Source organism: Nocardia anaemiae NBRC 100462 (genome assembly GCF_001612725.1).
GTDB classification, from domain to species: Bacteria; Actinomycetota; Actinomycetes; order Mycobacteriales; family Mycobacteriaceae; genus Nocardia; species Nocardia anaemiae.
Genome location: NZ_BDAZ01000008.1, coordinates 285850 through 401192, shown reverse-complemented (window position 1 = coordinate 401192; position 115343 = coordinate 285850). Strand labels below are relative to the sequence as shown.

The following is a 115343-nucleotide window of genomic DNA, read 5'->3' as shown; positions in this document are numbered from 1 at the left end:
GGTGCCAACGTTCTCGACCGCTCCGACAATGGAGGTTGCACCCACATCGCGCGCGGACCGCACGTCGCGAGTGGAAGCTGCGGTTGTGGGATCAGTTGCGAGGGCGGTTGTGCGCTCGTTCCGGGCATCGGCTGCAGCTGCATTCCGAATGCGTGTGGCAGGAGAAGTCGCACCGTCGCCCGCAGCGGAAGGGGTGCCCGCCGCAGGTGCCGTGCGCTCGCCGCTGGCCCCGTCGCGAGCGGAAGCAGTAGTCCCGGACGAACTACCGATGTCGGCACCAGACGTACGCTCGTCGGCACCAGTCACCGCGGTCTGTGCATCGAATCCGGTTGCGGCAACTATCGTGTGCTCGTCGCGGGTGCTGGCGGCACTGGGCGCTGCCGTCCGTGGTGCGATGCCGGTGTCAGTGAAAGCCGTGGGCTCATCGGCGGCGGTCACTGACGCGTCGTGCGGCGCGAATCCGGTTGCGGCAACTGTCGTGTGCTCGTCGCGAGTACCAGCGGCATTCGGCGCTTCCGTCCGATGCTGGACACCTGTGGTAGCGAAAGTTGTGCGCTCATCGCTACCGGTCTGGGGGTCGAGGCCGGTAGTGGCGAGAGTCGGGCGCGCATCGGCAGTCATCGACATGGTCTGGGGCGCGGAGTCGGTCGTGTGTCGGATGCCAGGGTTGGTGGCACTCGGAGCTGCCGGACGGGGCTCGAAGCCTGTAGTGGCAAAAGTCGTGCGATCGTCGGTAGCAGTCGCTGCTGTATCGGGCTCGAATCCACTAGTGGCAGTCGGTGCGTGCCCGACGCGAGTGCCCATCGCGGCCCCCGGGTGCGCGGTGGCGTGCGGTGTGCTCCCACTGACGCTCGCGGTGCGGAGATCGAAGTCGTTGGCGTGAAAGGCCTTCTCGCCGCCGGTATTCGTGGCCGACGGATGGGCAGGCTGTGCACCGGTAAAGGTGGTCGCGGTGTCCTGGACCGGATCCGAGGTACGCGTCGTGTGAGCAGAGCGGTAGTTCTCGCTCGGAATCGGTTGGGTGAGACGGCCGTTGGTCGAGCGGGTGCTCTGCGCGTGATACACCAGGGTTTCCGTGCAGTCGAGGCGCGAGACCGGAACCGCGTCGGGTTGCGCGGCGCGCATCGCCGCCTCGGCGACGTGGGTATCCATGTCGACCGGGAAGCGGACTCCGGCCTGGTCGAGCATGGGGTCGAAACCCTTGGCCGCCAGTAGCTCTCGACGGTCGATGGGGTCGTCGTGGAAGGTGTCGATGGGCGCGCCGCGTTCGGTGGTGACTCGATGCCGGGGCGGCGGTTCGGGTTCGTTCTCGACGATCGGAACACCATCGATGAGCAGGGCGTATCGCGCGGAAACCCAGGCGTGCAACCAGATAACGACGCCGACCATGACCGGTGCGATCGCGTATTCGGCGGCCTGGCCGAAGGCTCCGGCGGCCAGATGTGGGCCCGCATTGAGGGCGACGGTCGTGCCGAGCAACGCGGTCTCGAAGAAGACGACCTTGCCTCGGTCGAGTTCGCGGCCCCAGCGGGCGGCCGTCGTCGCGGCCACCATGATGGTGATGATCGGGATGGAGATCATCGCCTCGATCCCGTAGCTCAACCAGTACAGCGGATCCGCCATATTCCCGCTGGGCACCAGGTTGTGCTGCACATTGACCCCGGCCCACACCATGCCGAGCACCACGACGGCGATCAACGCACGCGAGGACCATTCGGCCCGGCGGTACAACTGGGCAAGGCGCGCATCCTGATTCGAGACTCGCCGCCGCGCCGCGAGCGCCCGCCGATGCCAGCGCGCATCCGCGTCATCGGCGCGCTGGATGGCGGACATGGTCCGCCGGTTGCGCTTCTCGGCTGCGAGTTCATCCTGGACCGCTCGCTTGCGCTGCCCCCGCCGCTGCGCCCGAACCCATTGCGCGAGTTCGCGTTCCGCATCGATCTCGGCATCCGACAACGCCTGCACCAGCGCCGCGTCATCCTGCAGCGGCAACCGACCCCGCGCGTTCGCGACCCGCTCGGTCAGTGCGGCAATCTCGGACCTACCGGTCGACTGTTTGTCGCGCATCGCGAGCCTTCCCAGGAGCAGGTGTCATACCGACGCAGACCTACATGCTCGAACATATGTGTGATCGCACCGAGATTAAACCGCTACCCGCCCGAGGTCAATGCTCCGCACCCCGAAAACTCGAACAAATGCGCGAATCGCAGGCCGGTGCCGTATCGCTGCTCGGGCCCGGGGTTCCGGCGAACGTAGTCGAATGGTGGTCACCCGCAGCGGATTCGACCGCCGTATCACTGCGCTCGGCAAGCGCAGCAAGCAATCTGGACGCGGCACCAGTGGGCTTGCGCGGAATTTCAGGTCAGGTGAGGGTGGTGTGCCAGACGAGGGCGGCGGCCAACGCACCCGCGCCGTTCACCGACCAGTGCAGGGCGATGGGGGCCAGCAGGCTGCCGCTGCGGCGGCGCAGCCAGGTGAAGACAACGCCCGCGGCGGCCGTGGCGAGGACGGCGAGCAGGATCCCGATGATCTGTCCCGCCGGACCGCCGCCGACGAAGCCGCTCAGGCCGCGGTTGCTGGTGGTCAGACCGAGAGAAGAGGCGATATGCCAGAGGCCGAAGAGCAGCGAACCCGCAGCGAAGACGCCGCGGACGCCATAGACGCGGTCGAGCGTGCCGTGCAGGACACCGCGGAAGGCCAACTCTTCCGGAATCGCGGTCTGCAGCGGAATGACGATCATCGAGGCGATGAGTGCGCCGGAGATGGTGGCGTAGCGGTCGGCGAGGAAGAACGGCCGGGTGATCGGCAGCAGCGCCCCGATCGCGACCACCGCGAGCACCAGGCCGACCGCACCGACCGCCCAGAGTGTGCTGCGCCGCCAGTGTCGCGGCGAGAGTCCGAGCTCGGACCAGCCGAGTCCGCGTCGGCGCATAAGCGCGAGCAGGACCACGGCGGCGGTCGGAACGGTGAGAATGCTCGCCCACGCCGTGGTGAAGTGGGCGATCAGATTGCTGCAGGCCAGGACGATCACCACAACGGCCACGTCGAGATAGGCGTGCAGTTTGTGGCGGGGCGGTGCCGCTTCGTCGAGGTCCTGGTGAAGCACCCGGACCAGTGTACGGATGCCCGCAACCGGCGCGCGGGGATCGGCTTCGGGGGTTCGCGTCATCAACATGGTCGTACCCTGTTTCGCGTTACGCACCGGAGGCGTTAATGCCGCCCCGCCATCCGTGCGGATCGGCCCATGCCTGCAGCGTCCGAGTGCTGTCGAACCGGCGCGGCACGCCGCTGATCGGGTCGGTGAATTCGAGTGATGCGGCCAGCAATTGCAAGGGCCGAGTGAAGTCGTGCACAGATTTGTCGGTGAGTACCGGATAGAAGTCGTCGCCGAGGATCGGAATGCCGAGCCCATTCATATGTAACCGCAGTTGATGGGTGCGACCGGTCAGTGGCCGCAGCCGATAGCGACCCAGTCCGTCGCGCTGCTCCAGCAATTCGATCCAGGTCTCCGCATTCGGCTCCCCCGCGACCTCCTGTGCGGCGAGTACCTGTTTTTCCTTGATGATCCGGCTGCGCACCGTCCGCGGCAGCGTCAGCTTCGGATCGAAGGGGGCGATGGCCTGGTACTCCTTGCGCACTGTGCGCTTGTGGAACATGGTCTGATAGGCCCCGCGCCGGGCCGGATTGATCACGAAAAGCACCAGTCCCGCCGTGACGCGGTCGAGCCGGTGCGCCGGAATCAGATCGGGTAGGTCCAGTTCGCGACGTAGCCGCACCAATGCCGTCTGCAGAATGTGCTGGCCGCGCGGAATCGTCGCCAGGAAGTGCGGTTTGTCGACGACGAGCAGATCGTCGTCACGGTGGACGATCGGGATATCGAACGGCACTTCGGTCTCGTCGGGCAGGTCGCGATGGAACCAGACCGCGCCGCCCGGCACATACGGCGCGTCCGGCCCGATCGGACCGGATAGGTCGACGATTCCGCCCGCGTCCAGCAGCTCATCGATCCGCGCGGCGGGGACACGAGGCAGCCGGTCCACCAGATGGTCGCGAATGGTCGCCCAATCACCCTGCTCCGGTAGGCGGAGCCGGGCCGGATCCAGGCCGTGCCGCTTGGGCAACGGCGGCTGCTGCCTCCTTCTCATCACCGATGACCTTAGTCGGCGACGAATCCGCAGCTCACGGCCGGGTCGGGCTCAGAATCCGCGCAGTCGATCCGGTGTGATGCGCAGCGTGACCGAGTATTCGGCGTGGAACTGTTCCTCGGTCATCGAAATCGAGGCGAGCCCCTCGGTGTATTTCTCGGTGAATGCGGCGACTTCCGCCGATGTGGGCCCGGCCTCATCGATTCGCGCGGTGCCGGTGAGAATCACCACGTCGCCGCCGGTCGCGGTGCTGTTGAGATGCAGCGATACCCGTGGGTTGCGGGCGATATTGCGCAACTTCGACTTATCGGCCTGGCTGAAGATGAGGAATTCACCGTCGCGCCATTGGAACCACACCGGATTCGGCTGTGGTGTCCCGCTGCGGCCGACGGTGGTCAGCCAGATGACATTCTCGCGTTCCAGGCGTTCGGCGACCCTTGCACCGAATGCGGTGCCGGTGTCGACGACGGGCGTGGCGGAGCGATCGGACTGGGTGGTCGTCATGCTTGTGCCAACGCACAGACGGCACGGTCGATTCCACGGCGGCGCGGTTGCGCCTTGACGACTACGGCTCGGCGCGTTCGTCCAGCACCATCCGGCGGGATTCGACGAGCGTCTGTCTGGCACGGCGGCGGACTTTGCAACTGTCGACACTGCAATACAAGTGCACTTGCATCGCCCGGTGCGCCTGCTGCTCGGTCAAGGCGCCGGGGTCACGGCGGCAGTCGCCGATATTCGAAATAATTGTCGTGACAAACATTTTCACCTCTCCAATGGCAGTAGCAATCTGTGTAGCTCGATAAGCTAGTAATGCTTGTGCGCGAAAGTTGCTGGGATAGTCCGCCGTTCACGCAAGCTTCCCCGGCGCGTCGAAGATGTGTTGCCAAGTGCGTTGGGAGAACCGGCCATTCGGTATTGAGCAGGTATCCCGCAGTACCTGTTCGGTGGCGAGGTCCCACTGTGCGAGCTTCGCATCGCAAGTGTCTTAGCCTGCGCAGGGTTACGGCCGGAGCGGCTGTGCACCCCTGTTGGCGGGTCTTGTGAAGTTGCCCAGATCGGATGCTCGTCGTCTGTGTATCGACAGCCGGGATTTCGGTAACACCGGGACGAACTCGGCGCTACCGTGATCGGCGAATCGGTTCCCGAAGGGCAGCGGGATGTAACGACATGTGTTTCCTTCGAGTTGCGTGTCAGTAGTCGGGCGAACCATTCCTGGCGGTTGGTTCGAAAAGTAGATCGCCGCGTGCTCCGCGGCGAAGATCGTTGTGCGAGGGGAAGTTCCAATGGCAACAGGGGTGGCGCCGTCGAGCGCACAAGACTATGGCTCGGATAGATATACGAAAGGATTCGCGGTATTCGAAGAATGGCAAATGCACCGCTACAACCGGGAAAGTCATCTCGGGCATCCGTTGCGCAGCGCGAAGCTGGGAATGCGCTATCTGACACTGCCGCATTATTTCGGCAGAGTGCCACCGGTTCGGCTGTGGTTGCGGCGGTTCGGCGGGCCACGGGTATTGCCGGATTTCGCCTGCGTCGGCGCGCTGAAGAGCGGAACCACCGATCTCGCCAGCTATCTCATGCAGCATCCGAGCATCCTGGCGCCGCTCACGAAGGAGATCGGCCACGGCTATACACAGTTGTGGGGGCCGTTCTTTCCGACCGAGCGGGAGAAGGCCGAGGTGCTGCGATGTACCGGCCAGGCGCTGGCGGGCCACTTCGACCCAGCGCTGCACGATCTGCTGTTGATCGACAACTACCGTGCGGCCCGACCGGACGCCAAGATCGTGATGATGCTGCGCGACCCGGTGGATCGAGCGCACTCGCATTACAAATGGGATCTGTTTCTCAGTAGCAAGGACGGCCTGCGCGCCATGCCGTACGGCAGGACCTTCGCCGATTACGTCGGGTACGCGCTCGAGATGTTCCCCATATCGCCACCGACCACACTGCCCTCCATGCCGGTGCTCGGCACCGGTGTCTACGTCAATTCGGTGGCCCGCTGGCTCGAGGCATTCGACAAGGGGAACGTCTACATCGTCACCGCCGAGGACTTCTTCGCCGACATCTCGAAGACGGTGTGCGGTATCCACGAATTCCTCGGACTGCCCGCCGTCGAGCCGATCCGCCATCACGTGTTGAACCGCAATCCGCTCGAAGTCCCGGAGCCCGACGAGGATTCGCTGGCCCGGCTGCGCGAGTTCTATCGCCCGTGGAACGAGAAGTTGTTCGAGGTGATCGGGCGCGACCTCGGCTGGAATGATCGTTAGATAACGGGCGGTCGCGGGCCACGGGTTGGAGCCCGCGCCGCTCTCGACCTACGGCGCACTGGTACTCAATCGGCGCGAGTCCCCGAGGCGAGAAATATCGGGACGGCGACAAACAGCCGATCGTCGCGCCCCCTGGTGGCTTGGTCGTCGAGCCAGGCGCCTTCTCCCGCGATGTTGGCGAGCACAGGCAGTGCCGTGGAGTCTGTCCACACGATCGTATGAACCTCGACGGTAACGTCGACGAACCCGTTGTCCAGCAGGAGGTTACGGTATCGCCGCGCAACCCGCGGGTTGGACATTCCGTCCGCGCGAGCGTGCACCAGCGTGCGGGTGAGTTCGGCATCGTCGGAGTCGATCACCAAGGTGTCCCAGTCTTGGCCGATGAGTACCGCGCGGCCGTTGCCGGCCAGGATCCGACGGGCCTCGATGACGGCTCGCTCGGGCTCGGCGAGGGTGTGCAGAACCTTGTCGGCGCGGTAGCCGGTGACCGAGCCGTCATCGAGCGGCAGCGCGGTGGCGTCGCCGACGTGGAACTCGCCTGCGGGCCAGCGCTCGACGGCGATCTCGATCATCGCCGGGTCCAGGTCGACGCCGATGGCCCGCACCCCGCGCGCGGCCAACTCGCCGACGGCGCGCCCGCTCCCGCAGCCGACGTCGACAACGGTGTCGCCCAATGCGTCGTAGGTGTGTTCTCGCAGGTTACGGACCTGGGGCAGGTCGTCGAAGGCGTCGAGCAGAGTGAGCAATGTAGACATGGCAGTCAGTGTGCGACTTAATGTCGACATGAAGTCAATCGGCGAGGTGGCGGCTCAGTTCGGGTTGCCGACACATGTATTGCGATATTGGGAGGCCGAAGGACTGCTTACACCGGGTCGCGTGGGTGACCGCCGCCGCTACACCGATACCGACCTGCACCGGGTGGCGGCGATCCTGGTCTCGAAGGAGGCGGGCTTCGGCCTCGCGGACATCCGCACGATGCTGGCCGCCCGGTCCGCACCGGACCGCCATGAGGTGACGGTCCGGCACCGCGAACGGCTGCTGGCGCGGATCGCTCGGGCGCAGGCCGCGCTCGACATGATCGAGGGCGAATGTCCGTACGACGACATCATGACGTGCCCGCGTTTCCAGGGACTCCTGGCTGATCGACTGCAGCCCGCTTCCGGCGCCGCACCGGACCCCGAGTGCCCATCCTGAGGATGACTATTTCCAATAGGCCCGGGATTTGATGGCGGTTTTCGGCAGCCCATGGCTGGCCTTGAGCGCCTTGACGATCGACCGTGTGGTGTGGCCGTCGCACGCGACCCAGGCGAAAGCGTCCTTCGGGCAAGCCATTTCATCGGCCTGCTCGCGCAGCAGTCGACCGTTGTCGATCCGCTGCACCCATTTCACCTGGTGGTGCGGCTTATTGCGGACCGGGAGCCCGGTGTCGGATTCGTATTGCCATTCCAACCAGACCCGGGCGGGCACATCGCCGATCGCGTCGAGCAGTGAATTGATGGCGGGCAGCGATGCGGTATCGCCGAAGACGACGAACTCGCTCGGAAGTGGGTCGGGCAGTTGGAAATCCGAGCCGAGCACCGAAACATCGATCTGGTCCCCGACGGCCGCCTGCTGGGCCCACATCGAGGCGGGCCCATGGTGTACCGCGAACTCGATCGAGAATTTGTTCCCGTCCGGATCGGGATCGACCAGCGTGTAGCCGCGCTGATGCTCGCGCTCGCCATTCGGAATCCACAGCCGCACCCATTGCGTCGGGTGCACCGGATGATCGGCGAGCAGTCCGCCCGCATCGAAGCCGAGCCGCAGGTATTTATCGCTGATGTGCTCGGTCGAGGTCACCGTGAGCCGGTAATCCTCGGCGCGCCACGCCTTCAGCATCAACCCTTCGAAACCTCTACCCATGCAGCTAAGGTTAGCCTAAACATACTCTGATGTCGTGGGGTGTCCGGAGCGGTGATTCCGAATAGCCGTGTGGCTCCGAGGTAGTCAGCTACCTCGGAGCCAATGTGCCCGTATCGCAGGCGATTACAGGTTGCAGGGCAGCATCGCGACGCTCGCGATGGTGCATTCGGCCGCACGGGTCAGCTTCCAGGTGCCATCGATCTGCTTCCACGACAGGTCGAAGTACCAGGGGTCCCAACCGTCGATGGCGGTGGTCAGCTGGGCGGTGAGCAGATCGCCGGAGACATTGACCGGGCCGAGGACATTCCAGCGGAAGCTCGGCGGAGCCGAGGCCATGGCGCCCCCGACCTGGTCGACCAGGCTCAGACCGGCCTCGCCCGCCTCGAGCTCGGCCGCGCGGGCGGAGCGCGCGGCGCCGGTGTTCAGCACCAGTTGCAGCTTGGCCTTCAACTCGCCGAGGCCGGGGGCGGCGGTCCGCATCGGCGCGCCGATGGGCGCGGCACTGGCCGGGGCCACGGTGGCGACGGTGCCGAATGCGCCGATCGCGGCGGCCGCGGTGAGGGAAAACGCCACGGCGGCAAGGCGCGCCACCGGCCTATTTCTGGTGCTGAGCATCGGATCATCCAATCGTTCGTTTGCCGGGAGTGTGCCGATCCAGGACTGGCACTACAGTGCAATATAAGGTAAGCCTATGCAAAGCTGAAGGCCGGAAGTTAGGTGACCCTGGCTCCGCCCCGGATCGAACGCAGGAGAACCGTGGACACACTATTGGTGGTCGGAGCAGGGCCCAAAGCCCTTGCGGTGGCGGCAAAAGCGCACGTCCTGCGGAAATTGGGGCTCGCGCCCCCGCGCGTGATCGTCGTCGAGGCGCATGCCGTCGGCGGCAATTGGCTGCCGAGTGGCGGCTGGACCGACGGCCAGCACCGGCTCGGCACCAGCCCAGAGAAGGACATTGGCTTCCCGTACCACTCGACCTTGGTGCGCGGGCACAACCGGGCTATCGACGAGGCGATGATGGCCTACAGCTGGACCTCGTTCCTGGTCGAGCACGGCACCTACGCCGAATGGATCGACCGCGGCCGCCCGAGCCCGCACCACCACGTCTGGGCCAAATATCTGCAATGGGTGGCCCGCGCGATCGATCTCGAATTGGTCCTCGCAAGAGTGGATTCGGTCGCGGCGGCGGCCGACGGCTGGCTGGTTTCGGTGACCGACGCCGACGGCGTGACCACCCAAATCGACACGGACGCATTGATGATCACCGGCCCCGGCCACAGCGGGCGAGCCCTGGCCGAACACCCCAGTGTGCTCAGCATCGCCGAATTCTGGGATCTGGCGGGCAAACGCGCGCTGCCGGTTTCCTCGCGCGTCGCGGTGATCGGCGGCGGCGAGACCGCGGGTTCGGCGCTGGACGAGCTGGTCCGCCACGACATGCTGACCATTTCGGTGATCACGCCCAAGGCCACCATCTATACCCGCGGCGAAAGCTATTTCGAGAACGCGCTTTTCAGCGATCCGACCAAGTGGAACGCGCTGAGCATGGACGAGCGCCGCGACGTCATCCGGCGCACCGACCGCGGTGTTTTCTCGGTGCGCGTGCAGGAGAGCGTGATCGGCGACAACCGCGTGCACCATCTGCAGGGGCGAGTCGTGCGGGTCGCCGAACAGGGTGACGGCGTGGCGGTGACGCTGCGCAACGACCGCCGTCCGGATCAAGTGCACAACTTCGATCTGGTGGTCGACGCGACCGGTGGGCAGCCGCTGTGGTTCCTGGAACTCTTCGATTCCGATGCCGCCGATCTGCTCGAGCTCGCCGTCGGCGGTCCGTTGACCCAGGCCAGGCTCGAGTCCGCGATCGGCTACGACCTAGCGGTCTCCGGACTGGACGCGAAGCTCTATCTGCCGAATATGGCGGCCATCGCGCAGGGTCCCGGTTTCCCGAATCTGAGCTGCCTCGGCGAACTTTCGGATCGGATATTGCGAACCGCCCCAGCGCGTCAGGTCGTCGGTGCGCGGCGGGGTGCGGCCGCCCGACTCGGTTGATTCGGCCCCGACATCCCCGGATACATCTACGTGAGGTTTTCATGCGCATCGTTTCATTCGGCTTCCAGACCTGGGGCCGCAAAACCCTGCAGGCACTGATCGATTCGGAACACGAGGTCGTGCTCGCGGTCACCCATCCGGCCAGTGCGGATTCCTACAAGGGGATCTGGTCGGATTCGGTCGAGGGCCTCGCCCGTGCGCACGACATCCCGGTGCATCTGACCGAACGGGCCGATGCCGAAACCATCGACCTGGTGAAGCGCGCCGAACCGGATGTCATCGTGGTGAACAGCTGGTACACCTGGATGCCCGCCGAGCTCTACAACCTGCCCCCACACGGCACCCTGAACCTGCACGATTCGCTGCTGCCCAAGTTCACCGGCTTCTCCCCGGTGCTGTGGGCGCTGATCGGCGGCGAGTCCGAGACGGGCCTGACCGTGCATCGGATGGACGAGGGGTTGGACACCGGCGACATCCTGGTGCAGCGCTCGTTGCCCATCGGACCCACCGATACCGGCACCGAATTGGTACTGCGCGGTATGGAACTCATCCCCGGCGCGCTGCGGGAAGCGCTGCACGCCTTGGAATCCGGTACCGCGCAATGGAAGCCGCAGCGCAAATCCGAGCGCACCTACTTCCACAAGCGCTCCGAGCGGGACAGCCGCATCGATTGGACCTGGTCCGCCGTCGATCTGGAGCGTTTCGTGCGGGCACTGTCCGAGCCGTATCCGCGTGCGTTCACCTACTACCGCGGCGAGCGGATCGAGGTGCTCGAGGCGGCGGTTTCGGAGGCGCGCTACGGCGGCACGCCCGGTCGTGTGATCGTGCAGGAGGGTGGCGGCGCGGTGGTGTGCGGTCCGGAGGCGCATCGCGGACGCAATCGCGGCTTGGTGCTCACCCGGATTCGCACCGAGGACGGCACCGAACATTCGGCCGCGGAATTCTTCACGCGCGGTGGCTATCTCACCGACCAGTGACGCAGTGGGCGTCCGCCTAGACTTGTTAGGATAGGCTACGCTAATATTGGGCGACCGTTCAGAAGTAACCACAGATCAGTGCAGCGAGCCGGGGGGTGTTGTACGCCGCCGATTGAATGACGCTGCCTGGCGCGAGCATTGCGCCGGGACGTCCGGCGGAAGCGCAGGAGTCAAGAAATGCCAGCAAATCTCGGATGGATCCGGCAATTCCACCAGCCCCGCTCCGCCGCTAGCGACTGCTCGCAGGTCGCTCGAAACGGCACAGCACGCCCGCCCTTGCTGATCTGTCCGCACGCGGGTAGCGGTGCGTCCGCGTATCGTGCGTTCTCGAAGGTGCTCAGCGAACACTTCGACGTCCTGATCTTCCAGTACCCGGGTCGCCAGGACCGCGCCCGCGAGGCGGCACTGACCACGCTGCCCGAACTCGCCGCCGGTGGCTTCGCGGAATTCCTTACCTCCGAACACAATCGCGGGCTGCCACTGACGGTCTTCGGCCACAGCATGGGCGCGATGGTGGCCTTCGAACTGGTTCGTCATGCCGAGGCTGCCGGACTCGAGGTGCGACTGCTCGCGCCGTCCGCCGCGGTCTCGCCGGGAAGGGCGGTCGACCTGCCGCCGCATCCGACCGAGGACGAGCAGATCCTCGACCACCTCGGCGCGCTGGAGGGCACCGGCGCCGATGTGCTCGGCAGCCGGGAGGTCATGCGGATGGCGCTGCCGGTAGTGAAAGCCGATTACCGGGCCTTCGATGCCTACACCTGCCCGGTGGATGTCCAGGTGCAGGCCAAGATCCACGTGCTCGGCGGTGCCGAGGACACCTTCATCACGCCACGTGAGCTATACGGCTGGTCCAACCACAGTGCACAGGAAATCGACGTCACCATCTTCGACGGCGGGCATTTCTATCTGAACGACAATGCCGCCGGTATCGCGGAACTGCTCGCACCAAAACTGGATCGCGTCGGATGAGTGCGGAAACGGATCCGATCGTGATCTCCGGTATGGCCGTCGAGGCGCCGGGTGGTATCGAGACGCTGCCCGACTTCTGGTCCGCGCTTGCCGAATCGCGCGAACTCATCGGGCCTTTCCCGCGCAATCGGGAGTGGCCGATCGAGGAATTGCTATCGCTGCACCGCACCGAAGGCTGGAGCCGGGTCGCCGATGCGGGTGGGTTCCTCTCGGAGGCAACCGAATTCGATCCAATGTTCTTCGGTATCACGCCGCGCGAAGCGGTTTCGATGGATCCGCAGCAGCGGGTCGCGCTGCGGGTGGCCTGGCGGGCGCTGGAGAACGCGGGCATCAATCCGGGCGCGCTGGACGGCGCCGAGGTCGGCTGCTTCATGGGCGCGTCCATCAATGAATACGGGCCGCAGTCCGGAGTGGTCACCGAGTACTCCGGATACCGGGCCACCGGGACTGCCCTCGGCGCGGTGGCGGGTCGGATTTCGCACAGCCTCGGACTGATCGGACCGTCGCTGACCACCGACACCGCCTGCGCGTCTTCGCTTACCGCATTGCATTTGGCCGCCAATGCCGTGCGTGCCGGTGAATGCGATCGGGCACTGGCCGGCGGCGTCTGTGTCATGGGCTCGCCCGCCGCATTTTTCGAATTCGCCAAGAACAACGCACTCGCCGTCGACGGACACTGCCGCTCCTATGCCGCCGACGCGACCGGCACGCTGTGGGGTGAGGGCGCGGGTGTGGTCGTCATCGAACACGAGTCGCGCGCCCGCGAACTCGGCCACCGGATCTACGGCCGCGTTCTCGCCACTCGGGTCAACCACAATGGCAAGGGCGCGCCACTCGCGGTACCCAGCGCGACGGCACAGCAGCGACTGATCGAGAAGACACTGGCTGCGGCCGGAATTCGACCGGAAGACATCGGCCTGATCGAGGGCCACGGCACCGGAACGCCGGTCGGCGACCCGCTCGAGCTGACCGCCCTCGCACAGTCCTATGGCGCCCTCCACCGCGGCACCGACGGCCCGCGCCTCGGCTCGGTGAAATCGAATATGGGGCACGCGCAGGCCGCCTCCGGGGTGCTCGGCCTGATCAAAGTGCTGCTGAGCGGCGCGAACGGACAGATCGCGCCGAGCCTCTACGCGGACAACCCGACCACCGAGGTGGATTGGGACATCACCAGCCTGCGGTTGGCCACGAAGCTCGAACCCTGGGATCCGATCGACGGCGTCCGCTACGGCGCCGTCTCTTCGTTCGGCGTCGCTGGCACCAATGCGCACGCGATTTTGGCCATGCCCGTGCTGGAGGATACCGATGCCTGATTACCGACTTCCGGACGGAACCGTCCCGGTACTGCTGTCCTCCGATACGGCCGACGGACTGCGCGGCGAGGCGGCGGCGATCCTGGGATACCTCGAGCGGTATCCCGAGGTGACCCCGGATCGCGTGGCGGACATGCTGTTTCGCACCAGGGTGGCACGCCGACGGCGGGCGCTGGCGATGGTCGAGGACCGCGACGGCCTGCTCGATGCGTTGCGAGCGATCGTCGCGGGTGCCGAACATCCTGCGGTGGCGGTTGGCGTCGCTACCGCGCGCGGCGTCGGATTCGTCTTCCCGGGCCAAGGCAGCCAGCGGCCGGGCATGGGCAAACTCTTCTACGAGATCTCCCCGACCTTCCGTCGCGCGGTCGATGACTGTACCGCGATCTTCGAGGAGCGCTTCGGTCATCGGGAGCCGCTGCACTATCTGCTCGATAACGAAGGGCAGTTCGAGGACCAGGTGCGGGTGCTCCAGCCTGCGTTGATGTTCCAGATGTACGCCTTGGCGGCCATGTGGCGGGCGGCCGGTGTCGAACCCGCCGCGACCATCGGGCACAGTCAGGGTGAACTGGCCGCCGGTGCGGTATCGGGAGTTATGACGCTGCGGGATTCGGTGCTCGCTGTGACGCATCGGGCCTTGGCCGTCGATCAGCTTTCGCCGCGTGGCTATTCGATGGCCGTACTCGGCATGGACCGCGATCAGTGCGAGGCGCTACTGGCCAGGCACTCCGGCTGGGCCGAGCTGTCGGTGGTCAATTCGGCACATATTCTGGCCATATCGGGTGATCGCGAGACCATTGTCGATATGGTGGCGACCGCGACCGCGCGTGGTCAGTTCGCCAAGGAGATCCGCGTCGCGTATCCGGCGCATACCTCGGTGGTCAGCGAGTACCGGGAGGCGCTGGAATCCGCGCTCGGCGACGAAATGAGCGGGACGAACTTCATCGCGACTGAAATCCCTTGCTACGGCGCGACACTCGGTACGACCATTACGCCCGACCTGCGGCACGACCAGTACTGGTATTGGAATCTGCGCAACCGCGTCCGGTTCGATCGGGCGATCACGGCGGCAACCGCCGACGTCGACACCTTCGTAGAGATGTCGGAACATCCGATGCTGCAGTTGGCCATTCAGGAGAACCTCAGCACGGTGCGCCCGGACCCGGCCGGGCCGCGGCGGGAATTCCGCGTGGTCGGCACCTCGTTGCGCACTGCGGCGGGGCTCGGCGAGTTCACCCGCAATCTGGCGTCGGTCGCGGTACATGATTCGAACTATCGATGGGATGCATTGCGGGTCGAATCCGATTCGGGCACAGTGCGTTTGCCGCTACGGGATTTCCCCAACACCGTGTTGAATCCGCAGCGGCTGTGGGCGCCCTACCGCACGATGACGCCGGTCGCCCCCGAGCACCCCGCGACCCGGCTGGCGGAGCATTGGGTGCGGCTCGAGCGTCGTTCGCTGGTTTCGCCGCGGACAATGCTCGTCGTCGATCACACCGGTCAGTGCGCCGAACTCGCCGCGGCGCTGTGCACCGCGGCGCACAACCACGGCGGTGGCGCGACCATTTACCATCCCGATCGGCCCGCCGACACCGCCGACTACGACTCGATCGTTGTGCTGCTGCCGGAGTTGCCCGATCTGGACGGACCCGCCGCGATCGCCGAATTGGCACGCTTCTATGACTCGCGTTGGCTGCCCGCTCTGGATGCCACGGTCGCCGACTGTTGGTTGGTGACCGTGCGCGGTGAAGCCGCCGTCGACGACGATCCGGCACCGCATCTGTTCCACGGCGCGGTATCCGCCGGATTCCGCTGCATCGGACTGGAAAATATCGGCACCGCATTCCGACACCTCGACCTCGACGCCGCTGATGCGGGGCAGGCCGCGAAGATCGTGCGCGCACTGCATGCCAAGGACGAACCGCAGCTGGCTTTGCGCGCGGGCGGGCTCTATGCCAAACGGCTCGAGGTGGAGCTCGAACCGGCTGCCGGAGTTCCGGATGACGCTGAGCTCGAACACGTCGTCATCGTCGGCGGGACCGGCACCCTCGGACTGAAGTTCGCCGAGCACTTCGCCGGTCGTGGCGCGCGGCGGATTACGCTGCTCAGTCGGTCCGGCGAAACCGCTACCGGCACCGGCCGTTTGCGGGTCGTCCGACAGGTGAGCACCACCGAGATCACGGTTGTCGCATGCGATGTCAGCGACGAATCGAGCGTGCGTGAGCTCGCCGCCGCGCTGACGGACACCCCGGTGACCATGCTGGTGCACGCCGCAGTGAACTATGTGCGCGCCGAACTCGCCGATGTGACCACCGACAAGCTGTTCGAAATGGCGGCATCGAAGATCATCGGTACCGACCATCTGCTGCGGCTGCTGCCACTTGCCCCGGATGCCCGGATCGTCATCTGCTCGTCCGCGGCGGCGACCTTCGGCGGGCGCGGGCAGATTCTCTACGCCACCGTCAACCGCATGCTCGACGTGTTGGCCATGCGCCTGCGTGCGGCGGGCACGAATGCCGTTGCGATGCAATGGGGTATCTGGGATGTGGAAGGGCCACTGCATGCGGTCGGCGTGGATCGGATCGCCGCCGCGGGCGGCCAGTCGATGGACCCGCGCGACGCACTCGCCGTCGGTTTTACCGAGTACGCCGAAATCGGGCGGCCCGGCAATCGCATTGTGATGGCCGCCGATTGGTCGCAGTTGAACGACATCATCTCGGCGGTCGGCTGGGGTCCGCTGCTCGCCGATGTGCTCGCGCGAGTGGATATGGCCCCGCCGCGGGCCGAGGCCACAGTCGCCGCGCCTGCCGTCGTGGTTCGGCCGGAGGCGGTCGTGCCGTCCGCCGGTTCACTGTCCGACCAGGTGCGCATCGAACTGGGCAAGGTCATGGGGGCCGACGGGCTCGACGCCATCGATAGCTCGGTGCCGCTGGTGGCACTCGGCCTGGATTCGCTGCAGGCATTGGACTTCCGCAAGCGGGTGCAGGCCGAACTGGACCGCGATCTTCCGGTGGCGGCCATTCTGGGCGGCGCGTCATTGGACGACGTCGTGCGCCTGATGGCCGACAGCAACGTCCAGGCGAGGGATTGACGATGTCGAACAACGAATCAGCCAGCGTGCTCGACCGCCGGAAGGCGCTGCTGCGCCAGCGTTTGGCCGAAAAAGGGTTGACCGCAGCGGCTTCCGATGCGGTGCCGATCCGAAGATCGAAACCGGGTGAGCGTCATCCACTTTCGGCCGGACAGCGGCGGATGTGGTTTCTGCAGACCCGCGATCCGGAGGACACCACCCTCAATATCTGTGTGGCCTATCGGCTGACGGGTGGGCTCGACGAGACGCGGCTGCGCGATGCCGTCGCGGCGGTCGTGAACGGCCACGACATTCTGCGGACCACCTACGGTCTCGACGAGGACGGCGAGCCGTACCAGATCGTGCGCGCCGACCTCGAATTGTCCTGGCAGACACACGATCTGACCGATCTGCCCGATTCCGGCCGGTCGCGCAGGCTGGAAGTGCTGGCCCGCCGGGAGTTCGGTCGCCCGTTCGATCTAGCCACCGAGTCGCCGTTGCGCGTCAGCCTGGTGCGCACCGGCGTCGATGAATTCGTCCTGCTGTTGGTCGCGCATCACATCAGCTGGGATGACGACTCGTGGACCGTCTTCTTCACCGAACTCAACGCCGCCTACCGCGCCGAATCCGTCGAGGCCGACCGTGCCCAGTTCGTCGATGTCGCGGTCTTCGGCGATACCACCGCCGACAATGTCAGCGCCGATATCGACTACTGGCGCGCAACTCTGCGCCCGCTGCCGGAATCCTTGGAACTGCCTGGTCCGGCCGCGGTCGCCACGATTGCGGCCAAGCAGTCCGATCGGTGCACCCTGCCGGTGCCCGCGGAGCTCGCCGGTCGCGTGGCGGCCTTCGCGCGTGCGCACGGCGCCACCCCGTTCATGGTCTGGCTGGCCGCCTACGACGCGGTGATCCATCGCTACACCGCCGCGACGGATTTCCTGGTATCGGTACCGGTGACCGTGCGCCGCGATGCGGCCGCCGAATCGTTGATCGGCTACTTCGGCAATACGCTGCTGCTGCGCGCCACCATCGGCGCCGAGGACACCTTTGCCAGCTTCACCGAAACCATTCGCGACACCTGTATCGGTGCCTTCGCGCACCAGAACGTCGGTATCGATCGCGTTGTGCGGGAGGCGAATCCGGATCGCGTCGGCGGCCGGGACGGGTTGGAACAGTTGGTCCGACTCGGCTTCGGGGTGCGCAGCAGCGCCCAGGGTTTCGACCTCGCGGGTGTCGAGGCGACGCTGCTGGACCTCGGCAGCACGGTGGCCCAGGTTCCGCTGGGCCTGACCGTTGTCACGCAAGCCGATGGCGCCTATCTCGAGGCCGAGTACCGGATCGCCGATTTGGACCGTGCCATGGTCGAGCAGCTGCTCGGCCACTACCTGCAGCTGTTGGACAGTGCGCTGACGAATCCCGATCGCAGGCTCGGTGATATCGATATGCTCGGCGCGGTCGATCGCGCCGCGATCCTGGCACTGTCGCACGGCCCGATTGTCGAGGCCGAACCGACCACCATGGTCGCGCTCTTCGAAAACCAGGTCGCGGCAGAACCCGACGCCCTCGCCATTGTCGCCCCCGCCGAACGCGGCACCGCCGACACCGAACTCAGCTACGCGGAACTGAATCGCCGCGCCAACCGGTTGGCGCACTGGCTGATCGGGCAGGGACTCGGCACCGAGGACATCGTCGGGCTGCGGCTGTCGAATTCGGTGGAGTTCGTTGTCGCGGTGTTGGGTGTGCTCAAATCCGGTGCGGCTTATCTGCCCATTGATCCGGCCTACCCGGACGATCGCATCGACTATCTGGTCGAGGACGCGGCGCCCCGGCTGGTGCTCGGGCGGGTCGAGCTGGACGCCGCCGAATCCGCCGCTGCCGAACTGCCCGAAACCGATCCCGGCGGCACCGACCGGGTGCGGCCGCTGCTGCCCGGCCATCTCGCGTATGTCATCTACACCTCCGGGTCCACCGGAAAGCCCAAGGGCGTCCCGGTATCCCACGCCGCGATCGCCGAACATCTCGCGGGCTTCGTCGCGGAATGGAGTATGACCGCCGAGGACCGGTTGCTGCAGTCCTCTTCGGTGAGCTTCGATGCCTCCCTGCTCGATATCTTCGTCACGCTGACGCTCGGCGCCCGGCTGGTCATCCCGAAACCCGATGCCTTCCGCGATATTCCGTATGTCGCCGAGTTGATCACCCGCTGCGGAGTCACCGTGCTGCATATGGTGCCGTCGATGTTGAGCACCTTCCTGCTATTGCCGGAGGTGAGCGAATGGCGTGCGCTGCGGCATGTTCCGGTGGGTGGTGAGGCGCTGCCCGGTGAGGTGGCCGACAGGTTCGCCGGTGTCTTCGATGCCGAATTGCGCAATCACTACGGTCCGACCGAGGCCGTGGTGTGTGCGACGCATATGAATGTGGAAGGTCCGCAGGGCACCCGGATCGTGCCGATCGGTGTGCCGAATCAGAACGTCACGGTGTACCTGCTCGACGAGGCGCTGCAACTGGTGCCATCGGGTGTCGTCGGTGAGATCTACTTGGGCGGAGCGCAATTGGCGCGCGGCTACCTGAATCAGCGTGGGCTCACCGCGGAGCGGTTCGTCGCCGATCCGTTCGCGCCGGGCGCTCGGCTGTATCGGACCGGCGATCTCGCGCGACGCAATGCCAATGGCGAGATCGAATTCGTCGGCCGCGCCGATGAGCAGGTCAAGGTGCGTGGATTCCGGATCGAACTCGGTGAGGTCGAGGCGGCCGTCGCCTCCCATCCTGGTGTCGGGCACTGTGTCGTCATCGCGGTCGAGGATGCCGCGGTCGGTGCGATGCTGGCCGCGTATGTGGTTGCGGCCAACGGCCTTTCGGAGTCGACCCTCGATATCGATGAGGTGCGTGGGCACGCCGCAGCGACGCTGCCGGAATACATGGTGCCCAGCGCCTTCGCGGTGATCGATGAGATTCCGTTGACCGTGCACGGCAAACTCGATCGTCGTGCGCTGCCGGATCCGGAACGCGCCACCACGCAACGCTACCGGGAGCCGAGCACAGCTACCGAAATCCGGCTGGCTGGCCTGTTCGCGCAGATATTCGGCCGTGAGCAGATCGGCGCGGACGATTCCTTCTTCGAACTCGGCGGGCATTCACTGCTGGCCACCCGACTCGTCGTGCGGATACGCACCGAATTCGGCGTCGAGATCGATGTGCGGGCACCGTTCGATACCCCGACCGTCGCGGGACTCGCCGCACTCATCGAGGCCACACCGGCGCGTGCCACCTCTGCGGTGCCCGCCCTACTGAAACGTGAACGGCCCGAGCATATTCCGCTGTCGTATTCGCAACTCGCATTGTGGTTCCAGCGCAAGCTGGAGGGGCCGAGTGCGATCGGCAATATTCCGTTCACGGTGCGAGTGGACGGTCCGCTGGATCTGGACGCGCTGACTGCCGCGCTCGCCGACGTCGTCGCTCGTCACGAGGTACTGCGCACCGTCTTCCCCGAGAACGGCGGTGTGCCATATCAATTGGTCCTGCCCGCTGGGCCGATAGCGGTGCCGGTGACGGAACTGGACGATCCGAAGAAACTGCGCGCCGAACTTGCCGCTGCGGGTGGGCACTGCTTCGCCGTTGCTACCGAGCTGTTGATCCGGCCGCGAATCTTCGTGCTGGACAACAGGACCCACGTACTGTCGCTGCTCGTACACCATCTGGTGGCGGATCACTGGTCGTTCCGGACGATTCTGGACGATCTCGGCACCGCATATCGTGCGCGCACCGCGGGCGGCGCGCCGGACTGGACGCCGCTGGACGTGCAGTACGCCGACTACGCACTGTGGCAGCGCGAGTTGGTCGATTCACTCGGTTCCCAGATGGACTACTGGCGCGACGCGCTTGCCGGTCTGCCGGAGGAGATCAATGTCGCGCTGGACCGTCCGCGTCCCGCCATACTCGGCAAGAACGGGCATGTGGTGCCGTTCGCGGTGCCCGCTGAATTGCGCGGCAGGCTGAGGGCACTGGCCGAGGCGAGCGGCGGCAGCGAATTCATGCTCTACCAGGCCGCGGTCGCGACACTGCTGCACAAACTCGGTGCCGGTGTGGATATTCCGCTCGGTACCCCGATCGCGGGCCGGGTCGATCCGGCCGCCGCCGAGTTGGTCGGCTTGCTAGCCAATATGGTGGTGCTGCGCAATGACCTGTCCGGCGACCCGACGCTGCGGACCGTGCTGGAGCGCTCCCGCGATACCGCGCTCGGCGCGTACAGCAATCAGGACATTCCGATGCAACGCCTGGTCGACGCGCTGAATCCGGCCCGCTCCCGGTCCAGGAATCCGCTGTTCCAGGCCATGATGCACTTCCGCGAGGAGAACTGGGACGGCGCGGGTCACGGTTTGGACGCGCACACCGCGCTGACGGTGCTGCCGGTGGATTTCGACACCTCGCTGCTCGATCTCAGCATCAATTTCTTCGCGGGTTCCGGCGGCGGCTTCGATGCCAGCGTCATCGTCAATACCGACCTCTACGAGCCCGCCACCGGGGAATTGTTCGCGCAGCGGATGCTTCGCGTACTGACTGCCTTCGCCGAAACTCCCGACAGCACGGTCGCTGAACTCGACATCATGCCCGCCGCCGAGCGGCAACGGGTCCTCGGTGAATGGGCCACCGGTGTGGAGCTGTCCAGGGTGCCCGGCCTTGCCGAGCTGGTCCGGCGTGGCCGCGGTGTTCCGTCCGCTCGGATCGCGCTGCGCTGCGGTACCGAGACACTCACCTATGGCGAGCTGTTCGAACAGCTCGATCGAGGAGTGCCGCAGCTGGCAGAAGGCGCATCGGCGGCCGGAGTGGTACGACGGCTCGCCGCACTGGAAGCGGCGGCGAATATCGATGGAGCCATTACGGTTTCGCACGTTGTCCTCGACCATGCGGCCGTGGCCGCCGCGGTAGCCGATCGACGGGCCATTGCCGCCGATCGCCGCGGCGAATCACTGGACCGGGCAAGGGGTTCGGCGGATGTGCGACTTGTCGCCGCGCCGTGGACGGGATCCGAGATCGAGGTCGAGCTGCTGGCCGCACTCGCCGACGGGGCGACGCTGATCCTCACCACCGAACGGCAACGCCGAGATCCGGTCGCGCTGGTCGAGCTGATCACCGCGCATTCGGTCACCCATGTGGTCGCCGAGCCCGTCACGCTGTCGCGTTTCGTGCAGACCGGCGTTTCCATGCTGCCGTCGGTGCGCAGCTGGGAGGTCATCGGAACCGGTTGGCCCGCAGCACTTCCCGACCTGCTGCCCGCGCTCGCTGCCGGTTCGGTGGCCACATTCGACTTCCGGATTCCGGAGTACGCGGGCGCGGTGGCGCGCGGTGCGGTCGATGGCAGCGGACGTGCGCGTCCCATTCCAGGGGCGCGGGTATTGGTGCTGGATGAAGCCCTGCGACCGGTTGCACCCGGCGTCGACGGCGATGTGTATGTCGGTGGGGCGGGACTTGCCGAGGGGTACGTCGACGATTCGGCGAACGCATTCATCGACGACCCGTACCTGTCGGGGGCCCGCTTGTTCCGCACCGAGCAGCGGGCGCGTTGGGATACCGCGGGGCGACTCGCGTTCAGGACCGATAACGCCGGTGAAACCAACTCGGGCACAACAGCTTCCGATGCCGAGCACACCGAAACCGAACAGCAGCTCATCGCCGTTCTCGAGGAACTGCTGGAAATCGAGGATGTCACCGCCGATGACAACTTCTTCGCACTCGGCGGCGACAGCGTGATTTCCATCCAGTGGTCGGCACGCGCCAATCAACTCGCCCTTCCGCTGTCACCGCAGCTGATATTCGAGCACCTCACCATCGCCGAACTGGCGGCCGCGGTCGACGAGGCGGTGGCGGCAGGTGTGACCACGACCATCGGTGAAACGTTCGGTACGGCAGTCGACGACGGCGTACAACCTGCTCAGCCATCAGAACCCGACCAGCACCGGCATGCCGCCATGAGTGTGTCCGGCCTCAGCTCCGACACGCTGGCCGCGTTGGGCGCGGCATGGAAGCAGTCGCAATGAGGGGCGACTGCTTCCCAGTGGCTGGCCGGACGGGTGGCGATGGCGCGATGACCAGAAAGGCATTGCGATGACGGTGGACCGGAGCATCCCGGCCGAAATCGAGGATGTGCTCGCGCTCAGCCCACTACAAGAGGGGCTGTTCTCGTTGGCGCGGTTGGCCGCCGACGGGGTCGATCTGTACACGATGCAGTTCGTCATCGATATCGGCGGTCCGATCGACGTGCCGATGCTGCGCCGCAGCGCCGAGGCAATCCTCGAGCGGCACGCCAATCTGCGGGCCGCGTTCTGGGATAAGGATCTACCCAAGCCGGTGCAGATCGTGCCGACCTGGGTCGATCTGCCCTGGTTCGAAATCTCCGCACTGCCAGCGGAATTCGATGCCATTGCCGAGGCCGACCGGCAGCGACGGTTCGATCTGTCGCGCGGTCCCGCCCTGCGCATCACGCTGGTCACGCTGCCCGAGGGGCGACACCGGGGGATGGCAGCCGACGGAGCTTGCGGAGTCGGCGGGGCGGGTAAACACCGGGGGATGGCGGCCGACGGAGCTTGCGGAGTCGGCGGGGCGGGTAAACGCAGAATGATCGTGACCGCACATCACATCCTGATGGACGGCTGGGCGGTCGCGGTGTTCTTCCGCGAGTTGATCGCGGTATACGAGGCCGGGGGACAGGCGGATTCGCTGCCACCGGCGCGGCCGTACCGCGACTACATCGGCTGGCTCGCCGCGCAGGATACCGCCGCCATCACCCGCAGCTGGACCGAATACCTCGCGCCGCTGAGCGGTCCGCTCATGCTGGCCGGTGGTACCGCGACCGAGGTCGGCGCGGCGATCCCGCGCCGCAGCCGATTCAGCCTGGACGATGCCGAAACCGCGCGGCTGGTGCAATGGGCGCGGGCGAACGGTCTGACCATGAGCACGGTCGTCCAATTCGCCTGGGCCGTCGTACTCGGCAGGCTCACCGATCGACGCGATGTCGTCTTCGGCACCACCATCTCCGGCCGCCCGGATGCGCTGCCCGGTGTCGAAACGATGATCGGACTGTTCATCAATACCGTGCCCGCGCGCGTTGTCATCGATAGGACGCGCACCGTCGCCGAGCAATGTGCGCAGCTACAGCGCGAATCGGCGGCCATGCGGGATGCGGGATATGTGAGCCTGTCGACCATTCAGCGCGCGGCCGGGCACGGCGCGCTGTTCGACGTGCTGTTCGTGTTCGAGAACGCGCCCATCGGCGCGGCCACCGATCCGATCGTCACCGCGAACGGCACCCGCTTCCTGCCGGTGGCCATGGAAAGTCTGGTGCACTATCCGCTTTCGGTGGTGTCGCATCTGAACGGCGGCACGCTCGTCGTCATGCTCGAGGCGATTGCCGAAGCGCTGCCGTACTTTCCGGTCGGCGATATCGGCGAGCGGATGCTATCGGTGCTGCGTCAGTTGCCGGAGCATGGCGATTCGAGTCCTGATGCGCTGGATCTGCTGTTGGTCGATGAGAAAGTCGTCGATGCCGAGTGGCCGGACTCCGCGAATGAGACGGCTTACGGGCTCTTCCTCAACCAGGTGGCCAGCACCCCGGATGCGATCGCACTGAGCACCGGTTCGGATCGCTACACCTACCGCGAATTGCGGGTGGCCGCAGGACAACTGGCGAATGAGCTGATCGGCACCGGTATCGGTCCGGAAACGGTTGTCGCCCTTGCGCTGCCGCGATCGGCTCGGTCCATCATCGCGATCCTCGCCGTACTGGAAGCAGGCGGAGCCTATGTGCCGGTCGATATCTCGGCGCCCGTCGCACGCGTCGAATCCATCCTGAGCCAAGCGCACCCGAAACTAGTTCTGACGGTCGCAGCGTCCGCCAACGTGCTCGGCGAGACCACGCGCCCGGTCCTGGTGCTCGACGATCCCGAGGTAGCGGAGCGGATCGCAAACCACCCGATCGAGCCCTACCGACCGGTTTCCGCACAGACCGCCGCCTACCTCATCTTCACCTCCGGCTCGACCGGCGAACCCAAGGGCGTCATCGGCACTCACGCCGCTCTGACCAGCTACTTCACCGATCACCGCGACCGCGTCTACCGTCCGGCGGTGGCCCGGCTCGGCCGCCGACTGCGCATTGCGCACGCCTGGTCGCTCAGCTTCGACGCCTCCTGGCAGCCCATGATCGGCCTGTTCGACGGTCACACCATCCACCTGTTCGACGAGAACGAAATGCGCGATGCGCAGGGCCTCGTCGACGGCATCGTCCGGCACCGGATCGACATGATCGACACCTCGCCGTCCATGTTCACCCAGCTTTCGGCCGCCGGTCTGGTGGACGGTGAACGACTGACCGTGCTCGCCCTCGGCGGCGAGGCCATCGGCGCGCCCATGTGGGAGCAATTGCGCGCACTGCCGGGCACGGCGGTCTACAACTGCTACGGGCCCACCGAGACCACCGTCGAGGCGGTGGTCGCGACGGTGAATACCGGTTCCAATGAGCCGGGCAATGCCAGCCCCACCATCGGCGGACCAGTGGATCGCATGTCCGCATATGTCTTCGATGCCATGCTGCGGCCGGTGCCGCGCGGGGTCGTGGGTGAGCTGTATTTGTCCGGCGCTCAGGTGGCGCGCGGCTATATAGGCAAGGCGGCCATCACCTCGGATCGCTTTGTCGCCGACCCTTTCCGACCCGGCGCGCGCATGTATCGCACCGGTGATCTGGTGCGGCAGTTGCCGAATGGCGATCTCGCCTATCTCGGCCGCGCCGATGATCAGGTCAAGATTCGCGGCTACCGAATCGAAATCGGCGATATCGAAACGGCTCTGCTGCAACTGCCGCTGGTGCGCGCGGGCGCCGTGCTGGTTGTGCAGCGGCCGAGTGGCCCGAGTCTCGTCGCCTTCGCGGTCGGTGCCGATTCGGCCGACTTGCGTGCCGGACTTGCCCAGCGCCTGCCCGCATATATGGTTCCGGCGCAGGTCATCTCGCTGCCCGAATTACCGGTCACCCGGAACGGCAAGCTCGATGTGCGCGCTCTGCATACTCTCGGGCTGGAGGCATTGCAGGGTTGCGCCCAGCGCACCCTGCCGAGCACCGATACCGAGCGAATCCTGTGCCGCGCCCTCGCCGAGGCATTGGGCGGCAGCACACCCGGCATCGATGCCGACTTCATCGAACTCGGCATGGACAGCATTGTCGCCATCTCGCTGGTGAACGCCGTGCGCCGCGCGGGACTCTCGGTCAGCCCCGCCATGGTCATGACCAACCCGACCGTCCGCGATCTGGCCGCCGCCATCGATTCCCGTGCCGCACCGCAGGTGAGCGACCCTGTCGAGATCGGCGCCGTAGTCCCGACGCCGATCATGTCCTGGATGTACGAGTACGGCGGCTTCCGCAGACTCGCACTCTCGACGCTGATATCGCTGCCCCCCGAAGCGGATCGGGCCCGGTTGGCAGCGGTGCTGCAGGCACTCCTCGACGGTCACGACATGCTGCGCGGCCGACTGTCGGCAACCGTGTTCGAAACCAGAGCCCAGGGCAGCGTGCGTGCCGCCGATGTCCTGCACGAGGTTCGGGTATCCGGTGATTTCGGCGCGGTACTCGAGGAGCATGCGCGAGCGGCGATCGATCGCATCGATCCGAAGACGGGCACCATGATTCAGGCTGTCCGCTTCGTCGGCCCTGATGTGCTGCTGCTATCGATCCACCACCTCGCCGTGGATCCCGTCTCCTGGCACATCATCCTGGCGGATCTGGCAGCGGCATGGTCGCAACTCAGCGCTGGTCAAATCTCCGCTGTTGCAAGCGAATTCACCGGATACAGGAGCTGGGCCGAACTACTCGACAAGCGCCGGACCGCACCGGAAGTGTCGGCCCAAAGCGACTTCTGGATCGAGCAACTGACCGGCCCCGATCCGGAACTCGGTCTGCGTCACCCGGATCCGACCCGCGACACCTGGTCCTCCTACCGCCTCACACCGTCGTTCACGCCGACCGACACCACCCGCCGCATCCTCGACGGCATCGGCACCGATCTCGGCATGCACGAAATACTGCTCACCGCACTGACAATCGCGCTGACGACCTGGCGCGCCCGCCGCGGCCAGAGCGGCTCGTCCGGCGCACTGGTCGCCCTCGAGGGCCACGGTCGCGAGGATGCCATCGTCGGCGACGTCGACACCTCGCGCACGGTCGGCTGGTTCACCACCGTGTATCCAGTGCGCATCGGCGCGGGCTCGACACTCGACATCACCCGCGCCGAATCCGATCCCGCCGAAACGGCGTCCCTGCTGAAGGCCGTTGCGGCCCAGCTGGACAGCATCCCGAACAAGGGCTTGGACTATGGCCTGCTCCGCTACCGCGAAAGCGAGCCGCATGCCGACCCGCAGGTAATGCTCGACTACCTGGGCCGCATGGACCTGAACGCGGGCAAATCGGGTCCATGGACGCCGATCACCGATCTCGGCCTGCACCAACGGCTTCCGGTCGCCCCCGAACCGGATATGCCGCTGCGCTATGCGCTCGACCTCGTCGTCGCCGTCTATCCGAGCGCTGACGGCCCCCAGCTGGCCACCCTGGTCCGCTGGAGCGACGCACTTTTCGACAGCACGGAGATCGACCGCTTCGCCACCATCTGGCAGCGCTGCGTCACCGCAGTGGCCGCCGCCATACCGAGCCCAACACCGGGAGAACGATGAACACGATCGAAAACGCCATCGTGGTCGAGGACGTCCGCAAGTCTTTCGGCGACGTCCACGCCGTGCGCGGCCTGACCTTCTCGGCGCCCGCCGGAAGTGTGCTTGGCATACTCGGCCCGAACGGCGCGGGCAAGACCACCACGGTCTCCATCCTGTCCACGCTCACCAAGCCCGATGCGGGCCGCGCCATGGTCGCAGGGCACGACGTCGTGCGCGAGGCCGCGGCCGTGCGGGCATCCATCATGCTCACCGGCCAGTACGCGGCGCTCGACGAGGTGCTGACCGGCCGGGAGAATCTCGTCCTGTTCGGCCGTCTGATGGGGCTGCGCCCGAAACAGGCCAAGGTGCGCGCCACCGAACTGCTCGAACAGTTCGATCTGGTCGAGGCCGCCGATCGCCGTGTCGGCGGCTATTCCGGCGGCATGCGCAGACGCATCGATATCGCCTGCGGCCTGGTGCGCCCGCCCAAGGTCGTCTTCCTCGACGAACCCACCACCGGCCTGGATCCGGTGAGCAGACAGGGCGTTTGGTCGCTGGTGCGTTCACTGCGGGAACAGGGGGTGACGATCCTGCTCACCACGCAGTATCTCGAAGAGGCGGATGCGTTGAGCGACAACATCATCGTCATCGACAAGGGCCGGGTGATCGCCGAAGGCACCGCCGACGAACTCAAGGCCCGCTCGGGTTCCAGCTACTGCGAGGTCGTCCCGGTCGATGCGGCTGAGCTGCCCGCTGTGGTCACCGCGCTCGACGGCCTCGGCACCGTCACCGTCGCCGAATCCAAGGACCGGGTTTCGCTTCCGGCTCCCGACGGTGCCGCCACCCTGGCCGAGGCGCTGCGCCGGATAACCGATGCCGATATCGAACTCATCGATATCGCCCTGCGCAGACCGTCACTGGACGAGGTCTTCATCAAGCTCACCACCGACGAACCGGGATTGGTGACCGCATGACCGAATCAATCACCGTTCCCGCCGGAATGCAGTGGACCGCATTGAGCGGCCGCACCGTGCGCGCGGCGGTGCGCGAGGGTGATCTGCCCTTCGGCTTCGTCGCGCCGATGATCTTCTTCGTCTGTTTCTATGTCCCGCTGCGCAAGTCGATGGAGCAGACCGGTGCGGACTACGCCCAGTACCTGCTGCCGGTCATCGTGCTACAGGCGATGTTCTTCACCGCGATGTCGGCGGGCGATCGCGCCGCCCGAGACACCTTCAGCGGCATGGGAACTCGCATGCGGTCCATGCCGGTCAAATCCTGGGTGCCGCTGGCCGCCCGGATGTCCGCGAATCTGGTTCGCGCGCTGGCCGGACTCGCCGGAGCGCTGGTGATCGGTACGGTGTTCGGTTTCCGATTCCACAGTGCGGCAGCGGCTCTCGTCTTCATCGCGCTGTCGCTCGCCTTCGCCGTGGCGCTGGTGATCGGTGCCGACACACTCGGTGTCGCAACCGGTAAGCCGGAAATCGGCGCGTCCGCGCTGCTCGCACCGCAACTGCTGCTCATCATGATGTCCACGGGTTTCGTTCCGGCCGAAGGGTTTCCAGGTTGGATCCAACCCTTCGTCCGCAATCAGCCGGTTTCCCAGGCCGCTGCCGCCCTGCGCGGTCTGGCCAGTGGCGAATACACCTCGGCCGTCGCGGTCGCGGTGGCCTGGATTCTCGGTCTGATCGTGGCTTTCACCGCGATCTCGGTCTGGGTGGAAAGGCGGCGGCCGTGAGAACACTGATCGACCAGAGCTTGGTCGAAATGGGCCGACTGCTGCGCCGCTGGCCGCGCGAGCAGGAGGTGCTGACCTCGACGCTGATCCTGCCGGTGCTATTGCTGTTGATGTACCAACTGGTGCTGAACAAATTCCTCAGCGCATCCTCCGGCGTGGACGCCATCTACGGTTTCGTCCCGATGATCGCGGTCACCGGCGCGATGTACGGCGCCATGGGCACCGGCCTTTCGCTCTACGCGGAGCGGGAAAGCGGTCTGCTGCGGCGCATCTGGGTGCTGCCGGTGCACCGCGCGGCCGGACTGATCGGCAGGCTGCTCGCCGAATGCGGACGCACCTTGATCGCGACGATCATCGTGGTCGTCATCGGCGTCGCGCTGGGATTGCGTTTCGAGCAGGGCTGGCCCGGTGTGCTCGGTGCGCTGGCCGTTCCGGTGCTGCTGATTCCCGGCTTCGCCACCATGGTGATCACGGTCGGCGTCAGCAAGGCGGGCGACAAGGTCGTGCAGTTGTTCTCGGCGCTCGTGCTGCTCGGGATGTTCTTCAATTCCGGATTCGCACCGCTGGAGAACTATCCGGGTTGGCTGCAGCCCGTAGTGCGCGTCCAGCCGATGAGCTGCGCCATCGAGGCAATGCGCGGCTGCACGCTCGGCGGCCCCATCGTCAATCCGTTGCTGCAGACCATTGCCTGGTCGGCGGGGCTCGCCCTGGTCTTCGGCGCCTTCGCGGTACGCGGCTACCGCAAGGCCGCGGCGGGCTGAGCAGTCCACTGAGCGGGGCCTCTTGTTGATAGTTACATCGGCTAACTATATAGTTTCCTGAGGTAACAATCAGCAAGGGGCTGCCGTGACGATTCCATCCGCCGATCTCGACCTGGATGATGTCCAGACCATTCGCCGTCGCCTGCGCTACGACCGGGACCATCCGAACTACAAATGGATCGCCCTGACCAACACCACCCTCGGTGTGTTGCTGAGTGCGGTCAACGCCTCGATCGTGCTGATCTCGCTGCCCGCGATCTTTCGAGGTATCGGACTGAATCCGCTGGAGGCGGGCAATGTCGGCTATCTGCTGTGGATGCTGATGGGCTATCTGCTCGTCACCGCGGTGCTCGTGGTGATGTTCGGGCGGCTCGGCGATATCTTCGGCCGCGTCCGGATCTACAACCTCGGTTTCGCGGTCTTCGCGGTGACCTCGGTCGCGCTGTCCTTCGATCCGTTCCACGGTGGTTCGGGCGCGATGTGGATCATCGTCTGGCGTGTGCTGCAGGGCATCGGCGGCGCCATGCTGACGGCCAATTCGACGGCCATCCTCACCGACGCTTTCCCGGCCAAACAGCGCGGTACCGCGCTCGGCATCAATATGGTCGCCGCGGTCGCGGGCTCGTTCCTCGGACTGATCATCGGCGGCGTGCTGTCGGAATGGGATTGGCGCGCGGTGTTCTGGGTCAGCGTGCCGATCGCCGTAATCGGCTCGATCTGGTCCTACCGGTCGCTGCACGAGGTTGGCACGCGCACCAAGGGCAAGGTCGACTGGGCGGGCACCATCACCTTCGGCCTCGGTCTGACCGCACTGCTGACTGGTATCACCTACGGCATCCAGCCCTACGGCGGCCACCCCACCGGCTGGTCCAATCCCTGGGTGCTCGGTGCGGTGCTCGGCGGCATCGCACTGCTGGCGGCGTTCTGCGTGGTGGAGACCAAGGTCGCCGAACCGATGTTCCACCTCGCGCTGTTCGGCAACCGCGCATTCGGCCTCGGCAATTTCGCCAATCTGATGGTCTCGATCGGCCGCGGCGGCATGCAGTTCATGCTGATCATCTGGCTGCAGGGCATCTGGTTGCCGCTACACGGCTACGACTACGAATCGACGCCGCTGTGGGCCGGTATCTATCTGCTGCCGCTGACCGTGGGATTCCTTGCCGCCGGACCGGTTTCGGGCTGGCTGTCGGACCGCTATGGATCGCGGCGGTTCACCACCGGCGGTGCGGCGCTGGCCGGGCTCACTTTCCTGCTGCTGCTCGTCATCCCGGTCGACTTCAACTATTGGGTATTCGCCGCGATCGTGCTGCTCAACGGCATCGGCTGCGGACTGTTCTTCTCGCCGAATACCGCCGCCATCATGTCGAGCGTGCCCGCGTCCCAGCGCGGTGCGGCATCCGGTATGCGGGGCACCCTGTTCAACGGCGGCAATGCGCTGTCGATGGGAATCTTCTTCTCGCTCATGGTCGTCGGCCTCGCCGCCAGCCTGCCCTCGGCCCTCGACAGCGGTCTGCGCGCCCAGGGCGTATCCGCGGGCGCCGCGTCCCAGCTCGCCGACCTGCCGCCCGTCGCGAGCATGTTCGCCGCCTTCCTCGGCTACAACCCGATCCAGGAATTGCTCGGTCCCAGTGGCGAATTGGCCAAGCCCGGGGTCAACGCGGACACCCTCACCGGTCAGGAGTTCTTCCCGCATCTGCTCACCGGACCGTTCCACTCGGGTCTGATCGTGGTGTTCGTCTCGGCTGCCGTGATGATGTTCCTGGCCGCCGCGGCGTCGTACTTCGCGGGCGATAAGTACATCGAGGAGGAATTGGCCGAACTCGCCGAGGCCGACGAACTCGTCGCCGCGCGCTGAACCTATTTCGCCGCGTTGGCGAAGGCGGGCTGCAACTTGTTCAGCAGGTAGGGCAGCGACAGGGCGGTCGGCTGGTTGACGGCGCTGATCTCCTGCACCGTGAGGAAGACCACCGAGCCCTTCTGCACCGCGGGCAGATCGGCGTAGCCGGGCAGCTGCCGGTACTTGTCGTCCATACCGGGGGAGTAGCCCGCGAGCAGCAGATCGGCGGTGAGCTCGTCGACTCGCTCCGGCGACAGCGCGAGCCTGCCCTGATTCGACGGCTGATCGGTGAGGTTCTTCGGGATGGTCAAACCCAGCTGGGTGAAGATCTTGGTCGACCCGTCATTCGGATCGGTCAGCACCATCAGCTGTGCCGGACTGGCCAACCAGGTGCTCGCGAAGGTTTTGCCCTTCAGGCCCGGATTGGCCTGGCCGATGGATTCCACCTTCTTGTCCACATCGGCGATCACGCGCGTCGCGTCATCTTCTTTGTGCAGTACCTTGCCGAGCGTGGTCACCAGGTCCTGCCAGCGTTGGATGGACGAGGAGGTGAGTGCGGGCAGCGTTGGGGCGACCTTGGACAGCTCGTCATAGGTTTTCTGGTCGGCCAGGAAGCCGTCCACCAGAATCAGATCCGGCTCCAATGCCGCGACCTGCTCGGCGATATTGCCGGTGGTATTCAAGGCCTTCGCCGATTCGAGCGACTTCGGCTCCCATGCGGGGGTGCTCTTGGATATCGAGGCGACATTGTCGACATAGCCGACCGGCGTCACACCGAGCGCCAGGGTCGAATCCAGCCACTGATTCCCCAGCGTGACAATCTTTTTCGGGCTGCCTTGGACCGTTGTCGTACCGCGCGCGTGAGTGATGGTGACGGGTGCGCCACCGTCGGATTCCGCGTCATCGCTCGACGACCCGCAGGCGGCGATACCCATGCTCAGCGCACCGGCCAGCACGGCGACCGCCGCCCGCTGCCAGCCACGAGACGTCCGAACAGACTGCATTGTCACCCTCTCCTTCATCGAGGGAATTCCCCGACTCGGCTCTTTCGAGCCGCAGATAGCGTAGGCCAGCCTAACCTACATTGCTGGCCTTACTTTCCTGCTTGTGGGTCGCTGTCATGTCATCTGTTGTGAACCTATTGAACGTGCCGCTATCTAGCGGTACGTTGAATGACGTCAATAAATGATCCTCTCGACCGGGAGGCATCGACGTCGAACCCGCGAACATCCGGGTCTTCGCACGACTGACGCATACCGAATTGAGGTTAGTTCCGATGAACCAAAAGAGTTCCGCCCGACGCGTCCGGCCCATGGTCGCCCGTATCGCCATCACCTCCGCCCTGGCCCTGGCCCCGATCGCCGCGCTGGCCGGCCCGGCGCTCGCCGATACGACCGACACCCAGGGCCCGGCAATCGTGCTGGTAGATCAGGCCGAAGATATCCACGGCCACGGCGGATGGGGCCACGGCGGCTTCGGCGGCTGGGGTCACGGCGGTTGGGGCGGTTGGGGCCACCACAGCTACCCCGGCTACCCGAGCTACCCCGGCTTCTACCCCGGCTGGCCCGGCTACTTCCCCCGCCCCTCCACCGGCAGCGCCTTCTGACCCGAGTCGCGTCAGCGGCGAAGCCATTTCCCAGCGGCGTCTCGCCTCCGAATGAGCCCGGCACACAGCCGGGCTCATTTCATACCAATCCGACGATCGCCACCGGCGCGGTCGACTACCGCCTGCACCGTTTGCATCGCGACGGATTCGTCCAGCTCGAGCACGTCGTGCTGGGCGAGATCAGCTTCGCGGACCTGGTTCGATAACAAAGCAGCCCAGCATGGGCCAGGACTGCTTCGAGATGGGTTTCAGAGAGTGATGCGCTGATTTTCGGGGAGTAAGAGTTTGTCGCCTTCCTTGACGCCGAAGGTGTTGTAGAACTGGGCGATATTGCGGACGATCTGGTTGCAGCGGAATTCGTTGGCGGAGTGGACGTCCTGTAGTTGGCTGATGGTGGCTTCCTCGGTCTGCTTTTCCCGCCAGCTGCGGGCGTAGGAGAAGAACATCTGCTGGTAGTCGGGGTCGATGCCCTCGCGCTTGGCGGCGATGCGGTAGGCCTCGACGGCGATTTGCAGGCCGCGCAGGTCGGCGAGGTTTTCACCGACGGTCAGTGCGCCGTCGACGTGGTATTTGGGATCGAGGCCCTCGGGCACCAGCACGTCGAATTGGTCGATCAGCTGTTTGGTCTTGGCCTCGAATGCGGCCAGGTCCTCTGGTGTCCACCAGTCGCTGCGATTACCGCTGGCATCGTATTTGCGACCCTGATCGTCGAAGCCATGGCCGATCTCGTGGCCGATGGTCGCACCGACGGCACCGTAATTGACCGCCGTGGTCGCGTCCTTGTCGAAGAACGGCGGCTGCAGATAAGCGGCGGGGAAGGTGATCTGGTTGCTGGTGGGTGAGTAGTAGGCATTGACGGTCTGCGGCGACATGCCCCATTCGGACTTGTCGACCGGAGTACCGAGCCGGTTGAACGCCTTCTTGGATTCGAAAGCATTGACCGCGCGCAGGGATTCGATCAGCTTGCCGCGGGTGATCTTCAGCGCGGAGTAGTCGTCCCACTTATCCGGATATCCGATCCTGGCCTCGATCTTGTCCAGCTTGACGATCGATGCGTCCCTGGTCGGCTTCGACATCCAGGTGGAGTTGGTGAAGTTCTCCCGATAGGCGGCCATGAGGTCGGCCACCATTTCCTTGGCCCGATCCTTGGCGGCGGGCGGAAAGTGCTTGTCCACATACAGTTTGCCGAGTTGGTCACCGAGATTGTCGTTGACGACGCCGACCGCGGACTTCCAGGTCTCCGGCCGGTCCTCGAGTCCGCTGAGCACCTTGCCGACGAATTCGAACCGCGCGTCGCGGATCGCCTTCGGCAGGAAACGGGCGTATTCCGCAACCACATTGACCCGCAGGAACTCTCGCCACAGCGTGATATCGGTGTCTGCCCACAGGCGCGCGGCCGCGGTCACGAAGGACGGTTGTGACACCACGATCTTGTCGAACAGCGAGCGCGGTCGGTCGGTATTGCCCGCCATCCACGGATCCCAGTCGAATTGCGGTCCGAGCGCGACCAGATCGTGCCAGCTCATCACGTTGTAGGTGGCATCGGTATTGCGATTGCGCACGCTGTCCCAATGCGCCGCAGCGATCTTGGTCTCCAGATCGACCATGCGCTGCGCGATCCCCGCCGGATCGGTGAAGCCCGCGCCCTCGGACATCTTCTCGAGGTAGGCCTTGTAGCCAGCGAGCTGTTTGGTGTATTCGGGCTTGCGGTAATACTGCTCGCTCAGCGCGATACCCGACTGACTGATGGTGGGGATATAGGCATTGGAGTCCTTGCGGTCGATGCCGACTCCGATGCCGATCAGCCCGGCGATCGGCAGCTCGGCCATCACCTTGGCCAGATCCGGTTTGGTCGCCGCGCCATCGATCTTGGCGAACAGATCGGTCAGCGGTGTCATGCCGAGCGTTTCGAAGGCGGCCTCGTCCAGCCGCGCATCGTAGAGATCGCGAATCTGCTGCGCCTCGGAACCCGGCTTCGGATCCTTGATGCCCTCGATGATCTCGCGCAGCTGATCCAGCGTCTGGTCGCTCGCATCGCTGATCGCGCCGACCGTGGACTTATCCGGCGGCAGCTGGTATTCCCGCAGCCATGTGCCGTTGACATGCCGGTACAGATCGTCCTGCGGCCGGATCGCCTCGTCCGCGCCGCCCATATCGACCCCGGTGAGCTGCACCGGATGCGCATCCTTCGAGCAGGAGGCCAGGGCGAGGGCCGCGGGCACCACCCCGAGCGCGACCAAGAAGGCACGACGGTCCAGCTGACCGAGACGACCGGTTGATGTCACGAGGATTTCCTCTCCCGATGCGGTCCCGGCCGCATCCTCGTCAGGCGCGATAGTGCTGGCCCGAGGCTACCTGTCTCCGGCGTTGCCAGCCCGTCGGATCACAGCGAGCCCCGCTGGTCCTGGGGCAGGTACAGCTTGTCGCCGGGACCGACGGCGAAGGTGGTGTAGAACTCGTCGATATTGCGGACCACCTGGTTGCAGCGGAATTCGTTGGGCGCGTGCGGATCCATGGCCAGTCGCAATTCCATGTGCTGTTTCGTCGACTTCTCCCGCCAGATCCTGGCCCAGGACAGGAATAGCGTGCGGTTGTCCGGGTTGGCCCTGCCGTCGCGTTTATCGGCGATGCCGAGGGCGGCCAGCGCGATACCGAGACCGCGCAGATCCGCGAGATTCTCCCCGACCGTGAGCGCGCCGTCGACGTGCTTGCTCGGGTCGAGTCCCGCCGGGACCAGCGCGTCGTATTGCTCGATGAGCTGCTTGGTCTTGGCCTCGAATGCGGCCCGGTCCTCGGGCGTCCACCAGTCGCGCAGATTGCCGTCGCCGTCGTAGCGCGACCCCTGATCGTCGAATCCATGCCCGATCTCATGCCCGACGACCGCCCCGATCGCGCCGTAATTGACCGCGTTCGCGGCACCGGAGTCGAAGAACGGGGGCTGCAGAATGGCGGCCGGAAACGAGATCGAATTGGCATTCGGGTCGTATTGGGCATTCACCAGCTGCGGCGGCATATGCCATTCGGACTTGTCGACCGGGTTGCCAAGGCGCGCGAATCCGCGCTTGATCTCGAAACGTTGTGCGGCGCAGACGGATTCGATCAATTTGCCGCGGGTGATCGTCAATCCCGAATAGTCGATCCAGTTGTCCGGATAGCCGATCTTGGTGACGATTTTGTCGAGCTTCGTGATGGCGGCCTGCCTGGTCGGCGGCGACATCCAGGTCGAATCGGCGAAGTCGGCCCGGTAGGCGGACATGAGATCGGCGACCATCGCCAAGGCGCGCTCTTTGGCGGCAGGCGGAAAGTGTTCGGCCACATAGAGTTTTCCCAGTGGCTGGCCCAGATTCGCATTGACGGTGGCGATGCCGTCCTTCCACAGCTCCGGACGCTCCTGCAAGCCCTGCAGCACCTTGCCGACGAAATCGAATTCGGCATCGGCAATGGCCTTGGGCAGCAGCGAGGCGAACTGTTTGACAACCGCCATGCGCAGATACTCCCGCCAGGCCGCGATATCGACCTCGGCCCAGAGTTTTCCGGCCGTCGCCACGAACGACGGCTGACCGACCACCACGCGCTCGAACAGTGCGCGCGGTCGGTCGGTATTGCCCGCCAGCCACGGCTCCCAGTCGAATTGCGGTGCGAGCGCGGTCAATTGGGTCCAACTCATCGGGTTGTAGACGGCGTCGGGATTGCGCAGCCGAACGTCGTCCCAGTAACCGGCGGCGATCTTGGTCTCCAGTTCGAATACCCGCTGGGCGGTGCCCGCCGGATCGGGAAATCCGGCGCCAGCGGCGACGCGTTGCAGATAGGTCTGATAAGCGGCACGCTGCTCGGCGTATTCGGGCTTGCGGTAGTACTTCTCGCCCATATTCGGGTCGATACCGGACTGCGAGATATTCGCGACGTACTCGGCCGAATTCTTCTGATCGGCCCCGACGGACAGACCGACCAGCCCGCCGATCGGCAGCCCACCCATCACCCTGGCCAGATCCGGTTTGGTCGCCGCGCCGTCGATCGCCGCGAACAGATCGGCCAGCGGGGTCACGCCGAGCCGCTCGATTTCGGCCAGATCGACTCGGGCGTCGTAGAGATCGCGGATCTGCTGCTCGGCCGTCCCGGCCTTCGGGTCGTGGATGCCGTCGATGATCGCCCGCAGCTGCTGTTCCACCCGGTCGCCGACCTCGTCGAAAGTGGTGTAGGACGGCTTATCCGGCGGCAGCTGATAATCACGCAGCCAGCCGCCGTTGACGTAGCGGAACAGATCGTCCTGCGGACGAACCGCCTGATCCCCGCCTTGCATATCGACACCGGTGAGCTGCACCGACCGCTCCCGGGTGCAAGAGACCAGCGCGGTAGTGGCCGGAATCACGCCGAGCGCGATCAGAAAAGTGCGACGACCGAGTCGGGCGGAACGCGCAGACGAACTCAAGGAAACCCCCTATATCAGCGACGATGCGGAATATGCACAGTTCATCCGGTGATCTTGCTCGCCCCGAGGGTAGTGACGGGAAGGCCCGCGAGCACTGATCCACGCGGGTTTCACAGCGGAAGTTCAGCCTGCGCTAGCGGTGCCCGATTTGGGACCGACCTGGGCGTTCACCTACACTGAACCGGTTGCCTGCGGGAGCTGTGCCCGCAATCCGGCCGCGAACCCCCAGTGGTTGATCCATCCGATCGAGAAAACCGCTGGCAGGCGCGCGTTCGGGTGGTGACACGACCATGCCCGTCGGGTCGGCAATCCGGCGTGCGTATACATCCAGGTCAAGGAGGCTGAAGTGATTCAGCAGGAGTCGCGACTGCGCGTCGCCGACAACACGGGTGCGAAGGAAATCCTCTGCATCCGCGTTCTCGGTGGTTCGTCGCGTCGCTATGCCGGTATCGGCGACATCATCGTCGCCACCGTCAAGGACGCTGTCCCCGGCGGCAACGTCAAGAAGGGCGAGGTCGTCAAGGCCGTCGTCGTGCGCACCGTCAAGGAGCGTCGTCGCCCGGACGGTTCCTACATCAAGTTCGACGAGAACGCGGCCGTGCTGATCAAGGCGGACAACGACCCGCGTGGCACTCGTATCTTCGGCCCGGTCGGCCGCGAGCTGCGCGAGAAGAAGTTCATGAAGATCGTTTCGCTGGCTCCGGAGGTGCTCTGACATGAAGGTGCACAAGGGCGATACGGTGCTCGTCATCTCGGGTAAGGACAAGGGCGCCAAGGGCAAGGTCATCCAGGCCTACCCGAAGGAGAACCGGGTACTGGTCGAGGGCGTGAACCGGATCAAGAAGCACGTTGCCAACTCCACCAACCAGCGTGGCGCCTCCTCGGGCGGCATCGTGACCCAGGAAGCTCCGATCCACGTGTCCAACGTGATGGTCGTCGACTCCGACGGCAAGCCGACCCGCGTCGGCTACCGGACGGACGAGGAGAGCGGCAAGCGGGTCCGGATCTCCCGTAAGAACGGGAAGGACATCTGACATGACCACCTCTGAGAAGACTCAGCCGCGTCTGAAGGCGCGCTACCGTGCCGAGATCAAGGACGCGCTGAACAGCGAGTTCAACTACGCCAACGTGATGCAGATCCCGGGCGTGGTCAAGGTCGTCGTGAACATGGGTGTCGGTGACGCCGCGCGCGACGCCAAGCTCATCAACGGCGCGGTCCGGGACCTGGAACTGATCACCGGTCAGAAGCCCGAGATCCGCAAGGCCACCAAGTCGATCGCGCAGTTCAAGCTGCGTGAGGGTATGCCGATCGGCGCGAAGGTCACCCTGCGCGGCGACCGCATGTGGGAGTTCCTTGACCGCCTGGTCTCCATTGCGCTGCCCCGTATCCGCGACTTCCGCGGTCTGTCGCCGAAGCAGTTCGACGGCAACGGCAACTACACGTTCGGCCTGAGCGAGCAGTCGATGTTCCACGAGATCGACGTGGATTCCATCGACCGCCCGCGCGGTATGGACATCACCGTGGTGACCACCGCGACCAACAACGAAGAAGGCCGTGCCCTGCTCAAGCACCTCGGCTTCCCGTTCAAGGAGAACTGAGCACATGGCTAAGAAAGCACTGGTCAACAAGGCCAACAGCAAGCCGAAGTTCGCCGTTCGCGCCTACACCCGCTGCCAGCGCTGCGGCCGCCCGCACGCGGTGTACCGCAAGTTCGGCCTCTGCCGCGTGTGCCTGCGCGAAATGGCGCACCGCGGTGAGCTCCCCGGCGTGCACAAGAGCTCCTGGTGAGCTTGCGCTCTCTCTGAGCGCACCAATCGAATAGCGAACGAGGGCGCGGACTCCGACGAGTCCGCGCCCTCGGCTGTATTCAAGACGGTCCCATCCTTGTGGCTCCGTACGTCGAAAACCCGGTTTGACAAAACGATCGACGGCGGAGATGGTGTAGGCGGCGGCCGAAAGTGCGGCTGCTAGGACGCACGCGTGGGGGGTTCATGCCGATCCTTAGGGGGATGAATGTTGCCCACCCGCAAAACCTTCAGTCGAATGAGGTGCGGTGATGGCAACCCAGGGACACTTCAATCATCTCGACGACCCCGACGAGTTTTGGGACGACGAGCCGCTCGAGATAAGGCCGCCCAAGCCCGCTCCGGTCGTTCCGGATCTGAAACCGCCCGCGCCCCAGCCGAAGCCGGTTGTTCAATCCGCGAGCTCCGCTGCTTCTTCCCCGAGCTCGCAGGTACCTCCGCCGAGTCCCAATGCTCCTGACAGTCTGCCGAGTCCATCGACCACTACGCCAGGAATTGACCTGCACGATCTGATCGGCAATCTGAATCGGTTGCAGCGCAGAGTAGAAGCAGAAGCGGCGGAATACGAGTGGATAGATCGGGTCAGCCGCACGATGGAGCGCCCAGGTCGAGACTCGAGCGGAGCGGTGCAGACCGAGCTCGATGAGCACAACCTGCCCAAGCACTTCACTGTCTCTCGCGACTGGCAGTCACGTCTCATCGGACGACGACTCGACGCCGCGATCATCGAGGCCATGGGCGTCGCGTACGCGGACGGATGGCGGAAGGCGACCGCTGAGGTGAAACGTGCCCGCGAAAGAGGCGAGCAACCCCCACTCTCCAACCAATTTGTCGTGCCGGACGCACCTAGCGACCGACCTCTAGAAGAGATAATCGAAGACATACTCGCCGTGTCTTCGAAACCGGCCGTGGTAATAGGGCGGAGCGAGCCCGCACCACCGGTAAGTGGCGATGCGCGCATCAGGTTCGAATTCGCCGATTACGGCATCTCCGCATGCCGCATAGATCAAGACTGGGCGGAGCGGCGTGCGGCCAGCCAACTCGCTACCGAGATAAATGCCCAACTGATAATACAGCGAGATCAGTTCATCGCGGAAAAGGCGCTGCGGCCCGGGGTAAGCGAATTGTTGACCGCAACCGAACAGCTGGTCGGTCTGCTGCAGCACAATAATCTGAAAAGGAAGCCCTGATGGCACCAACGGCCGCACAAATATCCGTCGCGCTCGACGCCCTCCGGAAGCAAGCAACCGGGTGGGCGGAAAGATCCACCGAATTGGGTAAGCTCGCGAGCGATGTGACCGACTACTATTATAACCCAGGAGAAGGCGGGATTTTCTGGGGATTCATCGACGAGTACAACGCTATCATCGATAAACTCGAGGTCCGATTGAAAGAAGGGGAGCTGGCCATGAAGGATATCGCTCGGACCTTGAATACCGCAGCTGATGTTTATGAGCAAGAAGATCTTGCTCGTGAGCATGAAATTCGTAATCTGTACTGATCAACTTCGAGGATAGTTCGATGACGCCGTCTACGGCCCAAATAGAGCAGACTGTTCAGGATCTCATCGATAAAGTTGAGGAGTTGTCGGCGGTCCCCAACACGATCCGAAATTCGTTCAGCGACGCAGCGGATACAGCGATCGTGCGCTACGTTTTGCATATCGGTGACGAAATCAGGGAAATTGGCAACAAGTTCGCCGACGCTATCAGTAGTCTATGGTCTGATTTCGTAGACGCGCTGAAGGGCTTTGCGGCACCAGGCTACTTCATCGCGACATCATTCGACTGGGTGGATGTTGCCAAGGCGGCAAACACCATGGCCTCGGACCTGGAAGATACGGCTGTCAAGGTCGATGGCTACTGGCAGGGTACTGCGGCCACGGCGTATGGCAATGCGATCGCAGCCCAACGGACGGCTGTGGCGCGGGTCGGATCGATCTCGAATGCGGCTCGGTCGGCAATGATCACGGTCGGAACGGCTGGTGTCGCGTTTTACGCGTCACTATTGGGTGTAGCTATTTCCGTTGTGGTCGAGGCTACTGCCGAGTGCATTGCCGCAGGTACCGGAATCGGTGCGATTCCGGCGGGAATCGCAGGTCTCATAACGGCCGCGAAGTTCGCGGCTCTTGTTACCGCGGCGATTACCGGAACTATCGCAATCGTCAATTCTGTGGTGACGCAAGCTCAGGCATTGCAGGTAGAACTCGATAATCCGCAGGGCTTCCCGTCCGGTCATTGGCCGGTGTCGGGTTCCGGGGCGTATAATGACGCAACAGTAAAGGATGGCGATGCGGACTGGTCGGTGAAGACGGCGTAATGACATCCAATCCAGATGTTTATGGCTCTGCGGCCACGAGCGGTCGGATCGCACGGATCCGAATAGTGGCAGCCTGCCTGGCTGCGATACTGATGCTCGCAGTATCTGCTGCGATTGTCTTCCTGATCCGCGCTTCCGATCCACTGGCGAATGGGTTCACTGCGACCGATAAAGTCGTCCTGCTGACCGCCGCATTCTCTGCAGCGATTTTCGTGTTCGTCGGAATACTGCTGTTTCGGGGCCGTGCAAGCATCGTCGGCATTCGCGCCGCAGAAGCTGTCCTATGGCTCGACTTTGTCGTGCTCGGCGCGTCGGCGATTGCGCTGTTGGTTGCTGGGTCGTTCACAGTCGCCGTTTGGATAGCCGCCATCGGCTTTGGCTTCGACCTAGCGAAGCAGCTCAGACAGTATCGGCCGCCGAACCAGCGTCCGCGTCGCTAGCCATCGGCGATGATCCAGCGGCAATAACGACCGCATCACCTCCAGAATGCCACCTGCTCCTGGGCCTCGAACCGTGGGCGACCAGATTGTTGGAAGGCACGCGCGGCCGCGAGGAGGGCGTCGTGGCCGGAGTCGGCGAGGCCGCGGCACAGCCACTGAAGTTCGATGTCCGACTGTGTGCGCAGCGAAGCAGGTAGCCGATCCGCCAGCGCATGCTGGATCAGATCGTGCCGAAACGCCACCTCGGAGTGGACGCGGGGGCCCGACCCGGATTTTGTCCTGGTAGCGACCTTGCCTACACTAGAGCGGTTGCTCGGGCACCTCTGTGTCCGCATGTCCTTGATGCGATGCGGCATCGACGTGTGGACGGCCCGGGTACCGAGAGCTCATATGAGAACTCAATCCGGTCGGCAAATGTCGGCCGGACCGCCGAATTGCTGTAGGCCCACGGCTGGCATGCCTATTGGTGTGCCGGTGTTGCATGGGAACCGCGGCGAGAAAGGTGTCAAGGTCGAACCATGACCATGACTGATCCGATCGCAGACTTCCTGACACGTCTGCGCAACGCCAACTCGGCGTACCACGATCAGGTGAAGGCTCCGCACTCGAAGCTCAAGGCGAATATCGCCGAGATCCTCAAGCGCGAGGGCTACATCGCCGACTACCGGACCGAGGACGCGACCGTGGGCAAGACCCTCGTCGTCGACCTCAAGTACGGCCCCAGCCGTGAGCGCAGCCTGCAGGGCCTGCGTCGGGTGTCGAAGCCGGGTCTGCGTGTGTACGCGAAGTCCACCAATCTGCCCAAGGTCCTGGGCGGCCTCGGCGTGGCGATCATCTCCACGTCGACCGGTCTGCTCACCGATCGTCAGGCGGCCAAGCAGGGCGTGGGCGGCGAAGTCCTCGCCTACGTCTGGTAAGGGAGGTAGGACAAATGTCGCGTATTGGTAAGAAGCCCATCGCCATTCCTGCCGGTGTCGAGGTCGCCATCGACGGCCAGAATGTGTCGGTGAAGGGCCCCAAGGGCACCCTGACCCACGTCGTCGCCGAGCCGATCACCGTCACCAAGGGTGAGGACGGCCAGCTCGAGGTCGCCCGCCCGGACGACCAGCGCCAGAACCGCTCGCTGCACGGCCTGACCCGCACCCTGGTCGCCAACATGATCGAGGGCGTCACCAAGGGCTACGAGAAGAAGATGGAAATCTTCGGCGTCGGTTACCGTGTCGCGGCCAAGGGCTCCAACCTGGAGTTCGCCCTCGGCTACTCGCACCCGGTGCCGATCGAGGCCCCGGAGGGCATCACCTTCGCGGTGGAATCGCCCACCAAGTTCTCCGTGTCCGGAATCGACAAGCAGAAGGTCGGCCAGATCTCCGCTGTCATCCACGGACTGCGTAAGCCCGATCCCTACAAGGGCAAGGGCATCCGCTACGCCGGCGAGGTCGTTCGCCGCAAGGTCGGAAAGACGGGTAAGTGATCATGGCGCAAACCGAAAACCAGAAGGCCAAGCGCATTCCGCGTGGCAAGGACGTGTCGACGACGCGTCGTCTGTCGAAGACCCGCCGTCACTTCCGTCTGCGCAAGAAGGTCGTCGGCACCACCGAGCGTCCGCGTCTGGTGGTCAACCGCTCCTCGCGTCACCTGCACGCACAGCTCATCGACGACTCGCTCGGCAAGACCATTGCCGCCGCGTCCTCGATCGAGGCCGATGTGCGCGCACTGGACGGCGACAAGTCGGCCAAGGGCAAGAAGGTCGGTCAGCTGATCGCCGAGCGTGCCAAGGCCGCGGGCATCGAGGCCGTCGTATTCGACCGTGGTGGCCACGACTACCACGGCCGCATCGCGGCGCTCGCCGATGCCGCTCGCGAAGGTGGGTTGAAGTTCTGATGACTGCAAACATTTACGGAAGGAACGTCTGATGCCGGGACGTCAGAGGCGTGACGGCGGCAACGGACCCGCCGGACAGCAGAATGGTGCCGCCGGTGGCGGCGACAGCCGGGACGGCCGCGGCGGTGGTCGCGATCGTCGTGGCGGTGGTGACCGTCGTGACCAGCAGACCGACAAGAACCAGCTGGAGCGCGTCGTAGCGATCAACCGCGTCTCCAAGGTCGTGAAGGGTGGTCGTCGCTTCAGCTTCACCGCCCTGGTGATCGTCGGTGACGGCAATGGTCTGGTCGGCGTCGGCTACGGCAAGGCCAAGGAAGTTCCCGCGGCCATCCAGAAGGGTGTCGAGGAGGCTCGCAAGGGCTTCTTCCGTGTTCCGATGATCGGCTCGACCATCACCCACCCGGTACAGGGTGAGGCGGCGGCCGGTGTGGTCATGCTGCGTCCGGCCTCGCCCGGTACCGGTGTGATCGCCGGTGGTGCGGCGCGCGCGGTGCTGGAATGCGCTGGTATCCATGACATTCTGGCGAAGTCGCTCGGTAGCGACAACGCCATCAACGTCGTGCACGCGACCGTTGCGGCGCTCAAGCAGCTGCAGCGTCCGGAAGAGGTCGCGGCTCGCCGTGGCCTGCCGCTCGAGGATGTCGCTCCGGCGGGCATGCTGCGTGCGCGCGCTCAGGCAGCGGGAGGTGCCAGGTAATGGCAGATCTCAAGGTGACCCAGATCAAGTCGTCGATCGGCGCCAAGGCGAATCAGCGGGAGAGCCTTCGTACGCTCGGCCTGCGCAAGATCCGCCAGACCGTGGTTCGTGAGGACAATCCGCAGAACCGTGGGCTGATCAACGTCGTGCGCCACCTCGTAACAGTTGAGGAGGTCTGACATGACCATCAAGTTGCATCACCTGCGTCCGGCTCCCGGCGCCAAGACCGAGAAGACCCGCGTGGGTCGCGGTGAGGGCTCCAAGGGCAAGACCGCGGGCCGCGGTACCAAGGGCACCAAGGCTCGCAAGAATGTCCCGGCCGCCTTCGAGGGTGGGCAGATGCCGATTCACATGCGGCTGCCCAAGCTCAAGGGGTTCACGAACCGGTTCCGGGTGGAATACCAGGTCGTGAACGTCGGCTCGATCGCCAAGCTGTTCCCCGAGGGCGGCGCGGTCGGCAAGGCGGAGCTGGTGGCCGCCGGCGCGGTTCGCAAGAACCAGCTGGTCAAGGTTCTCGGCGACGGCGAGATCGGCGTCGCGGTCCAGGTGACCGTCGACAAGGTGACCGGCGCCGCCAAGGAGAAGATCACCGCGGCCGGTGGCACTGTCACCGAGCTGGGCTGACGGTACTCTGACAACAAGTGGCACCGGACGAGTGAAGGCTCGTCCGGTGCCACTGTTAGAGTTCAATTGTTGTCTGCCAAAGCCTCGTCATGGGTTATTTCCATGGCATGACCATGTCGTTCGCCAGGAGGATCTGTGCTTTCCGCCTTCGTATCGGCCTTCCGGACTCCGGACTTACGGCGGAAGATTCTCTTCACGCTGGGGTTGATCGCGCTGTACCGCTTGGGTGCTTCGCTGCCGTCCCCCGGTGTCGACTACAAGAGCGTCCAGGAATGTATAGACCTGGTCTCCGGCGGTGACTCCGCCGGTATCTATCAGCTGATCAATCTGTTCTCCGGTGGTGCGCTGCTGCAATTGTCGGTCTTCGCGATCGGCATCATGCCCTACATCACCGCGAGCATCATTATCCAGCTGCTCACCGTCGTCATCCCGCGCTTCGAAGAACTGCGCAAAGAAGGCCAAGCAGGCCAGAACAAGATGACGCAGTACACCCGCTACCTCTCGATCGCGCTGGCGATTCTGCAGGCCACCGGTCTGGTCGCGCTCGCGGCCCGCGGTCAGCTGCTGCAGGGCTGCCAGAAGGACATCCTGGCCGACACCAGTATCTTCGGCATGGTGATCATCGTGCTGGTGATGACCGCCGGTGCCGCACTGGTCATGTGGTTCGGCGAGCAGATCACCGAGCGCGGCATCGGCAACGGCATGTCACTGCTGATCTTCGCAGGTATCGCCGCGCGTATCCCGAACGAGGGCAACAACATCCTGCAGAACCGCGGTGGACTGGTCTTCGGTCTGGTCTGTGTGGCCGCGTTCGCGATCGTCACCGCGGTCATCTTCGTCGAGCAGGGCCAGCGCCGGATTCCGGTGCAGTACGCCAAGCGTGTGGTCGGCCGCAAGATGTACGGCGGTTCCTCGACATATCTGCCGCTGAAGGTCAACCAGGCCGGCGTCATTCCGGTGATCTTCGCGTCCTCACTGTTGTATCTGCCGAACCTGGTCGCGCAGCTGACCTCGTCGAAGACCGCCACCGATAGAAGTTGGTGGCAGGAGATCATCCAGAAATACTTGGTGAATCCGGGCAACCCCGTATACATCGCGATCTACTTCGGTCTGATCGTGTTCTTCACCTACTTCTATGTCGCGATCACCTTCAACCCGGAGGAACGCGCGGACGAGATGAAGAAGTTCGGTGGCTTCATTCCCGGATACCGTCCCGGTAGGCCGACCGCCGACTACCTCAACTTCGTATTGAGCCGCATTACCCTGCCCGGCTCGATCTACCTCGGTCTCGTGGCCGTCCTGCCCAACCTGTTCCTCGATATCGGCGCGTCCGGTGGCACCCAGAACCTTCCGTTCGGTGGCACCTCGGTGCTGATCATGGTGAGCGTCGGCTTGGACACCGTGAAGCAGATCGAAAGCCAGCTGATGAATCGAAATTACGAAGGGTTCCTCAAGTGAGACTCGTACTGCTCGGACCGCCGGGCGCCGGTAAAGGCACTCAAGCCGACCTCCTGTCGGACAAGCTGGGTGTCCCACACATCTCCACCGGGGACCTGTTCCGCACCAATATCACCGCCCAGACACCGCTGGGTCGGGAGGCGCAGAAGTACATCGACGCGGGCGATCTGGTGCCGAGCGATGTGACCAACCGCATGGTCGAGGCTCGGGTGGCCGAGCCGGATGCCGCGAACGGCTTCGTGCTGGACGGCTACCCGCGCACGGTCGATCAGGCCGACGCGCTGGAGAAGATCCTGGCGGATATGGACAAGAAGCTCGACGCGGTGCTCTGCTTCGTCGTGCCCGAGGAGACCGTGGTCGCCCGGATGATGGCGCGCGGCCGCAACGACGACAACGAGGACGTGATCCGCAACCGGCTGCGGGTGTACCGCGAGGAGACCGAGCCGCTGCTGGAGCATTACGACGGTCTGGTCGTCTCGGTCGACGGTGTCGGTGAGATCGACGAGGTCAACACACGCGCGCTGCGCGCCCTGGGACACTGAGGCCGGATGGTCTTCAACCGCAAGAAGAAGGTCGTGCCGTTCCGGACGGCGGGCGAACTGGACGCGATGGCCGCGGCCGGTGCGATTGTCGGCCGCGCGCTCGTCGCGGTGCGCGCGGCAGCCAATCCCGGGGTTTCCACCCTGGAGTTGGACGAGATCGCCGAGCAGGTGATCCGCGATGCGGGTGCGGTGCCGTCGTTCAAGGGCTATCACGGCTTTCCCGGTTCGATCTGCGCGTCGGTGAACGACCGTGTGGTGCACGGGATTCCGACTTCGTCCGAAATTCTGACCGAAGGTGATCTTGTCTCGATCGACTGCGGCGCGATTCTCGAAGGCTGGCATGGTGATTCGGCCTGGACCTTCGGCGTCGGCACGATCATCGAGGCCGATCAGCTGCTCAGCGAGGCCACCAAGATGTCGATGGAGGCGGGTATCGCGGCCATGCTGCCCGGTAACCGGCTGACCGATATCTCCCATGCCATCGAAATGGGTACGCGCGCGGCCGAAAAGGAGCACGGCCGGTCCTACGGCATCGTCGACGGTTACGGTGGGCACGCCATCGGCCGGGAGATGCATATGGATCCATTCCTGGCCAATGAGGGTGCGCCGGGTAAGGGGCCGAAACTCGTGGTGGGATCGGTGCTCGCGATCGAGCCGATGTTGACGTTGGGCACAACGCAGACGAAGGTGCTCGACGATGACTGGACCGTGGTGACGCTGGACGGTAGCCGCGCCGCGCACTGGGAACATTCGGTCGCGGTTACCGAGGATGGGCCGCGGATTCTTACGGTTCGTCCGGAGTAAGAGCGGTATCCCGCACGTTCCTGCATGTGCGGTGGTCGGTCACCCTATCCGACTCCGGGTTCGGTGACGTCGCGCGGCGAGGAGCCGAGCCGCACCGACGCCCGCAGGTCGTAAATGTCTGGTATTCAACGGCTTCGGACACAATGCGTCCGCCGCCCTACCTGACGTTACCCAGCTCGCGCTGGATCGGTGACGTCGTTCCTTGCACCCGCGCTCGTGCGTCTTACCGCGCCTCGGGGTCATCCAGGAGATCGACCGCAACCACAGTGGCGATGATTTCTCCTCTGATTCGTACTGAATTTCGACGATGGGAGAAGCGTATGGCCGAGGATGGGTGGTCACCCGAGTAGATAGCTACTCGAATTCCCTTGTGGCATTGCGTAGTTCTGCGGCGAACAGTGATCTCTCGATGCGCGCTTTCGCCGCGGCGATGCGGTCTCCGCACAGCTCAGGGCGGTACTGCGGGGTGCGTGAGGTCTCGAGTAGGTAGCTGCTTCCGCTAGACCGCCACGCGGCTCGATTCGGCTGTGGCGCCGGGGTCGATCAACTCCCGTTGCCTCGGAAGAACAGGACGTTGTCGCCGTAGTCCGCGAGCGGAATGGCCAGTGCCGCCTGCCGGATGCCGCTAGCGGGCAGGTGGGTGAGTTTGGCGAACATATCGGTGTTGCCGAAGGCGGCACGGACCTGGGTTTCGGATGCGTAGTCCGCGCCGTAGTCGGCCAGGGCGGCGAAGTCCAAGGGGGCCAAGGGGGTATCGAGCGGAGCCTGACCGCTCGGGCGGCCGAGTGCAGCGTACTGGGTGGCCACGCCGTCCTCGTATCGACACAGCTCGTAGGACATCTTCTCGTTCGCCGTGACGCTGATAACCGGCCAGCGCGCGGAAAGATGCTGTGCCAGTGGGTGTTTGCCGACGGGCGCCATCTCCCAGTTGAGGCTCATGACGACAACGGAACCGCCGTATGGCTGTTCGATCAGCACCACATCGTCGCCGAGCGATTCGGCCGAGTTCAGTTCGGGATCGAAGGTGTGCCAGTGCGTTTCGTGCGCGCCGCGCACGGCCGTGCGATCGACCTGGCGTGCGTTGTCGGCGGCGTAGGCCGCGATGATCGCGGCGCGGACCTGGGCGACGGCGTCACGAGCGCTGCAACGGACACTCAATGCGCCGAAGGTCGCGCCGATCTCCACCGGCCGCGACGGTGGATCGGGTAGCGCACCCGCGGCCAGCGGCTTCAAGCCGACCAGCGCGAGTTTCCAGTTGATCTCTTCGATGGTGGCGAGATCGCCCGAGGTTTGGTACAGGATCTGCTGCTGCGTCAGATGTCCCGCCCGCTGCAAGGTTCGCGCTTCGAGTTTGGTGAGCGCGGTGAAGGACTTATTCGTGAGATCGATGTCCTCGATGCGGGTTTCGCGCAGTCGCGCGGTCATCTCCGGCGAGGTCAGTGCCGCGTACCGCTCGCGGTACATCGCCACGGCCTGTTTGCGCTGGCGGCCGACCATCAGCGTGCGCAGCAGCATATTCAGGCTGGCCAGATACTTTCCGGATTGATCCGGATTCGCCGCGAACAGCGCGCTGCGGATGCGTACGGCATCCTCGCTGGCGGCGACGGCCGCCTTCGGGTCGAGGCGGCACAACCATACGCCGCATTTCGACAGGCCGTCCGCGCAGACCGCTGCGACCTGCGGATGCGTCCGCGCCACTTGGCGGTAGGTATGGCAGGCATTGCGGATGGTGCTCGCCGCCAGCTCACGGTGACCGATGTGCCGGGTCGCCTGCTCGAAGACGCGCAGCGCATCCTGGACTTCGCCCGCGAACTCGGCGGTCACGCGACCGGCGGCGAGCCAGTGCAGCCGGATGCCAACAGACTCCTGCGATGGCGCGAGCGCCTCGGCTGTCCGGTCCCGGCCGGGGCCGCTCTTGGTGGCGACCAAGCCCTTTGCCAGGTCGCACAGCGACGTGGCCAAACGCAATTCGTTCTCGACCGTCCGGTCGATGGCTGCCCGGCGATCCTCGGCTACCCGACGCTCGAGTGCACTCAGATCCCTCAGATCCATCGCGACCTCAACTCCCGCTTCACCTTCCGCGTCACGGTCGTCGAGCGGCCGCATTCTGCTCGACCGAGTTTGCCATACAAATGGCCGGAATGAGCAGGCAATCAACCGGCGACCGCGGCCGCCGCGATCGACCTGTTGACGGCTGCGGCGAATCAGCCCTCGAGTAGCAGTGTCACGGGACCATCGTTGACCAGTTCGACGTGCATGTGCGCGCCGAACCGTCCGGTGGCGACGGTCGCGCCGAGCTCGCGCAGTGCCTGGGCAAACGCATCGACCAGCGGTTCGGCGACAGCGCCCGGCGCCGCGGCGGACCAGGACGGCCGCCGTCCCTTGCCGGTATCGGCGTAGAGGGTGAACTGGCTGACCACGAGAATCGGCGCATTCAGATCCGCGGCGGCGCGTTCCCCCGCCAGGATTCGCAGCCGCCACACCTTGTCCGCCAATGCCTTCGCGGTGGCTTCGGTGTCGTCATGCGTCACGCCGACCAGGGCGAGCAGGCCCTGCGGATTCGGTTCGATCCGGCCAACGGTCTGTCCGTCGACGGTCACTTGCGCGGCGGATACGCGCTGCACCAGTACTCGCATGCTTCGATCCTCGCACCCGAGTGAGCGCGGCACCCGGGTGCACCTCAGCTCTCGTCCGGGTCGTCGGTTGTCTCGGCTTCGGTGATCGGGCGTGCCTCTTCGGCGTGTGACGACGCCAGGTCGCGCAAGACTGCCGGGTCGATCGCGAGATCCTCCATCCCGGCGATATCCATCGACGGCATCGGCGTATCACGGACTGCCAGAAAGGTATCGAGGAGCGCGAGTGCGTCGGGTGAGAGACCGGCACCGGCGCACGACAGCTCGTCCTGCAGGATTTCCAGCCCGGATGCCGCCTCGATACCGGGCGATGTGGGATCGACCCGCCGCCACCGCACCGCGGCCGTCCAGGACGGGTCGGCACAGGCCCACGCCCAGATGACATCGCGAACAATCTTGTGCCGCAAGGTGTATACGCGAAAATGTTCCGATGGGGACCCGGCTCGGTGCTCTATTTCGTAGACGCACTCGTGGCGGCGTGTTCGGATATAGGTCTCGTCCGCGCGTGCGACGACCAGGAAAGGATCATCCGGGTCGGCGGCGGCGACCACGAAGTCGTCGAGCAGTGCGCGGGTGAGGTAGGGCAGTGACCGGTCGTCACCGACGGTCACGTGGACCTCGACGTGTCCGCGCGGGTCGTAGAGGTGGCCAGTCTCGACGTCGAGCACGGAGAGACCGCGGTTCTTGGTGAGTTTCAGCACGGCGAGCAGGTGCTGGCCTCGGTTCGGTCCCCAGGTGCGCAGTACCGCCCCGCGCGAATCCGCCACTGCCGCAACAAATCCGACAGCGCCACCGTTGCGGTCGATTTCGGCGATGAGGTCGTCGATGGCGGGTGGGGTCGCATTGTCGTCCCGGGCGGTGCACATCTGTCGGTACTGTTCCAGCGCGTCGAGCGCGGTATCGACCCCGTCGGCGGGCACCACCGCGAATTCGCAGGTCACTGCCAGGCTGGTCAGTAACGCCTCGAATTCCGGGGTCGGGCGCACCTCGACATTGCCATCGGGATCGATCTCGGTAATAGCGGCCACGCCGATCTCCCCGTCTCGCCACCAGTAGACCGCCGGACTGATGGGCTGCGGTTCGCTGCGATAGGTGTTGGCGGCAACCTTGCCCAGCAGCATCATCGCCGTCAGCGCATTCGGTCCGACAATCGGATGCGCGTAGATGTTGCCCTCGTGCGAGACGACGAAAAGTGCTCCGTACGTGCCGATTACCGGATAATCGCCGAGCCAGTTCGCGTGCGCGCTCGCGGAATCCGAGCCGCTCAGAATGGCGAAATGCGCATCGTTGTAGTTGCGCCATTCGATCTCGAGCCGCCTGGCGGCGCGGGTGTTCGTCTCGGCCAGCTCGAAGAGTTCGGTGCTCTCGATCTGCCACTGTTCGAGCTGATCGGTGGTGACGGCCTCGGCGGCGCCGAGTTGCTCGATCACCACCACCTGAATGATGCCCGGTGCGATGTAGCGCCCGACGATGTCTACACCGGCAATGGTGTCCGACGATGCGAACCGCGTCCTGAGAAGTCCACGCGCGGTGGGCAATTCGTCGGTGTCGAGTGGATGCTCGGCCGCCGCGGTCACCTGCGAAATCGACGGGTCCGAAGGCAAGTCGGCCACGACATCTCCTGAGGTCGGTGTCTTCTCGACCCTAGGCGACGGATCGGTGCCGACTGTTGCCGTTCGTGGGAGGTCCACTGATCGGGCCGCGACGGTGTGTTCCCAGCGGTGGGTACGGCTCGGGACGGTAGACTCGAGGTAGTCGATAGGGTTCGGCTCGTCGGGGTGATGGAGGCGTTGAGCGACCGAAAGTCACAGCACTGGACCAATTCTCTTAGAAGATTCGGGGATATGACCAAGGGTTACGATGAGAGGCCGGTCACGCTGGCTCCTATTTTCCTAGCCAGCTTCGCACTGTGGGTCGGTCGGAGCGTTCGGGATCTGGTGAGTCCGTCGACGGGCGGGCGGCAGGGACTGGTTGTACCGGATCGGGATTTCCAACTCGAGGCCGTCTTCGATGAGCAGACTCCGGTCGTATTCCGCGGAGTCGCAACAACTTGGCCCGTATTCGATGATTTTCAGCCGCAAGCGCTGCGCGAGAAATACGGCGACCAGAAGGTTGCCGCGCTGACCAGCACGACCAACGTGTTCACACAGGAGACGTCACCGGTCGAGGTGCTCGAGTATCGCGATGTCATGGCAGCCGTCTTCGACGAGCCGAAGCCGGGCAAGAACTACTACTCGCGTGCGGCCGCCGACCCGCAGCCACTCGCCGACCAACTGCCCGCGCGCGTCGGGACCCGGCAGCAGAGCTCGGCGGCGAGCAGTGTGTGGATCGGCCAGCAGGGCAATCTGACGCCGCTGCACAATGACCCATGGCACGGCCTGCTTATTCAGCTGCACGGTCGCAAGCGGGTCCGGCTGTTTCCGCCGAATGAGTACCGCAATGTGTACGGCCGGATCCCGATGACAGTTTCCGACCCCTACACCGGACTTCCCGACGAATTCGATCCGGATGTGCGCAGCTTCGAAAAGCTGGGCGAGGCATCCTGTTACGACGTGGTCCTCGAGACCGGTGACATCCTCTACATCCCGATGTTCTGGTGGCACCAGGTCGAATCCGTGGATCCGGCGATCTCGTATGTCGCGCGCTACAACCCGAGCTATTTCGAGTTCATGAAGGCGGCCTTCTTCCCGATGGCCGTGCGCGGTGTGCTGCGCATAGTTGACGCCGTCGTGGGCAGGTTCCGCAAGCGGAAGTGACCGCGAACCGCGGTTGGTGGGCGCGGCACTGGGCGGGTGGTCCGGTGCCGGTGCGCGGATGAGGGAGATTGCGGCGACATGACCACATCTGATGGCGAAGCGACCGAGCAGGCCGAACAGCTCGTGCACCGGATCGCCCGCGCACTCGCGGCCGGTGGCCCGTCCGGCTGGCGTCGCCTGGAGGCCGTGTTCGCGATGACCACGAGCACCGAGATCGGGTTGGTGACCTTCGCCGATGACGAGCAGCGGGAGGCGCGGGTCCAGCCGAGCGATGATGTGCTCGAGTTGGTCCGCGAACAGCGGCATCTTTCGGCTCAATTGGGCGACGGCCCCTGGTGGCGACTATTGATCGACTCGGCGAGCACCGGCGAGATCGAGGTCGATTACGACTATGGTGACGAGCCGTTCCCGGACGATCACCTATTCCTTCCCGAGGTCTATCTAGCGGATTTGCAGGCGTATCCGCGCGACCGGCTGCCGGTCTGGCTCGCGGCCTATATCCGCCACGGTGACCGGCAATCGCGTCCGGCCGCCGCCGCGGCCACGCAGGCCAGAGCGGACCGGGAAAATGGGGTGCGCCCGGTGCTGTCCGAGCGTGAATTTCCGGCCTTCCCGGTGATGTCGGCCCGCTGGGCGGTCATCGCGGCCGCCTTTGTGGCGGCTGGATCGCAATGGGGGCCAAGGGTTTTGCCCGCCCTCGGCTGGTTCGAGGGTGCGCAACGCAGCGGGTCGACCCTGTATGCCCTGCCGGGGGGTCGCGCGGTGCTGTCCGGTGGCGTGTGGAATTCCCCCGAACTCGATGCCGTCTACAACGGCGGGACGCCGATGCCCGCGCTGTATGCCGGTGCGCCGGAGTGGGTCGCCGATCCGGTGCTGAATCCGCGCGCGTCCAGCGGGTTGTTGACGTTCTGCTATTGGTGGGACGGCGGTCGGTGGTATCGCGGCGAGTCGCCCACCGCGGACCGGCTCAGTGCGGCGGTGCCCGGCATCTGGACCTCCGATACGGTGGCCGGTGTGGTCGCGGGCCTGGTCGCGGAGCAGCCGACCGATGGGCAGCGAGCTGCGGTGGCAAATCTGGTATCGGCGGCGGAAATCGGTGTGGTAACCCGGGATACGCTCGTCGAGGTCTTCGGCGACGATGGCACCTTCGATATCGACAGCGCGCTCTATCAGCTCACGCTGGCCGGTGTGGCCATCACCTTGCCGGAGCCGATCTCGCGGGGAGCCGCGATAGCCCGGGTCCGGCAGTTCATTCTGGATCAGAACATGGACACCACCGGCTATCGGCTGGAAAATCTGCGCGCGGACCGGATCAGCATCGGCTGGATGGTGTACGTGCCGACCGAACCGGGCGAGATATCGATCGGGCGCGCGATCTTCTATGTCGCGGATGACGGTGTGCTGGAACAATCTTCGTCATCGGTGGCGCCGTCGGTCTATGCCGCGGAGTTCGAGCAGCGCTTTCGGCAGCGGCACGGTTCGGTGCGGAGCTAGGATCCGTCGGTGCGCCACCAATAGCCGAAGCCGCGGATGGTGGTGATCAAACCGGGCCGGTCGAGTTTCGCGCGCAATCCGGCCATATGCACATCGAGCGCGCGTGATACCGAGGCCGATGAGTCGCCCCAGATACGGTCCATCAGTTCTTGCCTGCTGATGGCGGTATCGGGTCGCTCCGCGAGGATCCGAACCAGCTGGAATTCCTTGTGGGTGAGCATGATCGGCACTCCGGCGACCTCGACCCGACGAGCCATCAGATCCACTCGAACATCGTGGGAGACAACCGCTTCCACGGGTGCGGTGTGGACCACGACGCGGCGGGTCATGGCCTCCAGCCGTGCGACCAACTCCGCGATGCGCGGCGGTTTCACCAGATAGTCGTCCGCGCCAGAGCGCAGCGCGAGCACGACGGTGCGTTCACCCGCGCGGGCGGTGAGGATGAGCACGGGAACCGTGCTGACCGCACGCAGCCGCCGCAATACCTCGAGCCCGTCCATATCCGGTAGTCCGAGATCGAGGATCACCGCGTCGTAGTCGCGGTGCGTGCGTAGTAGGTCGACACCGCGCCGCTTGCGGTCGACGAGGTAGCCGCGGGCGGTGAGGGCGGCCTGCAGCGCTTCCCCGACTCCGTCGTCGTCTTCCACCAGCACAAGCCGCACGCGCCGATCCTTGCAAAGCGAAGGTTCGACGCGCAGGCATTTGCGGATAGCCATGTTCAATGCACGGCCGCCTCGGCGTCGGCATCGACCTGCGCATGGATCGCGGAGTTGTTCGAGGTCTCGCGCATGAAGCGCGCGTCGGCAGATGCGGTCGGATAGCGGCCGCAGCACGACGAACGCCAGCAGCGCAATGAATTATTGATCCAGGCCGCGGTCGGCTTGCAGATCGAGCCGAATTCAGCGCTCGAAAATTCGACAGACGCCCAGGTGGGAGGCGGTTCTAATTCTTAACAGTCCCTTTAGCTAGTCGCCATCGGTAACGGGATGCGGGCGCCGATCGGCATGCCACTATCGGAAATGACACCGATGGCCACTATGTGCGAGCACTCGATACAACAGTGCACGATCGGTGAATCGGTTGTGTTGGAACAGGAACGAGAGCAATGACTCGAGCATCGCGTGGCGATTCCGTGCGGGGTGGTGATCGGGCGACGGATGGGCGCGACGAACAGATCGTCGTCGCGGACCACGGCCGGTACGCCGACACCTTGGTTTCGCGCATCGCGAGCGAGTTGGGCGAACTCGGACCACTCGGTTGGCAGCGGTTGAACGCGGTATTCGCGTTGACGGTGACCGTCGAATCGGCGCGGGTCGAGTTCACCGGCGACCATCGGCCGGTACGCCTGGAAGTGCCGGAGTCGGTGGTCGCGCTGGTGCGGCAGTACCGTGCCGAGATCGCCGCGTCCGGCACCGAGCCGTGGTGGCGACTGTTGTTGCGGGCCAACGCATATGGTTACGTCGAGGTCGACTACGACTATGGCGACGAACCATTCCCGGCCGATCAACTCTTCCGCCCGGAGGCGTATCGCGCCGATGTGGCGGCGTATCCACGGCCGCGACTGCCGGTGTGGTTGGCGGCCTACATGGGCCACCGAGACCGGCAGTGTCGCCGTCCGCGCCGCGCCGTGGCCGCAGCGCTCGTCGACCGGGCGCACGGGGTGACCGCGCGCCTGGTGGATCCGGAACTGCCCTCGTTTCCGCAGTTGTGGGCCCGCTGGGCGATGATTTCGGCGGCGCACGTCGCCGTTTCGTCCAACCGCGGGCCCCGCGTCGTGCCGTCGAACGGCTGGTTCGAGAGCGGCGGGAACCGCAGTAGCGGCTCCACGCTGTATGTCGTGCCGGGTGGCCGTGCCGTGCTTTCGGGCGGGGTATGGGACGCACCGGCCTTGAACGCGGCTTACAACGGCGGCGTCGACCTGCCGAATTTCTATGCGGGAGCACCGGATTGGGTGACCAACGCGGTATTGACTCCGCGCGCGGCCGTCGGCTTGCTCTCGTTCTGCTTCTGGTGGGACGGCCAGCGATGGTACTGCGGGGAGTCGCCCTCGGTACAGCAGTGCGGTGTGGCGATGCCGGAAATCTGGGAGTCGCACACCGTGGTCGAGACGGTGGCCCGGTTACTGTCGGGGGATCCGGGCACCCGAACGCGAACCGCGATAACGCGCTTGCTGACTGCCACCGAGCGCGGCGAGGTCACCCGGGAGCTGCTGGTGGACGCCTTCGGGCGCGATGCCGATCTCGAAGCCGCGATGCGTCAGCTGTCGGCGGCCGGATTGTTTGCGCCGCAGCCGAATCGCGTCCATATCGGAAACCGGTGGCCCGAGCCGGTTTCCGCGAGTATGCCGGGGTTTCGTCTCTTGGACGACAGACGTCCATGCGATGATCGAGTTGTGCTGTAGCCCTCGCTCCGCGAGAATCCTGTGCGGATCGCCTATCTGCCGCCGCTGTGAGCCTCCGGCGCGGGCTGCGGCGTCGGCTGCGACACATGGGTGAGCATCGGTGTCGTCGGCTCGAAGGTCCAGCTGTCGGAGCGGCGTTGGAACAGCGCACGGGACGGTCCCGAGGCGGCCGGGCCCGCGATCCTGGCCAGATGGAAGCCTTCCCTGCGGTAGTAGTCGTGCAGATCGGTATTGGTGGTCCAGGCATCTAGTCGGACCCAATGGCGTTGGCGTTGGCGCGCAAGCGATGCGGCGTGCGCCAATAGCCGGTGGCCGACGCGCTGCCCGGCGAAGCGGAGGTCGACGATCATGAAATGCGCGATCACCGCATCGGCCAGTTCCCATGGCGACCACAATCCGGGGTCCGCGTGGTCGTTGACGGTGATCGTCCCGGCCGGTTCCCCGGCCACCTCGGCGATCCAGGTTTCGCCCGCGTCCAGCGATCGACCGACCGCCCGCGCGAAGATCTCGATCGGCAGGCCACGGCCCGCGACCGTCCACTGATCGGAGCCACGCGCCGTGAGCCAGGCGGTGCGCTGGATCCGGAGCCGACAGATGGTGCCGAGGTCACTCAGGGTTGCCCGGCGGATGGAATTCATGACTGCACCGTATTCATGGCGGAACGTTTTTCATGGCAACGAGATACCCGGCCGGTAGGAAATCCCGAGCGTATGTCGGATGACGTTGCTGCCCTCGTCGTCGCCGAGCTCATAGGCCAGCCGGTTGCGGGTGGCGATCGACCGATGCCGGGTGGCCCTGGTGATGCGCTCGTGATTGGCGCCGATGCGGAGATGGTCCAGCAGGACAGTGCCGGTCGCGACACCGAGCACGATCGCCTCCTCGGCACTGGCCGGGCGGGCGACAAGCGTGTCGCGGTGCGCGGTCTCGGCGTGGCCGCGGTCGGCAAGTCGGCGTGTCGTGCCCTCGGGAATATCGTGCGGCGAGTCGATGCCGGTCGCCTCCGCCAAGTCCCGTGGATAGAAGCTGACCTCCCACGACCACGGCTCGTTGTCCAAGTACTGGACGACCGTCCTGGCCAGCACCCAGGAATCCTCCGGCACGCCGAGCCAATGCGCCACCTCCGGATTCGCCGGTTCCATCTTCGCGCTGAACTCCTTGGTCGGCTCGCGATGTGCGGCGCGCGCGATCTCTTCGAAAATATCGTGGGCCGACTGCGGACGATCCGGGCGAATATGGTCGGTGACAACCGATTCCAGAACTTCTTGGTTTCGGACGATCGTGCCGCGGGAAGTAGCTGTGTAGACCAGATTTTCGGTGACAAGCACCTGAATGGCATTGCGCGCGGTAGTGATCGAAACCTGCATTTGGTCGGCAAGCTCGGTATGGCTGGGCAACCGATCGCCCGGATTCCACTTGCCTGCGCGGATCTCCTCGCGGAGGAGGTCTGCGATCCGGAGATACGTCGGACCGTCCGCCATCTTGCTCCTCGGTCAGTCGTGCAGGTAACGAAGTGTACTCTTCATCACACCTTACGGCCGGGTAACGCTTGACAGGTGCCTTCAGAGGTTTATTGTAATGAACGTCCTGATCCAGGTGTTGTGCGGCGATGACGGCGAGGCAACGTGGCAGGTTCGGATTCATCAACGGTTGTGATGGCTCTTCCAGGCACACCGAGGTGTGTCGATTCGACGGTGCAGTCCCTTACTCCTGGACTACTTCCCACGTCGGATCTACTTGTTCGGGCGTGTCGCGGTCACCGGGTTGTCGGTGGTCCGCTGCTCTGGTTCGCCCGTGACCTGGCGATTCTGCATGAGAGACGGCTCGTGGGTCGTGGCGGATCGGTATCGACCGATCCGGCGACGATCCTCGAAATCGAGCGTCGCAGAATCGAATTGGTCATGGCGATCGATGATTGGGTGGCGCGCAGTGTGCCGCAGCACCGGCTCGGCGCGACACTACACACCGAAACCGTCGGTTCGGTCATCGACCGGATCGCGGAGTCCTCGGTCCGCGCGCACCACGCGCTGATGACCCTGGACGCGCACGACGAACAGCTACACGGCGCGTGGCATCACCTGGCCGAATTGGCCGATGCCTACGACGATTTGGTCCGCGATGTACTCGCGGGGCGGCGGCGACTCCCGGAGTGGTGACGACCCGGGTTGACGAGGGGCCGTGGCTTCCCTGCCGGGTAGTCACGGCCCCTTGCTGATTCGCGGCGGTCGAGTTACCGGTTTCTGGTGTTGGCTGACAGGCACCAGCGCCCGTCCTCGGCCTCGCGGACCAAATCTCCATAGGCATTCGACAATTCGGCCAGTCGCGTCCATGCCACGTGCATATGTTCGCCGGTCAGATCACCGGTCATCAGCAGGTGGAAGGCGCGGTCGGCGGTGGCCGCGATGCGATCGATGATGTCGCCGAGTGCGGCGCCGCGCTGGTCGGTGGTGCGCAGTGTCAGATGCTCGGTTGCCCAGGTATTGATATTGGCAACCAATTCCATTCGGAGACAGTCGATTACGGCTGCGCGCTGGGGATGCTCGCGTCTTATGCGGTGCAACCGGACCAGATCGTGCGACCATCGGCAGACATGCCCGCGGATCTGTTTTCCGCTCAGTGCGCACAGTAGTTCGCTGGTGCTCGGCAGTGCCGAGCCGACATTCGTGCGCACCAGCGTTGGCGGCCGACGGAACGTCGGGTTACTACAGTGCGCCGGCGCGTTCACAGCGGTGCGGTGAGCTCGAGGTGAATACCGTCGGGATCGCTGAAGGACAGGATCGCGATGCCGAGTCCGTCCAGCGGCGTGACCTCGCCGTGCTCGATTCCGGCCTCGGCCAACCGGGCGGCGGTGCGGGTCAGATCGTCGACCGAGGGCACGGTGAAGCTGAGATGGTCCAGGCCGACGCGCTCGGAATCGAATTTGTCGCTCGGTTCGGCCACCGGACGTAGTCCGAACAGCATTCCGTTCGTTTGGAATACGACGCCGCCGTAGAACTGGGCCGGGTCGGTGCGCACCTGCGGATCCTCGGGACGGCCCGGCGATTCCACCGCGATCTCGAAACCGAGCACGTCGCGGTAGAACGCCTTGGAGCGGTCGATATCGGTCACGGTCAGCCGGATGTGGTGGATACCGTTGGTTTCGACGATCGTCATATGAACTCCGCAGGGCAGGCCGGGTAAGTAGTACGAAGACTAAGCCGCTTATTCCGCAGTTCCGAGTGTCGGAAACGACATATTCAGTACTGTTTGCGACATGCATGTTGCGGTCTTCGTGCAGGACGGCGTCGCCGACCTCGGGCTCACCGCCGTACTGGAGACCTTCGCCACCGCCAATGGACTGCGCGAGGAGCTGGAGACGGCTCCCGAACCATGGCGGGTGCATCTCGTCGCCGATGGCGAACAAGTGCTCACGGCGCACGGTTTCCGCGCGCCGACGACACCGATGACCGAACTGCCCGACGATGTCGGTCTGATCGTCGTTCCGGCAACGCGCGTCCTGGATGCGGACGGGCTGATCGGCTTGGTTTCCGCACCCGCGAATCGGCCGGTGCTACAACTGATGACGCGGGCCTACGAATCCGGTGCACACCTCGCCGCGGCCTGCACCGGCACCTTCTATCTGGCCGAGGCGGGTGTGCTGGACGGCGTGGCGGCGACGACGAGTTGGTGGCTTGGCCCGGCCTTTCGGCGCCGGTATCCGCGCATCGACCTGGACGAGAGCCGAATCCTGTGTCGGGCGGATCGGCTCACCACGGCGGCGGCCTCGCTATCGCATATCGACCTCGCGCTGGCGCTGATCGCCGCGCAGAGTCCGACCCTGGCCGAATTGACCGCGCGATATCTGGTGGTCGGTGATCGCCGAACGCAGATCGACTCCGCGATCCCCGAGGTGATCGCCCGCAACGACTCTCTGGTCGCCGCATTCGAGCGGTGGGTGCGCGACCACATCGCCGAGCAGTTCCGCATCGCCGACGCGGCGCATCTACTCGGCGTCACCGAACGCACGCTACAGCGCGCCACCCAAGCCGAAATCGGAATGTCACCAAGGGATTTCGTGCACGAGGTGCGGCTGGAGCGCGCCACCCAACTGCTGCGCACCACAACGCTGACGATCGACGCGATAGCGGACAAGGTCGGCTACCTGAACGCGGGCACACTGCGCGGACTGTTCCGCCGCCGTCGCGGGCGATCGATTGCGGAGGTGCGCGCGTCCCGGCTGTCCTGGTGAGTTCCCGGCTGCGCATGGTTGCGGCCGTGATGATTCCACGGAGCGAGTTTCTACGAGCGGAGTTCGCGGCCGGTGTCGCGTTCGTGCGAAGGCGCGGCCCTCTCAGCCGAGTCGTCGAAGTGCCTGCGCTGCGGGCGCTTCGACGACGTCGCTCAATTGCTTGCCGGTCGCTCGGAATGGTCGGACGCGTGGCCTCGTCGGTCGCCCGGCCACCGCTGCTCATCGAGTCGCTACGCGGTGCGGACATTCTGGGCCACGAACACGCCGCGTCGCGGGTGCGGCGAATCAAACACCGTAGCGGCGGTGATCGATGCCGAATTCGTCTGCGACGGTAGCGGCGAGTTCGACGTAGGCGCGCTTGGTGGTCTTGTGTAGCCGGTGCAGATCGATCTCGGCGCCCTCGGACAGGTGCGAGTCGTAGGGGATGATATGCACGGCGCGGCAGCGCGACAGGAAGTATTCGCGCAGCTGCTGAATGCCGACATTCGGGGAACCCTCACGCGGCAGGTTGATGACCACGACCGCATTGCGGACCAGATGGTCGTGGCCGTGCAGGGACAACCAGTCGAGTGTCGCGGCGGCGCTGCGCGCGCCATCGATCGCGGCCGACGAGATCAGCACTAGCGAATGCGCGAGGTCGAGTACGCCGCCCATTGCCGAATGCATCAGTCCGGTACCGCAGTCGGTCAGAATGATGTTGTAGAACCGCTGCAGAATGCGCGCGACCGCGCGGTACTCCTCATCGTTGAACGCCTCCGACGCCGCCGGATCGCGTTCGCTGGCAAGCACTTCCAATCGGCTGGTGCCCTGTGAGGTATGCCTGCGCACATCCGAATACCGCTGGATCGCCGGATCGAGCAATAGATCTCGCACGGTCGAGCGGGTCTGCAGCGGCACCCGCTGCGACAGCGTGCCGAAGTCCGGATTGGCATCGACCGCGATCACCCGATCACCACGGATGGAGGCGAAGATCGACCCGAGACCCATTGTCGTGGTGGTCTTTCCGACACCACCCTTGAGCGAGAGCACCGCGATCCGATAGTCACCGCGCACCGGCTGCCGGATCCGCGCCACCAACTCCTGCAGCCGCAACTCCTCCGCGGACAAGCCGGGATTGATCGCGCCACCGGACACATGGTGCACCGCCTTGCGCCACCCACTGCTCGGCGACTTCTTCGCGCGCCGCAACGGCACGTCATCGAGGGAAGGCTGCGGACCATGCGGATGCTGCGGCTGATACTGCCCACCCTGCTGATACCCAGGCGGCATCCCTTGCGGCCCCGGGGGTGTTCGGCCGTATCCCTGCGGATCCCCAACGGGCGCTTGCTGTCCCATCGGCCCCGAAGCCTGCCCCTGCTGCCATTGGTCAGCAGGATCACCTGTCGGCTGCTGCGCCGACCCCCGCGCCGCCGGATTCTGCCACTGCTCACCCTCAGGCGCCCGCCCGACCCACGGCTGCCCATACCCAGGCCCGCCCTGCCGCGGCGCATGATCCCCGCCGGGCGCTTGGCCGATGGAACCGGGCCCCTGCCAACCTGCCTGATCGCCAGACGCGTGCCCTATGGGTCCAGCCACGCCTGGCCAAGGTGCCTGGGCGCCGCCGGGAACCTGCCCCGGCGGTTGCGGTGCCTGGTCGCCGCGCGCTGGGTCAGTGGGCGGGGGTCCGCTTTGCCACGACGCATGGTCGCCGCCAGGTGCGCGCCCAATAGGTCCGCTCTGTGCTTGGTCGCCGCCGGGCGCTTGGCCCGTAGGCGCGGGTCCGCCTTGCCACGGTGCATGAGCCCCGCCGAGGGCTTGCCCCATTGGACCGCTCTGCCATGGCGGGCCAGCCTGATCGCTAACCGGTGCCTGCCCGATGGGCGGCTGCGCGTGCCCGGGCCCGTTCTGCCACGCCGCGGCTTGATTGTTGCCTTCGGCTTGGCCTGTAGACCCGGGGGCGGCCGGTCGGAGGCTTTGGTCGCTGCTGGGTGTGCGCCCGGTGCCTCCGCTCTGTGACAGTGTCTGATCGCCGTTGGGCACCTGCCCCGTGTGCGCAGGATCGACTTGCCATGGCCCTTCGTCGCCGCCGAGCGCTTGGCCCGTGGGACCGCTTTGCCATGGGGGGCCAGCCTGATCGCTGCCAGCGGCTTGGCCCGTAGGCCCAAGGCCGCCTGGTTGAGGGCGTTGTTCGCTGCTGGGTGCGCGTTCGATAGGGGCGCTCTGTGATGGTGCGAAGTCGCTGCCGGGCGCTTGGCCCGTGGGCGCAGGACCAGCCTGCCACGGTGCCAGATCGCCAGAAGCGTGCACCGCTGCTCCGGCTCCGCCTTGCTGTGGCGCAGGGTCGCTGCCCGGCACTTGGCCCGTGGGTGCGGGGTTGCCCTGCCCTGGTGCGTGATCGTCGCCGGGTGCCTGCCCGATGGACGGTTGCGCGTACCCGGGTCCGGTCTGCCATGGCCGGGCTTGGTCGCCACTGGGTGATTGGCCTGTAGGCGGCTGGGCGTATCCAGTTCCGTTGTGCCCCTGGCTATTCGGCTGGTCGGTGCCTGGTGCTTGCGGGCCCGTCGCGGGGTGCGCGAATCCGGCATCGTTGCGGTCGCCGATGTGCCCTTCGGCTACCGCGGACTGCGCTCCGGCTGGGCCTTCTTTGTCGCGTGGCGCGTGCGGTGCCGCCTGCTCGCCGGTCGGAACATGCTGGTCGCCAACAGTGTCGGTCGTCCGCGCGACGTCATCGCCAGACGCACCCGGCTCGTTGGCGGCGTCGATCTCCGACGGCAACCGGTGCCGTCCGCCGACGGGCGTTGGTGCGCCCGTCGTCCCTGGCACGGGGTGCGCTGCCCAACCAGGCGCGGCCGACCCGCGTCCTCGTTGCGCCGCAGCGGATCCAGACTGCCCTGCGGTCCCGGTCGGCACTGGGGCTTCGGCCGAGGTTCCCTGCGATCCCGCGCCCGGCCTTCCGGGCTCCTCGCCCGGCGCCGACGCCGGTCCTCGGAACTCGGAAACCGCCGGATTGGAGCCGGTGGCCCATTCGGGTGTCGCCGATCCGGTCGGCCCCTGCGCATCAGTTTCCTGCGGCGCGAAGGGCGGCTGGTCGAACTCGCCGCCCGGTGCCTGCGGTGCCGATGCCGGTCTGTGGAAGTCGCCGCCAGGCGTGGGTGGTGCGGGGCGGTCGAATTCGTCGGGTGCCTGCGGTGCCGATGGGGGTCGTTGGAAGTCGTTGCCGAGTGCTTGCGGTGTCGATGGCGGTCGGTGGAAGTCGTTGCCGAGTGCCTGTGGTGTGGACGCGGGGCGATGGAACTGGCCCGATGTCTGAGGTGTCGCCCCCGAATCGGGGGCCTGCGCGGCGGCTGGGTCGGCGTTGGGGGTTTGCGTCGCCTGGCCGTACTGGCCGTAGTCGTGGGGTGTGCCGCCACTCGCGGACGATACTGTGCCCGAAGGTGTTCCGCCCGTGGTGGGGTGGCCGGTGCCGGGAGCCCCGCCCGACCGCCTAGTCGGATCGACCGTCGCGGAATCGAATATCGGTGTCGCACCGGGGGATTCCGCCCGGTCACCCGTTCCCGCGCCTTCGGCAGAACCAGCCGCGTCTTCCGCCGCTTGCTCGGTACCGAACACTCGCGCCGAACCCTGATCCGTGCGGCCGACCGTCTCCGATTCATCCGTCGCCGCCCCGGCTGCCGAGCCGGAACCACCTGCCGCGCCAGCGTCCGAAGGCACGCCGGAATCCACGGCCGACTGTGCATCGAACTCTCCAGGTGGCGGCGGCAACTCAGGCCGCTGCCCGCTCCGCGCACCCTCTTGCTCATCAGCGATGCGATCCTGCGGCGCAAGCCAAGGCGGCGGACCATCGTCACCTTGCGAACCCAGCCGACGCGCGTCGTCCAATTGCTGCGCCGAGCCAGCCCCCGACTCGTCGATTCCCGACCTTGCGTTGTCTGTGTGTGAGCCCGGCTGCGACTCGTCGAGTCGCGACGCTGCGTTGTCTGTGCGTGAGCCCGGCTGTGATTCGTCGAGTCGCGACGCTGCGTTGTCTGTGCGTGAGCCCGGCTGTGATTCGTCGAGTCGCGACGCTGCGTTGTCTGTGCGTGAGCCCGGCTGTGATTCGTCGATTCCCGACGCTGCGCTGTCCGTGCGCGAGCCCGCCCGCGACTCGTCGAGTCGCGAAGGTGGACTGTCTATTCCGCGCGGATCATGCGGCCCAGGCTCATCATGCCGGGTGGGCGGTCCGACGAGCTGGCCGTTGTCGAAGCGATTTTCGGGCGCCGAGGTCGGGCCGGAGTGAACGGGTGCCGAGGCTTCGGGGGTGCGCGGGCCCACGCCAGCCGCTTCGGGCGACAGTTGGCCTTGTTCGGTCCGTGGTGTATCGAGCCATGGCGGCGGGGCGTCGAAGTCGCCGGTCGGCGGCGTGCCGGGCTGCTCGCTCGTTGGCGGCTGCGGTGGTGTGGCAGGCGAATATGGTTGTGCGGCCGCCTGGTTCGGCGAGGGCGGCAGGTTGGGGCGCGACGGTTGGTAGCGCACCGTTTCCTCGACGGATGCGGGCGGCTCTGTGGCAGTCGGTTGGCCTACCCCCGGCTGCTGGTAGTCGGCAGTGGGCTGCTGCGGACCGGAAAGGTGTGCGGGAACCACCGGTGGCGTCGGCGGCCTGCCGCCGAGGGGGGCGAATCCGGCGGAGGGTTGACGTGGGTTGCGGGTCGGCAGCGGATTGCTGCCCTGCCAGCCGTTTTCCGAATGCGGCGAACCATCCGGACTCGCGTGTGGACCGTAGCCGGGCGGCGATCCCTGTCGCGAGTCCCCGTGCTCCGGGCCGCGCTGGGGTTCGGGTCCAGGAAAGGCGTTCGGGCCCTGGAAGCCACTCGGTCCACTGTGCAGTTCGAAACCGGGACCGGACAATTCGCGTGCCGCCGAACCCGGGCGCTGGCCGGGGTCCTCGGACTGCTCGTCCTTACCTTTGCGTCGGCCGAATCGGCGCTTTTCCCGGCGCGCGGCTTCGGGACGCTCCGCCTCCGGCGCACGCTTGGAACGTCCACGCCGCGAAGGCGCTTCATCGATGAGGTCGTCGTGTGGCAGGTTCTGTACGGGCGCTTCGTAGCCGCCGGTGACATCGCTCTCGGAAAGCCACGGGGGCAGCATGGGGAGGCCGTCGTTATTACGGCTCACGACTCCGCCTCGCTGGCGCTCAGCTGCGCCGTGCCCGAGGGCGCTGTGCTGATTCGCTCGCTGCGCTCCCTCACGCGTCCCCCTTGATCTGCTCGACCTTTATTCCTGGGCTGGGGTCAGTTTACGCGACGACTCCGCCTCATCACGGTTGGGGAGTGGGCCGTATGACCGGTTTTCGAACGTCCCCGATACCGGGATCTGTTGGCCCCATGCACCTCTCGATAAGCCGCCCGGATGTGTCACGCTGTATGACCGCGCTCACTACGCAGGGCCGATTGCCGAGCGTCTGCTTCACCACCACGGCCCGCTCGATCCTGATCTCCGGCAGGCTTTTACATTCCGGCGAGGGCGGCCTCATGGATCCCGGCAAGTACACGTCTTCTTCGATGCTGCCGTGCCCGAGTGACGAACGCGCTCCACCGCATCCGTTCCGACCCGTTCGCGAAGCACCGCTCCCGTGCGGCAGCGGAACCCGGAGCGTCGACGACGTCCAAGGCAAGACCGGCTCCCGACGGTGCCATGCCGCCGCGCGAAGATCACCGCTGCCGCTCGGCCGGGATGGATAGCGACGAACCCCCGATCTCGACGCCATGGCCGTTCCGAGGAAGGGGATCGTGCAAGATAAGGACGGCCGTGCAGAAGAAGCCGATGGCATTCGACGATGATCAGGTCATCACCGGTTTCTGCCTCGTCACCGACAGTGGCCACTGCGCGACGTCACCGCTCCAACGCGGCTCTTGGCACCACGACTACGCTGGCAATTGCGGCTCGGTGCACCGCCTCGAGCACGTCAGTGGGCGCGTGTGACCAGGGCGAATTGGCCTGCCAGCAATTAAACCGGTAAGCTTGGTCGGCGGTGCACCTACGCGCCGACTGTTTGCATGCCGCCGATCGGTTCGACCGATGGGTTACATGGAATCAGATACAAGGCAATCAAACCAGGTTTGAGCGTAAACCGGGATCGCGGAGGACATGGCGAAGAAGGACGGGGCCATCGAGGTCGAGGGTCGAGTTGTCGAGCCGCTGCCCAATGCGATGTTCCGGATCGAGCTCGAGAACGGGCACAAGGTTCTCGCGCACATCAGCGGAAAGATGCGGCAGCACTACATTCGCATCCTTCCCGAGGACCGTGTGGTCGTCGAGCTTTCGCCCTACGACCTGTCGCGCGGCCGCATCGTTTACCGCTACAAGTGAATCGAGTGGGCGACCGCAAGTGAATCGAGTGGGCGACCGCTGCTCGCGGAGAGCGCTCGCCGTGGTCGATTCACTTGGTGTTTTGTGGGGTGCAACCCCCACACCCCGCCCGGCGGGCTTCGCCCCCGGACCCCCACCAGGGTCTGGGCTTTGCCCATCGAGCACGCCGCCCAGGACGGTGGCAAAGACCAAGCTCGCCGTCCAGCGCGGCGAGCAACAGACTTCCTCAGCCTCCCGGCTGGGGAAAAACTGTGTTCACACCCGTGTGAACCGAACAAGATTGGACGGACGTGAAGGTTCAGCCGAGCGTCAAGAAGATCTGCGAGAAGTGCAAGGTGATCCGCCGTCACGGTCGGGTCATGGTGATCTGCGAAAACCTGCGCCACAAGCAGCGTCAGGGCTGATTTTCGCAGCACCAGCCGTGCACCGATCCATGATCGGCTTGGCCACACAGAACTGAATGGGGGTGAGCTGCAAGCACTCGCCCCGTGAAGAACTCCCAGTTCCAGCCGCACACTGCGGATTTTCGGACCGCGCGGTTCCTTGGAATCGCAAGGTCCGAGGTGTGCGAGCCAACCACCGGTACGGAGGCCGGTGCCCCACCAGACGAGGGGACGGACAGGGAGCAGACCTCCGCAACGATTAAGGAACCTGCCACATGGCACGTCTCATGGGCGTTGATCTCCCGCGTGAAAAGCGCATGGAGATCGCGCTGACCTACATTTTCGGCATCGGCCGTACCCGCGCCAAGGAGATTCTCGAGGCGACGGGCGTCAGCCCCGACCTGCGGTCGAAGGACCTCAGCGACGAGCAGGTCACGCAGCTGCGTGACTACATCGAGGGTTCGGCCCTCAAGGTCGAGGGTGACCTGCGCCGCGAGGTGCAGGCCGACATTCGACGCAAGATCGAGATCGGCTGCTACCAGGGTCTGCGCCACCGTCGTGGCCTGCCCGTGCGTGGCCAGCGCACCAAGACCAACGCGCGCACCCGCAAGGGCCCGAAGCGCACCGTCGCAGGCAAGAAGAAGTAGGGGATAAGGATGCCTCCGAAGAGTCGGGCCTCCGGCCCCAAGAAGACCCAGAAGTCGCGTCGCCGGGAAAAGAAGAACGTCCCGCACGGCCACGCGCACATCAAGAGCACGTTCAACAACACGATCGTGTCGATCACCGACCCGTCCGGCAACGTCATCTCGTGGGCGTCTTCGGGCCACGTCGGCTTCAAGGGTTCGCGCAAGTCGACCCCGTTCGCCGCGCAGCTCGCCGCCGAGAACGCCGCCCGCAAGGCGCAGGAGAACGGCGTCAAGAAGGTCGATGTGTTCGTCAAGGGCCCGGGTTCGGGCCGTGAGACCGCGATCCGTTCGCTGCAGGCCGCAGGCCTGGAAGTCGGCACGATCTCCGATGTCACCCCGCAGCCGCACAACGGCTGCCGTCCGCCCAAGCGGCGTCGCGTCTAGCGGGAAAGGAATAACGAAAAATGGCTCGTTACACAGGCCCCATCACCCGCAAGTCGCGTCGTCTTCGGGTCGACCTCGTCGGAGGCGACCAGGCGTTCGAGCGTCGTCCGTACCCGCCGGGCCAGCACGGCCGCGCGCGGATCAAGGAGAGCGAGTACCTGCTCCAGCTGCAGGAGAAGCAGAAGGCGCGCTTCTCCTACGGCGTCATGGAGAAGCAGTTCCGCCGGTACTACGAAGAGGCCAACCGCCTCAAGGGCAAGACCGGTGACAACCTGCTCCGCTTGCTCGAGACCCGTCTCGACAACGTCGTGTACCGCGCCGGTCTGGCGCGCACCCGTCGGCAGGCTCGCCAGCTGGTCAGCCACGGTCACTTCCTGGTGAACAACCGGGCCGTGAACGTCCCCAGCTTCCAGGTGACCCAGTACGACATCATCGATGTCAAGGAGAAGTCGCTCGGCACGCTGCCGTTCCAGGTCGCGCGCGAGACCGTCGGCGATCGCCCGGTTCCGGGCTGGCTGCAGGTGATCCCGGGCCGGTTGCGGGTGCTGGTGCACCAGCTCCCCGAGCGCGCCCAGATCGATGTGCCGCTGCAGGAACAGCTGATCGTCGAGTACTACTCGAAGTAAACAGCTTCCGCTGCTGGTGCGCGATCGTCCTTATCGGGGCGATCGCGCACAACCCCTAAGACGTGGGCGTCAAATAGTGGGCGCCCGTACAGGAGGATGATCCAAATGCTGATTTCACAGCGTCCGACGCTGACCGAAGAGGTCGTCGCCGAGAACCGCTCGAAGTTCACCATCGAACCGCTCGAGCCCGGCTTCGGTTACACCCTCGGCAACTCGCTGCGGCGTACCCTGCTGTCCTCGATTCCGGGGGCCGCGGTCACGAGCATCCGCATCGACGGCGTCCTGCACGAGTTCACCACCGTCCCCGGTGTGAAGGAGGATGTCACCGACATCATCCTGAACCTCAAGGGTCTGGTCGTGTCCTCGGAGGAGGACGAGCCGGTCACGATGTACGTGCGCAAGCAGGGCCCGGGCACCGTCACCGCCGGTGACATCGTGCCGCCTGCCGGTGTTGTCGTGCACAACCCGGATATGCACATCGCCACCCTGAACGACAAGGGCAAGCTGGAGATCGAGCTCGTCGTCGAGCGCGGTCGCGGTTACGTCCCGGCGGTGCAGAACAAGGCGTCCGGCGCGGAAATCGGCCGGATCCCGGTGGATTCGATCTACTCGCCGGTGCTCAAGGTGACCTACAAGGTGGAGGCCACCCGTGTCGAGCAGCGCACCGACTTCGACCGTCTGATCCTGGACGTGGAGACCAAGAACTCCATCACCGCCCGGGACGCGCTCGCTTCGGCGGGCAAGACCCTGGTCGAGCTGTTCGGGCTGGCCCGTGAGCTCAATGTCGAAGCCGAAGGCATCGAGATCGGCCCGTCACCGGCCGAGGCGGATCACATCGCCTCGTTCGGTCTGCCGATCGAGGATCTGGACCTCACCGTCCGGTCCTACAACTGCCTCAAGCGCGAGGGCGTGCACACGGTCGGCGAGCTGGTCGCCCGTACCGAATCGGATCTGCTGGACATCCGCAACTTCGGCCAGAAGTCCATCGACGAGGTCAAGGTCAAGCTGCATGCGCTGGGCCTCTCGCTGAAGGACAGCCCGGCCTCGTTCGATCCTTCGTCCGTGGTGGGTTACGACGCGAGCACCGGAACGTGGAGCGACAGCGGCACGTTCAGTGACACCGATGGCGGCGAGCAGGACTACGCCGAGACCGAACAGCTCTAGGCCGCTGGGGTAGGCACCCCGGCCCGGCCTCACACAAGGAGAACAAACAATGCCCAAGCCCAAGAAGGGTGCCCGCTTCGGCGGGTCGGCGTCGCACCAGAAGGCGATCTTCGCCAATCTGGCCACGGCGCTCTTCGAGCACGGTCGGATCACGACCACCGAGGCCAAGGCCAAGGCGCTGCGCCCCTACGCCGAGAAGCTGGTCACCAAGGCGAAGGCCGGCACCCTGGCCGACCGGCGCGAGGTGCTCAAGGTCATCCGCAACAAGGATGTCGTCCACGAGCTCTTCGCCTCGATCGGTCCGTCGTTCGAGGGCCGCGAGGGTGGCTACACCCGCATCACCAAGACGCTGCCCCGTAAGGGTGACAACGCACCGATGGCGGTCATCGAGCTGGTCCGGGAGAAGACCGTGACCAATGAGGCCGACCGCGCCCGCCGCGTTGCCGCGTCCAAGAAGGCCGAGGCGCCCGCCGCCGAGACCGTGGTCGAGGAGCAGGCCGAAGAGGCCGTCGCCGAGACCGTCGAGGCCGAGGCCCCCGCTGCCGACGAGGCCGCTGAGGACAAGAAGGACGCCTGACGCTCGCGTTGGAGTTCTCGAACGAGCCCGCCGCCCCTGTGGGTCGGCGGGCTCGCTCGTATCCGAGGCAAGTGCGCTGATATCGGGTTTCGTTCCGGCCGGAGCGAACCGTGTTCGATTAGGAGATCCTGTGACCGAGAAGGATTCGGTGGATGCGGCGGTGAGCGCGTCCGCGCAGGTGGATTCGCCCGCGGCCCTGCAGGAAGCAGCCGTGCAGGACGCAGCCGCGCAGAACGCGGCCGATGCGCGGGCGGAGTCCGATGCCGACTCGGTTCGAGTGCGGCTCGATATCGGTTACGACGGAACGGATTTCATCGGCTGGGCGCGCCAGCCCGGTCTGCGCACCGTGCAGGGCGTGCTCGAGGAGTCGCTGAGCAAGGTCTTGCGGGAGCCGATCCAATTGACGGTTGCGGGCCGTACCGATGCCGGTGTGCACGCCGAGGGGCAGGTCGCGCATTTCGATACCGGCAGCGAACCCGATGCGGCCAAGCTCATCCATCGGATGGCACGGTTCCTGCCGAAAGACGTGCGAATCAAGAATATTCGCGTCGCACCGCCCGAATTCGACGCACGCTTCTCGGCGATCCGCCGCCACTATGCGTATCGGCTGACCACCGCACCCTATGGCGCCGAGCCGCTGCAGGCCCGCAGCGTTGTCGCCTGCCGCCACGACGTCGACCTCGAAGCCATGCGTGCGGCGTCACGAAAGCTATTGGGCCTGCACAACTTTGCCGCATTCTGTCGCCGCCGTGATGGTGCGACCACCGTCCGTGAACTCCAGCGCTTCGACTGGGTGCGTGACGGTGATCTGCTGACCGCCTATGTCAGCGCGGACGCGTTCTGCTGGTCCATGGTTCGCAGTCTCGTCGGTGCGGTGCTCGCGGTGGGGGAGGGCAGGCGCACGCCAGAGTGGGTCGGCGCACTACTTAACGAAACCGAGCGCTCCAGTTCGGTCACTGTGGCTCCCGCCCACGGCCTGAGCCTCATCGCCGTCGACTACCCGGACGACGCCCACCTCGCCGCGCGCAATGCCGAAACCCGCGAAATGCGTACTGTCCCAACCGAAGGCTGCTGCGGCGAGTGATCCGGCGGGGCGCTCCCGCACCGCGATCAGCGGGCGCGGGCGGTGCGGGAGCATGACCCACCGATCTAGCCGGACGAACCCGCCTCGATCGTCCGCGGCTGGTTGGAACCGGAGATTTCGATTCGGCGCGGCTTGGCCTTCTCGGCGATCGGAATCGTCACCGAAAGCACGCCGTTGTTATAGGTCGCGCTGATCTTCTCGGCATCGACATTGTCGCCGAGGCTGAGCTGGCGCATATAGGTACCGGCGAAGCGCTCGGACGCAATCCATTGGACGCCTTCGTCACTCGGCAGGCTGCGCTGTGCGCGCAGGGTGAGCGTGCCGTTGTCGACGCTCACATCGACCGAGCCGGGGTCCACACCGGGCAGGTCGGCGTTGAGTACGTAATGATCGCCTGCCTTGAAAAGATCCATCGGCATGAAGCGCGGCGCGCGCGATGTTCCCATGGATTCACCGAGCAGTTGGCGAGCCACGGTGTCGATGTCATGGAATGGATCGAACCGAAGCACAGCAATCACCTCCATTTCGCTAGCGGCGACGCCTGCCACGGCGGCAGGCGCCGGAAGCTGTGCACCATCTAAGTTAGCACTCTCGGCATCCGAGTGCTAACAATTGGCTCGAATGTTTCGCGGCATGTCTCGGATCAATTGCGTCCCCGGACGGAATAGGGACTGCGGCGGCCTCGTTCATTCGGGACATGGCTATCGGAGATCTCGGACAGTTCGGTGTATGGCGCTACTACGGGGCGTTCACCCCGCAGGACGCGCAGGACTTGGAAGGGCTCGGTTACGGCACGCTGTGGCTCGGCGGGTCCCCGCCCGCCGATCTGGCCGTGGTCGAACCGCTGCTCGAGGCGACCGAGTCGATCACCGTCGCGACCAGCATCGTGAACATCTGGACGGCGCCCGCCAAGCAGGTCGCGGAGTCGTTCCACCGGATCGAGGCGCGTTTTCCGAGCCGGTTCCTGCTCGGCATCGGCGCGGGCCACCCCGAACACGAGGGCGAGTACCGCAAGCCCTACGACGCACTGGTCGAATACTTCGACGAACTGGATGCCGCGGGCGTGCCCAAGGAGCGTCGCGCCCTCGCCGCGCTCGGCCCGCGCGTGCTGAAGTTGGCGGCGGAACGGTCCGCGGGCGCGCTGCCCTACAACGTCACCCCCGAACACACCGCCCGCGCCCGCGCACTGCTTGGCGAGGGTGTGCTGCTGGCCACCGAACACAAGGCGGTCCTCGATGACGATCCGGTCCGGGCCCGCACCGCCGCTCGTCCGCGCGTCGAGTTCTACCTCGATCTGCAGAACTACGTCGCCAACCTCCGCCGCCTCGGCTTCACCGATGAGGACCTCGCCAAACCCGGCAGCGACCGCCTCATCGACGCCCTGGTAGCCCACGGCGACGCGGATACCGTCGTCGATCGCCTCTCGGCCCATCGCGCCGCAGGTGCCGATCACGTGGTGATCCAAGTCCTCGCCGACGAAGCCGCCACACTGCGCACGCTGGCACCGCTGCTCACCAGCTAGAACCACCGCTGGCGATCGGCCCCGGATACCGGCCGATCGCCCTGCGGGACTGTTGAATCGGGTCGAACAGCTCGATCCGAGCTGACGACGCTGCCCTCACTCGGACTTCCTTGGTCAGCAGGGATGAAACATCGGGTCCCTCGATTCGTCCGGCAGCTTCCAGCCGACCGCTGATTCGAAATCGTCCTAAGACAGCGTTAGAAAGCGCCCCATGCGCTTCCATCGCTGCTGTGACTGCGCACACACTGATCTCCGACCGACGCAAGGCCGCGTCGAAGAAGGAGATCTTGTGACTACGACACAGCCTGTCGGCGAGCGCCGGGTGGTCGCGAATGTATTGCGTGGATCCATCGGCAATCTCGTCGAATGGTACGACTGGTACGTCTATACCGCATTCAGTGTGTACTTCGCGAAATCGTTCTTCCCGAAGGGCGATTCCACGGCGCAGTTGCTTTCCACCGCAGCGATTTTCGCGGTCGGCTTCCTCATGCGGCCGCTCGGTGGTTGGTTGCTCGGTCGCTATGCCGACAAGTTCGGACGTCGCTCGGCGCTGACGCTGTCGGTGACGGTGATGGCGGCGGGTTCGCTGCTGATCGCGGCCACGCCCGGATACCAGACGATCGGAATCGCCGCGCCGGTACTGCTTTTGCTGGCCCGGCTGTTGCAGGGCCTTTCGGTCGGCGGTGAATACGCAACCAGCGCAACGTATTTGTCCGAGGTGGCCTCGACAGGCAAGCGCGGATTCTATTCGAGCTTCCAGTACGTCACGCTGGTCGCCGGACAATTGGTGGCGCTCGGTGTGCAGATCATCCTGCAGCAGTTCCTGAACAACGCGCAGATGAACAACTGGGGCTGGCGCATTCCGTTCGTGATCGGTGCGGCGGGCGCGCTGATCGTGATGTGGCTGCGGCGCAGCATGGACGAATCGGAGCACTTCGAGGCCGAGGTCGAGGCCGAGCGTGATCCGGCGGCGAGCAGCGCCGGTGTGAAGCAGCCCGCGCGGGGTTCGCTGCGGATGCTGCTGCAGTATCCGCGGGAATGTCTGCTGGTGATCGGGCTGACGCTCGGCGGCACCGTCGCGTTCTACACCTACACGACGTACATGCAGAAATTCATGATCAATACCTCCGGCATCGCCAAGCCGACGGTCTCCTGGATCAACTTCATCGCACTGCTGGTCTTCGTGGTGCTGCAGCCGCTGGCGGGCGCGCTGTCCGACCGCGTCGGACGTCGCAAGCTGTTGATCTTCTTCGGAGTCGCGGGCACGCTGCTCACCGTGCCGATCATGACCGTGATCGCGCATACCAAGAATCCGATCGCCGCGTGGGCGCTGATGATGGGCGCGCTGGTCATCATCACCGGCTACACCTCGATCAATGCCATCGTGAAGGCCGAGCTGTTCCCAACCAAGATCCGCGCGCTCGGCGTCGGCCTGCCGTACGCGCTGACCGTCGCGATCTTCGGCGGTACGGCCGAAACCATCGCGCTGTCGCTGAAGCAGGCCAACCACGAATCGCTGTACTTCTGGTACGTCGCCGGATGCATCGGAATCTCGCTGCTGACCTACTGGTTCATGCGGGAGACATCGCGCGGTTCCGCCATCGACGCCGATGCCGCCACCGACGATATTTCGCTCACCAAGGCGGATACCTCGGCCACCGAGTCGGACCGTGACCTCTCGGCGGCCCGACCCTGACGGCCCGACCGCACATGCCGCCGCGCCGCTGTGGAAGGATCGGCGTGTGCGGCTTGCGGTGGTCGAGGACGATGACGGCGTAGGCGATGCGCTGGTAGAGGCGCTCAACGCCCGCGGTTATCAGGCCGAGCGCAAACGCCGAGGCGCGGATCTGCTCACCGCCCACCGCGGCTACGACGCGGTCATCCTGGATCTCGGACTGCCCGACGGCGATGGTCTGCATGTGCTGCGCCAGCTGCGGGAGGTGAGTTCCGTGCCGGTGCTCATCCTGACCGCCCGCAGCGACGAACGTTCGATCGTGCGCGGGCTGCGCGGCGGCGCCGACGACTATCTGGTGAAGCCGCCGCGGATCGCCGAACTGATGGCCCGGCTGGAGAATGTGGTGCGCCGCGCGGCCGCCGGGTCGCAGCCGGAGCGGGCCGAGGTGGTCACCGGGGATGTGCGGGTAGATCTGGCGGCCCGGGTGGTCGAGGTGGCCGGGCGGCCGATCCCATTGACCCAGAAGGAATTCGAGTTGGTCGAGGCATTGGTGGAGCGGCCCGGCGCCGCGGTCAGCCGCCAGCAACTGATGGATCGGATCTGGGGTGACGCGTTCGTCGCGGTATCGCGCTCACTGGATGTGCATATGACCGGACTGCGCGCGAAATTGGACCGACCTGGGCTGATAACGACGATTCGCGGCTACGGTTACCGCTGGGGCCAGTGATCGTGTCGGCCCGACAGACCTAGGAGCGGAGCCCGGCATGCGCAGACGACTACTCGTCGCGCTGACGGTATTCGCGGCGATCGCCGTCTTCGCTTTCGCGGTGCCGCTCTCGCTGACCTTCGCGACCAGCCGCACCCAGGAGTTCGTCGCCGCTCGGTCCGGCGATGCCGACCGGTTCGCCAGCCTCGCCGACGCCGCGGTGGCCGAGGGGGACAGCCGGGCGCTGGCCGACGAGGCGGGGCGCTACCACGATCTCTATGGCGAGAATGTGCTCGTGGTCGATGCGCGCGGCGCACGGACGGTGAATGCGGGCGTCGATGCGGCCGCCGCGCCCGTCGAGGCCGCCGTTGCCGCGGCTCGCCGCAATCAGCGGCCGCAGCCGGTCTATCGGCTCACCCCGTGGAGTGGGGCGACGGTGCTGATCGCCCGGCCGGTCGGTACGGGAGTGCAGGTCAACGGCGCGGTGGTGATCGAGGCATCCACCGCGCGCGCCCGGCGCGATATCGCTCGCGCGTGGGCGGTGATCGCGGTCGGAGCGGTGCTGGCAATGGTGGTGTTCACCATGTTGGCGCTGAGCCTGGCGCGCTGGGTGCTGCGCCCGCTGGCGGCGCTTTCGCAGGCGGTCGCCGAATTGACCGCGACACTGCCGAAGCCGCGCGCCGAGGCCGCCGCGCACGTCTCGATCGCCCGCCACCACGGTGGGCCGCCGGAGATGCGGGCGGTCGCGGAATCCTTCGATGCCATGGCTCTCGCGGTCGCCGATTCGGCCGATGCGCAACGTCAGCTGGTGGCGGATACCGCGCATGCCATGCGAAATCCACTCGCCGCCTTGACGATTCGTCTCGACTCGCTGGAAGCCGCCATTCCGGAGAGCGCGGCGGCCACCTTCCGCAGCGCGGGTGCGGAAGTCGAACGGCTGACCGCACTGCTCGATGGCCTGCTCAGTCTGGCGGTCGCCGAGACACCTGCCGCCTTCGAGGCCGCGCGTACTCCGTACGACATCGAAAACCATTGTGACGCAGTCCAAGTGGTAGCGGACCGGGTCGACGCCTGGTACTCCGCCTACGAGAATGCTGGGCAGGAATTGCGGGCGGAACCGCAGGTGGCCGAGGCCGATACCGCTGTGTCCGCCGATGTACTCGCCCAGATTCTCGATGTGCCACTGAGCAATTCGTGCAGTTATGCCGGGTCCGGCACGCAGACCGTCATCGTGGTCGATGTCGAGCCGGGCTGGGTGACGGTGACCGTGCGTGACAATGGTGTTGGCGTCGAACCCGCCGAACTCGACAAGCTGACCACCCGGTTCTTCCGCGGCTCGGGTGCGTCCTCCGGCGGCTCGGGCCTCGGCCTCCCGATCGCGGCGGCCTTGGCGCAAGCGCGCGGGGGGACCTTATCCGTGCTCCCCGTCGAGCCGCACGGTCTCGCGATCCAGATCCGGCTGCCGCAGGCGGTGCGGGCGTGATGCGGCGGCGGAAGTTCCTGTCGCTCACCGTCCTCGGTGTCGCGGCCGGTGTCGTCGGATGTGGTCGGGGCCCGGACCTGGTGCGGCTGGCCTCGGGGGAGATCGGTGGCTTCTATCACGCATTCGCGGAACTGCTCGCGGCGGTGGCCCAAGAGGCGGGCACGGTGCGGATCGAACCGGTGACTACCACCGGATCGCAGGAAAATCTGCGGATGTTGGCGAACGGGCAGGTGGATGCCGCACTGGCGCTTGCGGATTCGGTGCAGAGTGAACGGGCGCCGCTGGTGGCGCTCGGTCGGGTGTATGAGAACTATCTGCAGCTGGCCGTGCGGTCGGACGCGCCGATTCAACGGGTCACCGATTTGCGTGGGACCCGAGTCAACCTGGGGGCCGCGGGATCCGGTGCGGCGGTTACCGGGGAGCGGCTGCTATGGGCTGCGGGCGTGAATCCCGTTTCGGATGTGGATATTTCGCATCGACCGCTGCGAGATGCGGTGGCGGGAGTGGAATCCGGTGAGCTGGACGCGCTGCTATGGGCCGGTGGCGTGCCGACCGACGCACTCGATGTGCCGCAGCGGCTGCGATTGGTGGAACTCGGCGAGTTGGCCGCGCCGATGCGCGAACGCTTCGGACACCTCTACGATTTGGTCGAGATTCCCGCCGACGCCTATGACAGCGGTCGCTCGGTCCGCACGGTCGGCATCGCGAATCTGCTGCTCGCCGCCCCGACCATGTCCGATGCGGCGGCCGGGGCGATCGTCGAGCTGCTGGTTTCCCGCGCGGACCGGCTGGTACCCGCCGAGGCGGCCGGAACCCAATTCCTGGATACCCGCTCGCTCATCGGAACCGATTCCGTCCCTTTGCATCCGGGTGCGGCGGCGGTTTACCGGCGGCGACACGGATGAGGTTCAGGAGCGCACCAGGCGAGCGATGGCGTCGGTGGCCTCTTTGATCTTGGCGTCCGCCTCGGGACCACCGGCTACCGCCGCGTCCACCACGCAGTGGCTGATGTGGTCCTCGAGCAGCCCCATCGCAACGGCCTGCAGCGCCTTTGTCATCGCGGAGACCTGGGTGAGGATATCGATGCAGTACTTCTCTTCCTCGACCATGCGCTGGAGGCCGCGGGCCTGCCCCTCGATCCGGCGCAGGCGTTTGAGGTAGTCGTCCTTGGCGGTGATGTAGCCGTGGCCGTGTGCGGCGTGGTCGTGGGTGCCCGCCGAGTCACTGCCCGGCGTGGGCGCGGTGTCATTGTGCGACGGGGTGGATGTCACCGGCTGTCTCCTCGCTGCTCACCGGCTCGACCGGCCTATTAATACCCCCCTAGGGTACAGTGCTGCGCGGGTGTTGTCAGGTTACCGCGCTGCGCGCCGCGTCGGCCACCGGTGTGCGGGTCCGGTGTTCCGCGCCGCTGTGGGCCAGCCGACCACCAGCACGCCGCCGATCGCCTGCGTCAGCGTGACCGATTCGTCGAGCAGCAGCCACGGCAACACCACCTCGCTCAGCAGATTCAGCGACGTCAGCGTGGAGCCGATGCGTGCCGCGCCCGCCACGCAGATATATGCGACCACCGTGCTGGGGGTGACCCGCCGACGGTGCGCGGGTGGTGCAGGCTGCCGCGCAATCCGATCGGATCGCTGAATGCCGCGACCGTCAGCATGATCGCGGCGGCACCGCTCAGCCGGATCGCTAGCACCGCGCCCGGTGACCAACCGGCCGCCAGCGCCGATTTTGCCAGCGGACCCGAGCTGGCGAAGGCCAGTCCGCTGCCCATCGTCAACCGGCGCACCTTCATCGCCCGTCCAACTCGAGTCATGATCAACGACGGTCCAGTTGGCCAGATGTGGACCCGTCTGGTCGCGGATCGGGCGGGAGCGAGAGAATCGGTGCATGAGTTTGGATGTTCGGCCCGCGCTCGCCGTGATCGGCGGTAGTGGCTTCTACGATTTCTTCGATAACGAGGCGACCACCGTCGAGGTCGAGACACCATACGGCAAGCCGAGCGCGCCGATCGCGGTCGGTGAGGTGGAGGGTCGGCCGGTGGCCTTCCTGCCCCGGCACGGCAAACAGCACGAATTCGCGCCGCATACGCTGCCTTACCTGGCCAATATGTGGGCGCTGCGCTCGATCGGGGTGCGGCGGATCTTCGCGCCGTGCGCGGTCGGCAGCCTGCGCGCGGACTGGGGGCCGGGGACCGTTGCGGTGCCGGATCAGCTGGTCGACCGGACCTCCGGCCGCCCGCAGACCTACTTCGACGGCGGTGGCGTGCACGTCTCCTTCGCCGACCCGTACTGCGACGAACTGCGTTCCGCGGCAACGAAATCCGCCACGGATGCGCTGCCGATGAAGTCGTCGGGCACCATGGTCGTCGTGCAGGGCCCGCGCTTTTCCACCCGGGCCGAGAGCCGGTGGTTCGCGGCCCAGGGCTGGGAGCTGGTGAATATGACCGGTCATCCCGAGGCGGTGCTCGCACGTGAACTCGAAATGTGCTATGCCGCAGTGGCTTTGGTGACCGATCTGGATGCGGGTCTGGAGGAGGGCGATGGTGTGCACGCCGTCGACGTCTTCGCCGAGTTCAAGAAGAATCTGGCGCCGTTCAAGGAGCTGATCCGGCGCTCGGTTTCGGCGGTCACCGGAACCGATACCTGCGACCGTTGCCGTGTCCATGCGGGAGTGTCGCTGCCGTTCGAACTACCGTGATCAGATTGGTTCGGAGCCGAAACGCGGGGTGCGGATGCGATGAGAGTGCTGGTCACCGGGGCAGCCGGGTTCGTCGGGGCGCGGTTGCGGCGGGCGTTGGCCGCGGCCGGGCACGAGGTGGTGGGGGTCGATCTACTCGGGCCGGAAGTGGAAGTGCCGGAAGGTATTTCGCGCACGGACGTGCGCGATGCCGATGCGCTCGAGCCGCTGCTGCGCGGCATCGATACGGTTTGTCATCTCGCCGCCGTCACCTCCGGGCCCGAATCGGCGGTGTTCGCCGCGCACAATGATCTCGGGACGGCGGTGCTGCTCGATGTGATGGGGCGAGCGAAGGTGCGTCATCTGGTGCTCGCCTCATCCGTTGTGGTGTATGGCGAGGGGCGCTATCGCGGGATGAACAGCGGGCCGTTCTACCCCGGACTGCGGCGGCGGGCAGATCTGGATCGCGGCATGTTCGATCACTTGGCGCCGCGCACCGGGGAGCTGCTCACCTGGGAGCCGGTCACCGAGGACGCGCCGCTGCGTCCACGCGGCTTCTACGGTGCGAGCAAGCTGGCGCAGGAAAACTACGCGCTCGCTTGGGGTTTGGCCACGGGCGCGGCCGTCACGGCATTGCGCTACCACAACGGTTACGGCGCAGGCACGCGCTCCGGCTTCATCGGAAACTTCCTCATCGCCCTCGATCAAGGCCGTCCGCCGCTGGTAGGCGAGGACGGCGGGCAGGTCAGGGACATCGTGCACGTCGACGATATCGTGGCCGCCACCGTGGCCGCTGTCGACCGCCGCCCGCCCGGCTTCGTTCCCCTGAACATCGCCTCCGGCCACCCCATCACCATGTGGGAAGTCGCCTCGATCATGGCCAAAGCCCGCGGCGGCCCGGCCCCCGTAGTAACCGGCCGATACCACCTGGGCGATGCCCGCCACCTCGCCGCCGACCCCGAACGAGCCAGGCGCACCCTGGGTTTCACTGCCCGAATCACACCCGCCCAGGGCCTCGCCGAACTCGCCGCCCCCGCAGCCGAGCCCACCACACCCCAACGGGAGTCCGCTCCACTACACGTGCGCGGCGCCCCGAATCCTCCGACCACACACGAACCTCGGCCCGCCGCGCCGCTCGCACGATCCGAACCCCGCCCGGACCCTCCGGTGCCGAACGCATCCGCTCCCCAGCCGGAGCCAGTGATCGAGGGCGCCGGGCCGCATACTGCGCCCTACCCGGAGTTGACGAAACCGGAGGCCGGAGCGGGTTCGTCGATGTGAAGCCGATTGTTGCGCCCCGAGTCGCAGCCGATGCTGCCTCGGCTACCCGCGAAGGTGACGCATAAGCAGTGGGTAGCTCGCACAGGGTATTTGGTGTGCGAGGTAGTCAGTGCCTCTGCGAGGTTGGGCGCGGCGCTGTGTTGGCTGCGCTGCTTCTGGGCGGGTGAAGTGATGGGTCGCACCGTCGATTACGCCTTGGCGAAAGCGTCGGCGTGTGCGTGGGCCCACTGGGCGAAAGTGTGTGGTTCTCGGCCGGTCACCTCGTGCACGGTGGGGTAGACCTGGGATTCGTCGAGGGTGCCGTCGACGAAGAAGCTCCAGAATGCGTCGACGTAGTGCTGCGGCATGGAAGACTCGAGTTCGGCCCGCGTCTCCGCATTCGTCAAGCCCTGGCAGACCAGCGGCCGGTCGAGCACTTCGGCGAGCACCGCGACCTGATCGGCGGGCACGAGCGCTCGCGGACCGGTCAGCTCGAGGATCCGCCCGGCCAGTCCGCCGCCGGTCAGGGCGACCGCCGCGACGGCCGCGATATCGGCGGGATCAATTGCCGCGACCGGTACGTCGGGAAACTGAGCGCGAATCACATCGCCCTGTTCGAGTTGCGGCAACCAGCGCAGCGCATTCGACATGAACGAGCGCGGGCGCAGAAAGGTCCACGCCAGACCGGATTCGCGCACGTCCCGCTCGGCCTGCGTCATATACGCGGAGACCGCATTGTTCATATCCTCGAGCGCCGCCGAACCACCCGAAAGCAGGACGATGTGCTGGACGCCCGCCTTTTTCGCGCGGGCGAGCAGGTCGGGGGCGTCGGCGTAGCCTGGCAGCAGGAACATTCCGGTGACCCCGTCCAGGGCTTCGGTCAGGCTCTCCGGCCGGTTCAGATCGCCCGTCACCGCCTCGACTCCGGCGGGCAGCTGCGCCCGTGCCGGATCGCGGACCAGCGCGCGCACGGCAGCGCCGAAGTTGCTCAGTGCCACAACCAGTTCCGTGCCGATATTGCCGGTCGCACCGGTCACCAGGATCATGCCGTCTCCTTCAGAGTCGCACCGAATAGCCCGGTCCATCATGCGGGCTACCGAGCCGAGCGTCGACCGATCCCGCGAAAGAATCGAGATCGCCGCCCCGCCTCGACCGTACCGTCGGCACTCCGAGTTAGGCTCGCGCAGTGGATACTCCGCTACGGCTAGAGGTCATCGTGGCCAGCACGCGCCCGGAGCGATTCGCTCCGGTGGTCGCCGACTGGTTCCTGCGCACGGTACGGGAGACCCCCGAATTCGATACCGGCGTCATCGATCTGATCACCACCCCACTGCCAACGGATCTGACCTGCACCGCCGAAGTCGAGGCCTACCGCAAGCGCCTAGCCGCCGCCGACGCCTTCGTCGCCATCACCTCCGAGTACAACCACGGCTACCCGGCCTCACTGAAGACCGCCTTCGACAACGCGAAACACGAATGGCGCGCCAAACCCATCGGCTTCGTCTCCTACGGCGGCCTCTCCGGCGGCCTGCGCGCCGTCGAACAACTCCGCCAGGTAGTCGCCGAAATCCACATGGTCTCCATCCGCGAAACCGTCAGCTTCCACCAAGCCAAAAAGCAGTTCGACGAATCAGGCAACACCCGAGACGGCGCAGCCATCGACGCCGCCGCCCGCCTGATCCGCCAATTGGCCTGGTGGGCAAGAACTCTCCGCACCGCCCGCACCACGGACCCCTACCCAGGCTGACCCGCGCGGCCGCACACCTTCTAGCCCGCCCGCGCACACCAAGTACCGGACGTGCCCACGCTCCAACGACTCCCAGCCTCAGCCCGCCACCGTCCGGGCCGCCCGCGGCTCCGATCTCACGCATCGAACCCCAGCGCTATTGCGGACGCCAAGCGATCGCCCGCCACGCCTTTCGGACCGCCCGCGGCCCCGCTGGCTTCGAAGCCGAGCGCTACTCACTCCCAGTGATCGGCCGCCACCTTCCGCAGCCCCACCCGTGCGACGGAACCAAACGGCTACTGCGCACTCTCCGCCATAGCCCGCCGCCCTCGCGGATGTCCGATGTAGGTCGCCTCGCGCGGAATCGACACCAACGTCAGGTCGACTTGAGCGGTCCCGGTCCGCAGCACCACATGGTTCCCGATGGCTCCCGGCTGGTGGATCGACAGGTCCGGGCGAGTCGCGGGCCAGCCCATCGGATCTCCGGTCACATAGATAGTCGTGACACCGGCGTGTGGCGCGGGCGCCAGCACACCGTCGACCACGGTCGCGGTGAACCCTGCATCGGATTGATGCGTTTCCACCGCGATCTGCAGCCGCTCCGGATTCCCGATGGTCGTCACCAGGTGCTCCCAGGCGTGCGTCCGATCGGTGCGGATCAGGATGCGTTCGCCGACCGCCAACGCACGGAATACCAACTGCTGAGCCAGATACAGTTCACCGGCCACATACACCGTCGAAATACCGGTACCGACAATGCGGACCGCGACACCCTGCCCCTCGTCATCTGACCCGATCAGCTGACCACACCCCGACGACGGCAGATGCAGTGCACTCATCACATCGATCGGGTATTCGGTCACCGGCACCGCATCATCGAGATTCGGAATGGCCAGCGGCAGATGTGCGAGCAGACCATCGCGCTGCCGCCCGTTCATCGAGATCAGACCCTTGAGCTTCGTGCGCTCCGGCAGCTCCCGCGTGGTCAACCGCCAAGCCGCGCCAATGCTCACCGATTCGGCCGAACTGCCGGGACGCAGCCGCACCGCGACGGTCGTACCGCGCGACGGCGCAACCCACAACTGCGACAACAGATCCGAACCGAGCCGCTTCGGATCGACCGCGCTACCGATATTCACACTGTTGCCGATTTCGGCGTATCGCCAGCGATGAGTCAGTGTGCGCGGATCGAAGCCCTGTGTGACCTGCAGAACCGCCTTGCGGATCTCGGGTGCGGTGAGGATGCGTGCGCTGCAGTCGGCGTCCTCGAGCGTGCGCATAATGCGTTGGGTCGCAATGGTTACCGCCCGTGACGCACCCTCACTACCGCCACCGCGCCGGGCCGCGGCTTCCGGGCACGCGATGGCGTCGAAGCTGATGGCGAGCCACACATTCCGGTGCGCGGTCGCGGGCAGCGGCCCGAGCAGCGATTCGTAGATCTTGCCCGCGGGCGTACCCGATCGGCTGCGGTGGCCATGGCTGATGATATCGATACCGCTGAGCAGAATGTCGTGCTGGTTCAGGCATTTCGCCAATTCCGGCAGCGGCAGCAGATGTGAGGCGTGCACGGTGGTGCGGGCGATCCGGGTCAGTCCGCCCTTGGGGGCCAGCACCTCGACGACCGTGACGACCCGGGTGCCGTCCCAATACAGCCCCAGCGAGCGGCCGTCCGAGCCGCGGAAGTCGACGGTATCCCCGAGCTGGTAATCGCCGCGGGTGACATAGCGCCACCAGGTGGCGATCCAATCCAGGATGGTGCGCTTGGCGACCGGGATCAGTGGCAGCAGTCCGACGACCACGGCCACGCCCAACGCGGGCCAGGCGGCGAGTCCGACCGATAAGGCGAGCAGTCCGGCAACGAGCCCGATCACTTGCGCGATCAGCAGATTCGGCAGTGAGATGCGCCCGAGCAGCGGGCGTGGTCCCGCGCCGCCTTGTTCGGCCATCGTCGTCCCCCAAGTACCCGGTATCGGCCGTATCGCAGCGGCCGAGCTGAACAATAGTCCTCGGGAACTGTACTGTGTTCCGCGAACGCGAGCATTGTTCGGGGAGGGAAACATGCCTTCAAAACCCACTACACGCTGGCAGGTGAGCGGTTACCGCTTCCTGGTCCGGCGGATGGAACACGCGCTGGTGCGCCGGGACGTGCGCATGCTGCACGATCCGATGCGTTCCCAGTCCCGTGCCTACGCGGCCGGATTGATCATGGCGATCGTGGTGCTGGCCGGTTGTGGCGTGCTCGCACTGCTGCGTCCGCAGGACAAGGTGGGCAGTAACAAGATCCTGATCGGCAAGGAATCCGGCGCCGTCTACGTGATGATCAACGATGTCGCGCATCCGACGCTGAACCTCGCCTCGGCCCGGTTGGCCGCGGGATCGCCGGAAAAGGCAGTCATCGTCAAGGAATCCGAGATCGGCAAGAAAACCCGCGGCCAGCTGATCGGCATTCCGGGCGCACCGTCTTCGCTGCATTTCGACAAGGACGGCAAGGGCCGGATCTGGACCGTCTGTGACCAGCTGAAGGTGGACGGCAGCAAAGACCTCACCACCTCGGTGCTCGCCGGAAGTCTCTCACTCGGCGAGAAGGCCTCGGTGATGGGTAAGGACCGGGCACTGCTGGTCCAGGGCAAGGATTCGGCGTATCTGGTCTACGAGGGCAAGCGCGCCCGCGTGAACCTCAAGGATCGGGCCGTCACCGACGCACTGAAGATCACCGGCGCTACCGCCCGGCCGATCGGCGAAGGCCTGCTCAATACGATTCCCGAAGTGCTGCCGATCATTCCGCCCCACATCGATAACCCGGGCGGCTCGGTGACCTACTCGGTCAGCGGCCACCGAATCGGCGACGTGGTACAGGTGCCCAACGAGCCCGACCTGAATTATGTGGTGCTGCAAGACGGTCTACAGCCGGTCTCTCGCGTGACCGCCGAAATCATCCGCAATAGCAATCCGACCAGTGCCGGCAACAGTTGGATCGAACAGATCGAGCGCACCCGCGCGGACGTCTCGCGGGCGCTGCCGGTGGGGGACTATCCGCAGTCCGCTCCATCGCTTATCCAGGCCAAGGATGATCCCGTCAGCTGTCTGTCGTGGAAACCGCTGCCTGCGGCAGCCGAGAACAAGGACGGCGGCAATCGCGCCGAACTGACGGTGCTCACCGGTGTGGCCCTGCCGATTCCGGATAACGCCAAACTCGTACCGCTGGCCCAGGCCGACGGTTCCGGCGCCAACGCCGATTCGGTCTACATCGCGCCGGGCACCGGAGCCTTCGTCCAGACCACCGGCATCGAGCCGGACAGCCGCCGCAAGGACAGCAAGTTCTACATCGCCGACACTGGTGTCCGCTACGGCATCAAGGACTCCGACGCCGAAAAGGCGCTCGGCATGGATTCGGATTCGGGCACCAAGGCCGAACCCGCACCGTGGCCGATCGTCGGCCTGCTCGCGGCCGGTCCGAGCCTGGCCCGCGCGGATGCCATGGTCGCCCACGACGGCGTCGCCGCGGATCCGTCACCCTCGAAATCTCCTGTCGCCTCGGCGAATTGAGTCAGTCCTCGGAGACCGAAGCGCGCAACTCGGCGACTTCGCTTCGTAGCGAGCGGATTTCGTCGATCAGCACCGTGATCTCTCCTTCGGTGCGATCGGCGGTCACCTCGACGGCCTTCAGTTGCTCCATCACCCAGCTGGTCGTGGTGCCGATGGCGAAGCTGATCAGGCCGATGCCGAGCGTCATCAGGATCAGTGCGATCAGGCGGCCGTGCACGGTCACCGGATAAACATCGCCGTAGCCGACCGTGGTCACCGACACCATGGACCACCACAGGGCGTCGCCGAAGTTGTGGATCTTGCTGTCGGGTGCGCCGTATTCGGCATCGAAGAACGCCAGACTGCACAGCACCAGCGTGAGTGCCGAACTGGTGCCGACGAATATCGCGAGCCGGGCGCGCGTCACCCGATTGCGGTTGAGCTGGTCGAGCACCAACAGCGCCGCCCGCAGCAGCCGCACCGGACGAAACGGCGGCAACAGCACGATCAACAGCTCCAGCGGATGTGTGCGCACGAACCGCCAGCGATCCGACGACAGCCAGGTTCGGATGCCGAAGTCCGCGGCGAATGCCGCCCAGATCATGATGTCGACCCGTTCGAGCCAGGCATCGAGCCGCGGTGACGCTCCGGTATCCAGCACATGCCAGGCGTAGACGCCGATGAAGAGCACGGCGAGTACCAGCATCGGGATTCCGGTCGCACGTTCCCACGCTTGTCTACGAGTCGGATGGCTGTGTGCTGCGTGCATGGGAACTACCTGTATCGATCGGGTGCGACACCCTATGTACCGCCGTTTGCCACGACGACGCTACATATCGTCGGAGTTCACCCCGAATCGGCGGCGGATCGGGAACGAGGCGAGGTAGCCGAGCACCAGGGCGGTCCCGATGATCCCGGTGCCGATCAGCGCCACATTGCGAGCCCGATTGTCCGGCGGCGGAGCCGGTTTCGGCACCGCGAGCTGGGAGCTCTTGGCCGGGCTCGGCCGTTTGGGCGGCAGCGGCGCGCTGCTCACCTCATCGGTCAGCGCCGCGACCGGATCGATCGCGCCGTAGCCGATATAGGGACTCCAGCCCTCGGCGGGCGCATGCGCGGTGGCCTGCATCCGCTTGACCACATCCAACGCACTCAGCTCCGGAAAACGCGCACGGACCAGCGCGACCACCCCGGAAACCAGCGGCGTCGCGAAGCTCGTGCCGCTCATCGCCTGTTGCTGCCCTTGCTGATTCACGGTGCCGGTGGCGGTCCCGGTGCCGCGCGGGTCGAGCGAAACCATATTCTCGCCCGGCGCGGCCACACTCACCCACGGGCCGGGCACCGTGAACTTCGACGGTGCTCCGTTGGAATCGATCGAGCCGACCGAGAGCACATAGTCGTCCCAGCGCGCCGGGCTCACATTGACCTTGACGTTGCTCCACGGATCCGCGGACGGATCGAGCGGATCGATGATCTGCTGTTCGGTCTTGCAGGAGCCGTCTTGGTTTCCGGCGGCAACGACCACGACCACGTCCTTCTCCAGCGTCGCGTATCGCACTGCCGCGCCGATGGATCCGTCCACGTCATTGGACGAGCCGCACCACACCTCGGAGATATTGATGACGCTCACATTCGCATCCGCCGCCCGCCGGATCGCCGAGGCCATGGTGGCCAGATTGCCGTAGCCCTCGGGCAGATCGTCCGGATTTCGCTCCCTGGCCCGGCCTTCCTTCTGATACATCTTGCTGGTCTGGCGGATGGTCATGATGCGCGCTTCCGGTGCGACACCGGAGAATCCCTGACCGTCGATCTTCGACGCGGCGATCAGACCCGCGACGAAGGTGCCGTGCCCGTCGCAGTCCTCGGTGCCGTCGCCCGAGTTCGCCACGAAGTCGCCACCGGCGATCAGTCCCGGCAACCGGGGATGCCGCGCGACACCGGTATCGATGACCGCGACGGTCTGGCCCTGCCCCTTGGAGAACCGCCACGCGCTGTCCAGATCGAGGGAGCGTTGCGCGGTGGGAATCGTCGCGCCCTCACCGCCGGATACCGTATTCGAGCAATCGGAATTCGCGGGCCGCTCGGTCTTTTCGGGCGGCGCGGCCGGGTCACCCGCGGGCAGCAGACCCGGATTCACCGCGGGCGGATGATCCGCGGATGCGGCACCGGCCCCGAGACCCAACGACGCGCTCAGGCCCAACGCCACGGCCGCCGCCGCGACGCGCAGATGCCGGTTCACAGCCCGCGAACGAGCGAGTAGAGCGAGGCCACCCAGAACACCAGCGGGAGCACGGCGGCCACAAACCCGTACTCGAGCAATTCGACGCCGCGACGCATCGGCGGCGTGGCGGACTGGTTCGGAATGATGATGCCGAGAATCAGCGCGGCGACCAGCACCACCATCGCCGCCCCGAAGACGGCCAGCGGCTGCTCCATGCCGATGGCGACGCCGACCATCATGATCAGCACGATGGCCGCGCCGCCCGCGATCAGCACCACGGCTTGTTCCGCACCCGCGTAGGTTCGGCTGCGGAACATCAGCACCACGGCGGTGACCAGTGCCAGTGCGATACCCGGCCAGTACGGATCATCGGCCCCGGGATCGGTGGATGCCAACGCACCCGCCGCCGAGATCAGCGTGGTCGCCGAGACGAGTCCGGCCAGATACATGCGGGCCCGCTCGGACTTGACCCGCAGCACTTCCATGGTCGGCAGCGCGCGGTGATCGTCCGGATCGTCCTCGGTCGGATCGATCGGAGTGCCGGGGGAGGGGACCGGCGGCAGCGGCAATTTGGCCAACAGCATCGAAACCCGTGGTGAGAGTGAAAGACCCGCGAGTCCGAGCGCTGCGGCGACGGCGCCGATGGCCTTCTCCGGCTGGTCGGTCAGTACGCCGACCAGCGACGCCGGTACCGCGTACACCGCGAGCGTGGCCGCGCCGATGAACAGCGCGAGTCCGACGCCGGTGACGCGCCACGCGAGAACCGCCGTCGCGCCGAAAAGTACCGAACCGAGCAGTAGATGCGCCCAGCCGTAATCGTCTGGCACATAAAGCATTCCGGCGGTGAACGCGGCGGGCAGCGCACAGCCACCCAGCACCAGCGCGGTCGAGGTGTCGCCGTACATCCGGCTGAGCACCATGCCCGCGATCACGAGCAGAATCGCCACGGTCAATGCGAGCGAACCGCTGACCCAGCCCGGCAGCGCGTCTTTGGACAGCAGCAGACCGAGGCAGCCGACGATCATGGTGAGCGCGGCGAGTACCGAACCGGTGATCCGCGCGACCTTCGGTGTCCAGCTGCGGTAGTGGTCGGCGTCGGCGATCGCGACGTTGTACATGATGTCGTCGAACAGCGGCGTCGGCGCGGTATGCGAGGCGCTCTCCAACATGAGCAGCTCACCGTCGCGCACACCGTGTTCACCGAGGCTCAGCGAATTGGAGAAGGGCGGATGGCCGATTCGGGCCAGCACCCATTCGGCGGGCTCGAAGCGCTCGCCCTCGTTGTCGAAATCGTTGGTGCGGCTGTGTTGAGCGACCATATCGACGACACTCGGAATCACCAGCGCGACCGGCACATCGACCGGAATCGCCATATCCACCTGGGTGTGCTTCGCGAGAATCGTGACCCGGGCAAGGTCGGGCGCACGGACGATGCCGCGCGAGGATTCTTCGTCGATGTGGTCAAGTCGCGCGTGCGTCAAGCTTCCCCCAACTCGGTCTCTACCTCGTATTTCCGCGTCCCGTGCGCGAGGGGCCGAGCTTGCGAACCCACCGTTCGGGCAGCAGAATGCTGGTCGAACTGTACGACATGTCAGCTGTGCCCTCTACACTGAGGCCGAAAAAGCGCAGCTTGCGAAGAGGGGGATCTCGTCCGATGAGTACCGTCCGGTTCCAGCGGCGTGCGCGTCGCGAGATGCCGCGCACGCCGGGTGGCGAGGTCACGCTGCAGCCGCCGCCCGAAATCCCAAGGGTGACACCGGGCAGCCTGGTATCGAAGCTGATGCCGGTCGTGATGGTCGTCGGCATGGTCGGCATGATGGCGCTGCTGTTCACTCAGGGTGGCAGCATCGCGTCGAACCCGATGAGCATGATGTTCCCGATGATGATGGTCGTCTCCATGGTCGGCATGTTCGCCGGTCAGGGCGGCGGCAAGGGACAGAAGGCGGCCGAGGCGAACGAGGACCGCAAGGACTATCTGCGCTACCTCGACCAGGTCCGCAAGGATGTCGACCAGACCGCGGCCCAGCAGCGCGCTTCGGTCGAATGGAGTCACCCTGAGCCGGGCCTGATCTGGATGTTGGCGGGCACCAGCCGCATGTGGGAACGCCGCGCCGGGGACAAGGACTTCTGCCACGCCCGCATCGGCATCGGCGGACAACGTCTGGCCACCCGCCTGGTCGCGCCGGAGACCGGCCCGGTCGAGGAATTGGAGCCGATCGCGGCGGTCTCGCTGCGCCGCTTCGTGCGTGCGCACTCCACGGTTCCGGATCTGCCGACGGCGATCGCGGTCAAGGGCTTCGCGACCATCGCACTCGACGGCGACCGCGCCGAGGCCCGGGATATGACCCGCGCAATGCTGTTGCAGCTGTGCATGTTCCAGGCGCCGGACCAGGTGCTCATCGCCGTCGTCTGCGGCCCGGACACCGCCCGCGAATGGGAGTGGACCAAGTGGCTGCCGCACACCCAGCACCCGGACGCGCAGGACGGCATCGGCACCCAGCGCATGTTCTACGGCTCGATCCGGGAGGCCACCGCGGGCCTGCATCCATTGCTGGCCAACCGGGTTCGCTACTCCCGCAACCAGCCCGCCAACGCCAACCTGGTGCATATCGTCATCGTCGTCGACGGCGGCCTGCTCGAGGCCGAAGAAGACCAACTTCGCGAATCCGGCTACGAGGGCGTGACCATCATCGACTTGTGCGGCTACGCACCGCGTTTGGCGGTTTCGCGCGGCATCAAGATGGTTGTCGAGAACGGTGAATGCGTCGGTCGCGGCGCCACCGGCAACCAGGAGCGTTTCGCGCTCATCGACCGGATCAGTCCGCAGCAGGCCCAGCAGGTCGCACGCCGACTCGCACCGTATCGCGCCGCGACCCAGCGCAGCAGCGATGTGGAAAACGATGACGCCGAAGTGATCTCGACCTGGACCCAGCTGATGAAGCTCGGCGATATCGGTACGTTCAACCCCGAACATGCCTGGCGTCCCCGTTACGGCCGCGAGCGGCTGCGCGTGCCCTTCGGCGTCGGCGCCGACGGCGCACCCATCGAACTCGACATCAAGGAAGCCGCCGAGGGCGGTATGGGCCCGCACGGATTGTGCATCGGCGCAACCGGTTCCGGTAAATCGGAATTCCTGCGCACCCTGGTGCTCAGCCTGTTGGCCACGCATTCGCCGGACCAGCTGAACCTGGTGCTCGTCGACTTCAAGGGTGGTGCGACCTTCCTCGGCTTGGACGGTGTCCCGCACGTCGCGGCCGTCATCACCAACCTCGAAGAGGAAGCCGACCTGGTCGACCGTATGCGCGACGCCCTGGCCGGTGAAATGAACCGCCGCCAGGAAGTGCTGCGCCAGGCGGGCAACTTCGCCAACGTCTCCGAATACGAAAAGGCGCGCGCGGCGGGCGCCGACCTCGACCCGCTGCCCGCACTGTTCGTCGTGCTCGACGAGTTCTCCGAATTGCTCACCCAGCACCCGGATTTCGCCGAACTGTTCGTGATGATCGGCCGCCTCGGCCGCTCACTGCACGTACACCTGCTGCTGGCCTCGCAGCGCCTCGAAGAGGGCAAGCTGAAGGGTCTGGAGAGCCACCTCTCCTACCGCATCGGTCTGAAGACCTTCTCCGCCAACGAATCCCGCCAGGTCCTCGGCGTACCGGACGCTTACAATCTGCCCGGCATCCCCGGCGGTGGTTACCTCAAGTCCGATTCCGGCGAGATCCAGCGCTTCCAGGCCGCCTACGTCTCCGGTCCCTACGTCGGTGGCGGTTCGCAGCGCGAGGTCACCCAGGCCGGTGTCGCGGGCGGCGAAATCGACGTCAAGGCAAGGCCGTTCACCGCCACCCACGTCGACTTCCGCGCCATCGACCGGGTCCCGCTGCCATCGGAGGCGTCGCACGATCCGGAGCCGCAGTCCGAGGACGGCGAACAGATCTCCAATCTGAACATGCTGGCCTCCCGCATCCAAGGCCACGGCCGCCCGGCCCACGAGATCTGGCTGCCGCCGCTGGACGAGCCCCCCACCCTCGACCAACTCATCCCGCGCAGCGTGCTCACCGGCGAATACTCCGCCGTCGCCACCCTGCGCGCCCCCATGGGCATCGTGGACCGCCCCTACGACCAGCGCCGCGACCCGTTCGTCGTGGACCTGTCGGGTTCCCGAGGAAATGTCGCCGTCGTCGGCGGCCCCCAGTCGGGTAAGTCGACGGCGCTGCGCACGATGATCATGGCCCTGTCTCTCACCCACACCGCCGAACAGGTGCAGTTCTACTGCCTCGACTTCGGTGGTGGCACCCTGGCCAGCCTCGAAGGCCTGCCGCATGTGGGTTCGGTGGCGAGCCGTCTCGATGAGGACAAGGTCCGTCGCACCATCGCCGAAATGACGACCATTGTCCGCCAGCGCGAGGCGCGGTTCCGCCAGTTGGGCATCGAGTCGATGACCGAATTCCGCCGTCTGCGCGCCATGGATCCGGCGAGCAGTCCGGCCGCGGCAGGCGCCCATGAGGACGCCTTCGGCGATGTCTTCCTGGTCATCGATGGCTTCGGCTCGATCCGCCAGGACTTCGATGCACTCGAGCAGACCATCATGAACCTTGGTGTGCAGGGACTTTCCTATGGCGTGCACGTCGTTATCGCCCTCAATCGCTGGGCGGAGGCTCGACCTGCGCTCAAAGACCAGATCGGCACCCGTATCGAGCTCAGGCTCGGTGACCCGATGGATTCGGATCTGGGTCGCAAGTTCGCTCAGCTGGTTCCGCAGGGGCGGCCGGGACGCGGTATGACACCCGAATGCCTGCATATGCTGACCGGCCTGCCACGGATCGATGGAAGTGCCGATCAGGCCACCCTGGGCCAGTCCGTCTCCGAAGCGGTTGCGACGATCGCCCGCTTGACACCGGGACGGCCTGCGCCAGCGGCCCGCATGCTTCCGGAGATGCTGCCGCGCGAGCAGTTGCTGCAGTCTGCCGGTAATTGGCCAGCGCAGCTTCCGCGGGGCGTCAAGAACATGCGAATCCCGATTGGTATCAACGAATCCGAGCTGGCACCGGTCTATCTCGACTTCGTCGAGAGCCCGCACTTCATCATCATCGGTGATACCGAGACCGGTAAGACAACCTTGCTGCGATCGATCATCGAGGGGATCGCCGCGTCCAATACTCCGAACGAGGCTCGCTTCATTCTGGGCGACTACCGGCGAACGATGCTCGGCCTGGTGCCAGACGGCTACCTTGCCGGATATGGTTCCACCGCACCGCAATTCACTCAGAACATGGCGGATCTCGCCGCTTACGTCGCCCAGCGGACGCCGGGGCCTGACGTGACGCCGCAGCAACTGCGAGATCGCTCGTGGTGGAGCGGCCCGGAGCTCTATGTCATCGTCGACGACTATGACCTGGTCGCCTCCTCGTCAGGCAATCCGGTGTCCGCCCTTCTGGATCACCTGCCCCACGCCAGGGATCTCGGTTTCCATGTGATCATCGCGCGGCGATCGGGCGGCGCGAGTCGCGCGATGTACGAGGCAACGGTCGCGCGAATGAAGGACCTCGGATCCGCTGGTTTGATCATGAGTTGTAGTAGGGACGAAGGCGTGCTGATGGGCACCACTCGTCCAGGCCCGAAGCCGCCCGGGCGTGGCACCTATGTCACACGGAACCACGAAGGTCTGATCCAGCTCGCGTGGATGCCTCTGGCCGAGTGATGCCGGCAGTCGATTTGGTGGTTACGGACACCCGCATCTGGGCGTGTGGCCCCACTACACATTGGGATGCGCCACCGTCGGTGGTCTTGGGTAGCAACGGGGATCTGGCTGTCGGAGAACCGCTTACGCCACCGACGCAAGTCAGCTCTGCAGTGCAGTACGTCGATGCGGACCGAATCGCGCTGCTGCCCCGCGTGCCGAGCGTCGCCGAGGCAATGACCGCAGTGGTCGGCACAGCGATGCAGAACCTAGGCGTCCAGGTTCCGTGTGACGAGGTAACCGTCGTACTCCCAACCGAATGGGGTGGTCGGCGTCGGGCGGTTGTCGACAATGCGGTGCGTGGCTTTGCGTCCAATGTCGTGTTCGAGGATATGGCGGTACGCGCGGTAGCCGTCGACGCTGGGGCCGGTCGCAGCAGGCGCGTGGTCGTGCTGGAGTTCGGTTCGCTCTCGACTACTGCGACCTCCGTGATCCGGGGGCATCAGGGTATCCAGATCGAGTGCTGCGCACATGAACCGAATCTCGCGGTGGCCTCGCTCGAACCGGATTCGGCCGCCTTCGCCGAACTATCGGCGCTCATCGGCGACCTGCTTGCTGGGCAGCCCGCGGATGTCGTTCAGGCAGTGGGTATTTCCGATCCGACGAAACTGGAACTGATTCGTTCAGTCGTGCTGCAGGTCTGTGGGCCCGACACCGAACTGCGTCCGATCGCCGGGATGGACCTGGTCCGCAGAACGCGGCAAGAACCCGCGTACCAGCCCGGGGCCGCCCCGTTGCCGACCATGGAATGGATGCAACCGCTGCGTCAGCGTGCCGCGGCAATACACCCTCCTAAGCGAAATGCCAAGGTGTACGCCGTCGGTGGCGTCGTGGCTATTGCGGTTGTCGCTGCCGCCGTCGCCGGTTCAGTTGCTGCGCTTGGTGGTTCGGATGGCAGTCACACGCCGTCATCCGCCGGCACATCTGTGGTCGCGAGCACCGCCGCGCCGATCAGTGCACAGCCATCTAGGACGACAGCACCCGATGCGCACTTCGAAGCCGTGGGGCGTCTGCGTTTTCAGGTACCCATCGGATGGCGTTTCACGCAAACACCTGATCCGAGCAAGCCGCGGATCGACCTTGTCCCGTCGGACGGAACTCGTAAGCGCATCACTGTTATTCAGACCTCGGTCGCCCCGGGCGCTGGATATGAGCAGGTTGCGCAGAATCTCGAAGCGCAGATGAAGCAGCGGCCGAGCGGCGCCGTCAGTGAACTGAAGCGTGACGTTGTGTTCGGAGGCAAATCCGGCCTGTCCTACACCGAGCAACCCGGCGACGGCTCGACCGTTCGATGGCAGGTGTTGGTGGAGCACGGGCTTCAGGTCAGCATTGGGTGTCAGTACCTCGATGGGTTCGAGTCGATTGCGCCGACCTGCGAGCAGTTTGCGGCATCCGTGCAGGTGACGTCATAGATAAGGCGGCTCGGCGCGTCCGCAACGGATGATTCCGATAGCGTCCCATACGCCGCAGAACGATTCGTGCCCCCGGCGGGACCGCCGGGGGCACGAATCGTTCTAACGAATCTCAGAAGAGGCCTGCGAGCGCCGTATCCGTGCCCTGCAGTTCCGCATTGCCGGTGCTGACCAGTTGGGCCGCGCCATTGAGAGTGTCGTTCAGCTGTGCCGCATGCTGGTTCCACATCTTCTGCAGTTCCTGGAAGGCTTCGGAAGCAGCACCTTCTTCCCAGTTGTCCTGCACGAACTTCAAGACATCGCTCTTGAAGTCATCGAGCATGGTCATGATGCTCTGGGCCTGGTTCTTGATATCCATGGCGCCGGCTTCCACGGCATGGAAGTCGGCGGAGATCTTGTTTACGGCGTTTGCTACCATTTCAGCTCCTTGAGTCCTGTTGGTAATTCTGGGATTACACCGGCGGAAGGTCGAGGCTGGAGGCGTGCGACTGCACGCTCTGCTGGAACGCAGAGTCCTGTGCGCTGAACTTTCCGCTGGACTGCACCAGGTTCTCTACCGTCTGAAGCAGCTTGTCGTTGAGCTTGTCGGCCTGGTAGTAGTAGCGCTCCATGAAGGAGTCAAAGGCTCCGCGAGCCTCACCGCTCCAGGTGGCGGTGGTGGCATCCTCATGCGCCTTCACCCGCTGGATTTCCTGAACAAGCCGGGAATGCTTGTCTTCGCATTGCTGTGCGAAGGTTTTGAGCGCTCCCGCATCAACGCTTGCCTTTATTGCCACTGTGGCTCCCTTCGGTTCCGGCCAACGGATCCCCAGTCGGCCTCTTCATATGATTGGACGCGAGCGAGGATGGATCGGTTCCATCCATCTCGGAGAAGTTTTGGTCGATCACGCGTTCGGTCCCGAACTCGTCGACGGAACCCCTCGGACCTTGACACCCCCAGCAATGCGCTCGTCGTGATCTGCCGTGCTCACACGCCCCTCCCTCCGCGTACTCACTATCGCCGACGAGCCATGCCCCCCGGCGGTGTGCCAACGGTACCGTACCTCGGGAGGGCGACGCTACCCTTGCCTACAGGTCAACGAGACATCGGAGGGGCGAGCGCTCGGCAGTGCGCCAGAACAGGATACGGTCCTGTGCGGGGCCGCCCGGAGCTTACTTCGTGACGATCTTGGCGATGGTTGGGACCATCTTGTCGACAAGCACATCGGTCGACTGATCCGTCCATACCTGGAACGCTTGGACAGTCGACGGGTCGTCCACGATGACGATTTTCGCCGACGTATTCAGTAGGCCACTCGGCAGACCACCCAAGCCGCTGTTCCCGGCCTTGCTATCTGCCCTCAGCACAATGATTATGTCGGAATCAATGTCCAAAGAGTAGGTGTTGACCGACAGTTGGCGCGGGGACTTCTCGTCACCGACCGCTTTGTATTTGGAGCTGTACCTGAAACCGATGTCCTGCAGGAACTTGGACTGTGTGCTGGGATTCAGTGTCACCGACAGCGTCGCATTGCCGAAGTTGAACGCAGTAACGGACTTCCCGTCGAATTCCGGATGCGCCTTGCGTACTTCGGCCAGTCGATCGCCGCTGGTGCCGGTGGAGTCGGATTTCCGATTGGTGAAGATGAAGGTCCCCGCCGCGACGGCAGCCGCGACGACCAAAATGCTGAGGGCGGGTACCAGCAGACGGCGGACACGGGAACGCTGAGTACCGCCATTCCGCAGCGTTGCTACCAGATGCTGGTCGGTATCCGCGCGCGGCGGTGCCGACATCGGGAGGGGGGATTGGGCCGCAGTCGGGTAGGAAGACAGCGGTGCGGTGTTCGGGTGCGCTTGGAGAGAGTGCCTCGGGTCCGTGATGTAGGCAGGTCCGGGCGCCGGGAACGGCGGGGTGCCGTACAGTGCGGCCTCCGCATCCTGGACGAACTCTCGACAAGTGCTGTACCGGTTGGCCGGATCTTTGGCCATGGCCTTCTCGATCACCGCGTCGAGCGCCGGGGGCAGACCGGGGCGGACAGCACTCAACTTGGGTGGGGGCTCATGAAGGTGACCCATCATGACGACCGCGGGCATGGTCGATGGATACGGATTCTGTCCTGTCAGGAGTTTGAAGAACGAGCAGCCGAGGCTGTAGATATCGGCGCGGTGATCCAACCTTGTGCCGACCAACTGTTCGGGTGGTGCATAGGCCACCGTGGCCATGAAATTGCCTGTGGCCGTGAGATCTTGGCCATCCTCGGCCGACTTCGCAACGCCGAAGTCGGTCAGCAGCACCCGTTCCTCATCGCCCTGTTCAGCGGCGGAGAGCAGAAAGTTGGCAGGCTTCACATCACGATGCAGTAAGCCGCGCCTGTGGGCATAGTCGAGCCCCTTACCAACCTCGGACACTATCCGAAGTGCCCGCTGCGGTGTCATGACCGAGGGGCCCTTCTTGGCCTCGTCCGCGGCGTCGACGCCGTCGACGTATTGCATGGCTATCCAGAGCTGGCCGTTTTCCTCGCCACGGTTGTACACCGCAACGATGTTCGGATGGTCCAGTCCAGCAGCCAAGTTGGCTTCTCGCTCGAAACGCGCGCGGAACTCATCGTCGGTCGATAGATCCGCGCTGAGGACCTTCAGCGCGTCGCGGCGAGGCAGGATGGGGTTCTGCGCCAGGTAGACAGTCCCCATCCCGCCGCTACCGAGAACCTGAACCACCCGGTATCCGCCAACGATTGCGCCGGGCCGCAACGCCATTCGGTCCTCCCTCGATCATGTCGAATGCCCGGACATGCGAGCCTTCCGGAGAAATCTAGCAAGCCGCAGTCAGCGATTCGACCCGCATCGGCCGTCGACGCAGCGCGGTGAAGGTCCGACGGCCGAACAACCTCAACGCCCGCTCGCCAATAGTTTGTACTGCGCCGCAGTGCGCTGGTGCAGATCTTGGACGTTGCGGCCGCCCACCCGCGCGACATACCGGTCGAACGCTATCCAACACACAGGTGGGTAGTTCGACGGTGATGAGATTCCGGGCTTGGCGTTGTAGCAGTGTGCGGTGGGCAGGTTGGTGGGACTGTCGACCTTGGCGTAGTTTTCCTCGTCGAGATCCGACGCCTCGAGCGCTGCGATGAGTCTGGTCGTGCTGGACGCGTCCCGCGTGCGATAGATGACGGTGGCGGATTCCGCGATATCGTCGACCCCCGCGTCGTCCAAAGCGGCCATGGTCAGATTGGGATGCTGCGCGAAGTGCACCGCCGCGTGCTTGGGGTAGACCGCTGTTGGGTCGGGTCCGCCTGGTCTGTTGTCCTTGTCGAAGGGCAGCGTGCGGCTGAGTAGCCCATCCACGTCGAGCTGGAGCGATTTGATTTGGTCGATCGGCGTCGGCGAGTACCCTTTCAGCCCCTCGATGATTTTGTCGAAGGCGCGCTTCACCAAGTCGGCTTGTTCGGCCGGATCGAACGGAATACTGATCGGGTCGTCGACCCGCACGTACAACAGCATGTCGTCGTGCGTGAGCCAGGATGCCATCCGGGGCGAGCCGTAGGGGACCTTCGGAACATATGTGGTGCGAGCTGCTGGATAGTCTGTGATGCGAAAACCTTCGCCGGGTGTGCGTTCAGCCAGTGCTTGCGCGGCAATGTTTGCCGAGTCAGAACTCGAGAAGCGGATGACGTCCATTTCGATTTCTCGTCCGAGTCCTGGCTCCGCCCGTCGCTGGCCAAAGGTATACCAACCGGCCACGAGCCCGGGCGCAATAGTGTTGAATTCTCCGGACTCCAATTTTGTGCCGGTGAACTCGGGTTTGGATCGCGGTGTGAGTATTCGACTGATATAACCGTGGTAATCGAAGATGAATCGGTTGTCGACTTCCATGACGAGCGGTGTCGCCGCGCCGATCTTGATTGCCTCACGGACTGCGCCGGAGTCATCAGTTCTCGTCTTCTCGACATCGCTCGGGGTGGTCGGGTAGTTACCTGAATCCAGTTTCGATGTCTCGATCACCGCGCCGTTCTCGCCGGCGTCATCCTTGGTATCACGCCCACACGCGCCGATGGTCAGTGTGAAAGCAACTGCGAGCGCGGTGGCGCAAATGCGAAGACATTGTCCCATGATTCGATCACTCGCTCTTCGCTAGAATAGAGTATTGTCCCGCAGTGCGCTCCTCCAGGCGGCGATCAACCCGCGCAATTTCGGGAAATGAAGATATGACAACCGCCACGTAGCGGTCGTAGACTATTGCGCAGAAACTGCTGTACTGGCGATTCAGATCCTTTGAATCGAGTCGCAGGCACCGCGCATCGCTGAGGCCCGGAGGTGGATCCAGGACCGTATCGTTCTTGTCGGGTTTGGTCAGTGCGGTTTGTAATCGGATGGCGGCAGCGAGGTCGCGCGCTCGATAGACGGTGCTGGCCCGGCGTCCGATCAGATCCACCCCGCCCTCCTCGAATGCCTTCCTGACCTCGATCGGGTTGCGCTCGAAATGCAATATCCCAGAAGGTTCGAACGAGCCGAAGTCCTCGTCATAAAGACTGAACCCCGGATCGGAATAGTCTTTTGCTTTCGGCGCCGCTCGACGCATGATGCCGTCCGGGTCCAAAGGGAGGTCCAGCAGGTCGTCGACCGGAACGGGCTTCTGCCTGTCGAGTGCGGGGATCTGCAAATCTATTGTCTTCTTGATGGTTTCGGCGAGCTTATCCTGGTTTGCCTGGGGTATTCCCGCGCTGATCGCGATAACGTATGGGCCGTGCGGCTGGAATGCGTTCGCGGAGAGGTCATCGGCAGACGTCGCGCGCGCATCGGGGTAGCTTTCGACATGTATCGGATGACGTTCACGCTGTTCGGTGGTTATTCTGGCGAAATCGTCCGCCGCGTTCTTGCTGTCGACGTCCGAAGCGAAACGCAGAATTGATACGATCAATCTCTTCTGGCTGCGGAGATTCCCGTTGCTCCGAGAAACATATGCGCCGGCAATGAGGTTATTGTTGTCGCCGACCGGTTTGTAAATTTCCGGAAGAGCTCCGTCTGTGGTCATCGACGTAGCGTCGGCGATCAGTTTGACGAAGCCTACGCTCGTCAGATCGCGATCCACGTCGAAGGGGTGCACAACGTAGTTCAGCATGCGGCGAGCTTCGATGAACCGCACCGACTGAGCGGCATTGGAGCCGGTTCGTAGTTTGAAGGGTGAGGGCTCGGTGGCGGCAGCGCCGGTCTTCAGGGTGGACAGATCAACGGGTGCCAGACCCGGTAATGGTTTTCCGTCGACCGAGCTCGCGCAGCTGCTGCCAGCAATAAGTGCGACCGCCAGCATCGCCACGGCAGACAATCGTCTCTTCACTGGATCGTCCTCATCGTGTGGTCAGGAGCGCGTACTGGGCCGAGATCTTCTGATGAAGATCCTGCAACTGCTTCGCGGCCGCTTGGATGACGTATCGATCGATTTGGGCAATGCAGAAATTCGCTATTATCAGCTCTTTGTCGAGAGACTGGGACGTCTGCGCATGGCACTCGGCATTCTGGCCGAGTCCGGCCGGGACCTCTACTGGTTTGTCATTTTGTCGTGCATGTGTCGATGGCCGCCATTCTTGCCAGAGTGCTTCGGAGCCCTTCTGCGACTTGCTTCGGAACACCACGGCGTCGCCGAATGAAACAAGATCGACTTCGGTGCGCTGAAATAGCGTAAGCGTATCTTGCCCGGGACTCGACAACAGCGACAGTGATCCGCGGCCGGTGTACAAACCGTCGGGCTCGGCACGAACTGGCGCGTCCGGATTGCTGGGGAGGGTGCGCCCGAGAAGCCCCTGCGGATCGAGGGGGATGTGCGGTAGTTCCGTGGCCGGTGTCGGTTGGAACTTGTCGAGCAACGGGAGCTGCACGTCGAGCATCTTCTCGACCTGCGCAGTCAACGCGGGAAGGTCGGGTACGGACGTATCGTCGACCACCTTCATGAAGATGACGTATCGGTCGTGCACCGTCCAGGAGCCGATGGAGGAGACGTTCGGCCGCCAATGTGCCGTAGTGCTCGGATATTTGGCGATCCGGACCGGTTCATTGCCGATGTTGTAAGTGAAGTCGTCGTGTTCGAGCGTCGGGCCGACGGACTGCGCGGTTTGCGCGTCGGGGAACATCAGCACCGCGATGTTCATAGTGCGCTGCCTGTGGTCTGGGTTATCGGCTGTCGCCCACGCATTGACCCAGCCCGCGACCAGGTCTTTGGCGACATCATCGAACGTGTCGTTGATGATGAGCGGGCCCAGGGTCTTGCGGTTCAGCACGATATGTGGCCGGATACTCCACACGTCCTCGACGTAGGACGGATCCGCTTCATACGGCAACGCCACATAGTCCGCCAGCCGCTGGGCCTCCCTGGCCCGTGCCTGCTTATCGCTCTTGGCATTGCCGATTTCCCGTGGCTTGGTCTGGTAGTTTCCGACATCCAGTTTCGAAACATCGGTCGCTACGCGCCGGGGATACCCGGAAACCTCGGAGCCGCAGGCGCCGACGCCTGCCGCTAGTACGCCTGCCGTCACCAAGGCACACGCGGTCCGAAGCCGGAGTGACCTCATGGCGAGCTTCAACGCCCTCCCCCTTTGTTCGCGAACTTCTCGCGGATCCTACTTCACACCCGCGGTCAGCGCCGGGGCCTATTTTCGCAACCGGGAATGCGAACGCAGCCGACAACCTTCGCGCCGCCGGTCAGGTGGAGAGGGGAAATTGCATGTGGCGCATAGGTAGACGAAATCTGTTCCAGCGCGCCGCGACAAAGCCGCCGACGCGATGGGCGAGTGCCGCCGGGGCAGTCGGCTTCACAAGCTATTGGCGAGCAGCGCGTACTGTGCGGTCACCTTCTGTCGCACATCCGGTTCCTTATCGCTGGTGACCACACCGACATACCGCTTGTACGGGACATAGCACCGGTACTTGTACTGCCGCTCCGGATCGCCTTTGCTGTTGAGCTGCAAGCACTTCGCGCCGGGAACATCCTTCGGCGCGTCGATCGGGTCGAAGGTGTTGCGCACCTCGTCGATCAGTCCGTCGATGAATTTCTGCCCGGCCGGATAGTCCCGCACCCGGGTGACCGAACCGTTGTCGACGATGGCGAACCGCTCGACGCCGACCTCGTCCACCAGCTTCTGGGTCTTGCTCTCGTCCTCGGCGGACTGCACGAAGTAACTCGGTCCGTAGACCGCGAAGTTATCGGCATTCGGGGTGTGTCCACGACGATCGGCGACCACGACGCGCGCGAGCATGCCCTCCGGATCGATCTTCAGGGTGCTGAATTTGTCCTGCGGGGTCGCCTGGAACCTGTCCAGCGCACGAGTCTGGGCATCCAGCGTTTTCTCGACCCAGCTCAGCAGATCCGAACTGTCCGCGCGGGGCCGCCCGACGAACAGCGAGATGACGAACTCCTTGTGCGCCATGAAGGTTCCGACATTGGGCACGCCAGGGCGCCAATGGATATACGCGTCCGGGTATTTGCTCGACGTCAGTTTGCGGTTGTCGGGGGAGATATTGATATCGGCGTCCTCGAGTTCGCGCGCGGCGATCTTCGCGGTGGCCTCGTCCGGGAACCGGAATACGACATTGGTGATCGCGGTGGTGTCGGCCGACGGCCGGGTCTGACCCGGCGGATCGGGCTTATCCGAACCGCTGGTGGCGTATCCGGTGAGATAGTTGCGGTTCACCAGCACCGGCTTGGATGCGGACGCGACATGTTCGACGGCATCGTCGATGCTGCTGAGCACCTTGCCTTCCCGCCCGTAGGTGAGCGACGGGTCGATCTTCGAACTGGCGACCACCGCCTCCGACATCCGCATGCCCTCGACCAGCGCTCCGTTCGATCCCGCGTCCTGGTCGTACTTGTGTCGGTCTACCGGATAGGTGCCGACCTCGAGCTTGCGCACGTCTTGCTCGGCCGCCAGCGCCGTACCCTGCACGCCGCTGCACCCGGCCAACACCCCAGTCACCGCGATACAAGCCACGGCGAGCGCGATGCGCGAAGTCCTAACCATGACAGGCCCCTCGTTCCTCCCGATGTGCATCTGAAGTTACCGGACGGACGCCGGAGAGGGGGACCCCTTAGGGCTTGGATTGCAATACCCTTGTCGATGTGGCGACGACCCCGCGAAGTGCACCTCTGGAAGGCCGATACCGTTGAAGGATCGGCAGGTTGAGGTCGTTGTCGGAGGTCACGCCGTCGCCCGGGTCGCGGGTGCGGTGTTGGTCGTCGCACATCGTGGGCATGCGCGTCCGACTCCGGACGCATCCGCCGTTGTCGCGCTGGAATCGCTGGCCGAGCTCGTGCGAGACGCGGCCGAACAGCATCCGGAGGGGCCCGGCGCACTGGTCGCGCGCGCGGCGACCCGCTGGCTAATGACCAACGCCGAGCGGATCAGCCCCGGTGAGCCGATCGATTTCGGCATCCTGTCCGCGGCCGAGACCGGTGGGGTGGCGATCTTCCTGCACGGTGCGGTCACCGCGGTACTCGCCGGTGACGGAACGCTCGAGCGCTATCGGGGCAGCGATGCGGCCTTCACCGTGGACCGAGTCGCATCGGTGCCCACGCGCGCGGTCGCGCTCTTCGTCGACGACCCCAGCGGCCGCATTCCGGATCTGCCCGCCGAGCGGGGGATCGGCTGGTTGGTCGAGGGGATCGCACAGGCGGGCGGTGCGATCGTCTGGTCCGACGCGGTGCGTGCTCGATCCGAACCGGTGCGATCCGAGGGCGCGCATCCACCGCCGACGGCACGCATCGATTCGGGACCGACTCAGCGACCCGAACCACAGTCGGAGCCCGAACCACAACTGACCGAGACCCGTGCCTCGACCGCGATGCTCGATTCGGTCCAGGAACAGCAACCGGTCGACCCGCATCATGCGCCGACCCAAATGGGCGGCACCAATCCGGCCCCGCGCCCGGATCCGGATCTGCAGCGCAGGCTGGAGGCCACCGCGAAGGCCACCGCGCTGACCGTCAAGGTGATGGGATTCAAGTGCGCGCGTGCACATCCCAGTGATCCGCGTTCGGCGTTCTGCACGGTCTGCGGGATGCCGGTGGATCAGACGCAGCAGCTCATCGAGGTGGTCCGCCCGCCGCTCGGCATGCTGGTCCTCGACGACGGCATGACCTACATGCTGGCCGCGGACGCGGTCCTTGGCCGCGATCCGGAACATTCCGAACAGGCTCGCCGCGGCATGGTGCCGTTGAAGGTCGAGGACTCCTCGGGCGGCATGTCCCGCGCGCACGCCGAGGTGCTGCTGGTGAATTGGGATGTGTCCCTGGTGGATCGGGGTTCCACCAATGGCACCCGCACCCGCCTACCCGGTTACCGTGACTGGATCCGCCTACCACCCAACCAGCCGATGGGCCTGATACCCGGCACCGAAATCATGATCGGCAACCGGGTGCTGCGATTCGAACCCGCCGCGCCGCCACCTTTCGGCTGATCAGGAATAACGCGATGTACAGGTGTGCTCGCCGTTGAGTACCCCGGCGCGGAACGCGTCCACCCTGGAGAATCCACTCGGCACGGTCTTGCCCTCGACATCGCTGGCCGCGAGCCCGTCGGCCAGCAGGCCGGAGACCGCCTCGTCGAGATCGCCTGCGGCCAAGACGATATCGCCCTGGGCCTGGGTTCGCCCCGGTTGCGCGAGCTTGCCGGTGACCACGCCCGACAGGCAGGCCGCGCGCAATCCGGTCTTCGCCCCGACGAGCTGCTGACCGTTGCTCTGCTGCACGGCGAGGGTATAGCGCGAAATGAAGACGACGTAGCCGTTGTAATCGCCGGTCACCTTGAGCGGTAACGGATCATTGTCATCGGCATTGGAGGTGCCGCGCTGGGCGAGCGCGGGCACATCGGTCGCGATGGTGTTCTTGGCGGGACAATACGAAACCGGCGGTGTGGCAACGCCGTTCTTGCAGTCGATCTTCGCGCCGGAGTAGTCGTAGGTCGGCGTCTGCTTCAGCGGCAGGATTACCGCGAGTGCCTTGCTGAGCTCGATCAGACTGTCCTTGTCGATCGGATTCTCACCGTGGCCGGGATCATCCTTGAAGCTCTGCGGCAAATTGCCGCGGCGGCGCTCGATCTCGTGCATATCAATTGCTTTGCACGCCTTCGGGCCATCGGTGAAGCCGATCTGCACGGCCGTGACCCGCTCGAATGCCGAACCGTGCACGCTCTCGGGATCATCCGGATTCGAGTCCCGAATGGCGACCGTCGCGGCCAGCACCGAATTCAGGCCATCGGAGGTATTGATGGTGAAGTGCTTGGATTTGCCTTCGGCCACGTGGCGAATGAACGCACCCGAGAAGCAGTCGGCCTGCTGCTCCTTGACGATCACCGGATCCTTCGCCTGCACGATTTTCGCCATGGTCTGGATGGCGTGTCCGTATTCGTGGGCGAGCACCATGATTACGGCCATCTTGCCGAAGGTGTCCTCGATCGTCGGCAACAGCACCGAGCGGTCCCAACCGATCGAATTGTCCAGACGGCAGTAGGCGGCATTCACCAGGTGATAGGTGGACTCCTTGCAGAATTCGAGCGCCTGGCTGCGTGGCGCCTTGGCACTCCAGGAGATCAGCTTGTCGACCGGCTTGAATTCACCGTCGAAGTCCTTGCTGTATTCCGCGCGCCAATATGTCTGAATATCCTCGATCGCGTTGAGCGCCAGGGCATCCACTTCGCCGCTGTCCCCGTTGACCGCGGTGAGCGAGCTATCGGGGACGCCCTCGCGCGGACCACTCGGACCGCTCGTCGTCGGCAGACCAGCGACCTTGAACGGATCGTCGTAGACCGAAACCGCTCGACCGTGCACCGCGCGAGTACAGCCCGGCAACATCGCGATTACGCACAGTGCTGCGGCAATGACTGCGGTCGCTCGGAGTTTCGGCAAGGCTCCCCCTAGTCGGCCGGTCGCACGTTCATAACGGTCTCCGGATCGGGGCAAAAGGCGCATCGGGGGCACCGCCGAAGTCCGGGTGATGGAATAGTATCCGCTGCATGTCTTTACCGGGGGCGCAGACCATCACCGTGCGCCATGATGGAACCGAACGGGTCTTCGATTCGAATCAACAGGTCACGATGGGTCGCGCACCGGAAGTGACGCTGTTCGTGGACAGTCCGCTGGTCTCGCGGGTGCATGCGACGCTAGCCTGGCAGGGCAACAGCTGGGTACTCACCGACAACGGCAGCACCAACGGCGTTTTCGTGGACGCGCGGCGGTTGAGTCAGCCGGTGCCGATCAATCGGCCGACGCAGGTGCGCCTCGGTGATGCGATCAGCGGTCCGCTATTGCATCTGCTGCCCGCGACGCCACGGCCGCAGCAGCCACCCGCGGCGCAACCGCCGTCCCAGTCGCAACCGCAGTCGTCGGTGCCGCCCGGGTACCAGCATCCGCGACGGACACCGCAGCCCCAGCAGCGTTCGGAGCTGCCACCGCAACCATTTTCACAGCCGCAGCCCCAGCAGCGTCCGGAGCAGCCACCGCAACCATTTTCACAGCCGCCGTCTCAGCAGCGCCCGCAACACCAACCCGCACAACCACCTTCGCAGCCGCAGGTCCAGCAGCCACCGCCTTCCCAACCGCAGCAGCCGAACGTCAATATGACCTTCAAGGCCGATACCTCGATGCTGCCGCCGGTCCGCTCCCGCCCGTCCACCGCGCCGATCGCCAGGGGCGACCGTCTGCCGCCCGGCGGGCTCAATATCGGTCGTACCTCCGATAATCAGATCGTCGTCAACGATCCGCTGGCCTCGCGCAAGCACGCGCGTCTGGTCGCGGCATCCGAGGGTCTGACCATCGAGGATCTCGGCTCGGCCAACGGCACCTTCGTCAACGGCCGTCGCGAGCAGCGCACGGTGCTGCGTGAGCGCGACATCATCACCATCGGCAATATCGACTTCGTCGTCCAGCAGGGCACGCTGGTGCATCGGCAGAAGCCGGTCGCCGAGCAGGGGCTGCACGTGCACGGCGTCGGGTTCACCGTCGAGGGCAATAAGCAGTTGCTCGTCGATGTGAATATGCAGGCGGGGCGTGGCACGCTCACCGCACTCATCGGACCCTCCGGCGCGGGCAAATCGACGCTGTCGAAATTGATCGCGGGCACCACGCATCCCTCCGGCGGTGTGGTCACCTTCGAAGGCCGCAATCTGCATGCCGAATACGAGGCGCTGCGTTCCCGCATCGGCATGGTGCCGCAGGACGATGTGCTGCACCGTCAGCTCACCGTGCGCCAGGCCCTCGGCTACGCCGCCGAACTGCGACTGCCGCCGGACAACTCGAAGGCCGACCGGCAGCAGGTGATCGACGGTGTGCTGAAAGAACTTTCGCTCACCGAACACGCCGACACCAGGGTCGACCGGCTCTCCGGCGGTCAGCGCAAGCGCGCCTCGGTGGCGCTGGAACTGCTCACCGGTCCGTCGCTGCTGATCCTGGACGAACCGACCTCGGGTCTGGATCCGGCACTGGATCGTCAGGTGATGACGATGCTGCGCGAGCTGGCCGATGCCGGGCGCACCGTCATCGTGGTCACGCACTCGGTGGCCTGCCTGGACATGTGTGATCAGGTGCTGCTGCTCGCGCCCGGCGGCAAGACCGCCTTCTGCGGTCATCCGGCCAGTGTCGGCGCGGTCATGGGCACCAGCGACTGGGCCGAGATCTTCGGGCGGGTCGCCGCGAACCCGGATCAGGCCTTCGCGGCGTATCGGTCCAGGCTGGCCTTCGCGCCACCGCCGCCACCGCCCGCACCGCCGCGGCAGGGGTCGGCGGGCAGTCCACCGCAATCCGGGCGCGCCAAGCAGTTCTCCACCCTGGCGCGACGGCAGGTGCGGTTGATTTTCGCCGACCGCGGTTACCTGGCGTTCCTGGTGATCCTGCCCTTCATTCTCGGCGCGTTGTCGCTGGTCGTGCCGGGCAGCAACGGTTTCCAGAGCGGTCCATTGGAGCAGGTGCAGAGCGGCAACCAAGTGCTGTTCGTCCCGTCCGGTGGCAGCGAGACCCAGCAGCTGCTCGTCGTGTTGATTCTGGGCGCCTGCTTCATGGGATCCACGCTGACCGTGCGCGATCTGGTCGGCGAGCGCACCATCTTCTATCGCGAGCGCGCGGTCGGGCTGCTGCCCTCGGCGTATCTGCTCGCCAAGATCGCGGTGTTCAGCATTACCGCGTTTCTGCAGGCGGCGGTGCTGGTCGGCATCACGCTGGTCGGTAAGAAGCCGCCACTGGAGGGTGCGGTGATTCCGAACGGGCCCGCCGAGCTCTATCTCGATATCGCGTTGACCGCGGTGTGCTGTGTGGTCTTCGGCCTGTTGCTGTCCAGTCTGGCGAGGTCCAACGAGCAGGTCATGCCGATGCTGGTGGTGATGATCATGGTCCAGCTGGTCATGGCGGGCGGCTTGATTCCGGTGACCAACCGGGTGGTACTCGAGCAGATTTCGTGGTTGTTCCCGTCACGATGGGGATATGCGGCCGGGGCGTCGACGGTGGATATTCGGACACTGTTCGCCAATGCGCAACCCGATGCGTTGTGGAAGCACGAGCCGAATGTCTGGTATCTCGATATCGGCCTGCTCGTCGCGATAACCGTGGTGTTGGCGATTATCACCTGGCGCCGGTTGCGGTTGCGGAAGTCGAACGCGTGATGCCCTGCTCGAGCGGCTTCTCACCGGAGGCGGTGAGCATGTCGCTCGCGCAACAGGCACACTTATGCCTGTGACGGTGCGAGTTGGGGCAGTACATCTCGGGTGGGATGTGGTGTCCGTTGCCGCGGGCGGCGGTGGGACACCGATCCGTCCCGTGCAGGTAGAAGGTACATACACGCCGCCCGCATATCTGCTGGCGGATTCGTCGGGCGGGCTGCATACCGCCGGAATGGAGCGGCAGCGGCCGGATCTCGGGATGGCGATCGCCGATGTGCGCGACATCCTCGGCCATCCGCAGATCGTGGTGGCCGGTGCGACCTGGCCCGCCGAACTGGTCTTCCGTGCCCGCATGTACAACCCGCTCGCGGCCGTCGGCAAATATCTGCGCGGTAAACCGGATCTGGTCGCGCTGCCGTTCCCGGACGGCTGGCCGGACGCGAAGGTCGATGTGTACGTCGACCTGGTCGAGCGGCTGGACGTCACGGTCGAACCGCTGCCGGAAAGTGTCGCGCTGTCCGGATATGTGCGTGCGCTCGGGCTGGTGCGTTCCCCGGACGATCGCAATTCCCGCGGCATCGGCGCGACCGGGGTGTACTCCGACGGACGGACCATGCTGGTGGTCGCGGTGCACGGCGACGATGAGCAGCCGACCGAATCGGTCGACGTGCCGGTCACCGCGGAGGCCATGCGCGATGCGCGTTCGGCCGACAATGTGGTGATCGAGGTGATGGCCGCGGCCCGCTCGATCGGCGCGGACACCTCGACGGTGCTGCTGTCCGGCAATGTCTGCTTCAACGACGCGCTGCGGTTGGCCTTCCAGAACCATCTCGGGCATCGATTGCATGTGGCCGATCACCCGATGCACGCGCTGGTGCTCGGAGCCTCGCACCTGCTGGTGACCGATAACGAGAACGGTGAGCCGGAGTCGGCGGGCAGGCATGCCGAGCCGACACCGCCGCCGCGGGCGCGGCAGATGGAGTCCGCGCAGTATCAGGCCGAATCGGCACAGCAGCAGGCGCTTTCGGCGCAGCGGCAGGTTGAGGCCGCGCAGGCGCTTTCGGCACAGCGGCAGGTTGAGGCCGCGCAGGCGTTATCGGCGCAGCGGCAGGCCGAGGCGTTGCATGTGCCGTCTCGTTCCGAGCAAGGGCGTCCCGAGCAAGGACCGGTCCGTTCTGATCAAGGGCAGGTCCGGCCTGATCAAGGGCAGGGACATGGGCAGGCTCACCGCGAGGCCGGACAGTCGCATCCGCCGGTGGTTCAATACGGGCCCGGATATCCGACCGTGCAGCCGTCGACCGAGCCGACAGGTGAGGAGCCGACCACGCGGGTCGGCCGGGAACCCTTGCCGCCGAACCTCGCCGAGCTGGGTAGCCGATTCACTCGCCCGCCGGGGCAGTATCCGGACGAGCAGCGGCCCAGCGTTATCGGTCGGCCCCCAACGCCACAGGGACCGCCGCCGCCGCTGGGTCCGCGCGGTCCGTACCAGCCACCGCAGGACCAACCGCCGCAGGGCAGTTCGCAGTGGCATCCGTCCGAATCGGACGACGAAGACAAACCGCGCAAGGGCAAGCGCTGGGGCAAGTTGTTCGGCGCGCAGGCGGTGGCCGGTGCCGCCGCACTGGCCGCGATGGCCGTGCCGTCCGGTGGTGACCGGGTCGAACTGGCCGCTTCGGTCGCGGGGACGCCGGTGTCCTGCCCATTGACCCCGTACGTCACCAATGAGCAGCGTGAAGGAATTGCCGCGGCTCGCGGATTCGACCCGGGTCTGGTGTCGGCACAAGGCGACTTCGGCGCCGCGGGCGCGGAGTGCGCGCAGCCGAGCATCGACGTCCCCCGCTATGTGGTTCCCGGCCCGCCCGGCGCCATCGACCACGGGCCGCCGACCGAGATCTGACCGGTTTCATACCGCTGCGGCATGGCTGGTATCGTTGCCCGTTGGCGTGTGAACGTATGTCGAGCCCCGGGTCTCCACCGGCCGCCGGGAACTCACTCGACCGCACGCCGTGGCTGGCAACACCGACTACAGACAGGGAACCACTGTGCCTACGTACAGCCCCAAGGCGGGTGACGTGACCCGTAAGTGGTACGTCATCGACGCCACTGACGTAGTGCTCGGCCGTCTCGCCGTCCAGGCAGCGAATCTGCTGCGCGGCAAGACCAAGCCGACCTACGCGCCCAACTTCGATGGCGGCGACTTCGTCATCATCATCAACGCCGACAAGGTTGCCATCTCCGGCAACAAGAAGGCCGACAAGCTGATCCACCACCACAGCGGACACCCGGGCGGCCTCAAGTCGCGCACTGTCGGTCAGGTGTTGGAGTCGCGCCCCGATCGTCTCGTGGAGAAGGCCGTCAAGGGCATGATCCCGAAGAACAAGCTCGGCAATGCCATCGCGGGCAAGCTGAAGGTCTACGCGGGCCCGACGCATCCGCACGCCGCCCAGCAGCCCATTCCGTTCGAGATCAAGCAGGTGGCCCAGTGACCGCTCCTGAGGAATTCAACGAGGACTACACCGAGGACGCCAACGTCGAGGTCGTCGAGGAGGACTACGGCTACGAGGCCGAGCCCGCCAGCTACGCCCCGATCGTGATCGACCGTCCGGTGCAGACCGTCGGCCGTCGCAAGGAGGCCGTCGTTCGCGTGCGCCTGCTGCCGGGTACCGGCAACTTCGTGCTGAACGGCCGCACCATCGAGGACTACTTCCCGAACAAGGTGCACCAGCAGCTGGTCAAGTCGCCACTGGTGACCGTCGAGCGGACCGAGTCCTTCGACATCCACGCGCGTCTGGTCGGCGGTGGCCCCTCGGGCCAGGCCGGTGCGCTGCGTCTGGCCATCGCCCGTGCACTCATCGAGGTCACCCCGGATGACCGTCCCGCTCTCAAGCGGGCCGGATTCCTGACGCGTGACCCGCGTGCCACCGAGCGCAAGAAGTACGGCCTCAAGAAGGCCCGCAAGGCGCCGCAGTACTCGAAGCGCTGATTTTGGCTACGTCGGCCGCCGTCATCCGGCACCCTGGGGGTGTCGGAGACGTCCTCATTGCCCCTGCGAGGGATGGCAACGAGACGGTACGGTCGACGGGGCACCTGTACGAGAGCAGGCTCCCAGCACCGCTGGGCGCCTGCTCTCGTGCTGTATGAACTCGAGGCATTCGCGGGGCATTTACCGGTCGCAGAGACGGTCGCCTTGGGGTACGCCGCGGATCCACCGATGATGGGCGAGGGTATGGGACGTTTGTTCGGCACCGACGGAGTCCGTGGGCTTGCCAATGAATCACTGAGTCCGGAACTGGCGCTGCGGGTTTCCGGTGCCGCCGCGCAGGTCCTGAGTCGCGGCAAGGAGCGCGCGCTCGCCGTGGTCGGTCGCGATCCACGCGCCAGCGGTGAGATGCTCGAGGCCGCGGTCACCGCCGGTCTGACCGCCGCGGGCGTGAATGTGCTTTCGGTAGGCGTACTTCCGACCCCAGCCGTGGCGTACCTGACCGGTCTGTACGACGCCTGCCTCGGCGTAATGATCTCGGCCTCGCACAACCCCATGCCGGACAACGGAATCAAGATCTTCGCGGCCGGTGGGCACAAGCTCGACGACGCGGTCGAGGACCGGATCGAGGCATTGATCGCCGAAGGCGCGACGCTGCGGCCGATCGGCGCCGGAATCGGTCGCGTGCTGAACGCTTCGGGCGCCCGCGATCACGGGCGGGTGATCCCGGATCAGTACAGCGAGGCGGGCACGCACGAGCGGTACGTCGAGCATCTGGTCGAGGCGACCGGACAGGATCTGTCCGGGCTGACCGTCGTCGTCGATTGCGCGCATGGCGCGGCCTCCGAGGTCGGCCCCGCGGCCTACCGCGCCGCAGGTGCGACGGTCATCGCGATCAATGCCGAACCGGACGGCCTCAATATCAATGATGGTTGCGGCTCGACCCATCTCGAACAAATTCAGCACGCGGTGCGCGAACACGGCGCTGACCTCGGCATCGCACACGACGGCGATGCGGACCGCACGCTGGCCGTCGATGCCGACGGCGCCATCGTCGACGGTGACGCGATTCTGGCCATTCTCGCGCTCGCCATGCACGAGACCGGTTCGCTGGTCCAGAACACCCTGGTCGCCACGGTCATGAGTAATCTGGGGCTGCATATCGCGATGCGCGAAGCGGGAATTATCTTGCGCACCACCGCTGTCGGCGACCGGTATGTCCTCGAGGAGTTGCGGCGCGGCGGCTACAACCTCGGCGGCGAACAATCCGGACATGTGGTTTTCCCCGACTACGGCACTACCGGCGACGGCATCCTGACCGGATTGAAACTGATGGCTCGGATGGCCCAGACTCGCCGCACATTAGCCGATCTGGCTGCGGTGCTGCAGACGGTGCCGCAGGTGCTGGTGAACGTTCCGGTCACCGACAAGGCGACGGTTGCCGCGGCGCCCGAGATCCGCGAGGCGGTGCAGGAAGCCGAGCGCGTGCTCGGGGATTCCGGGCGAATCTTGCTGCGCCCCAGTGGAACCGAGCAACTTGTTCGAGTGATGGTCGAGGCCACCGACCCGGTGCAAGCTCAGCAACTGGCCGATGACTTGGCCAAGCGCGTCGCCGCGGTGTAGTCGCGCCACGGTACACCGCGGCCGAGCGTCGCAGACACCGTATTACAGCTGCGTGCTCGGTATGGCAGGTGGTGTGCGTGGCGGTAATCGGCCTCGATGACCACCTGTCAGCCCGGCTTCGAGTGACCGACCGACGTCGGCAGGAGACGCG

At 65.4% G+C, this 115343-nt stretch carries 98 protein-coding genes and 1 pseudogene (1 of these 99 running past the window's edge); 62 read left to right on the top strand and 37 right to left on the bottom strand.

All coding sequences use genetic code 11. From position 1 onward, the window contains the following. From NA5_RS07410 to NA5_RS07390, 5 genes are all read right to left on the bottom strand, one after another. Nucleotides 1-2067, bottom strand: partial view of a hypothetical protein gene (locus NA5_RS07410; RefSeq protein ID WP_062983212.1) — the 5' portion only. 714 nt of this gene lie to the left of the window's left edge; only the first 2067 of its 2781 coding nucleotides appear in the window; the start codon lies at nt 2065-2067; its stop codon lies off the left edge, out of view. Between the two features lie 295 nt (nt 2068-2362). Further along, a complete protein-coding gene (locus NA5_RS07405) occupies nt 2363-3169 on the bottom strand; it encodes a CPBP family intramembrane glutamic endopeptidase (protein ID WP_084483958.1) in 807 nt (268 codons plus the stop codon). A 25-nt stretch (nt 3170-3194) separates the two neighbouring features. Further along, on the bottom strand, nt 3195-4145 hold the full coding sequence (locus NA5_RS07400; protein ID WP_062983210.1) for an RluA family pseudouridine synthase: 951 nt from the start codon (nt 4143-4145) through the stop codon (nt 3195-3197). A gap of 51 nt (nt 4146-4196) precedes the next feature. Then, nucleotides 4197-4649, bottom strand: a complete 453-nt coding sequence (locus tag NA5_RS07395) for a TIGR03667 family PPOX class F420-dependent oxidoreductase (protein WP_084483946.1) — start codon at nt 4647-4649, stop codon at nt 4197-4199. A gap of 61 nt (nt 4650-4710) precedes the next feature. Further along, nucleotides 4711-4905: a hypothetical protein gene (locus tag NA5_RS07390; protein WP_062983369.1), complete on the bottom strand. Its 195-nt coding sequence runs from the start codon at nt 4903-4905 to the stop codon at nt 4711-4713. Nucleotides 4906-5428: 523 nt separating this feature from the next. On the opposite strand from NA5_RS07390, the gene NA5_RS07385 reads away from it, so the two are divergent. Beyond that, nucleotides 5429-6412 (top strand): sulfotransferase domain-containing protein, encoded by a 984-nt coding sequence (locus NA5_RS07385; RefSeq protein ID WP_084483944.1) that lies wholly within the window; start codon nt 5429-5431, stop codon nt 6410-6412. A 65-nt stretch (nt 6413-6477) separates the two neighbouring features. On the opposite strand, the gene NA5_RS07380 is transcribed toward NA5_RS07385, so the two are convergent. Then, the gene (locus tag NA5_RS07380) at nt 6478-7167 is read right to left on the bottom strand and encodes a methyltransferase domain-containing protein (protein ID WP_062983207.1); all 690 of its coding nucleotides are present in this window, start codon (nt 7165-7167) and stop codon (nt 6478-6480) included. Between NA5_RS07380 and NA5_RS07375 the strand changes: the two genes are divergently transcribed. Continuing rightward, complete coding sequence (locus tag NA5_RS07375; protein ID WP_307188866.1) at nt 7166-7606, top strand: helix-turn-helix domain-containing protein; 441 nt, start codon at nt 7166-7168, stop codon at nt 7604-7606. The two genes, NA5_RS07380 and NA5_RS07375, sit on opposite strands and share 2 nt — an antisense overlap. Nucleotides 7607-7612: 6 nt before the next feature. On the opposite strand, the gene NA5_RS07370 is transcribed toward NA5_RS07375, so the two are convergent. Next, nucleotides 7613-8314: a siderophore-interacting protein gene (locus NA5_RS07370; protein WP_062983203.1), complete on the bottom strand. Its 702-nt coding sequence runs from the start codon at nt 8312-8314 to the stop codon at nt 7613-7615. Nucleotides 8315-8437: 123 nt separating this feature from the next. After that, a complete protein-coding gene (locus NA5_RS07365; RefSeq protein WP_062983366.1) occupies nt 8438-8929 on the bottom strand; it encodes an MTB12 C-terminal domain-containing protein in 492 nt (163 codons plus the stop codon). A gap of 141 nt (nt 8930-9070) precedes the next feature. On the opposite strand from NA5_RS07365, the gene NA5_RS07360 reads away from it, so the two are divergent. The 11 genes from NA5_RS07360 to NA5_RS07310 all read left to right on the top strand — a co-directional run bounded on the left by NA5_RS07360 (nt 9071) and on the right by NA5_RS07310 (nt 31717). Beyond that, on the top strand, nt 9071-10357 hold the full coding sequence (locus tag NA5_RS07360; RefSeq protein WP_062983201.1) for a SidA/IucD/PvdA family monooxygenase: 1287 nt from the start codon (nt 9071-9073) through the stop codon (nt 10355-10357). 41 nt (nt 10358-10398) lie between these two features. Continuing rightward, entirely contained in the window at nt 10399-11334 is a 936-nt protein-coding gene (locus tag NA5_RS07355; protein WP_062983199.1) for a methionyl-tRNA formyltransferase, read from the top strand. 177 nt (nt 11335-11511) lie between these two features. Next, nucleotides 11512-12303, top strand: a complete 792-nt coding sequence (locus NA5_RS07350; RefSeq protein ID WP_062983197.1) for a thioesterase II family protein — start codon at nt 11512-11514, stop codon at nt 12301-12303. After that, nucleotides 12300-13616, top strand: a complete 1317-nt coding sequence (locus NA5_RS07345) for a beta-ketoacyl [acyl carrier protein] synthase domain-containing protein (protein WP_062983194.1) — start codon at nt 12300-12302, stop codon at nt 13614-13616. The genes NA5_RS07350 and NA5_RS07345 overlap by 4 nt, the downstream gene beginning before the upstream one ends. Then, on the top strand, nt 13609-16704 hold the full coding sequence (nbtC, locus tag NA5_RS07340) for a nocobactin polyketide synthase NbtC (protein ID WP_062983192.1): 3096 nt from the start codon (nt 13609-13611) through the stop codon (nt 16702-16704). Before NA5_RS07345 ends, nbtC begins: the two co-directional genes overlap by 8 nt. Before the next feature lie 2 nt (nt 16705-16706). Continuing rightward, nucleotides 16707-22715, top strand: coding sequence for a non-ribosomal peptide synthetase (locus NA5_RS07335; RefSeq protein ID WP_062983190.1), 6009 nt, complete (start codon nt 16707-16709; stop codon nt 22713-22715). A 67-nt stretch (nt 22716-22782) separates the two neighbouring features. Further along, nucleotides 22783-27387, top strand: a complete 4605-nt coding sequence (locus tag NA5_RS07330; RefSeq protein ID WP_062983188.1) for a non-ribosomal peptide synthetase — start codon at nt 22783-22785, stop codon at nt 27385-27387. Beyond that, nucleotides 27384-28340, top strand: coding sequence for a daunorubicin/doxorubicin resistance ABC transporter ATP-binding protein DrrA (locus tag NA5_RS07325; protein ID WP_062983186.1), 957 nt, complete (start codon nt 27384-27386; stop codon nt 28338-28340). The genes NA5_RS07330 and NA5_RS07325 overlap by 4 nt, the downstream gene beginning before the upstream one ends. Beyond that, entirely contained in the window at nt 28337-29101 is a 765-nt protein-coding gene (locus tag NA5_RS07320) for an ABC transporter permease (RefSeq protein ID WP_062983184.1), read from the top strand. Before NA5_RS07325 ends, NA5_RS07320 begins: the two co-directional genes overlap by 4 nt. Further along, on the top strand, nt 29098-29862 hold the full coding sequence (locus NA5_RS07315; RefSeq protein ID WP_062983182.1) for an ABC transporter permease: 765 nt from the start codon (nt 29098-29100) through the stop codon (nt 29860-29862). Before NA5_RS07320 ends, NA5_RS07315 begins: the two co-directional genes overlap by 4 nt. A gap of 85 nt (nt 29863-29947) precedes the next feature. Next, nucleotides 29948-31717 carry an MFS transporter gene (locus NA5_RS07310; RefSeq protein WP_062983180.1) on the top strand — a complete coding sequence of 590 codons (1770 nt, stop codon included), beginning with the start codon at nt 29948-29950 and terminating at the stop codon, nt 31715-31717. A gap of 2 nt (nt 31718-31719) precedes the next feature. Here the strand turns inward: NA5_RS07310 and NA5_RS07305 are convergent, their stop codons facing one another. Beyond that, nucleotides 31720-32703 (bottom strand): ABC transporter substrate-binding protein, encoded by a 984-nt coding sequence (locus NA5_RS07305; protein WP_062983178.1) that lies wholly within the window; start codon nt 32701-32703, stop codon nt 31720-31722. Between the two features lie 272 nt (nt 32704-32975). Between NA5_RS07305 and NA5_RS07300 the strand changes: the two genes are divergently transcribed. Further along, a complete protein-coding gene (locus tag NA5_RS07300; RefSeq protein WP_157110277.1) occupies nt 32976-33305 on the top strand; it encodes a hypothetical protein in 330 nt (109 codons plus the stop codon). Between the two features lie 248 nt (nt 33306-33553). Here the strand turns inward: NA5_RS07300 and NA5_RS07295 are convergent, their stop codons facing one another. Together NA5_RS07295 and NA5_RS07290 are read right to left on the bottom strand one after the other, a co-directional pair. Further along, entirely contained in the window at nt 33554-35590 is a 2037-nt protein-coding gene (locus NA5_RS07295; RefSeq protein WP_245672128.1) for a M13 family metallopeptidase, read from the bottom strand. Between the two features lie 98 nt (nt 35591-35688). Further along, nucleotides 35689-37734, bottom strand: a complete 2046-nt coding sequence (locus NA5_RS07290; protein WP_062983174.1) for a M13 family metallopeptidase — start codon at nt 37732-37734, stop codon at nt 35689-35691. Between the two features lie 346 nt (nt 37735-38080). Between NA5_RS07290 and rplN the strand changes: the two genes are divergently transcribed. The 17 genes from rplN to map all read left to right on the top strand — a co-directional run bounded on the left by rplN (nt 38081) and on the right by map (nt 48305). Next, nucleotides 38081-38449: a 50S ribosomal protein L14 gene (gene rplN, locus NA5_RS07285; protein WP_040686591.1), complete on the top strand. Its 369-nt coding sequence runs from the start codon at nt 38081-38083 to the stop codon at nt 38447-38449. Between the two features lies 1 nt (nt 38450). Further along, nucleotides 38451-38768, top strand: a complete 318-nt coding sequence (gene rplX / locus NA5_RS07280) for a 50S ribosomal protein L24 (RefSeq protein WP_062983172.1) — start codon at nt 38451-38453, stop codon at nt 38766-38768. Between the two features lies 1 nt (nt 38769). Continuing rightward, nucleotides 38770-39333, top strand: a complete 564-nt coding sequence (gene rplE, locus NA5_RS07275; protein ID WP_062983164.1) for a 50S ribosomal protein L5 — start codon at nt 38770-38772, stop codon at nt 39331-39333. A gap of 4 nt (nt 39334-39337) precedes the next feature. Next, the gene (locus tag NA5_RS07270) at nt 39338-39523 is read left to right on the top strand and encodes a type Z 30S ribosomal protein S14 (RefSeq protein ID WP_062983162.1); all 186 of its coding nucleotides are present in this window, start codon (nt 39338-39340) and stop codon (nt 39521-39523) included. A 268-nt stretch (nt 39524-39791) separates the two neighbouring features. Next, nucleotides 39792-40730, top strand: a complete 939-nt coding sequence (locus NA5_RS40220) for a hypothetical protein (protein WP_157110276.1) — start codon at nt 39792-39794, stop codon at nt 40728-40730. Beyond that, nucleotides 40730-41041 (top strand): type VII secretion target, encoded by a 312-nt coding sequence (locus NA5_RS07260; RefSeq protein ID WP_062983158.1) that lies wholly within the window; start codon nt 40730-40732, stop codon nt 41039-41041. The genes NA5_RS40220 and NA5_RS07260 overlap by 1 nt, the downstream gene beginning before the upstream one ends. Nucleotides 41042-41061: 20 nt before the next feature. Next, on the top strand, nt 41062-41859 hold the full coding sequence (locus NA5_RS07255; protein WP_157110275.1) for a hypothetical protein: 798 nt from the start codon (nt 41062-41064) through the stop codon (nt 41857-41859). Beyond that, entirely contained in the window at nt 41859-42299 is a 441-nt protein-coding gene (locus tag NA5_RS07250; RefSeq protein ID WP_157110274.1) for a hypothetical protein, read from the top strand. The genes NA5_RS07255 and NA5_RS07250 overlap by 1 nt, the downstream gene beginning before the upstream one ends. 518 nt (nt 42300-42817) lie before the next feature. Continuing rightward, nucleotides 42818-43216 (top strand): 30S ribosomal protein S8, encoded by a 399-nt coding sequence (rpsH, locus tag NA5_RS07240; protein ID WP_062983150.1) that lies wholly within the window; start codon nt 42818-42820, stop codon nt 43214-43216. Between the two features lie 14 nt (nt 43217-43230). Then, nucleotides 43231-43770: a 50S ribosomal protein L6 gene (gene rplF, locus NA5_RS07235; protein WP_062983148.1), complete on the top strand. Its 540-nt coding sequence runs from the start codon at nt 43231-43233 to the stop codon at nt 43768-43770. Nucleotides 43771-43772: 2 nt separating this feature from the next. Then, complete coding sequence (rplR, locus tag NA5_RS07230; protein WP_062983146.1) at nt 43773-44180, top strand: 50S ribosomal protein L18; 408 nt, start codon at nt 43773-43775, stop codon at nt 44178-44180. A 31-nt stretch (nt 44181-44211) separates the two neighbouring features. Further along, nucleotides 44212-44877: a 30S ribosomal protein S5 gene (rpsE, locus tag NA5_RS07225; RefSeq protein ID WP_062983144.1), complete on the top strand. Its 666-nt coding sequence runs from the start codon at nt 44212-44214 to the stop codon at nt 44875-44877. Beyond that, nucleotides 44877-45056 carry a 50S ribosomal protein L30 gene (gene rpmD / locus NA5_RS07220; RefSeq protein WP_062983142.1) on the top strand — a complete coding sequence of 60 codons (180 nt, stop codon included), beginning with the start codon at nt 44877-44879 and terminating at the stop codon, nt 45054-45056. The genes rpsE and rpmD overlap by 1 nt, the downstream gene beginning before the upstream one ends. 1 nt (nt 45057) lies before the next feature. Next, on the top strand, nt 45058-45501 hold the full coding sequence (gene rplO / locus NA5_RS07215; RefSeq protein ID WP_062983140.1) for a 50S ribosomal protein L15: 444 nt from the start codon (nt 45058-45060) through the stop codon (nt 45499-45501). Nucleotides 45502-45636: 135 nt separating this feature from the next. Beyond that, nucleotides 45637-46959 (top strand): preprotein translocase subunit SecY, encoded by a 1323-nt coding sequence (secY, locus tag NA5_RS07210; RefSeq protein ID WP_062983138.1) that lies wholly within the window; start codon nt 45637-45639, stop codon nt 46957-46959. Next, nucleotides 46956-47501 (top strand): adenylate kinase, encoded by a 546-nt coding sequence (locus tag NA5_RS07205; protein WP_062983136.1) that lies wholly within the window; start codon nt 46956-46958, stop codon nt 47499-47501. Before secY ends, NA5_RS07205 begins: the two co-directional genes overlap by 4 nt. Nucleotides 47502-47507: 6 nt before the next feature. After that, entirely contained in the window at nt 47508-48305 is a 798-nt protein-coding gene (gene map, locus NA5_RS07200; RefSeq protein WP_062983134.1) for a type I methionyl aminopeptidase, read from the top strand. Between the two features lie 543 nt (nt 48306-48848). Here map and NA5_RS07195 read toward each other — a convergent pair. The 3 genes from NA5_RS07195 to NA5_RS07185 all read right to left on the bottom strand — a co-directional run bounded on the left by NA5_RS07195 (nt 48849) and on the right by NA5_RS07185 (nt 52551). Beyond that, nucleotides 48849-50357, bottom strand: coding sequence for a hypothetical protein (locus NA5_RS07195; protein WP_062983363.1), 1509 nt, complete (start codon nt 50355-50357; stop codon nt 48849-48851). Nucleotides 50358-50509: 152 nt separating this feature from the next. After that, nucleotides 50510-50941 (bottom strand): D-aminoacyl-tRNA deacylase, encoded by a 432-nt coding sequence (gene dtd / locus NA5_RS07190; protein WP_062983132.1) that lies wholly within the window; start codon nt 50939-50941, stop codon nt 50510-50512. 44 nt (nt 50942-50985) lie between these two features. Further along, on the bottom strand, nt 50986-52551 hold the full coding sequence (locus NA5_RS07185) for a hypothetical protein (RefSeq protein ID WP_062983130.1): 1566 nt from the start codon (nt 52549-52551) through the stop codon (nt 50986-50988). Nucleotides 52552-52782: 231 nt separating this feature from the next. Between NA5_RS07185 and NA5_RS07180 the strand changes: the two genes are divergently transcribed. Beyond that, nucleotides 52783-53694 (top strand): cupin-like domain-containing protein, encoded by a 912-nt coding sequence (locus tag NA5_RS07180; RefSeq protein WP_062983125.1) that lies wholly within the window; start codon nt 52783-52785, stop codon nt 53692-53694. Between the two features lie 78 nt (nt 53695-53772). Further along, nucleotides 53773-55188, top strand: coding sequence for a hypothetical protein (locus NA5_RS07175; protein ID WP_062983123.1), 1416 nt, complete (start codon nt 53773-53775; stop codon nt 55186-55188). Here NA5_RS07175 and NA5_RS07170 read toward each other — a convergent pair. Then, nucleotides 55185-55850, bottom strand: coding sequence for a response regulator transcription factor (locus NA5_RS07170; RefSeq protein WP_062983361.1), 666 nt, complete (start codon nt 55848-55850; stop codon nt 55185-55187). The two genes, NA5_RS07175 and NA5_RS07170, sit on opposite strands and share 4 nt — an antisense overlap. Before the next feature lie 443 nt (nt 55851-56293). Here NA5_RS07170 and NA5_RS07165 point away from each other — a divergent pair, with 443 nt between their 5' ends. Further along, a complete protein-coding gene (locus NA5_RS07165) occupies nt 56294-57589 on the top strand; it encodes a hypothetical protein (RefSeq protein ID WP_062983121.1) in 1296 nt (431 codons plus the stop codon). 32 nt (nt 57590-57621) lie between these two features. On the opposite strand, the gene NA5_RS07160 is transcribed toward NA5_RS07165, so the two are convergent. Continuing rightward, nucleotides 57622-58227, bottom strand: a complete 606-nt coding sequence (locus NA5_RS07160; protein ID WP_062983119.1) for a GNAT family N-acetyltransferase — start codon at nt 58225-58227, stop codon at nt 57622-57624. A 30-nt stretch (nt 58228-58257) separates the two neighbouring features. Continuing rightward, on the bottom strand, nt 58258-59067 hold the full coding sequence (locus NA5_RS07155) for a GntR family transcriptional regulator (RefSeq protein ID WP_062983117.1): 810 nt from the start codon (nt 59065-59067) through the stop codon (nt 58258-58260). Nucleotides 59068-59412: 345 nt separating this feature from the next. On the opposite strand from NA5_RS07155, the gene NA5_RS07150 reads away from it, so the two are divergent. Beyond that, complete coding sequence (locus NA5_RS07150; RefSeq protein ID WP_245672127.1) at nt 59413-59742, top strand: DUF4254 domain-containing protein; 330 nt, start codon at nt 59413-59415, stop codon at nt 59740-59742. 74 nt (nt 59743-59816) lie between these two features. Here NA5_RS07150 and NA5_RS07145 read toward each other — a convergent pair whose 3' ends face one another. Beyond that, nucleotides 59817-60089, bottom strand: a complete 273-nt coding sequence (locus NA5_RS07145) for a hypothetical protein (RefSeq protein ID WP_062983113.1) — start codon at nt 60087-60089, stop codon at nt 59817-59819. A gap of 218 nt (nt 60090-60307) precedes the next feature. Then, nucleotides 60308-60739 (bottom strand): VOC family protein, encoded by a 432-nt coding sequence (locus NA5_RS07140; RefSeq protein WP_062983110.1) that lies wholly within the window; start codon nt 60737-60739, stop codon nt 60308-60310. Nucleotides 60740-60839: 100 nt separating this feature from the next. Here NA5_RS07140 and NA5_RS07135 point away from each other — a divergent pair, with 100 nt between their 5' ends. After that, nucleotides 60840-61814 carry a GlxA family transcriptional regulator gene (locus NA5_RS07135; RefSeq protein ID WP_062983108.1) on the top strand — a complete coding sequence of 325 codons (975 nt, stop codon included), beginning with the start codon at nt 60840-60842 and terminating at the stop codon, nt 61812-61814. A 285-nt stretch (nt 61815-62099) separates the two neighbouring features. On the opposite strand, the gene NA5_RS43000 is transcribed toward NA5_RS07135, so the two are convergent. Continuing rightward, nucleotides 62100-63617 carry a MinD/ParA family ATP-binding protein gene (locus NA5_RS43000; protein WP_443093735.1) on the bottom strand — a complete coding sequence of 506 codons (1518 nt, stop codon included), beginning with the start codon at nt 63615-63617 and terminating at the stop codon, nt 62100-62102. A gap of 3960 nt (nt 63618-67577) precedes the next feature. Here NA5_RS43000 and NA5_RS40215 point away from each other — a divergent pair. The 9 genes from NA5_RS40215 (at nt 67578) to truA (ending at nt 73042) form a co-directional block, all read left to right on the top strand. Then, nucleotides 67578-67751: a hypothetical protein gene (locus NA5_RS40215; RefSeq protein ID WP_157110272.1), complete on the top strand. Its 174-nt coding sequence runs from the start codon at nt 67578-67580 to the stop codon at nt 67749-67751. A gap of 165 nt (nt 67752-67916) precedes the next feature. Continuing rightward, nucleotides 67917-68138, top strand: a complete 222-nt coding sequence (gene infA / locus NA5_RS07120; protein ID WP_003418601.1) for a translation initiation factor IF-1 — start codon at nt 67917-67919, stop codon at nt 68136-68138. Nucleotides 68139-68428: 290 nt separating this feature from the next. Next, nucleotides 68429-68542, top strand: a complete 114-nt coding sequence (gene rpmJ, locus NA5_RS07115; protein WP_040686659.1) for a 50S ribosomal protein L36 — start codon at nt 68429-68431, stop codon at nt 68540-68542. A 254-nt stretch (nt 68543-68796) separates the two neighbouring features. After that, nucleotides 68797-69168, top strand: coding sequence for a 30S ribosomal protein S13 (gene rpsM, locus NA5_RS07110; RefSeq protein WP_062983099.1), 372 nt, complete (start codon nt 68797-68799; stop codon nt 69166-69168). 9 nt (nt 69169-69177) lie between these two features. Further along, nucleotides 69178-69591 (top strand): 30S ribosomal protein S11, encoded by a 414-nt coding sequence (rpsK, locus tag NA5_RS07105; RefSeq protein ID WP_014349147.1) that lies wholly within the window; start codon nt 69178-69180, stop codon nt 69589-69591. A gap of 20 nt (nt 69592-69611) precedes the next feature. Then, nucleotides 69612-70217, top strand: a complete 606-nt coding sequence (gene rpsD / locus NA5_RS07100; RefSeq protein ID WP_062983098.1) for a 30S ribosomal protein S4 — start codon at nt 69612-69614, stop codon at nt 70215-70217. 105 nt (nt 70218-70322) lie between these two features. After that, the gene (locus tag NA5_RS07095; protein WP_040686662.1) at nt 70323-71381 is read left to right on the top strand and encodes a DNA-directed RNA polymerase subunit alpha; all 1059 of its coding nucleotides are present in this window, start codon (nt 70323-70325) and stop codon (nt 71379-71381) included. Nucleotides 71382-71430: 49 nt separating this feature from the next. Further along, complete coding sequence (rplQ, locus tag NA5_RS07090) at nt 71431-71958, top strand: 50S ribosomal protein L17 (protein WP_062983097.1); 528 nt, start codon at nt 71431-71433, stop codon at nt 71956-71958. 211 nt (nt 71959-72169) lie between these two features. Continuing rightward, nucleotides 72170-73042: a tRNA pseudouridine(38-40) synthase TruA gene (truA, locus tag NA5_RS07085; protein ID WP_062983359.1), complete on the top strand. Its 873-nt coding sequence runs from the start codon at nt 72170-72172 to the stop codon at nt 73040-73042. Nucleotides 73043-73107: 65 nt separating this feature from the next. Here the strand turns inward: truA and NA5_RS07080 are convergent, their stop codons facing one another. Beyond that, a complete protein-coding gene (locus NA5_RS07080; RefSeq protein WP_062983357.1) occupies nt 73108-73551 on the bottom strand; it encodes an Hsp20/alpha crystallin family protein in 444 nt (147 codons plus the stop codon). Between the two features lie 188 nt (nt 73552-73739). Here NA5_RS07080 and NA5_RS07075 point away from each other — a divergent pair, with 188 nt between their 5' ends. The 5 genes from NA5_RS07075 (at nt 73740) to NA5_RS07055 (ending at nt 79333) form a co-directional block, all read left to right on the top strand. Further along, nucleotides 73740-74564: an LLM class F420-dependent oxidoreductase gene (locus NA5_RS07075; RefSeq protein WP_062983096.1), complete on the top strand. Its 825-nt coding sequence runs from the start codon at nt 73740-73742 to the stop codon at nt 74562-74564. A 289-nt stretch (nt 74565-74853) separates the two neighbouring features. Next, the gene (locus tag NA5_RS07070) at nt 74854-76260 is read left to right on the top strand and encodes an MFS transporter (RefSeq protein WP_062983094.1); all 1407 of its coding nucleotides are present in this window, start codon (nt 74854-74856) and stop codon (nt 76258-76260) included. Nucleotides 76261-76306: 46 nt separating this feature from the next. After that, nucleotides 76307-76966, top strand: a complete 660-nt coding sequence (locus NA5_RS07065; RefSeq protein WP_062983355.1) for a response regulator transcription factor — start codon at nt 76307-76309, stop codon at nt 76964-76966. Between the two features lie 37 nt (nt 76967-77003). Next, nucleotides 77004-78428 (top strand): sensor histidine kinase, encoded by a 1425-nt coding sequence (locus NA5_RS07060; protein WP_062983092.1) that lies wholly within the window; start codon nt 77004-77006, stop codon nt 78426-78428. Then, complete coding sequence (locus tag NA5_RS07055; protein ID WP_062983090.1) at nt 78425-79333, top strand: TAXI family TRAP transporter solute-binding subunit; 909 nt, start codon at nt 78425-78427, stop codon at nt 79331-79333. Before NA5_RS07060 ends, NA5_RS07055 begins: the two co-directional genes overlap by 4 nt. Nucleotides 79334-79336: 3 nt before the next feature. On the opposite strand, the gene NA5_RS07050 is transcribed toward NA5_RS07055, so the two are convergent. The 3 genes from NA5_RS07050 to NA5_RS07040 all read right to left on the bottom strand — a co-directional run bounded on the left by NA5_RS07050 (nt 79337) and on the right by NA5_RS07040 (nt 80241). Continuing rightward, nucleotides 79337-79606 (bottom strand): metal-sensitive transcriptional regulator, encoded by a 270-nt coding sequence (locus NA5_RS07050; protein WP_062983353.1) that lies wholly within the window; start codon nt 79604-79606, stop codon nt 79337-79339. 174 nt (nt 79607-79780) lie between these two features. Continuing rightward, nucleotides 79781-79978 carry a hypothetical protein gene (locus NA5_RS07045; RefSeq protein ID WP_062983088.1) on the bottom strand — a complete coding sequence of 66 codons (198 nt, stop codon included), beginning with the start codon at nt 79976-79978 and terminating at the stop codon, nt 79781-79783. After that, a complete protein-coding gene (locus NA5_RS07040) occupies nt 79945-80241 on the bottom strand; it encodes a hypothetical protein (protein WP_157110270.1) in 297 nt (98 codons plus the stop codon). The genes NA5_RS07045 and NA5_RS07040 overlap by 34 nt, the downstream gene beginning before the upstream one ends. A 74-nt stretch (nt 80242-80315) precedes the next feature. On the opposite strand from NA5_RS07040, the gene NA5_RS07035 reads away from it, so the two are divergent. Continuing rightward, nucleotides 80316-81125, top strand: a complete 810-nt coding sequence (locus NA5_RS07035; protein ID WP_062983084.1) for an S-methyl-5'-thioadenosine phosphorylase — start codon at nt 80316-80318, stop codon at nt 81123-81125. A 39-nt stretch (nt 81126-81164) separates the two neighbouring features. After that, a pseudogene (locus tag NA5_RS07030) lies at nt 81165-82133 on the top strand (NAD-dependent epimerase/dehydratase family protein); the annotation flags it as partial. Between the two features lie 440 nt (nt 82134-82573). Here NA5_RS07030 and NA5_RS07025 read toward each other — a convergent pair. Further along, the gene (locus NA5_RS07025) at nt 82574-83410 is read right to left on the bottom strand and encodes an NAD(P)H-binding protein (RefSeq protein ID WP_062983082.1); all 837 of its coding nucleotides are present in this window, start codon (nt 83408-83410) and stop codon (nt 82574-82576) included. A gap of 140 nt (nt 83411-83550) precedes the next feature. Here NA5_RS07025 and NA5_RS07020 point away from each other — a divergent pair, with 140 nt between their 5' ends. Beyond that, nucleotides 83551-84111, top strand: coding sequence for an NADPH-dependent FMN reductase (locus NA5_RS07020; RefSeq protein ID WP_062983080.1), 561 nt, complete (start codon nt 83551-83553; stop codon nt 84109-84111). 275 nt (nt 84112-84386) lie between these two features. Here NA5_RS07020 and eccE read toward each other — a convergent pair whose 3' ends face one another. Continuing rightward, nucleotides 84387-86036 (bottom strand): type VII secretion protein EccE, encoded by a 1650-nt coding sequence (gene eccE / locus NA5_RS07015; protein WP_062983079.1) that lies wholly within the window; start codon nt 86034-86036, stop codon nt 84387-84389. 112 nt (nt 86037-86148) lie between these two features. Here eccE and eccB point away from each other — a divergent pair, with 112 nt between their 5' ends. Beyond that, on the top strand, nt 86149-87636 hold the full coding sequence (eccB, locus tag NA5_RS07010) for a type VII secretion protein EccB (protein ID WP_062983077.1): 1488 nt from the start codon (nt 86149-86151) through the stop codon (nt 87634-87636). A gap of 1 nt (nt 87637) precedes the next feature. Here eccB and NA5_RS07005 read toward each other — a convergent pair whose 3' ends face one another. From NA5_RS07005 to eccD, 3 genes are read right to left on the bottom strand one after another with little or no spacing between them, the layout of a single operon-like run. After that, nucleotides 87638-88384, bottom strand: coding sequence for a potassium channel family protein (locus NA5_RS07005; RefSeq protein WP_062983075.1), 747 nt, complete (start codon nt 88382-88384; stop codon nt 87638-87640). Between the two features lie 60 nt (nt 88385-88444). After that, nucleotides 88445-89851, bottom strand: a complete 1407-nt coding sequence (gene mycP / locus NA5_RS07000; protein WP_245672126.1) for a type VII secretion-associated serine protease mycosin — start codon at nt 89849-89851, stop codon at nt 88445-88447. Continuing rightward, complete coding sequence (gene eccD, locus NA5_RS06995; protein WP_062983073.1) at nt 89848-91314, bottom strand: type VII secretion integral membrane protein EccD; 1467 nt, start codon at nt 91312-91314, stop codon at nt 89848-89850. The genes mycP and eccD overlap by 4 nt, the downstream gene beginning before the upstream one ends. 173 nt (nt 91315-91487) lie before the next feature. Here eccD and eccCa point away from each other — a divergent pair, with 173 nt between their 5' ends. Together eccCa and NA5_RS06985 are read left to right on the top strand one after the other, a co-directional pair. Beyond that, nucleotides 91488-95528, top strand: a complete 4041-nt coding sequence (gene eccCa, locus NA5_RS06990) for a type VII secretion protein EccCa (RefSeq protein WP_062983071.1) — start codon at nt 91488-91490, stop codon at nt 95526-95528. A gap of 422 nt (nt 95529-95950) precedes the next feature. Further along, on the top strand, nt 95951-96979 hold the full coding sequence (locus NA5_RS06985; protein ID WP_169811270.1) for a type VII secretion-associated protein: 1029 nt from the start codon (nt 95951-95953) through the stop codon (nt 96977-96979). Between the two features lie 112 nt (nt 96980-97091). Here the strand turns inward: NA5_RS06985 and NA5_RS06980 are convergent, their stop codons facing one another. The 7 genes from NA5_RS06980 to NA5_RS06950 form a co-directional block, all read right to left on the bottom strand. Next, nucleotides 97092-97397, bottom strand: coding sequence for a WXG100 family type VII secretion target (locus tag NA5_RS06980; protein ID WP_062983067.1), 306 nt, complete (start codon nt 97395-97397; stop codon nt 97092-97094). A gap of 34 nt (nt 97398-97431) precedes the next feature. Then, the gene (locus NA5_RS06975; protein WP_062983065.1) at nt 97432-97755 is read right to left on the bottom strand and encodes a WXG100 family type VII secretion target; all 324 of its coding nucleotides are present in this window, start codon (nt 97753-97755) and stop codon (nt 97432-97434) included. A gap of 376 nt (nt 97756-98131) precedes the next feature. Beyond that, a complete protein-coding gene (locus tag NA5_RS06970) occupies nt 98132-99715 on the bottom strand; it encodes a serine/threonine-protein kinase (protein ID WP_062983063.1) in 1584 nt (527 codons plus the stop codon). Between the two features lie 132 nt (nt 99716-99847). After that, nucleotides 99848-101068 carry a DUF7373 family lipoprotein gene (locus NA5_RS43455; protein ID WP_062983061.1) on the bottom strand — a complete coding sequence of 407 codons (1221 nt, stop codon included), beginning with the start codon at nt 101066-101068 and terminating at the stop codon, nt 99848-99850. Nucleotides 101069-101075: 7 nt separating this feature from the next. Next, on the bottom strand, nt 101076-102266 hold the full coding sequence (locus NA5_RS06960; protein ID WP_063813233.1) for a DUF7373 family lipoprotein: 1191 nt from the start codon (nt 102264-102266) through the stop codon (nt 101076-101078). A gap of 37 nt (nt 102267-102303) precedes the next feature. Next, nucleotides 102304-103521: a DUF7373 family lipoprotein gene (locus NA5_RS06955; protein WP_084483937.1), complete on the bottom strand. Its 1218-nt coding sequence runs from the start codon at nt 103519-103521 to the stop codon at nt 102304-102306. Between the two features lie 240 nt (nt 103522-103761). Next, entirely contained in the window at nt 103762-104967 is a 1206-nt protein-coding gene (locus NA5_RS06950) for a DUF7373 family lipoprotein (RefSeq protein WP_062983055.1), read from the bottom strand. 142 nt (nt 104968-105109) lie between these two features. Between NA5_RS06950 and NA5_RS06945 the strand changes: the two genes are divergently transcribed. Then, nucleotides 105110-106402 carry an FHA domain-containing protein gene (locus tag NA5_RS06945; RefSeq protein WP_062983053.1) on the top strand — a complete coding sequence of 431 codons (1293 nt, stop codon included), beginning with the start codon at nt 105110-105112 and terminating at the stop codon, nt 106400-106402. Here the strand turns inward: NA5_RS06945 and NA5_RS06940 are convergent, their stop codons facing one another. Next, a complete protein-coding gene (locus NA5_RS06940) occupies nt 106403-107848 on the bottom strand; it encodes a neutral zinc metallopeptidase (RefSeq protein ID WP_174555200.1) in 1446 nt (481 codons plus the stop codon). Between the two features lie 107 nt (nt 107849-107955). Between NA5_RS06940 and NA5_RS06935 the strand changes: the two genes are divergently transcribed. The 5 genes from NA5_RS06935 to glmM all read left to right on the top strand — a co-directional run bounded on the left by NA5_RS06935 (nt 107956) and on the right by glmM (nt 115192). Beyond that, complete coding sequence (locus NA5_RS06935; protein WP_062983048.1) at nt 107956-110592, top strand: FHA domain-containing protein; 2637 nt, start codon at nt 107956-107958, stop codon at nt 110590-110592. A 70-nt stretch (nt 110593-110662) separates the two neighbouring features. Beyond that, the gene (locus tag NA5_RS42090; RefSeq protein WP_245672124.1) at nt 110663-112486 is read left to right on the top strand and encodes a chromosomal replication initiator protein DnaA; all 1824 of its coding nucleotides are present in this window, start codon (nt 110663-110665) and stop codon (nt 112484-112486) included. 145 nt (nt 112487-112631) lie between these two features. Beyond that, on the top strand, nt 112632-113075 hold the full coding sequence (gene rplM, locus NA5_RS06925; RefSeq protein WP_040686710.1) for a 50S ribosomal protein L13: 444 nt from the start codon (nt 112632-112634) through the stop codon (nt 113073-113075). Then, the gene (gene rpsI, locus NA5_RS06920) at nt 113072-113572 is read left to right on the top strand and encodes a 30S ribosomal protein S9 (RefSeq protein WP_062983046.1); all 501 of its coding nucleotides are present in this window, start codon (nt 113072-113074) and stop codon (nt 113570-113572) included. Before rplM ends, rpsI begins: the two co-directional genes overlap by 4 nt. A 243-nt stretch (nt 113573-113815) precedes the next feature. Beyond that, a complete protein-coding gene (gene glmM / locus NA5_RS06915) occupies nt 113816-115192 on the top strand; it encodes a phosphoglucosamine mutase (RefSeq protein ID WP_062983349.1) in 1377 nt (458 codons plus the stop codon). The last annotated feature ends 151 nt before the right edge of the window (nt 115193-115343 follow it).

What these genes read in the sequence shown, in the direction of transcription:
- NA5_RS07405 (WP_084483958.1), bottom strand. Translation starts at nt 3,169, where the DNA reads ATGACGCGAACCCCCGAAGCCGATCCCCGCGCGCCGGTTGCGGGCATC.
- NA5_RS07400 (WP_062983210.1), bottom strand. Translation starts at nt 4,145, where the DNA reads ATGAGAAGGAGGCAGCAGCCGCCGTTGCCCAAGCGGCACGGCCTGGAT.
- NA5_RS07395 (WP_084483946.1), bottom strand. Translation starts at nt 4,649, where the DNA reads ATGACGACCACCCAGTCCGATCGCTCCGCCACGCCCGTCGTCGACACC.
- NA5_RS07390 (WP_062983369.1), bottom strand. Translation starts at nt 4,905, where the DNA reads ATGTTTGTCACGACAATTATTTCGAATATCGGCGACTGCCGCCGTGAC.
- NA5_RS07385 (WP_084483944.1), top strand. Translation starts at nt 5,429, where the DNA reads ATGGCAACAGGGGTGGCGCCGTCGAGCGCACAAGACTATGGCTCGGAT.
- NA5_RS07375 (WP_307188866.1), top strand. Translation starts at nt 7,166, where the DNA reads ATGGCAGTCAGTGTGCGACTTAATGTCGACATGAAGTCAATCGGCGAG.
- NA5_RS07380 (WP_062983207.1), bottom strand. Translation starts at nt 7,167, where the DNA reads ATGTCTACATTGCTCACTCTGCTCGACGCCTTCGACGACCTGCCCCAG.
- NA5_RS07370 (WP_062983203.1), bottom strand. Translation starts at nt 8,314, where the DNA reads ATGGGTAGAGGTTTCGAAGGGTTGATGCTGAAGGCGTGGCGCGCCGAG.
- NA5_RS07365 (WP_062983366.1), bottom strand. Translation starts at nt 8,929, where the DNA reads ATGCTCAGCACCAGAAATAGGCCGGTGGCGCGCCTTGCCGCCGTGGCG.
- NA5_RS07355 (WP_062983199.1), top strand. Translation starts at nt 10,399, where the DNA reads ATGCGCATCGTTTCATTCGGCTTCCAGACCTGGGGCCGCAAAACCCTG.
- NA5_RS07350 (WP_062983197.1), top strand. Translation starts at nt 11,512, where the DNA reads ATGCCAGCAAATCTCGGATGGATCCGGCAATTCCACCAGCCCCGCTCC.
- NA5_RS07345 (WP_062983194.1), top strand. Translation starts at nt 12,300, where the DNA reads ATGAGTGCGGAAACGGATCCGATCGTGATCTCCGGTATGGCCGTCGAG.
- nbtC (WP_062983192.1), top strand. Translation starts at nt 13,609, where the DNA reads ATGCCTGATTACCGACTTCCGGACGGAACCGTCCCGGTACTGCTGTCC.
- NA5_RS07335 (WP_062983190.1), top strand. Translation starts at nt 16,707, where the DNA reads ATGTCGAACAACGAATCAGCCAGCGTGCTCGACCGCCGGAAGGCGCTG.
- NA5_RS07330 (WP_062983188.1), top strand. Translation starts at nt 22,783, where the DNA reads ATGACGGTGGACCGGAGCATCCCGGCCGAAATCGAGGATGTGCTCGCG.
- NA5_RS07325 (WP_062983186.1), top strand. Translation starts at nt 27,384, where the DNA reads ATGAACACGATCGAAAACGCCATCGTGGTCGAGGACGTCCGCAAGTCT.
- NA5_RS07320 (WP_062983184.1), top strand. Translation starts at nt 28,337, where the DNA reads ATGACCGAATCAATCACCGTTCCCGCCGGAATGCAGTGGACCGCATTG.
- NA5_RS07305 (WP_062983178.1), bottom strand. Translation starts at nt 32,703, where the DNA reads ATGCAGTCTGTTCGGACGTCTCGTGGCTGGCAGCGGGCGGCGGTCGCC.
- NA5_RS07300 (WP_157110277.1), top strand. Translation starts at nt 32,976, where the DNA reads ATGAACCAAAAGAGTTCCGCCCGACGCGTCCGGCCCATGGTCGCCCGT.
- rplX (WP_062983172.1), top strand. Translation starts at nt 38,451, where the DNA reads ATGAAGGTGCACAAGGGCGATACGGTGCTCGTCATCTCGGGTAAGGAC.
- rplE (WP_062983164.1), top strand. Translation starts at nt 38,770, where the DNA reads ATGACCACCTCTGAGAAGACTCAGCCGCGTCTGAAGGCGCGCTACCGT.
- NA5_RS07270 (WP_062983162.1), top strand. Translation starts at nt 39,338, where the DNA reads ATGGCTAAGAAAGCACTGGTCAACAAGGCCAACAGCAAGCCGAAGTTC.
- NA5_RS40220 (WP_157110276.1), top strand. Translation starts at nt 39,792, where the DNA reads ATGGCAACCCAGGGACACTTCAATCATCTCGACGACCCCGACGAGTTT.
- NA5_RS07260 (WP_062983158.1), top strand. Translation starts at nt 40,730, where the DNA reads ATGGCACCAACGGCCGCACAAATATCCGTCGCGCTCGACGCCCTCCGG.
- NA5_RS07255 (WP_157110275.1), top strand. Translation starts at nt 41,062, where the DNA reads ATGACGCCGTCTACGGCCCAAATAGAGCAGACTGTTCAGGATCTCATC.
- NA5_RS07250 (WP_157110274.1), top strand. Translation starts at nt 41,859, where the DNA reads ATGACATCCAATCCAGATGTTTATGGCTCTGCGGCCACGAGCGGTCGG.
- rpsH (WP_062983150.1), top strand. Translation starts at nt 42,818, where the DNA reads ATGACCATGACTGATCCGATCGCAGACTTCCTGACACGTCTGCGCAAC.
- rplF (WP_062983148.1), top strand. Translation starts at nt 43,231, where the DNA reads ATGTCGCGTATTGGTAAGAAGCCCATCGCCATTCCTGCCGGTGTCGAG.
- rplR (WP_062983146.1), top strand. Translation starts at nt 43,773, where the DNA reads ATGGCGCAAACCGAAAACCAGAAGGCCAAGCGCATTCCGCGTGGCAAG.
- rpsE (WP_062983144.1), top strand. Translation starts at nt 44,212, where the DNA reads ATGCCGGGACGTCAGAGGCGTGACGGCGGCAACGGACCCGCCGGACAG.
- rpmD (WP_062983142.1), top strand. Translation starts at nt 44,877, where the DNA reads ATGGCAGATCTCAAGGTGACCCAGATCAAGTCGTCGATCGGCGCCAAG.
- rplO (WP_062983140.1), top strand. Translation starts at nt 45,058, where the DNA reads ATGACCATCAAGTTGCATCACCTGCGTCCGGCTCCCGGCGCCAAGACC.
- map (WP_062983134.1), top strand. Translation starts at nt 47,508, where the DNA reads ATGGTCTTCAACCGCAAGAAGAAGGTCGTGCCGTTCCGGACGGCGGGC.
- NA5_RS07195 (WP_062983363.1), bottom strand. Translation starts at nt 50,357, where the DNA reads ATGGATCTGAGGGATCTGAGTGCACTCGAGCGTCGGGTAGCCGAGGAT.
- dtd (WP_062983132.1), bottom strand. Translation starts at nt 50,941, where the DNA reads ATGCGAGTACTGGTGCAGCGCGTATCCGCCGCGCAAGTGACCGTCGAC.
- NA5_RS07180 (WP_062983125.1), top strand. Translation starts at nt 52,783, where the DNA reads ATGACCAAGGGTTACGATGAGAGGCCGGTCACGCTGGCTCCTATTTTC.
- NA5_RS07175 (WP_062983123.1), top strand. Translation starts at nt 53,773, where the DNA reads ATGACCACATCTGATGGCGAAGCGACCGAGCAGGCCGAACAGCTCGTG.
- NA5_RS07165 (WP_062983121.1), top strand. Translation starts at nt 56,294, where the DNA reads ATGACTCGAGCATCGCGTGGCGATTCCGTGCGGGGTGGTGATCGGGCG.
- NA5_RS07160 (WP_062983119.1), bottom strand. Translation starts at nt 58,227, where the DNA reads ATGAATTCCATCCGCCGGGCAACCCTGAGTGACCTCGGCACCATCTGT.
- NA5_RS07155 (WP_062983117.1), bottom strand. Translation starts at nt 59,067, where the DNA reads ATGGCGGACGGTCCGACGTATCTCCGGATCGCAGACCTCCTCCGCGAG.
- NA5_RS07145 (WP_062983113.1), bottom strand. Translation starts at nt 60,089, where the DNA reads ATGGAATTGGTTGCCAATATCAATACCTGGGCAACCGAGCATCTGACA.
- NA5_RS07140 (WP_062983110.1), bottom strand. Translation starts at nt 60,739, where the DNA reads ATGACGATCGTCGAAACCAACGGTATCCACCACATCCGGCTGACCGTG.
- NA5_RS07135 (WP_062983108.1), top strand. Translation starts at nt 60,840, where the DNA reads ATGCATGTTGCGGTCTTCGTGCAGGACGGCGTCGCCGACCTCGGGCTC.
- NA5_RS43000 (WP_443093735.1), bottom strand. Translation starts at nt 63,617, where the DNA reads ATGGGGCAAGCCCTCGGCGGGGCTCATGCACCGTGGCAAGGCGGACCC.
- infA (WP_003418601.1), top strand. Translation starts at nt 67,917, where the DNA reads ATGGCGAAGAAGGACGGGGCCATCGAGGTCGAGGGTCGAGTTGTCGAG.
- rpsM (WP_062983099.1), top strand. Translation starts at nt 68,797, where the DNA reads ATGGCACGTCTCATGGGCGTTGATCTCCCGCGTGAAAAGCGCATGGAG.
- rpsK (WP_014349147.1), top strand. Translation starts at nt 69,178, where the DNA reads ATGCCTCCGAAGAGTCGGGCCTCCGGCCCCAAGAAGACCCAGAAGTCG.
- rpsD (WP_062983098.1), top strand. Translation starts at nt 69,612, where the DNA reads ATGGCTCGTTACACAGGCCCCATCACCCGCAAGTCGCGTCGTCTTCGG.
- NA5_RS07095 (WP_040686662.1), top strand. Translation starts at nt 70,323, where the DNA reads ATGCTGATTTCACAGCGTCCGACGCTGACCGAAGAGGTCGTCGCCGAG.
- rplQ (WP_062983097.1), top strand. Translation starts at nt 71,431, where the DNA reads ATGCCCAAGCCCAAGAAGGGTGCCCGCTTCGGCGGGTCGGCGTCGCAC.
- NA5_RS07075 (WP_062983096.1), top strand. Translation starts at nt 73,740, where the DNA reads ATGGCTATCGGAGATCTCGGACAGTTCGGTGTATGGCGCTACTACGGG.
- NA5_RS07060 (WP_062983092.1), top strand. Translation starts at nt 77,004, where the DNA reads ATGCGCAGACGACTACTCGTCGCGCTGACGGTATTCGCGGCGATCGCC.
- NA5_RS07040 (WP_157110270.1), bottom strand. Translation starts at nt 80,241, where the DNA reads ATGACTCGAGTTGGACGGGCGATGAAGGTGCGCCGGTTGACGATGGGC.
- NA5_RS07035 (WP_062983084.1), top strand. Translation starts at nt 80,316, where the DNA reads ATGAGTTTGGATGTTCGGCCCGCGCTCGCCGTGATCGGCGGTAGTGGC.
- NA5_RS07025 (WP_062983082.1), bottom strand. Translation starts at nt 83,410, where the DNA reads ATGATCCTGGTGACCGGTGCGACCGGCAATATCGGCACGGAACTGGTT.
- eccE (WP_062983079.1), bottom strand. Translation starts at nt 86,036, where the DNA reads ATGGCCGAACAAGGCGGCGCGGGACCACGCCCGCTGCTCGGGCGCATC.
- eccB (WP_062983077.1), top strand. Translation starts at nt 86,149, where the DNA reads ATGCCTTCAAAACCCACTACACGCTGGCAGGTGAGCGGTTACCGCTTC.
- NA5_RS07005 (WP_062983075.1), bottom strand. Translation starts at nt 88,384, where the DNA reads ATGCACGCAGCACACAGCCATCCGACTCGTAGACAAGCGTGGGAACGT.
- eccCa (WP_062983071.1), top strand. Translation starts at nt 91,488, where the DNA reads ATGAGTACCGTCCGGTTCCAGCGGCGTGCGCGTCGCGAGATGCCGCGC.
- NA5_RS06980 (WP_062983067.1), bottom strand. Translation starts at nt 97,397, where the DNA reads ATGGTAGCAAACGCCGTAAACAAGATCTCCGCCGACTTCCATGCCGTG.
- NA5_RS06970 (WP_062983063.1), bottom strand. Translation starts at nt 99,715, where the DNA reads ATGGCGTTGCGGCCCGGCGCAATCGTTGGCGGATACCGGGTGGTTCAG.
- NA5_RS43455 (WP_062983061.1), bottom strand. Translation starts at nt 101,068, where the DNA reads ATGGGACAATGTCTTCGCATTTGCGCCACCGCGCTCGCAGTTGCTTTC.
- NA5_RS06960 (WP_063813233.1), bottom strand. Translation starts at nt 102,266, where the DNA reads ATGCTGGCGGTCGCACTTATTGCTGGCAGCAGCTGCGCGAGCTCGGTC.
- NA5_RS06955 (WP_084483937.1), bottom strand. Translation starts at nt 103,521, where the DNA reads ATGAGGTCACTCCGGCTTCGGACCGCGTGTGCCTTGGTGACGGCAGGC.
- NA5_RS06950 (WP_062983055.1), bottom strand. Translation starts at nt 104,967, where the DNA reads ATGGTTAGGACTTCGCGCATCGCGCTCGCCGTGGCTTGTATCGCGGTG.
- NA5_RS06935 (WP_062983048.1), top strand. Translation starts at nt 107,956, where the DNA reads ATGTCTTTACCGGGGGCGCAGACCATCACCGTGCGCCATGATGGAACC.
- glmM (WP_062983349.1), top strand. Translation starts at nt 113,816, where the DNA reads ATGGGACGTTTGTTCGGCACCGACGGAGTCCGTGGGCTTGCCAATGAA.